The organism is Clostridium sp. CCUG 7971, assembly GCF_017590215.1.
In the GTDB taxonomy this organism is placed as follows: Bacteria; Bacillota; Clostridia; order Peptostreptococcales; family Peptostreptococcaceae; genus Faecalimicrobium.
The window spans coordinates 1-96,115 of the sequence record NZ_JAFFPK010000042.1 but is presented as its reverse complement, the minus strand read 5'-3'; the positions used below and the strand labels follow the sequence as shown (position 1 = coordinate 96,115).

The 96,115-nt window shown below is 28.8% G+C and carries 90 protein-coding genes, 1 rRNA gene, 5 pseudogenes, 2 riboswitches and 2 other annotated features; of the genes and pseudogenes, 88 read left to right on the top strand and 8 right to left on the bottom strand.

Annotated elements, in window-relative coordinates:
* Positions 1-148: 148 nt before the first annotated feature.
* The 3 genes and pseudogenes from JWF52_RS19640 to JWF52_RS06240 form a co-directional block, all read right to left on the bottom strand.
* Positions 149-421 carry an Lrp/AsnC family transcriptional regulator gene (locus JWF52_RS19640; protein ID WP_353654885.1) on the bottom strand — a complete coding sequence of 91 codons (273 nt, stop codon included), beginning with the start codon at positions 419-421 and terminating at the stop codon, positions 149-151.
* A 24-nt stretch (positions 422-445) separates the two neighbouring features.
* Positions 446-538 (bottom strand): annotated as a pseudogene (locus JWF52_RS19635) (AsnC family transcriptional regulator); the annotation flags it as partial.
* A gap of 141 nt (positions 539-679) precedes the next feature.
* Positions 680-2,109, bottom strand: a pseudogene (locus JWF52_RS06240) (nicotinate phosphoribosyltransferase).
* 149 nt (positions 2,110-2,258) lie between these two features.
* Here JWF52_RS06240 and JWF52_RS06235 point away from each other — a divergent pair.
* From JWF52_RS06235 to JWF52_RS06175, 13 genes are all read left to right on the top strand, one after another.
* Entirely contained in the window at positions 2,259-2,822 is a 564-nt protein-coding gene (locus tag JWF52_RS06235; protein ID WP_208332580.1) for a nucleoside recognition domain-containing protein, read from the top strand.
* Positions 2,822-3,343, top strand: coding sequence for a spore maturation protein (locus JWF52_RS06230; protein WP_208332578.1), 522 nt, complete (start codon positions 2,822-2,824; stop codon positions 3,341-3,343). Before JWF52_RS06235 ends, JWF52_RS06230 begins: the two co-directional genes overlap by 1 nt.
* A gap of 72 nt (positions 3,344-3,415) precedes the next feature.
* Positions 3,416-3,624 (top strand) — a binding site (T-box leader).
* 265 nt (positions 3,625-3,889) lie between these two features.
* Positions 3,890-4,717, top strand: coding sequence for a transporter substrate-binding domain-containing protein (locus tag JWF52_RS06225; protein WP_286184023.1), 828 nt, complete (start codon positions 3,890-3,892; stop codon positions 4,715-4,717).
* A 24-nt stretch (positions 4,718-4,741) separates the two neighbouring features.
* A complete protein-coding gene (locus JWF52_RS06220) occupies positions 4,742-5,464 on the top strand; it encodes an amino acid ABC transporter permease (RefSeq protein WP_208332574.1) in 723 nt (240 codons plus the stop codon).
* Positions 5,465-5,475: 11 nt separating this feature from the next.
* Complete coding sequence (locus tag JWF52_RS06215; RefSeq protein ID WP_208332589.1) at positions 5,476-6,201, top strand: amino acid ABC transporter ATP-binding protein; 726 nt, start codon at positions 5,476-5,478, stop codon at positions 6,199-6,201.
* A 147-nt stretch (positions 6,202-6,348) separates the two neighbouring features.
* Positions 6,349-6,569: a binding site (T-box leader), on the top strand.
* Between the two features lie 47 nt (positions 6,570-6,616).
* The gene (gene metG, locus JWF52_RS06210; protein ID WP_208332572.1) at positions 6,617-8,554 is read left to right on the top strand and encodes a methionine--tRNA ligase; all 1,938 of its coding nucleotides are present in this window, start codon (positions 6,617-6,619) and stop codon (positions 8,552-8,554) included.
* 19 nt (positions 8,555-8,573) lie between these two features.
* Positions 8,574-9,347 (top strand): TatD family hydrolase, encoded by a 774-nt coding sequence (locus JWF52_RS06205; RefSeq protein ID WP_208332570.1) that lies wholly within the window; start codon positions 8,574-8,576, stop codon positions 9,345-9,347.
* A 123-nt stretch (positions 9,348-9,470) separates the two neighbouring features.
* Positions 9,471-9,554: riboswitch (cyclic di-GMP riboswitch) on the top strand.
* Positions 9,555-9,600: 46 nt separating this feature from the next.
* Positions 9,601-10,389 (top strand): EAL domain-containing protein, encoded by a 789-nt coding sequence (locus tag JWF52_RS06200; RefSeq protein ID WP_208332568.1) that lies wholly within the window; start codon positions 9,601-9,603, stop codon positions 10,387-10,389.
* Positions 10,390-10,710: 321 nt separating this feature from the next.
* On the top strand, positions 10,711-11,898 hold the full coding sequence (locus JWF52_RS06195; protein WP_208332566.1) for a metallophosphoesterase family protein: 1,188 nt from the start codon (positions 10,711-10,713) through the stop codon (positions 11,896-11,898).
* A gap of 468 nt (positions 11,899-12,366) precedes the next feature.
* On the top strand, positions 12,367-13,539 hold the full coding sequence (locus JWF52_RS06190) for a MalY/PatB family protein (RefSeq protein WP_208332564.1): 1,173 nt from the start codon (positions 12,367-12,369) through the stop codon (positions 13,537-13,539).
* A gap of 31 nt (positions 13,540-13,570) precedes the next feature.
* On the top strand, positions 13,571-15,130 hold the full coding sequence (locus tag JWF52_RS06185) for an AbgT family transporter (RefSeq protein ID WP_353654881.1): 1,560 nt from the start codon (positions 13,571-13,573) through the stop codon (positions 15,128-15,130).
* Positions 15,131-15,179: 49 nt separating this feature from the next.
* A complete protein-coding gene (locus JWF52_RS06180) occupies positions 15,180-16,373 on the top strand; it encodes a M24 family metallopeptidase (RefSeq protein ID WP_208332562.1) in 1,194 nt (397 codons plus the stop codon).
* 134 nt (positions 16,374-16,507) lie between these two features.
* The gene (locus JWF52_RS06175; RefSeq protein WP_208332560.1) at positions 16,508-18,571 is read left to right on the top strand and encodes a sigma-54 interaction domain-containing protein; all 2,064 of its coding nucleotides are present in this window, start codon (positions 16,508-16,510) and stop codon (positions 18,569-18,571) included.
* A 61-nt stretch (positions 18,572-18,632) separates the two neighbouring features.
* Here JWF52_RS06175 and JWF52_RS06170 read toward each other — a convergent pair whose 3' ends face one another.
* Positions 18,633-19,526: a LysR substrate-binding domain-containing protein gene (locus tag JWF52_RS06170; RefSeq protein ID WP_208332558.1), complete on the bottom strand. Its 894-nt coding sequence runs from the start codon at positions 19,524-19,526 to the stop codon at positions 18,633-18,635.
* 442 nt (positions 19,527-19,968) lie between these two features.
* On the opposite strand from JWF52_RS06170, the gene JWF52_RS06165 reads away from it, so the two are divergent.
* The 8 genes from JWF52_RS06165 to JWF52_RS06130 all read left to right on the top strand — a co-directional run bounded on the left by JWF52_RS06165 (position 19,969) and on the right by JWF52_RS06130 (position 28,323).
* Entirely contained in the window at positions 19,969-20,184 is a 216-nt protein-coding gene (locus JWF52_RS06165) for a hypothetical protein (RefSeq protein ID WP_208332555.1), read from the top strand.
* A gap of 309 nt (positions 20,185-20,493) precedes the next feature.
* Positions 20,494-22,194, top strand: a complete 1,701-nt coding sequence (locus JWF52_RS06160) for an FAD-dependent oxidoreductase (RefSeq protein ID WP_208332552.1) — start codon at positions 20,494-20,496, stop codon at positions 22,192-22,194.
* A 263-nt stretch (positions 22,195-22,457) separates the two neighbouring features.
* Positions 22,458-22,988 (top strand): ribonuclease M5, encoded by a 531-nt coding sequence (gene rnmV, locus JWF52_RS06155; RefSeq protein ID WP_208332550.1) that lies wholly within the window; start codon positions 22,458-22,460, stop codon positions 22,986-22,988.
* Between the two features lie 33 nt (positions 22,989-23,021).
* A complete protein-coding gene (rsmA, locus tag JWF52_RS06150) occupies positions 23,022-23,891 on the top strand; it encodes a 16S rRNA (adenine(1518)-N(6)/adenine(1519)-N(6))-dimethyltransferase RsmA (protein WP_208332548.1) in 870 nt (289 codons plus the stop codon).
* Positions 23,892-23,957: 66 nt separating this feature from the next.
* Positions 23,958-25,163: a hypothetical protein gene (locus JWF52_RS06145; protein ID WP_208332546.1), complete on the top strand. Its 1,206-nt coding sequence runs from the start codon at positions 23,958-23,960 to the stop codon at positions 25,161-25,163.
* An 83-nt stretch (positions 25,164-25,246) separates the two neighbouring features.
* Positions 25,247-26,362: a M20/M25/M40 family metallo-hydrolase gene (locus tag JWF52_RS06140; protein ID WP_208332544.1), complete on the top strand. Its 1,116-nt coding sequence runs from the start codon at positions 25,247-25,249 to the stop codon at positions 26,360-26,362.
* 186 nt (positions 26,363-26,548) lie between these two features.
* Positions 26,549-27,457, top strand: a complete 909-nt coding sequence (locus JWF52_RS06135) for a cation diffusion facilitator family transporter (protein ID WP_208332542.1) — start codon at positions 26,549-26,551, stop codon at positions 27,455-27,457.
* 71 nt (positions 27,458-27,528) lie between these two features.
* Complete coding sequence (locus tag JWF52_RS06130; RefSeq protein ID WP_208332539.1) at positions 27,529-28,323, top strand: hypothetical protein; 795 nt, start codon at positions 27,529-27,531, stop codon at positions 28,321-28,323.
* 53 nt (positions 28,324-28,376) lie between these two features.
* Here the strand turns inward: JWF52_RS06130 and murC are convergent, their stop codons facing one another.
* Positions 28,377-29,729, bottom strand: a complete 1,353-nt coding sequence (murC, locus tag JWF52_RS06125) for a UDP-N-acetylmuramate--L-alanine ligase (protein WP_208332538.1) — start codon at positions 29,727-29,729, stop codon at positions 28,377-28,379.
* 227 nt (positions 29,730-29,956) lie between these two features.
* On the opposite strand from murC, the gene purR reads away from it, so the two are divergent.
* The 63 genes and pseudogenes from purR to JWF52_RS05815 all read left to right on the top strand — a co-directional run bounded on the left by purR (position 29,957) and on the right by JWF52_RS05815 (position 88,736).
* Positions 29,957-30,841: a pur operon repressor gene (gene purR / locus JWF52_RS06120; protein ID WP_208332536.1), complete on the top strand. Its 885-nt coding sequence runs from the start codon at positions 29,957-29,959 to the stop codon at positions 30,839-30,841.
* 128 nt (positions 30,842-30,969) lie between these two features.
* Complete coding sequence (gene spoVG / locus JWF52_RS06115) at positions 30,970-31,248, top strand: septation regulator SpoVG (protein ID WP_042278076.1); 279 nt, start codon at positions 30,970-30,972, stop codon at positions 31,246-31,248.
* A gap of 218 nt (positions 31,249-31,466) precedes the next feature.
* Entirely contained in the window at positions 31,467-32,840 is a 1,374-nt protein-coding gene (gene glmU, locus JWF52_RS06110) for a bifunctional UDP-N-acetylglucosamine diphosphorylase/glucosamine-1-phosphate N-acetyltransferase GlmU (RefSeq protein WP_208332533.1), read from the top strand.
* A gap of 83 nt (positions 32,841-32,923) precedes the next feature.
* Positions 32,924-33,874, top strand: a complete 951-nt coding sequence (locus JWF52_RS06105; protein WP_208332531.1) for a ribose-phosphate diphosphokinase — start codon at positions 32,924-32,926, stop codon at positions 33,872-33,874.
* A 134-nt stretch (positions 33,875-34,008) separates the two neighbouring features.
* Positions 34,009-34,089: riboswitch (cyclic di-GMP riboswitch) on the top strand.
* A gap of 95 nt (positions 34,090-34,184) precedes the next feature.
* Complete coding sequence (locus tag JWF52_RS06100) at positions 34,185-34,679, top strand: type II secretion system protein (RefSeq protein WP_208332529.1); 495 nt, start codon at positions 34,185-34,187, stop codon at positions 34,677-34,679.
* A gap of 86 nt (positions 34,680-34,765) precedes the next feature.
* On the top strand, positions 34,766-35,200 hold the full coding sequence (locus JWF52_RS19240; RefSeq protein ID WP_502711244.1) for a type II secretion system protein: 435 nt from the start codon (positions 34,766-34,768) through the stop codon (positions 35,198-35,200).
* A 20-nt stretch (positions 35,201-35,220) separates the two neighbouring features.
* A complete protein-coding gene (locus JWF52_RS06090; protein ID WP_208332527.1) occupies positions 35,221-35,778 on the top strand; it encodes a type II secretion system protein in 558 nt (185 codons plus the stop codon).
* A 47-nt stretch (positions 35,779-35,825) separates the two neighbouring features.
* Positions 35,826-36,266, top strand: coding sequence for a type II secretion system protein (locus tag JWF52_RS06085; RefSeq protein WP_208332525.1), 441 nt, complete (start codon positions 35,826-35,828; stop codon positions 36,264-36,266).
* 131 nt (positions 36,267-36,397) lie between these two features.
* Entirely contained in the window at positions 36,398-38,074 is a 1,677-nt protein-coding gene (locus JWF52_RS06080) for a GspE/PulE family protein (protein ID WP_208332523.1), read from the top strand.
* A gap of 11 nt (positions 38,075-38,085) precedes the next feature.
* Positions 38,086-39,294 carry a type II secretion system F family protein gene (locus JWF52_RS06075; RefSeq protein WP_208332521.1) on the top strand — a complete coding sequence of 403 codons (1,209 nt, stop codon included), beginning with the start codon at positions 38,086-38,088 and terminating at the stop codon, positions 39,292-39,294.
* Positions 39,295-39,308: 14 nt separating this feature from the next.
* Positions 39,309-40,907 (top strand): PilN domain-containing protein, encoded by a 1,599-nt coding sequence (locus JWF52_RS06070; RefSeq protein WP_208332519.1) that lies wholly within the window; start codon positions 39,309-39,311, stop codon positions 40,905-40,907.
* The gene (locus tag JWF52_RS06065) at positions 40,900-41,802 is read left to right on the top strand and encodes a type 4a pilus biogenesis protein PilO (RefSeq protein WP_208332516.1); all 903 of its coding nucleotides are present in this window, start codon (positions 40,900-40,902) and stop codon (positions 41,800-41,802) included. The genes JWF52_RS06070 and JWF52_RS06065 overlap by 8 nt, the downstream gene beginning before the upstream one ends.
* A 122-nt stretch (positions 41,803-41,924) precedes the next feature.
* Positions 41,925-42,971, top strand: coding sequence for a prepilin-type N-terminal cleavage/methylation domain-containing protein (locus JWF52_RS06060; protein WP_208332514.1), 1,047 nt, complete (start codon positions 41,925-41,927; stop codon positions 42,969-42,971).
* A gap of 18 nt (positions 42,972-42,989) precedes the next feature.
* The gene (locus JWF52_RS06055) at positions 42,990-44,054 is read left to right on the top strand and encodes a type IV pilus twitching motility protein PilT (RefSeq protein ID WP_208332513.1); all 1,065 of its coding nucleotides are present in this window, start codon (positions 42,990-42,992) and stop codon (positions 44,052-44,054) included.
* 109 nt (positions 44,055-44,163) lie between these two features.
* Positions 44,164-44,598 carry a hypothetical protein gene (locus JWF52_RS06050; RefSeq protein ID WP_208332511.1) on the top strand — a complete coding sequence of 145 codons (435 nt, stop codon included), beginning with the start codon at positions 44,164-44,166 and terminating at the stop codon, positions 44,596-44,598.
* 498 nt (positions 44,599-45,096) lie between these two features.
* Positions 45,097-46,341: a hypothetical protein gene (locus tag JWF52_RS06045; RefSeq protein ID WP_208332510.1), complete on the top strand. Its 1,245-nt coding sequence runs from the start codon at positions 45,097-45,099 to the stop codon at positions 46,339-46,341.
* 22 nt (positions 46,342-46,363) lie between these two features.
* On the top strand, positions 46,364-47,143 hold the full coding sequence (locus JWF52_RS06040; RefSeq protein WP_208332509.1) for a prepilin peptidase: 780 nt from the start codon (positions 46,364-46,366) through the stop codon (positions 47,141-47,143).
* Between the two features lie 113 nt (positions 47,144-47,256).
* The gene (locus JWF52_RS06035) at positions 47,257-47,892 is read left to right on the top strand and encodes a prepilin peptidase (RefSeq protein WP_208332508.1); all 636 of its coding nucleotides are present in this window, start codon (positions 47,257-47,259) and stop codon (positions 47,890-47,892) included.
* A 56-nt stretch (positions 47,893-47,948) separates the two neighbouring features.
* Positions 47,949-48,509: an aminoacyl-tRNA hydrolase gene (pth, locus tag JWF52_RS06030; RefSeq protein ID WP_208332506.1), complete on the top strand. Its 561-nt coding sequence runs from the start codon at positions 47,949-47,951 to the stop codon at positions 48,507-48,509.
* A 16-nt stretch (positions 48,510-48,525) separates the two neighbouring features.
* Positions 48,526-49,551, top strand: a complete 1,026-nt coding sequence (locus JWF52_RS19630) for a transcription-repair coupling factor family protein (protein WP_353654880.1) — start codon at positions 48,526-48,528, stop codon at positions 49,549-49,551.
* Positions 49,503-51,792, top strand: a pseudogene (mfd, locus tag JWF52_RS06025) (transcription-repair coupling factor); the annotation flags it as partial. The gene JWF52_RS19630 and the pseudogene mfd, both read left to right, overlap by 49 nt.
* Before the next feature lie 148 nt (positions 51,793-51,940).
* Positions 51,941-52,945 carry a peptidylprolyl isomerase gene (locus JWF52_RS06020; protein WP_208332504.1) on the top strand — a complete coding sequence of 335 codons (1,005 nt, stop codon included), beginning with the start codon at positions 51,941-51,943 and terminating at the stop codon, positions 52,943-52,945.
* Between the two features lie 98 nt (positions 52,946-53,043).
* The gene (gene spoVT / locus JWF52_RS06015; RefSeq protein ID WP_208332501.1) at positions 53,044-53,583 is read left to right on the top strand and encodes a stage V sporulation protein T; all 540 of its coding nucleotides are present in this window, start codon (positions 53,044-53,046) and stop codon (positions 53,581-53,583) included.
* Between the two features lie 120 nt (positions 53,584-53,703).
* Positions 53,704-55,317: a putative polysaccharide biosynthesis protein gene (locus tag JWF52_RS06010; protein ID WP_208332499.1), complete on the top strand. Its 1,614-nt coding sequence runs from the start codon at positions 53,704-53,706 to the stop codon at positions 55,315-55,317.
* A 90-nt stretch (positions 55,318-55,407) separates the two neighbouring features.
* Positions 55,408-56,862 (top strand): bifunctional methyltransferase/pyrophosphohydrolase YabN, encoded by a 1,455-nt coding sequence (yabN, locus tag JWF52_RS06005; RefSeq protein ID WP_208332497.1) that lies wholly within the window; start codon positions 55,408-55,410, stop codon positions 56,860-56,862.
* A 74-nt stretch (positions 56,863-56,936) separates the two neighbouring features.
* Positions 56,937-57,215: a non-specific DNA-binding protein Hbs gene (gene hbs, locus JWF52_RS06000; RefSeq protein ID WP_042278050.1), complete on the top strand. Its 279-nt coding sequence runs from the start codon at positions 56,937-56,939 to the stop codon at positions 57,213-57,215.
* Between the two features lie 88 nt (positions 57,216-57,303).
* Positions 57,304-57,546, top strand: coding sequence for an RNA-binding S4 domain-containing protein (locus JWF52_RS05995; protein ID WP_208332495.1), 243 nt, complete (start codon positions 57,304-57,306; stop codon positions 57,544-57,546).
* 62 nt (positions 57,547-57,608) lie between these two features.
* The gene (gene yabP, locus JWF52_RS05990; RefSeq protein ID WP_208332493.1) at positions 57,609-57,863 is read left to right on the top strand and encodes a sporulation protein YabP; all 255 of its coding nucleotides are present in this window, start codon (positions 57,609-57,611) and stop codon (positions 57,861-57,863) included.
* Entirely contained in the window at positions 57,864-58,355 is a 492-nt protein-coding gene (gene yabQ, locus JWF52_RS05985; protein WP_208332491.1) for a spore cortex biosynthesis protein YabQ, read from the top strand.
* 7 nt (positions 58,356-58,362) lie between these two features.
* Entirely contained in the window at positions 58,363-58,644 is a 282-nt protein-coding gene (locus JWF52_RS05980) for an FtsB family cell division protein (RefSeq protein WP_208332489.1), read from the top strand.
* Positions 58,645-58,707: 63 nt separating this feature from the next.
* Positions 58,708-59,628: a Ppx/GppA phosphatase family protein gene (locus JWF52_RS05975; RefSeq protein WP_208332487.1), complete on the top strand. Its 921-nt coding sequence runs from the start codon at positions 58,708-58,710 to the stop codon at positions 59,626-59,628.
* Positions 59,629-59,718: 90 nt separating this feature from the next.
* The gene (spoIIE, locus tag JWF52_RS05970) at positions 59,719-62,088 is read left to right on the top strand and encodes a stage II sporulation protein E (protein ID WP_208332485.1); all 2,370 of its coding nucleotides are present in this window, start codon (positions 59,719-59,721) and stop codon (positions 62,086-62,088) included.
* A gap of 430 nt (positions 62,089-62,518) precedes the next feature.
* On the top strand, positions 62,519-64,432 hold the full coding sequence (gene pepF, locus JWF52_RS05965) for an oligoendopeptidase F (protein WP_208332483.1): 1,914 nt from the start codon (positions 62,519-62,521) through the stop codon (positions 64,430-64,432).
* 115 nt (positions 64,433-64,547) lie between these two features.
* Positions 64,548-65,488: pseudogene (gene galU / locus JWF52_RS05960) on the top strand (UTP--glucose-1-phosphate uridylyltransferase GalU).
* A gap of 274 nt (positions 65,489-65,762) precedes the next feature.
* Positions 65,763-66,767: a class II fructose-bisphosphatase gene (gene glpX / locus JWF52_RS05955; protein ID WP_353654882.1), complete on the top strand. Its 1,005-nt coding sequence runs from the start codon at positions 65,763-65,765 to the stop codon at positions 66,765-66,767.
* A gap of 303 nt (positions 66,768-67,070) precedes the next feature.
* Positions 67,071-68,668 (top strand): annotated as a pseudogene (rho, locus tag JWF52_RS05950) (transcription termination factor Rho).
* A gap of 119 nt (positions 68,669-68,787) precedes the next feature.
* Positions 68,788-68,988, top strand: coding sequence for a 50S ribosomal protein L31 (gene rpmE, locus JWF52_RS05945; RefSeq protein ID WP_042278031.1), 201 nt, complete (start codon positions 68,788-68,790; stop codon positions 68,986-68,988).
* Between the two features lie 147 nt (positions 68,989-69,135).
* Positions 69,136-69,720 carry a thymidine kinase gene (locus JWF52_RS05940; RefSeq protein ID WP_208332479.1) on the top strand — a complete coding sequence of 195 codons (585 nt, stop codon included), beginning with the start codon at positions 69,136-69,138 and terminating at the stop codon, positions 69,718-69,720.
* Positions 69,721-69,823: 103 nt separating this feature from the next.
* On the top strand, positions 69,824-70,723 hold the full coding sequence (locus JWF52_RS05935; protein WP_208332477.1) for a DUF1385 domain-containing protein: 900 nt from the start codon (positions 69,824-69,826) through the stop codon (positions 70,721-70,723).
* Complete coding sequence (gene prmC, locus JWF52_RS05930) at positions 70,713-71,585, top strand: peptide chain release factor N(5)-glutamine methyltransferase (protein WP_286184022.1); 873 nt, start codon at positions 70,713-70,715, stop codon at positions 71,583-71,585. Before JWF52_RS05935 ends, prmC begins: the two co-directional genes overlap by 11 nt.
* 42 nt (positions 71,586-71,627) lie before the next feature.
* Positions 71,628-72,692 carry a peptide chain release factor 1 gene (prfA, locus tag JWF52_RS05925; protein ID WP_208332476.1) on the top strand — a complete coding sequence of 355 codons (1,065 nt, stop codon included), beginning with the start codon at positions 71,628-71,630 and terminating at the stop codon, positions 72,690-72,692.
* A 152-nt stretch (positions 72,693-72,844) separates the two neighbouring features.
* The gene (locus tag JWF52_RS05920) at positions 72,845-73,525 is read left to right on the top strand and encodes a ZIP family metal transporter (RefSeq protein ID WP_208332474.1); all 681 of its coding nucleotides are present in this window, start codon (positions 72,845-72,847) and stop codon (positions 73,523-73,525) included.
* A gap of 28 nt (positions 73,526-73,553) precedes the next feature.
* Positions 73,554-74,594 carry an L-threonylcarbamoyladenylate synthase gene (locus JWF52_RS05915; protein WP_208332472.1) on the top strand — a complete coding sequence of 347 codons (1,041 nt, stop codon included), beginning with the start codon at positions 73,554-73,556 and terminating at the stop codon, positions 74,592-74,594.
* Between the two features lie 131 nt (positions 74,595-74,725).
* Entirely contained in the window at positions 74,726-75,178 is a 453-nt protein-coding gene (rpiB, locus tag JWF52_RS05910) for a ribose 5-phosphate isomerase B (protein WP_208332470.1), read from the top strand.
* Between the two features lie 12 nt (positions 75,179-75,190).
* A complete protein-coding gene (upp, locus tag JWF52_RS05905) occupies positions 75,191-75,820 on the top strand; it encodes a uracil phosphoribosyltransferase (RefSeq protein ID WP_208332468.1) in 630 nt (209 codons plus the stop codon).
* A 484-nt stretch (positions 75,821-76,304) separates the two neighbouring features.
* Positions 76,305-76,532: an AtpZ/AtpI family protein gene (locus JWF52_RS05900; RefSeq protein WP_208332467.1), complete on the top strand. Its 228-nt coding sequence runs from the start codon at positions 76,305-76,307 to the stop codon at positions 76,530-76,532.
* A 4-nt stretch (positions 76,533-76,536) separates the two neighbouring features.
* Complete coding sequence (locus tag JWF52_RS05895) at positions 76,537-76,926, top strand: ATP synthase subunit I (protein ID WP_208332465.1); 390 nt, start codon at positions 76,537-76,539, stop codon at positions 76,924-76,926.
* A gap of 2 nt (positions 76,927-76,928) precedes the next feature.
* Positions 76,929-77,636, top strand: a complete 708-nt coding sequence (gene atpB / locus JWF52_RS05890; RefSeq protein WP_208332463.1) for a F0F1 ATP synthase subunit A — start codon at positions 76,929-76,931, stop codon at positions 77,634-77,636.
* Positions 77,637-77,687: 51 nt separating this feature from the next.
* A complete protein-coding gene (atpE, locus tag JWF52_RS05885) occupies positions 77,688-77,945 on the top strand; it encodes an ATP synthase F0 subunit C (protein ID WP_208332461.1) in 258 nt (85 codons plus the stop codon).
* An 84-nt stretch (positions 77,946-78,029) separates the two neighbouring features.
* The gene (atpF, locus tag JWF52_RS05880) at positions 78,030-78,530 is read left to right on the top strand and encodes a F0F1 ATP synthase subunit B (RefSeq protein WP_208332460.1); all 501 of its coding nucleotides are present in this window, start codon (positions 78,030-78,032) and stop codon (positions 78,528-78,530) included.
* Complete coding sequence (locus JWF52_RS05875) at positions 78,527-79,069, top strand: F0F1 ATP synthase subunit delta (RefSeq protein WP_208332458.1); 543 nt, start codon at positions 78,527-78,529, stop codon at positions 79,067-79,069. Before atpF ends, JWF52_RS05875 begins: the two co-directional genes overlap by 4 nt.
* Before the next feature lie 15 nt (positions 79,070-79,084).
* Positions 79,085-80,587, top strand: coding sequence for a F0F1 ATP synthase subunit alpha (atpA, locus tag JWF52_RS05870; protein ID WP_208332456.1), 1,503 nt, complete (start codon positions 79,085-79,087; stop codon positions 80,585-80,587).
* Between the two features lie 27 nt (positions 80,588-80,614).
* A complete protein-coding gene (gene atpG / locus JWF52_RS05865; RefSeq protein ID WP_208332454.1) occupies positions 80,615-81,478 on the top strand; it encodes an ATP synthase F1 subunit gamma in 864 nt (287 codons plus the stop codon).
* A 16-nt stretch (positions 81,479-81,494) separates the two neighbouring features.
* The gene (atpD, locus tag JWF52_RS05860) at positions 81,495-82,889 is read left to right on the top strand and encodes a F0F1 ATP synthase subunit beta (RefSeq protein WP_208332452.1); all 1,395 of its coding nucleotides are present in this window, start codon (positions 81,495-81,497) and stop codon (positions 82,887-82,889) included.
* A gap of 2 nt (positions 82,890-82,891) precedes the next feature.
* On the top strand, positions 82,892-83,152 hold the full coding sequence (atpC, locus tag JWF52_RS05855) for an ATP synthase F1 subunit epsilon (protein WP_208332450.1): 261 nt from the start codon (positions 82,892-82,894) through the stop codon (positions 83,150-83,152).
* Positions 83,153-83,303: 151 nt separating this feature from the next.
* Positions 83,304-83,684, top strand: a complete 381-nt coding sequence (acpS, locus tag JWF52_RS05850; RefSeq protein ID WP_208332448.1) for a holo-ACP synthase — start codon at positions 83,304-83,306, stop codon at positions 83,682-83,684.
* A gap of 4 nt (positions 83,685-83,688) precedes the next feature.
* Positions 83,689-84,150: a CBS domain-containing protein gene (locus tag JWF52_RS05845; RefSeq protein WP_208332446.1), complete on the top strand. Its 462-nt coding sequence runs from the start codon at positions 83,689-83,691 to the stop codon at positions 84,148-84,150.
* A 21-nt stretch (positions 84,151-84,171) separates the two neighbouring features.
* On the top strand, positions 84,172-84,759 hold the full coding sequence (gene gerS, locus JWF52_RS05840) for a germination lipoprotein GerS (RefSeq protein ID WP_353654879.1): 588 nt from the start codon (positions 84,172-84,174) through the stop codon (positions 84,757-84,759).
* 13 nt (positions 84,760-84,772) lie between these two features.
* Positions 84,773-85,933: an alanine racemase gene (gene alr, locus JWF52_RS05835; protein WP_208332444.1), complete on the top strand. Its 1,161-nt coding sequence runs from the start codon at positions 84,773-84,775 to the stop codon at positions 85,931-85,933.
* A 30-nt stretch (positions 85,934-85,963) separates the two neighbouring features.
* Positions 85,964-86,248: a hypothetical protein gene (locus JWF52_RS05830; protein WP_042277986.1), complete on the top strand. Its 285-nt coding sequence runs from the start codon at positions 85,964-85,966 to the stop codon at positions 86,246-86,248.
* Positions 86,208-86,600, top strand: a complete 393-nt coding sequence (locus JWF52_RS05825) for a type II toxin-antitoxin system PemK/MazF family toxin (protein ID WP_208332442.1) — start codon at positions 86,208-86,210, stop codon at positions 86,598-86,600. Before JWF52_RS05830 ends, JWF52_RS05825 begins: the two co-directional genes overlap by 41 nt.
* A 380-nt stretch (positions 86,601-86,980) precedes the next feature.
* Complete coding sequence (locus JWF52_RS05820) at positions 86,981-87,808, top strand: transketolase (RefSeq protein WP_208332441.1); 828 nt, start codon at positions 86,981-86,983, stop codon at positions 87,806-87,808.
* On the top strand, positions 87,801-88,736 hold the full coding sequence (locus tag JWF52_RS05815; protein ID WP_208332439.1) for a transketolase family protein: 936 nt from the start codon (positions 87,801-87,803) through the stop codon (positions 88,734-88,736). Before JWF52_RS05820 ends, JWF52_RS05815 begins: the two co-directional genes overlap by 8 nt.
* 29 nt (positions 88,737-88,765) lie before the next feature.
* Here the strand turns inward: JWF52_RS05815 and JWF52_RS05810 are convergent, their stop codons facing one another.
* Positions 88,766-89,983 carry an NAD(P)/FAD-dependent oxidoreductase gene (locus JWF52_RS05810; RefSeq protein ID WP_208332437.1) on the bottom strand — a complete coding sequence of 406 codons (1,218 nt, stop codon included), beginning with the start codon at positions 89,981-89,983 and terminating at the stop codon, positions 88,766-88,768.
* A 123-nt stretch (positions 89,984-90,106) separates the two neighbouring features.
* On the opposite strand from JWF52_RS05810, the gene JWF52_RS05805 reads away from it, so the two are divergent.
* Together JWF52_RS05805 and JWF52_RS05800 are read left to right on the top strand one after the other, a co-directional pair.
* Positions 90,107-90,535 carry a hypothetical protein gene (locus tag JWF52_RS05805; protein ID WP_208332436.1) on the top strand — a complete coding sequence of 143 codons (429 nt, stop codon included), beginning with the start codon at positions 90,107-90,109 and terminating at the stop codon, positions 90,533-90,535.
* Positions 90,536-90,677: 142 nt separating this feature from the next.
* Positions 90,678-93,068, top strand: a complete 2,391-nt coding sequence (locus JWF52_RS05800; protein WP_208332434.1) for a Lon protease family protein — start codon at positions 90,678-90,680, stop codon at positions 93,066-93,068.
* Between the two features lie 93 nt (positions 93,069-93,161).
* Here the strand turns inward: JWF52_RS05800 and JWF52_RS05795 are convergent, their stop codons facing one another.
* Positions 93,162-93,734 carry a 5-formyltetrahydrofolate cyclo-ligase gene (locus JWF52_RS05795; RefSeq protein WP_208332432.1) on the bottom strand — a complete coding sequence of 191 codons (573 nt, stop codon included), beginning with the start codon at positions 93,732-93,734 and terminating at the stop codon, positions 93,162-93,164.
* A gap of 171 nt (positions 93,735-93,905) precedes the next feature.
* On the opposite strand from JWF52_RS05795, the gene JWF52_RS05790 reads away from it, so the two are divergent.
* Complete coding sequence (locus JWF52_RS05790) at positions 93,906-95,057, top strand: S41 family peptidase (RefSeq protein ID WP_208332430.1); 1,152 nt, start codon at positions 93,906-93,908, stop codon at positions 95,055-95,057.
* Between the two features lie 353 nt (positions 95,058-95,410).
* Here JWF52_RS05790 and JWF52_RS05785 read toward each other — a convergent pair whose 3' ends face one another.
* Positions 95,411-95,608, bottom strand: coding sequence for a hypothetical protein (locus tag JWF52_RS05785; protein ID WP_208332428.1), 198 nt, complete (start codon positions 95,606-95,608; stop codon positions 95,411-95,413).
* Between the two features lie 416 nt (positions 95,609-96,024).
* Here JWF52_RS05785 and JWF52_RS05780 point away from each other — a divergent pair.
* Positions 96,025-96,115: ribosomal RNA gene (locus tag JWF52_RS05780) — 16S ribosomal RNA — on the top strand; the annotation flags it as partial.

Genomic DNA, 96,115 nt, shown 5'->3' with positions numbered 1-96,115 from the left:
TTCAGAGTATTTTTATGTTAAAGAATTATAAATTATATAGTTTATAGATGATTTATAATTCTAGCTATCCTAAGCTTAAAATATTTAGCCAACACGTTTCTAGAGTAAACAGCCTAGGTTTAGGTCGTTTGAGCAAAGTAAATTTTTACTATAAAATTGATTTTGCTTGAATTGGTGTTGATAATATAACAGATGTTTTAGTTGAACCTATTTTCTTTATAGAATCTATAACAGCTTCAAGCTCGTACATATCTTTAACAATAACTTTTAAAACTGAACAGTCATCACCTGTTATATGGTGACATTCTACTATTCTAGGATCTTGACGAGCATCTTCAATAAATGCTTCGTACTTATTGCTAGGTAAAGAGATATGAATAAAAGCTTTTATAACTCTTCCTAAAGCATCAGGATTTACTATAGCTTTATATCCTTCTATAATACCAGCTTCTTCTAATCTCTTAACTCTTTCTGAAACAGCCGGAGAAGTTAGTCCAACTATTTTACCTAAATCTTTCATAGAAACTCTACCATCTTTTGCAAGATGTCTATAATTCTGTGATCTGTAATATCCATGTTTTAATCCCCCTTGAGTAAGATTATGTAAATATAATTTTACATTTCAATATTTTAAAGAGTGTATATTATTGTCCTAAAATAAATGTTAATTTAAGCTATTTTACACAGATTTTTTAGAATCAATCATTTGAGCTTTTAAGTTCCAAAGGTTTTCAGATAAATCAACTTTATAAGTTTGTGGATTTGATATTCTTCTATATTCTTCCCATAAAGTATTAAGCTCATTTTTTGTATAATCTCTTATTTCCATAACGCTTTTTCTTTCATGTTTACATTTACCATTTATAAATAAAGGCTTATGAAGCTCTTTAATCCTATAATTTTCAAATGTTTTAGTTTTCCAAGTATAAATTGGATGGAATATAGTCAAAGGTTTAGATTCATCAATAACTTCATCATAAGCATAATTAAATCTGCTTCTGCCTTATTATTTTTATTGTATATTCTAACTACTTTTTTATATCCTGGATTATTTATTTTTTCTGGATCTTCAGATATTTTAATTTTTGGCTGGATGATATCACCTTTATAAGATGCAGCTAATTTATAAACACCACCAAGAGACGGTGAATCAGCTGATGTTATTAATTTTGTACCAACTCCCCAAGAATTAATAGCAGCACCTTCAGATTTTAATGAAGTTATAGTATATTCATCTAAATCATTAGAAGCTGTAATACGAACATCTGAAAAACCTTCTTTATCTAAAACCTTTTTACATTCTTTAGATAAATATTGAAGATCACCAGAATCTAACCTAATACCTGATGGTTTGTAACCGTTTTTTTCTAAATCTTTAAAGATTTTTATAGCATTAGGAAGCCCACTGTTTAATACATTATATGTATCTACAAGTAATAGACATTTATCAGGATAAATATCAGCATACGCTTCAAAAGCCTCTAATTCAGTATCAAACTTTTGAACCCAACTGTGAGCATGAGTACCTATTAAAGGTATATCAAATAATTTACCTGCTAATACGTTAGCAGTTGCTGAGCATCCCCCTATCATAGCAGCTCTTGCACCATAGGTACCAGCATCAGGACCTTGAGCACGACGTAGACCAAACTCAAAAACAGGGTCTCCTTGTGCAGCAAAGCAAACTCTAGACGCTTTAGTTGCTATAAGTGATTGGAAATTAACAATTGTAAGCAAAGCAGTCTCTATAAGTTGAGCTTGGTATAGAGGTGCTTTTACAGTAAGAATAGGTTCATTAGGGAACATAATAGTTCCTTCTTCAACAGAATATATATCACCTGTAAATTTAAAATCTTTTAAAAAAGTTAAAAATTTATCAGAAAAAAGTTTTAAACTTTTTAAATATTCTAAATCTTCATCTGAAAAGTGAATGTTATTTATATATTCAACAAACTGTTCTATACCACAAACTATAGTATATCCACTGTTGCAGGCATTTTTCCTAAAAAACATATCAAACACAACAATATCTTCATGAACATTTTTTTCAAAATATCCATTTAACATCGTAAGTTGATATAAATCAGTAAGAAGTGTTAAATTTCTCATTATATTTCTCCTTAATAATAAAATTTATAAAAGACCCCACATATATACTAAAACACAATATAGTACAACTTTCAAGTATAAAGTATAACCCACCTATCATAAAATTACTTAGAAGGGAGGAGATTAAAATAGGAAGAATATGGTTTTATATGCTTGCTATCGGAATAATAGGAAGTATATTTTCAAATAATTTAGGAGAATTAAATAAAGTTATTTTAAATGAAGCATCTCATGGAGTTGAATTTGCTATAAGTTTAGCAGGAGTAATGGCTCTTTGGATGGGAATAATGGGTATTGCTAAAGACTCAGGACTTATAGAAAAAATAGGGCAAAAACTAAACCCACTTATGAGAAAGTTATTTCCATCAGTTCCTAAAGGACATAAGGCAATGTCTTATATGGTAATGAATATAGCTTTAAATATGGTAGGAGCAGGTAACGGAGCAACTGCATTTGGATTAAAGGCAATGAGTGAACTACAAACTCTAAATCCTAAAAAAGATACAGCAAGTAACGATATGGTAATGTTTATGGTTATAAATATATCTTCAATCCAACTAGTTCCATTTACAATGCTTAAAATAAGGATGGATTTAGGCTCACAAAATCCATCAGAAATTATAGTTACAACATTATTTGCAACAGCAATTTCAACAATAATTGCTATAGTAACTTGTAAGTTATTTGAATCTAGAAAAAGGAGGTATAGATAATGGAGTTATTCTCAAATATACTAGTACCCCTTATAATGTTGTACATAATAGCATATGGTAAGTATAAAAAAATAGACATATATGATAGTTTTGTAAAAGGCGCAATAGAAGGTCTTAAAGCTGCATGGGATATAGTACCGTACATAATTGGGATATTTTTAGCAATAGGTATATTTAAATCTGGAAAAGGTATTGAAATGTTAGAATTTATATTTTCTCCAATAGCGCAATTATTTAGTATACCAAAGGAATTAATAGGGTTAATAATAGTTAAGCCATTATCAGGAAGTGGCGCTTTAGGAATGTATACTGAACTTGCATCAAGGGTGGGGATAGATACAACAATAGAACAAATGGGAGCTACAATAGTAGGAGCATCAGAGACAATATTTTATACAATGGCAATATATTATGGTAGTTTAAAAATAAAAAATACAAGGCATACACTAAGTTGCGCTATGATTTGTCATATAGCAGGAGTTATAGCATCTGTATTTATCTGCTACGTTTTGCTTACATAAAATTAAAAAATAAATTTTAAAAAAGATATTGACAATTTTAAATAATAGTCTATAATTATACTAAATTAATAAAAAAATTCGATGAAAAAGAGAGTAACTTTAGTCAGATTTTCAGCGAGCTGGGGTTGGTGTGAGCCTAGCAAAGATGATTATAGTGAAGAGAGCTTTGGAGAAGATTACTTGAAGTAATAGTATGGTAATCGGTTTGCCCGCCTTAAGGGATAGAGTGGATAAGATTACTTATCAATAAGAGTGGTAACGCGGAATACTTCGTCTCTTGGTTTTTATAACCAAGGGACTTTTTTAGTTTCTAACTATTAAGTTTAAGCAACGAACCTGGCTTTAAAGGTCGTTGGCGGTATGAGCGAAGCTAATTTTATATTTAGTATCTTATCAATAAGAGTGGTACCACGAGTTAATTCGTCTCTTAGCATTTATGCTAAGAGGCTTTTTTATTTTAAAAACTTAAGAGAAGTGAGGGAAACCTAGTATATTTAGATAGTTTTATTATCAATTAATAATCAATTACAAATGGGAGGTAATATTATGAAAAATTTAAAGAAATCAATTATAGTAGCTTTATCAGGAGTATTAGCTTTAGGAGTGATAGGATGTAGCTCATCAAAAAAAGTGTCAAATGAAAATAAATCATCTACACAATTAGAACAAATAAAAGAAAAAGGAAATTTAGTAATAGGAACAAGTGCTGATTATCCACCATATGAGTTCCATAAAGTAATAGATGGAAAAGATGAAATAGTTGGATTTGAAATGGAAATGGCAAAAGAAATAGCAAAAGAACTAGGAGTAACATTAGAAATAAAGGATATGAAATTTGACGGATTACTGCCAGCTTTAAAATCAGGAGTTGTAGATATGGTAGTTGCAGGTATGAGTCCAACAGAAGAAAGAAAAAAAGCAGTTAACTTTACAGATATTTATTACAATGGGGAACACACAGTTTTAGTTAATAAAGAAAATTTAAATAAATTTAATTCAATAGAAAGTCTAAAAGATATGAAAATAGGGGTTCAAAAATCTAGCTTACAAGAACAAATAGCAACAGACATATTAAAAGCAACTAATATAAAGGGATTAAGTAAAATATCAGATGTAGTTTTAGAATTAAACAATGGAAATGTTGATGCGATAGTTTTAAGTAAAGAAACAACTAAAGGTTATTTAAAACAATATCTAAATATAGTAGATGCCAATATTGATTTAGGTAAAGGGAATACAGAAGGTTCTGCAATTGCTATTAATAAAACTGAGGATATGTCTTTAGTAGGAGAAGTGAATAAGGCAATAAATAAATTAGTTAAAGAAAATAAAATAAATGAGTTTGTTGAAAAAGCTACTAAGTTAGCTCAATAAAAGGCATTATGGAGGTACAAATAAATGGATTTTGGATTTTTAAGTGAATACTCTAAGTATTTTATAGATGGAACAAAAGCAACAATTGGATTATCAGCAATTACTTTGATTTTAGGCTTTATGTTAGGAATAGTAGTTTGTTTGTTAAAAATATCGAAAAGTAAAATATTAAAATTTATAGCAAGTTCGTATATTGAATTTTTAAGATGTACACCTTTACTAATACAAATATCAATAGTTTATTTTGGATTTCCTGGGCTAGGTATAGAGTTTCCTAGTATAGGACCTTTATCATCTGAATTTGTAGCTGCAATATTTACTTTATCTATAAATTCAAGTGCTTATATAGCTGAAATATTAAGATCAGGAATACAGTCAGTAGATAAGGGACAGATGGAAGCAAGTAGATCGTTAGGATTCAATTATTTTATGAGTATGAGATATATAATAATACCTCAAGGTTTGAAAAACTCTCTACCATCATTAGTTAATGAATTTATATCTTTAATAAAAGAATCTTCAATAGTTTCAGTAATTGGGATACCAGATTTAATGTATAAGGCAGATGTGGTAAGGGGAACAACTTACCTAGCATTTGAGCCTTTAATAGTAGCAGCTTTAATATATTTTGTACTTACATTTAGTCTATCGAAGCTAGTTGGACTACTTGAATATAGACTACACAACAAGACATTAAAGAGCGTAGAAGTATTTAATAAAAAGAATGAAGTAGTAGACGTAGCTTAAAAGGAGGTTATATATATGATAAAAATACAAAATATCAAAAAAAATTTGGTAAATTAGAAGTATTAAAAGATATAAATTTAGAAATAAAAAAAGGTGAAATAGTAGCAATACTTGGACCAAGTGGGTCAGGAAAAAGTACATTGTTAAGATGTATAAATTTATTAGAAAAACCGAATGATGGAAATATATTATTTATGGGTAATAATATATTAGATAAGAAATGTGATATAAACAAAACTAGAGAACATATAGGTATGGTTTTTCAAAACTTTAACTTATTTCCAAATATATCAGTATTAGATAATATAGCATTAGCACCAATGAAATTAAAAAATATTTCTAAAGAAGAAGCTAAAAGAGAAGCACTAGTTTTATTAGATAGAGTGGGTCTTAAAGATAAAAAAGATTCATATCCAGACCAATTGTCAGGAGGACAAAAGCAAAGAATAGCTATAGCAAGAGCTTTAGCTATGAAGCCAGACGTAATGTTATTTGATGAACCAACATCAGCACTTGACCCAGAAATGGTAAAAGAAGTATTAGATGTTATGAAAGAATTAGCAAATGAAGGAATGACAATGGCAGTAGTGACACATGAAATGGGATTTGCAAAAGAAGTAGCTAATAAGGTTGTATTCATGGATGAGGGGTATGTATTAGAGGAAGGCAATCCTAATCAGGTATTTAATAATCCAAGTCATATAAGAACTAAACAATTTTTGGATAAAGTTATATAGTTTTGATTACAAAACCATAGACATTAAAAAGAATATATATTATGATATAAGTACTATTTCATACAGTAATGCATATAGTACTTATAAATAAAATGCTACTGTATAAGATATTAAAAATAAGTAAAAACTAATATTAGAGTTTAATATTAATAAGCTATGAAAAGAAGAGTAAATAAGGACTTTCTCTACAGAGAGCTAGATTAGGTGAAAGCTAGCGTTAAAGAAATTATTGAACATGGCCTTGGAGCTTTCTTATCCAAACGACTTAGTCTTTAAGATAAGACGATTAGACCCGTTAAAAGTCTACTAAGATATCTATATAAATATAGATAAATTAGGGTGGTACCGTGATTAATCTCGCCCCTATGTATTATAGGAGGCGAGTTTTTTTATACAATAAATAGGAGGTAATAACATGACTAAACCAAGTTTTTATGTAACAACGCCTATATATTACCCAAGTGGTAACTTACATATAGGACATACTTATACAACTGTTGCAGCAGATGCAATAGCTAGATTTAAGCGTTTCTGTGGATATGATGTAAAATTCTTAACAGGAACTGATGAACACGGAGAAAAAATACAAAAAACTGCTAGAGAAAAAGGTATGACAGAGATAGAATACCTAGATGGAATGATAGCAGATATAAAGAACTTATGGAACACGATGGACATATCATATGATGATTTCATAAGAACAACACAAGATAGACATAAGGTAATAATCCAAAAGATATTTACTAAGTTATATGAACAAGGTGATATATACAAAGGTGCTTATGAAGGAAGATACTGTACTCCATGTGAAAGTTTCTGGACAGAATCTCAATTATTAGAAGGAAATAAGTGCCCTGATTGTGGAAGAGATACTTATTTAGCTAAAGAAGAAGCTTATTTCTTTAAATTATCTAAATATGAAGATAGATTAAGAGAATTATTTGCTGACCCTAACTTTTGCTTCCCAGTATCAAGAAAAAATGAAATGGTTGCTAACTTCTTAGATAAAGGATTAGAAGATTTATGCGTAACTAGAACTACATTTGACTGGGGTATAAAAGTACCATTTGATGAAAAGCATGTTATATACGTTTGGGTAGATGCTTTATGTAACTACATAACAGCTCTAGGATATATGAGTGAAAATGATTCAGAATACAAGAAATTCTGGCCAGCGAACGTTCATATAGTAGGTAAAGAAATAATGAGATTCCATACTATAATATGGCCAGCAATACTTATGGCTTTAGGTGAAGAAGTACCTACACAAGTATATGGACATGGATGGATATTATTTGATAATGATAAAATGAGTAAATCAAAAGGAAACATAGTTTATCCAGAACAAATGATAGAAAGATACGGAGTAGATTCATTAAAATACTTCTTATTAAGAGAATTTGCATTTGGTCAAGATGGAAACTATACTCATAGAAACTTTGTAACAAGATTAAATTCAGATTTAGCAAATGACTTAGGAAACTTAGTAAGTAGAACAGTTGCAATGGTTGAAAAGTACAATGATGGTATAATACCAATGGCAAAAGTAAATACTGAATTTGATGCAGACTTAAAAGAAGTAGCTAAATTATCAGTAGAAAACTTTGAAAAAGAAATGGATAAACTTCAGTTTAATGAAGCATTAGAAAGTGCTTGGAAACTAATAAGAAGAACTAACAAGTATATAGATGAAACTATGCCTTGGGCTTTAGCTAAAGATGAAGCTAATAAAGATACTCTAGATACTGTGCTATATAACTTATGTGAATCTATAAGAATAATAGCTACACTTATAAACCCAATAATGAATGAAACAGCTAAAAAGATATACTGTCAATTAGGTATAGTAAATGAAGAATTAACAACTTGGGAAAGTACTAAGACATTTGGTCTTATAGGAGAAAATACTAAAGTTCACAAAGGTGAATCTTTATTCCCAAGATTAGATATAGAAAAAGAAGTAGAAGAATTAAATGAACTATTCTCAGAGAAAAAAGATGAAGTAGTTGAAGAACCAATAGAGCACAAAGAAAATATAACAATAGACGAGCTAGATAAAGTAGAACTAAGAGTAGGTAAAGTAATTAGCTGTGAAAAACATCCAAAAGCAGATAGATTATTAGTATCTCAAATAAAAATAGGGCCAGAAACAAGACAAATAGTATCTGGAATAGCATCTTGGTATAAGCCAGAAGATATGGTAGGTAAAGAAGTTATAGTAGTATGTAACTTAAAACCAGTTAAATTAAGAGGTGTAGAATCTCAAGGTATGATATTAGCAGCTGGAAATGACGGAGACGATTTAGTAGTTCCGACAGCAACAGGTGCTAAGGATGGATGCGAAGTTCGCTAATTAGTTAGGAGAATAAAATATGTTATTTGACTCACATGCACATTTAAACGATGAAAGATTTGATGAAGATAGAGAAGAGCTAATAAAGTCTTTAAAGGAAAAGAATGTTGATTTAGTAGTAAATCCAGGTGCAGATATAGAAACATCAATAAGCGCTATTGAACTTTCAAAAGAGTACAATTTTATATATGCAGCTGTTGGAGTTCACCCGCATGATGTAGGTGAACTTGATGATACAGCAATAGATACTTTAAGAAAATTAGCCACTGAAAATGATAAAGTAGTTGCAATAGGAGAAATAGGTCTTGATTATTACTATGATAACTCTCCTAGAGAAGTACAAAAAGAATGGTTTAAAAAGCAAATAGAATTAGCTAATGAATTAAAACTACCTATAATAATACATGATAGAGATGCACATGGAGATACTTTTGAAATAATCAAAAATACTAAAAGTTCTGAAATAGGATGTGTACTACATTGTTATAGTGGAAATGTAGAATTAGCGAAGGAATATATAAAAATGGGTTGTTATATTTCTATACCAGGAACTGTAACTTTCAAAAATAATAAAAAAACTAGAGAGGTAGTAAGAGAAATACCTCTAGAGTATTTATTAATAGAAACAGACTCTCCATATATGGCACCAGAGCCGCATAGGGGGAAAAGAAATGATCCATCATTAGTTCAATTTGTTGCAGATAAGATAGCACAAGAAAAAGGCATATCTTATGAAGTAGTATGTGAAGCTACAAAAGAAAATGCTAAGAAATTCTTTGGTATAAATAAATAAATTAGAAAAAGCATATAAAATCTAACTAGATTTTATGTGCTTTTTCTTATATATGAAGCATATTTTTATAAAAAAACAGAAATACATATAAATAAATAGACATATATACCATAGAGGGTTTAATATATAGTTAGATACTTTGAAGCATATTCTGTATATGGGTACCTAGAATATGTGGAGTTATTGGTACAACCGGCTAAAAATATCTACTGATGTTTTTAGTCTTTTTTTATATAAAATAATGGGAGGGAATATGGGGCCTTTGAATATAAATAAATTTGAAGAAAAATATTGGGCAATAAGAGAAGATATTTTATCTTATGATAAGCCTGGATTTAGCATAGTATATCAGCCTAAAGTCGATATAATAAATAGAAATATAATATCATGGGAGATTTTAAGTAGATGGTATAATCCCGAGTTTGGATTAGTACCTCCACTAGAATTTATAGAAATAATAAGAGATTTAGATAAAGAATATGAGTTTGATATACATGTATTTGAAAAAATGTGTAAGGATATAATAAAAAGTAACTTTATTTATAACACATATTCTATAAATATATCTATAAATACATTAAAGAGTCCTTCTATATATGAGGACATATTAAGAATAACAAAGAAATATTCAATTAACCCAGAACAAATAATACTTGAAATACTAGAAACAGACCCTATAAATGAATATGAAGGAATTATAGAAACAATAAATAAATTAGATGAAAAAGGTTATAAGATATCAATAGATGATTTTGGAACAGGATATTCTTCTTATTATAGATTATGTAATATTAATTTTGTTGAAATAAAAATACCTAGAGAGTTTTTACCAAAGCCTAGTGATAATAAAGAAAAAAAGCTTAAAGTCTTAAGGGGAATTGTTGATATGGGAAAAAGCTTAGGATGTAAAGTAGTTATAGAAGGAATAGAAACACAAGATGATCATAATATAGCTATGAATCTTGGAATAGATTATGGTCAGGGATATCTTTACTCACGTCCAGTACCATTTAAAAAATATACAGAAATGATAATGATGTAATACATAAAAAATTTAGATAATCATTCTAATAAGAAATAGCGCTTATTTACTAAATAAGTGCTATTTCTTTGGAATATAAAAGAGTAAGTATTTTTAAAGATTTCAAACAAATAGAAGTATTAATTATTAATACTTCTTTACTATTTTTTTAATTAAAATTTTAGAACTTGTTATATACATAAAAGTAATATTTCTGATAAAATAACCATTTAGGTCTAAGAAATGACCATTTACACATTATATATTGTAAAAATATATATAAATATTATTCACTATATAATGATGAGGTATTTTTAATTAGAAAAGGAGGAACTATATTATATGGGTAAAATATGCATTATTTCTGATATTCATTCTAATATTCATTCACTAAGAAAATTCTTAAAATATATAGAAGAAAAATATGATATAGATTATATTTTAAACCTTGGTGATTTTATTCAAGATGGTCCTAATCCATGCGAAGTATTTGATATAGTTATGAATGATAAAAGATTTATAAATATTATGGGTAATAAAGAATATGAATTAATCAATTATAATCATGATGATTGTTTGTTCTTTGATGAAGAAGAGTCACATGAGTTATGGACAATAGAAAAATTAGGAAAGAGTCGGATAAATAGAATTAAAAAATTACCATTATCTAAGTCTATTGAATTATTTGGGAGAAAATTTTTTATGATTCATTCAAACTGTGAACACTTAGACTCCTTTGGAGGTAATAGTTTAACAACTATAATAACAGAAAATTCTATTGAGAAGTTTTCAAAAAAAGAACAAACATTAAATATAAATAGTCATGATTATCTATTAATTGCAGATAATCATCTTGAATGTTTAGAAACTCACGAAAATTATAAAATAATAAAACCTGGAGCTATAAGTTCTTTAAATAATAATACTATTAAATTTGTTGTAATAGACATTAATAAGGGTGAAGAAAGTATTTATTTTAAAAATTTAAAACATGATGCATATGAAGTAGTTGAACAATGTATAAATGACAATGTTCCAGATCCTTATTCTAATATATATACTAATAAAATAAAAAAAGAGATTTGTGACGTTTCTATAAGTTCTAAATATGATGCAGATATAATTCCTATAGACTGGTCATTTTTCCCTTTAATAGTTGAAAAATTGATTAAAGAAAGTGACGTTATTCAATTGTCTTGTTTGAATAATGAATTAGAAGTAATTAGTGAGATAAGGTCAAAGTTGAATGTATTAGAAGAAGAGGAAACTGAAACTAACTCAAATCATAACCAAATATTTTTTAAAGTAAAAAAAGATAAAAATATAGTAAATCTTTTAACAAGTGATTTTTCAGATAAAAATAAATTAAAATGGTTTAGCATTTATTTTTATAAAGAAAATGATGTAGATCCTTATTTCATATGTGAACATAATGGATATGAAATAAGAATAAATAATTTAAATAAAATCGACATAGATTTTATAAAAAATATGTGTAATAATGAAACAATAACAATAGATTTTTATTAGAATAATCCTTCTATTATATTTTTAAGGAAAATAAAAAGATTTTTTTAATTTTTTAAGTTAATCTTTTGTAATAAACATAAAAAAGTGTAATTAAACATAAAAAGCTTGATTTTATATGTTTAATTACACTTTTTTATATTTAACTAAATACTAGATAGAATTATCTTACTTTAATAATATATATACTAAAGTGGTTATTAAGTAACCTAAAAACCAACCATATAAAATAACCAATTTCCATAAAATGATTGAATAATCATAGCTATAATAATATCCAATTATTATAAAAAAATAAATTTAATATACTAAGTTATAGAAAAATGTCGCATAATGTTTAAATATTAACATTGTTGTATTGTTTAAGAGTGTAATTTATTATACAATAAAATGAAAATGTTTTCATTGATGTGAATTTGGCATACATATTGCTTAAAACAATAGTATAAAAAATTTTAAGGAGGTATAGTTATGATTTACGATTTTAATCCAATAATGGATCGTAGCAAAAACTATTCGGCAAAACATGATGAAGCAGCAAATAAATTTGGAAGGAAAGATATAATACCGCTTTGGATAGCAGATATGGATTTAAAAACAGCTCAACCAATAATAGATGCTATGATAGATAGAGCTAATCAAGGTATGTTTGGATATACATCAAGACCAGAAAGATATTTCGAATTAGTAAAAGAGTGGCAAAAGAAAAAGAATAACTGGGATATAGATACAAAATATATGTCTCATTCAACAGGTGTAATGCCTATGATGTGTCACTTTATGAGAGAATTTTTAGGAAGAGGGAAAAAGGTTATTGTACAGCCACCTGTTTATTCAGAATTTTTCACAGCAGTTGAAGATTGGGGAGGAGAGTTATTATATAATCCTCTTCATTTAATAGATGGAGACTATTACATAGATTTTGATGATTTAGAAGAAAAAGCTAAACAGGGTGCTAAGTATTTAATAATTTGTAATCCACACAATCCAGTAGGTAGGGTTTGGACAAAAGAGGAGTTAACTAAAGTGGGGAAAATTTGCCTAGATAATGGAGTTATGGTTATATCTGATGAAATACATTCAGACTTAATGCTTTGGGAAAATAAGCATATACCAATGGCTTCTATATCAGAAGAGTTTGCAAGAAATACTGTAACTTGTATATCAGCAACGAAAACGTTTAACTTAGCTGGATTACAAGTATCAACAACAGTATTCCCAAATATTGAGTTAAAAGAGAAGTATGAAGATGTTCAAGGAAGATTAGATTCTAAGAGAAATAATTGTTTTAGCTTGGTATCTAACATGGCTGCATATGAACATGGAGAAGAGTGGTTAGATCAATTACTGGTATATTTAGAAGGAAATATAGATTACATTATTAATTTCTGCAAAGAAAATATACCTCAAATAAAGCCAAATAGACCAAATTGTACATACTTAATGTGGCTTGATTGTAAGGATTTAGGGTTAGATGGAGATGATTTAGTTGATTTCTTTATAAATAAAGCTAAATTAGGATTAAATGACGGAAGAAGCTTCGGAGAAGGTGGAGAAGGATATATGAGGCTTAACGTTGCTTGTTCAAGATTATTATTAGAAAAAGCAATGAATCAGCTAAAAGAAGCAGTTCTTGGTCTTTAAATAAAATAAAAAATTAACTAGGGGGATTAAAATGCAAGCTGGAATGAAAAAACAAAAGAAAAGTTTTGTACTACGATCATTAGATACAGTGGAGAGAGTGGGTAACTCTCTTCCTCATCCTGCTACAATATTTATAATATTAAGTGCTTTGGTAATAGCAGTATCAGCAATTATGGGTAATATGGGTGTAAGTGTTTCTTATGATATGGTAGATACTGCAACAGGAGAAATTGTTAAAAATACTGTAACAGCTCAAAGTTTATTATCACCAGATGGTATAAGATTTATGTTTACTAATGTAATTAGTAATTTTACAGGATTCTTCCCATTAGGTCCAGTGTTTGTGGTAATTTTATGCGTTGGTGTTGCAGAAGGAACGGGATTCTTATCAGCCGGATTAAGAAAAATAGCGAAAGTAACTCCAAGAAAATATGTAACGGCAATGGTTGTATTATTAGGTATTGTATCAAATATAGCATCATCTACAGGTTACGTTGTGTTAGTTCCATTAGGAGCAATAATATTTATGAGTTTTGGAAGACATCCAATCGCGGGTCTAGCAGCGGCATTTGCCGGAGTTTCTGGAGGATGGAGTGCAAATCTATTAATAGGTAGTAACGATCCAATGTTTGCTGGTATATCCACTGAGGCAGCTCATATGCTAGATCCAAATTATTTAGTTCAGCCAACTTCAAATTGGTTCTTTATGGTAGTGTCAACATTTTTAATAACAGCGGTTGCTACTTATGTAACAGAAAAAATAGTTGAACCAAGATTAGGTGAGTATAAAGCTAAAGAAGAAGAAAAAGTAGTTAATGATATAACTGATTTAGAAAAAAGAGGAATGAAATTTGCGTTAATATCACTGTTATTATATGTTGTACTTATATTAGTTTTAGTAATTCCTGAAAATGGGGTGTTAAGAGATCCAGAAACAGGGGGGATTTTAAGCTCTCCATTTATGAGTAGTATAATTCCTATAATGGGTGGAGTATTCTTAGTACCAGGAATGTTCTACGGAATAGGAGCAAAGGTAGTTAAAAATGATAAAGATATAATAGAATTAATGGTTAAAGGTATAGGAGGAATAACGGGATTCCTAGTTCTTATATTCTTTGCAGGTCAATTTATAAAGTACTTTGACTATTCAAATCTTGGAACAATAATATCTGTAAATGGAGCTCAAGTTTTAGAAAAGACAGGATTTGTAGGTTTACCATTAATATTATGTTTCATAGTGTTAACTGCGATAATAAATATATTTATAGCAGTTGATTCGGCTAAATGGGTTTTAATGGCTCCTATATTTGTACCAATGTTTATGAGAATAGGATTATCTCCAGAATTAACACAAGTTGTTTATAGAATAGGAGATTCTTGTACAAATGTTATAGCACCACTAATGCCATTTTTCGCATTAATAGTTGCATTCTGTCAAAAGTACGATAAAAAAGCCGGAGTAGGTACGTTAATAACTACTATGGTACCTTACTCAATAGCATTTTTATTAGGATGGATAGTATTATTTATAGTATGGTACTTCTTAAACTTACCATTAGGTCCAGGAGCACCATTATTCTATCCTATGTAGTATTTAATTTTAAAATAAATTAAACCATATAAAAAAGGAAGAGATTATCATGAAACCAAAGACTAGAAAAATAAAAAAATTACTTAAAAAGTATAATATAGATGGTGCTATAGTAAATTCTCCAGAGAATTTTACTTATATAACAGCATATTCTTCACATCAACACACAGTATCTAGACAACCGCACTTTGCAGTAGCAGTTTTAGATAATAGCGAAGAGACTAAGCCTGTAGCAATAGGAATGGATTTTGAATCAGAGGCTTTTTCAGATTACATGGATTGTGATGTTAAGAAATATAGTACATGGGTTGGAGCAAAAACTCTTGAACAAGTAATTGCTAATGAAGAAGTAGAATTAAACCCTAGATTTGTTACATCTTTAGATGTTGTTGTTGAGACAATAGAGGAACTTGGACTACAAAACAAAACAGTAGGATTAGAGTTAGATTATTTACCTGTTAACTATTACAAATCACTAGAAGAAAGATTACCAGAAGCTAAATTTGTTAATATATATAATTTGTTTTTAGAGTCTAGATCAGTAAAAGAAGATGATGAGATAGAATATTTCAGAAAGCTTGCAAGAGTTGCAGATGAAGCATTAAATTATACAAGTCAATTTGTAGAGATAGGAAGAACTGAAAAAGAGTTATTTGATATTTATTGTAAAAAGGTAATGGAGTCTGGGATATGTTTACCAAGCGGATGGTCTTCTTTCTGCGCTGGTGAAAACTCAGGAAGGCTTTGTAGATCTACAGATAGAAAAATACAAAATGGAGACATAGTAAAATTTGATGGTGGTGTAAATGGAGATACTAATTTTTATACAACCGATTTTTCTAGAACTTGGATTGTAGGAGATGCACATCCTATAGCATATGAAATAAAAGAAAAGCTTTGTGAAGCACAAAAGTTAATGATAGAAGCTATAAAGCCAGGTCTAACTTTTAATGAATTGTTTAAAATAGGATTTAATCATGTAAAGGCAGATTATAAGTTCTATGAAAGAGGGCATTTAGGACACAGTATAAGTATGGGACCTCAAACTGCAGATGCTCCATTTGTTTCAATAAATGAAAATAGAGAACTAGAAGAAGGTATGATTATTTGTATAGAGACACCATTTTATATGACAGGATTTGGTGGTTTTAATATAGAAGATATGATTTTAGTTACTAAAGATGGGTGTGAGGTACTAACTCCAATTACTTCTCATTGGCTAAATAAAAATAATTGCAAGTAATAGTAAAGTTTAAAAGGGTTCATATAGTTTATATATGAACCCTTTTACTTTTATTTTGGAAGAAGTATCACATTGAAGCTATGTAGATGGGTAAGGTATAATAAAAGCAGATTTTAATTATAGAAAGGGTATTTATGAAGAAAAAAGTATGTATAGTAACTTATGATAAAGAGGCAGCTTTATTTTATGAAAAAATTTTATCTAATTTGTTTGGAGATGCAATAGCGTTAGATACTATGTGGGTAGGAGAAAAACAAAGATTTAATAAGGGAAACCATGATTTATACGTAGTTACTACTTGTTCTTTTGGAGGAGATGTTATAGCCAAGTCTAAATTATCTAAACAAAATGATACGGTTATAATAGAAAGAACTATAGCTAAAGAAAGCCTAGAAAAACTAAAATCAGTTCCAGATGGTACAAAGGCATTAGTTGTAAATATAACGCCACGAATGTCTATAGAAACTATTGCTCATTTAACGGATCTGGGTATAAATCAAATTAAATTTATTCCATATGATTCAAGTGATGATTATTTGCCTAACTATGATATAGTTATAACACCAGGGGAAACTAGATATACTAATAATTTTAATAAAGAAATAATTGATATAGGTGATAGAGTTTTATCTATAAATACAATAGTTGAAATTGCACTTAAGTTAAATTTAGAGAACTATTTAGAGATGGAAAATTTCAAGAAATATTTTCAAAGTTTACCTAGGTCAAATTATAGTATAGATCATTTGTTTAATAAATCTATATATCTTGAAAGTAACTTCTCTATTCTTCTAGAAATTCTAGAACTGGGTGTAATCGGAGTTGATGAGAACAATAACATTTATGCCTATAACAAAAAAGCGAGATCAATAATTGGTCTTGAATGCAAAGATATAATAGGTCAAAATGCTAAGGAATGCTTAAAAGAGATACCATTTGAAGATTTTAAAATAAATATGAAAGAAATAAACCATAAACTAATAAAAATAAATAATGTTGATATAGTTATATCCGTGAGGCCTGTTATAAGAATGGATAAATATATGGGAGCCTTTGTTATTTTACAAAAATTTATGGAAGAAGAAAATAAACAGCTTAAAATGAGAGCTCAATTATCTAATAAAGGTCATTATGCAAAATATACTTTTAATGATATTTTAGGTAAATCTGCAATTATTGAAAAAACTAAAAATCTAGCTAAAAAAATGGCAACATCAAATGCATCAATAGTAATAACTGGTGAAAGTGGGACAGGTAAAGAACTTTTTGCCAATGCAATACATAATGAGTCTAAAAGAAGTGAGTATCCCTTTTTAGCGATAAACTGTGGAGCTATACCTGATAATTTACTTGAAAGTGAATTATTTGGATATAATGATGGAGCTTTTACAGGAGCTAAAAAAGGTGGAAAGCTAGGGCTGTTTGAATTTGCACATAAGGGTACATTATTTTTAGATGAGATAGAAGCTATGAGCCCTATGCTTCAGATAAAGTTACTTAGAGTTCTTCAAGAAAAAGAAGTAATGAGATTAGGTGGGGATAAACTAATAAATGTAGATGTAAGAATAATTGCAGCAACAAATGAAAAAATTTCTGATTTAGTTGATAAAGGTAAATTTAGAAAAGATTTATATTATAGGCTATGTACACTACCCATAGAACTACCTCCCCTTAGAGATAGAGGAGAAGATATATTCTTATTAATTGATAAGGCTATGAATGAGTTTGGTGGTAATTTTAAACTTTCAAAAGAAGTTATGATAATGTTTAAAAATCACAATTGGGAAGGAAATATAAGAGAACTTAGAAATTATGTAGAATATTTTTGCTATATAGGAGATGAACTAATAAAAAAAGAAGATTTGCCAGTTTCATTTAAAGAGAGACGAAAATCGGATAATAATGTAGAAAATATAAAAATTGTATCTGAATTAGAACAATTAAAAAGAATTTCTGGAAACCGAATAGAAGAGTACTTATTTGTATTAAAATTAATAAGTGAAGCTCATAAAAATAGTCTATCGATAGGGCGTAAAGCTATATCTGATAAATCAAAAAAACATGGAATTAATCTCTCAGAACAAGAAGTTAGAACAATACTTACAAAACTAGAAAGTATTAATTTAATATCAATTTCTAAAGGCAGAGGCGGAACTAAGATGCTTATGGAAGGTATAAAATTAGTAGAAAACTTATAAAATTAAGGGTATATTTGAAAACTTTTATATTCAAATATACCCTTATAAAATTTATATTAATTTAATAGCAAAAACATCTCTTTGGAGATGATAAAAAATCTATAAATATTTTTTCATATTTAGTCAATGTATAGTTCTTTCGATAAGCAATATAATAATTAAATTCTATATTAAATCCACTTACATCAATCTTTTTTAAATTAGAAGATCTAAGTTCTTGTCTTATAGAGACTTCAGGCAAAAATGAAAAACATTTTTGTAGAGAAATAGAATTTTTAATAGCTTCTTGAGAATTAAGAGAATAAATAACATTTAAATTTTCAAAATCTAAATTACTATTTTTAAAATGATTTTTTAAAATATTTCTAGTTGCAGAACCTTCTTCTCTTAAAATAAGTTGTAAACTTAATAGTTCATCTAGTGTAACTTTATCTATGTCTTGATCATATCCACCTACTAAAACCAATCTGTCAGATAGTATAGGTATTGAAATAATCTCATTATCAATATTAGATTCTTGTATTATTCCAATATTTATATGTTTTTCTTTTAATTCATTTATTACTGTATCAGAATTATTTAATTCAAGAGATATTTCTATGTCTTCATAGATTTGTTTAAATGTATATATACTGCAAGGTAGTGCATATTCGCCAATGCTTTTACAAGAACCTATTAATAGAGGTTGTCTCTTACCTTGTAAATTTTTAAGATGAATCTGTAAATTATCTTCTAAAGATAACATTTTATCAGCGTAATCAAAAACTATTTTCCCTTCTTCAGTAAGTTCTACCCCTCTATAGCTTCTTTCTAATAAGTTTACACCTATTTCATTTTCTAGATTTTGTATTTGCATACTTAAGCCAGGTTGAGTTAAATGTAGTTCTTTAGCTGATTTGGAGATACTTTTATACTTAGCAGTCATATAAAATGAACGTAAGTGGTCAAGATTCATGTAATCACATCCTACAATATTATAATAAAAATATTATATTTTACTTTGATATGCTAGTCAAATTAATATAAAATTTCAATCAGACAAATTACATGTGAATCACTAAGCAACTGGAAGCAAAACTTTGAATCCAGTTATTTTTTTGATAACTTCATTTGGTGTTTGATAATCTAGTAATCCAACTGGAATATAACTCTAATTAGTAGGGCAATAAGATACGTTCAAAATCGAGAACTTAAATTTACATCCATTGGTATAACTAATTCACATAGATTTTTTTATTTTCAATTTTATATAAAATTAGCTTTGAATGTATCAATTTAATACGATAGATTCTTTTTTATACTTTTAATAAACAAAAGAGGCTGTCGCATGAATTAATTTTGAATTGCCATGTGGCAGTTCTTTTTTATTCTTTATTTAATTTATAATTATAAAAGATTTGCATAAAAATATAGATTACCATTATATAAAGTATTGGAAAGAAGCAGTTCAATGTTTTTTAGAAGATGATTTATATAGATATAAAATTCAAATACCTAACTTTTTAATAGATAATGGAAGGAGATTATATTATGTGCTTTTAATAGAGCAAGTATTAAGTATGACTATGCCTATTTTGTATGCGGTTCAAAGAGAGAGATATATAATAAGTTAAAAGAATATGGAACTGATACTTTTGCATTAGATTCAACTAGCATTTTAAGGGTGGTTGGTACAGTTGATTCAAAGAGTAATAGCTTTGTTGAGATTTTGGACATGTATGACTACACTTTAAGAGAGATTCAAGAAGTTTTTTTACGTGAAATAAGTGAGAAAAGAGAAACGATAGACCTAAAAAAATTATAAGCAAGATTTTAAGGTATAAGTAATCTCTATCTAGATATAACCAATCCTTATTACATAGCGAATTATATATATAGTAAAATAAAATTATTAAAATACTAGTATTAAGGGAGATGTTACTGTGAGCAAAAAGATATTAATAGTAGGGGGAGTTGCAGGTGGAGCATCAGCTGCAGCCAGATTAAGAAGATTAGGGGAAAATGATAAAATAATTATGTTTGAAAAAGGACCGCACGTTTCATTTTCTAACTGTTGCTTACCATACCATTTAAGTGGAACGGTAGAAAGTCATGAAGATTTAGTACTTATGCACCCAGAAAAGTTCTTTAAACAATACAGAATAGATGCAAGGGTTCATAATGAGGTTGTTTCTATAGATAGAGAAAATAAATCAGTTAAGGTAGTAGATGTAATAACAGAAAAAGAATATACTGAAACTTATGATAAGCTAATATTATCTCCAGGTGCTAAGGCTATAGTTCCTCCGATAAAAGGAATTGATAAAGTTAATTTATTTACAGTAAGAAATGTAGTAGATATAGCAAAATTAAATTATTTTGTAAAAGATATAAAAAGTAAAAATGTATCTGTAATAGGCGGAGGATTTATAGGTGTAGAAGTTGCTGAAAACCTAAAAGAAGCAGGATATAATGTAACATTAATAGAAGCTGGTAATCAAGTAATGAAACCATTTGACTATGATATGGCTCAAATTTTACATAAAGTACTAGATGACAATGGTGTTAATTTAGTATTAGGGGATAGAGTTAATTCTTTTGAAAAAGATACTATAGTACTAGATTCGGGGAAAAGAATAGAATCAGATGTAGTAGTTATGGCTATAGGTGTTGCACCTGAAACCAAATTAGCAGTAGAAGCTGGAATAGAGCTTGGTGATACTGGAGCTATTAAGGTAGATCAAAATTATATGACAAATGATAGTGATATATATGCTGTAGGAGATGCTATAGAAGTTCATCATGCATTAACTAATTCTGCAACTAGACTTGCTTTAGCAGGACCTGCTCAAAAACAAGCAAGAGCAGTAGCGAATCATATAAATGGAATGTCTATAAAAAACACTGGATTTATAGGTTCATCAGTTATAAAGGTATTTGATTATAATGCAGCTTCTACAGGTTTAAATGAAAGATTAATAAAAGATTTGGATTTAAATATAAAATATGAAGTTGTAAGAGTTATACCTCCTGATAGAGTAGGATTAATGCCAGATGCTTCTCCTATGCACTTTAAATTAATATATGAAGTTCCAACAGGAAGAATATTAGGAGCACAAGCTATAGGCAAAGGAACAGCTGATAAGAGAATAGATGTAATTGCTACAGTAATAAAGTTCGGTGGAACTTTAGATGATTTAACAGATTTAGAACTATGCTATGCACCTCCTTTTGGAACAGCTAAAGATGTAGTTAATCACGCAGCATATGTTGGTTCTAACTTATTAGATGGTAAGTTTAAGCAAGTATATGTTACTCAAGTTAGAGGTTTAGTGGAACAAGGTGAATGTATAATAGATGTTAGAGAAGAAAATGAATATGAACAAGGAAATGTAAAAGGTGCTATAAATATACCTCTTAGCCAGTTAAGAGATAGAATAGATGAAATACCTAGAGATAGAGCTTTATATATACATTGTAAGAGTGCTCAAAGAAGTTATAATGCATCATTAGCATTACAACAATTAGGATTTAAAGACGTTTATAATGTTGCTGGTGGATTTTTAGGTATATGTTTAAATGAGTACTTCAATGATAAATCAACAGGAAGAGACTCTATTGTCACTAAATATAACTTTAAATAAAAATTTAAGTTATATTCGATATATATTAAAAATAATCTAATTTTATAATGTAAAAAAAGGTCAAATATGATTTAAGCTAATATTAAACCTAGGATTTTAAGGTTGATAAAGGTGAGGTTATATCTGGCCTTATTTTATTATTTTAAAAAGTATGTTACAAATGTAAGTATAAATGGCAATAATATAATTATTGCTAAAATTTTATAAAAACCTTAAAATATAAGGATATGAGTTTCTAAAATAAGTAAAAAGGTGATTTTATAATGATAAAAGAAATTATAGTAGTAGAAGGAAGAGACGACGTTACAGCAGTAAAAAGAGCAGTTAAGGCAGAACTTATAACTACTGGCGGATTTGGATTTCCTAAAGGAGTTATGGAACGTATAAAAGCAGCACAAGAAAGATGCGGAGTAATAATATTTACAGATCCAGATTTTGCAGGAGAAAAAATAAGAAAAAAAATAGCAGCAGAAGTACCAGGATGCAAACATGCATTTTTACCAAGAGAAGAAGCTAAAAAAGATGGGGATATAGGTATTGAAAATGCCACTCCTAAAAGTATAATAGCTGCACTTGAAAAAGTAAGAACAGAAAGTACGGATAAAAGAGATGAGTTTTCTCAAGTGGATTTAATAAGAAATGGGCTTATCGGAAATGAAGATGCATCACATAGACGTGATGAGCTTGGAAAAATACTTGGTATAGGATACGGAAATGCTAAGCAATTTTTAAATAGATTAAATAACTATGGAGTAAGTAGAGAAGAATTTGAAAAAGCTCTAGAGACTTTATAAGATAAAAAATAAATAGAACAAAGGAGAAAAAGAATGGATAGACTTTCATCACATAGAGCTACCAAAGATGTAGTTCAAAAACACGGATTTAAGTTCTCTAAATCATTAGGCCAAAATTTTTTAATAGATGATAATGTTATAGATAGAATTTTAGATGGAGCAAGACTTTCTAAGGGAGATAACATAATAGAAGTAGGTCCAGGAATTGGTACGCTTACTCGTGAAATGGGTAAAGTGGCTGATAAGGTAGTAGCTATAGAAATAGACAAATCTTTAATACCAATTCTTAGTGAAACATTATCAGACCTTGAAAATGTAGAGGTAGTAAACCAAGATATATTAAAGGTTGATGTACAAGAGTTAGTAAAGGAAAAGCTAAATGGAGGTCCAGTTAAATTAGTAGCTAACCTTCCTTACTATATAACTACACCAATAGTTATGAAGTTTTTAGAAGAAGACATACCAGTTACAGATATAGTAGTTATGGTTCAAAAGGAAGTAGCAGATAGAATGAATGCAGGTCCAGGAACTAAGGATTATGGAGCTTTATCAGTAGCAGTTCAGTATTATTGTGAAACAGAAATAGTTGCAAAAGCTCCAAGACATATGTTTATACCACAACCAAATGTAGATTCAACAGTTATAGGACTTCATGTCAGACCAGAAAGAAAATATCCTGTAGATAATGAAGAAATATTCTTTAAAACTGTAAAAGCATCTTTCGGTCAAAGAAGAAAAACATTACTTAACTCACTAAGTGGATTAGGGTTTTTAAGCAAAGATGAAATAAGAGAAGTTTTAGCAGAAGCTAATATAGATGAAAAAAGAAGAGGAGAAACTCTAAGTATAGAAGAATTTGCTACTCTTTCAAATATCGTAAACTCAAAGGTACCTTCAAAATAGAAGGTACTTTTTTATACCCATTAATCATATACTATTTAGAGAAATTATGTTAAGGGGGGGATTAGAGTGGCTTCTAAAAGAAAATTTAAAAGAGATTATATAATTCTTGAAGCTAAAGATATGAACTTTAGATATAAAGAGCGTATTCTACCAAAAGCTTTTGCAAAAGTAGAGATAAATGATGAAAAGTCTGTAGTGGCACTATATGTCGAGAACCTTAAGTACGTTAAAGAGGGATATAGAGTAGTTGCGATACAAAGTGATTATGATACTGTAGATTTAGGAAACATAGTAGTAAGTGAACAAGGAAAAGGTGAGTTTATATTAAACCTAGAAAATAGTGATGCAGAAATAAAAGGAATAGCAATGTTATATGAAAAAACTGTTCCTCTTATAGGATTTAAAGGAAATAAAATTGAAAACTATGAAGAAATATTATTTACAGGGGACGACAGTATTGACGAAGAAGAAGACTTTGAAGAGTATGAAGAAATTGAATATATAGAAGTTGAAGACGGCGAAGATTTTGACGAATATGAAGAAATAGAGTATATAGAAATAGATGAAGAAGAAGAAGCACAGCTTAGTAGATATCAAGAAGATATAGAAAATAACTATGAAGAAGTAGAGGGATTTGAAGAGGTTGATGAAGAAGAATATGAAATAGAGGATGAAGTAGAAGACGAGGTAGAGTATATTGTAGAAAATAGTACAGAGACTAGCGCAAATCTTCCTTATGAGCAGAAAAAGGGTAAAATAAGTAGCAAAAATAAAAATGATAAAGTTAATTCTAAAAAAAATCATGATAATTCATATGAGGCATATCAACAAACACCTAAATATGAATCTAAGTCAGCTGGTGCATTATTAATGCCAAGACAAATTAAGAAAGGATTAAAATTATTTAGAGAAGTTAAGCCTTTTGTGTCTGATTATATAGAAGATACTAGATGGTGGAAAATAGAGGTAAATCCAGTTACATTATGTGGATATACAATGCCAAATTTAGGATATGTAAATACTTTAAATTATACAATGTATAGTGATACAGTAATGAATTCTTATAAATATAGACATTACTTATTTGGTGTTCAATATGATGAATATAATAAGAGAAAAAATTATGTTTATGCAGTTCCAGGAAATAAACACGAACAACCAGACAAAGGACGTACAGGGTTTAACACTTACCAACCTTGTGATACTAGAAACGATAATCTAGGATATTGGCTATGTTTTATTGATTCTAGAAGTAGAAGGATAGTAAAGTAAAAATTAAATTTTATATCTATTGATAATATTGAGATATTACTCTAAAATATATAGATATATACTAAATTTTGGGAGGAAATGTCATGATAAATAAACAAAGAGTTATAGATGAATTTCTAGAGTTAGTACAAATAGATAGCCCATCTTCAAAAGAAGGCGCAGTAGCAAAAGTTTTAGTTAAAAAACTAGAAGAAATAGGCTGTGATGTTATAATAGATGATGCTGGTGTAAAAGCAGGCGGCGAAACAGGAAATGTAATAGCTACATTAAAGGGGAATAAAGAAGGAAGAACTTTATTATTCAGCTCTCATATGGACACAGTTAGTCCAGGAGAAGGAATAAAGCCTATAATAGATGAGGCAGCTGGAATAATTAAAAGTGATGGAACTACAGTATTAGGTTCTGATGATAAAGCTGGTATAGCAGCTATATTAGAAGGTTTAAGAGTTATAAAAGAAAATAATATAGACCATTCAGACATACAAGTAGTATTCTCTATATGGGAAGAAGGCGGATTAAATGGAGCTAAATATTTAGACTACTCTAAAGTTAATGCAGACTTAGCATTTGTTTTAGATAGTGGCGGATCTCCAGGAGAAATAATAATAACAGCACCTGCACAGGATGCTATAAAAGTTAAGATAACAGGAAAACCAGCTCATGCAGGACTTCAACCAGAAAACGGAGTAAGTGCTATAATGGTAGCTTCAAGAGCTATAGAAAATATGAATTTATTAAGAATAGACGAAGAAACTACTGCTAATATAGGTATAGTTAAAGGTGGTATAGCTACAAATATAGTTATGCCAGAGTTAGAGATAGTTGCAGAAGCTAGAAGTTTAAGTGAAGAAAAATTAGATGCACAAACAAATCATATGATAGAAACATTTAAAAAAGCTGCTAAAGAATTTGGTGCAAAAATAGAAATACAAACAACAAGAGCATATGCGCCATTTAATATAGATGAAAATGATGAGATAGTAGAACTTGCAAAAAAAGCTTTCTCTAACATGAATATAGAAGGAAAAACTGCTTCTACAGGTGGAGGAAGTGACACTAATATATTAAATAAAAACGGAATAAAAGCTATTAACTTAGGAATAGGTATGAAAAATGCTCATACTTTAGAAGAGTATATAGCAATAGATGATTTAATAAACTCTGCTGTAATGGTAACTGAGTTAATAAAAGAAGCATAATAAGAGATAGTGTATAATATACTTATCAAATCACCTAGCCTAGGCTAGGTGATTTTTCATTTTAGGAGTATTGATAATTAGTATTAAAAGTAAAATGTATCCATTTTCATAGAAAAATAAGTTTTTGCGTCAAAGTAAGTAACAATGGATATAATTAATTTGTGTAAAGAAATAGGGAGGTACGTTATGGAAACTAGATATGACGAAGCAAATAAAGTAACCATACAGGCAATAATATGGAATGTAATTTTAACAGCAATAAAAATAATAGCAGGAGTTTTAGGGAAATCTAATGCAATGATAGCCGATGGTCTTCATTCAGCATCAGATATAGTAAGTTCAGTAGGTGTATTAATAGGAAATTATGTATCAGCAACGCCACAAGATAAAGAGCACAATTATGGACATGAAAAAGCTGAAACCTTGGTATCATTTATACTATCATTACTATTAATATTTGTATCTATAACAATAGGAATAGAAGCATTTAAATCTTTACTTAATTTAGATAAACTTCAAATACCAACAGTATTACCGCTTATAGTGTCTGTTATATCTGTACTTATAAAAGAATATCAATATAGAATAACTATAAAGATAGCAAACAAGATCAATTCACCTGCTTTAAAGGCGGATGCGTGGCACCATAGATCAGATGCTTTGTCATCAGTAGCGGCATTTGTAGGTATTGGAGGTTCTATGTTAGGATTTAAGGCATTAGATCCAGTGGCATCAATAGTAGTGGCATTATTTGTTGCAAAGGTAGGAATTGACATATTAAGAAACTCAGTAAATGAACTTATGGATTTATCTATAGATGAAGAACAATCGAATCAAATAATAAAAATAGCAGAAAATACAGAAGGTGTTAGAAAATTAGGAGAACTTAAAAGTAGAAAACATGGAGCTATGGCATACATAGATTTAACAATATGTGTAGACGGTAAATTAACAGTAATAGAAGGGCACGATATAGCTCATAAGCTAGAAAAGCATATAATAAACGATATGGAATTTGTAAAAGGAATAACAGTTCATGTTGAGCCATGTGTCGAAGATTGCAAAAATTGCCTAGGAAATAGTGATATAAAATAATTACATCTTAAAAAATGTTGATAAAAGTAATATAATAGTTTTATAATGATATAACCTTAGGGGGAATTTGTATGGCTAAGAAAAGGAAAATAAAAAAAGAATTCTGGATTATAGGTGCTATTGTATTATTTTTTGTCGTATATTTTATAGCATTTAAAATAGGAAGATCAATAGATGAGAAATCTAGTACACAAACTAAAAATATAGAAGAGCAGCAAGAGGAAGATACAAGATCACTTATAAGTCAAATAAGTTCAAAGAAGAAGATATATGTGTCTGATTCTAAAGTAGAAAATGTAAAAATAGAAGAAACTTATTGGGGTGAAATAAAAGTATTATTTAGTGAATTTGCTAAAGTGAGAAATCCAGAATCATTTAGTCCAGTATATAATGGATATTCAGATGACGGAGTAAGATTTTCTACAGATCTTAATTATTTTAGAGTTTATACAGTTAATAGAGAAGAGTACTATAAGATTCCAGTGGCAACTAAGAAAGAATTTAATAAGCTAATAGATGAAAGTATATATACCTCATTTGATTTTATTAAGCAATATAAGGGTTGGAAAAATGTAGAGGTGATTTACAAAGATGATACTAAAAAAATTCATAAGTGGAAATTTGATGATCTTGCTTATAAAATGGGGTCAAAAAGAATAGTAGGTAAAGTTCAACCAGAAAAGAGTAAAGAGAGAAGTAAGTATGACTTTACAATAAAAATAAAGGGTGAAAATTATGATGCTAAAGTAGAAACTATGAGCAAAGATTATATAAAGATAACTTCCGGAAAAGCAGTATCTTACTATGAGGTTACACCTACACTATTTGATTATATAAAAGAAGAAGTATTCAAAATAGAAGATTAAAAAATGTATATAATAAAAAAGTATGGTAAATTATTTACCATACTTTTTTATTATTATTCTTGTACTAATGCTTCCGCAACTTTGTATATTGGTCCTGCACCAGCAGTTATAACTAAGTCGTTATCTTTAACATTTTCACGAAGATATTTTTCTATATCTTCAAAACTACTTATATAAGTTACATCTACATGGTTTTGGTATAATTTTTCTACTAAATCTTTTGAATGTATATCACCTGGATCATCTTCTCTAGCTGCATATATATCAGTTATTATAACTTTATCAGCAGCATAGAAGGCTTCAGAAAACTCATTTAAAAGAGACTTTGTTCTAGTATAAGTATGAGGTTGGAATATGCACCATAAAGTATTTTTTTTCATTTTTTTAGCTGCAGATAATGTAGCTTTTAATTCAGTTGGATGATGAGCATAATCATCAACAATTAATGCACCATTGTAATTACCTCTAACCTCAAATCTTCTACCAACACCATTATAAGATTGGATATTCTTTCTTATAGTATCCAGGTTTATAGAAGAAACAAACGCTGTAAGTATAGCAGCAGATGCGTTATATATATTGTGAAGTCCAGGAACAGCTAATTCAAACTTACCTAGGTTTTCACCTTTGTACTCTAATTCGAATATTCCAAACCCTCGCTCATTAAATTCTATGTTTTTTATTATTGCATCATTAGATGCTTCTCTTCCGTATTTTATAACAGTAGCCTTAACATCATGTAATATATCTGATGTATTTTCATCGTCACCGTTTATTATAAAGTATCCATCGTTAGGTAGTAATTTACCAAATTTATTGAAAGAAGCCTTTATCTCATCTATACCAGAGAAATAATCAAGATGATCTTCTTCAATATTTAAAACGATAGATATTTTAGGATTAAAGTTAAGGAAACTATCTACGTACTCACAAGCTTCTGTAATAAAGTGATCAGAGCTACCTATTTTAACATTACCACCTATAACACTTAAGTTACCGCCAACTAATATAGTTGGGTCTAAATCTGCATACTCAAATATTGTAGATAGCATAGAAGTGGTTGAAGTTTTACCATGAGTTCCAGAAACCGCGATAGAGTTTTTATATTCTCTCATTATTTGACCTAAGAAAGCAGCTCTATTCATAGTAAGTTTATTTTTTTCTTTAGCAGCTACAAGTTCTTCATTATCTGGGTGAACAGCGGCTGTGTAAACAACCATATCTATATCGTCAGAGATATGTTCTTTTTTGTGACCAATGAAAATTTCTGCACCTTGAGATCTAAGTTTATCTAAAAGGTACGATTCGTTAGCATCCGAACCAGACACTTTATAATTTTTATTAAGGCATATTTCAGCTAAAGCACTCATACTGATACCGCCAATTCCAATGAAATGTATCTTCATAACAAAACCACCTTTCTTTTTAATTAAGTTCTACAATATGAACTATATATGTGGTATAATAATAAAATGTTCAATATTTTATCATAAATATACATATACTAAACTACATACATATATAATATATTTATAAACTAATCAAAACATAACAAATATTATATCATAATACATATTGTTGTGCATTACTTAGTTTACAAAGGATACAACTACAATTGTAGGAGGGAAATTTAATGAAATTTAAAAGAACTGAGAGAATCGGAGCAATAGTAAAGATACTATCTGATAATCCAAACAATATATTTACATTAAGTCATTTTACAAATCAATTTAACGCAGCAAAATCTACTATAAGTGAAGATTTAATAGTTGTTAAAAATGTATTTGAAAAACTAGAATTAGGTAAAGTTATAACTATATCAGGAGCAGCTGGAGGAGTTAAATACATACCTAAAACATCAAAAGCAGAAAATGAAGAATTCTTAATGGAACTATGCGAGAAAATAAGTGATACATCAAGAATACTTTCAGGAGGATTTTTATATTTAATAGATTTAATATATGATCCAACTATAGCTTCTAAAATAGGAAAAATATTTTCTTCAAATATAGATTATTCGGATGCTGACTATGTTGTTACAATGGAAACTAAAGGAATACCTATGGCTTTAATGACAGCAAAGGCTATGAATTTACCGCTTGTTATAATAAGAAAAGACATAAAAGTATCAGAAGGTCCGACGCTTAGCATGACATATGTAAGTGGTCATAACTCTAAAAAAGTAGAAAGTATGAGTTTACCAAGAAAGGCACTAAAGCCAAATAGTAAAGTTATACTTATAGATGACTTTATGAGAGGTGGAGGAACTATCAAGGGAATGGTAGATCTGATGAATGAGTTTGGTGCGGAAGTTATTGGAACAGGGGTATTTATATCAACAATAACTCCAGAAGAAAAAATGGTAAAAGACTATATATCATTAATTCAATTAGATGTAGATGGGGAAAATATAATAGTAAAACCAAACTTAAAAACATTCAAATATGAATACCAAAATGAAGAGATTGAAAGTATAATTGAAGACATAGATACGTTAGAAGAAGACAACGAAGAATAATCCTACAAAAAATAATAAATTTTATAAAAATAAGAAGGGTATTGTAAAGATTCCTAGAATTATTATAAAAAACAGTCTAATATTATAAATATATTAATTTGTCAAAATTAAAAGGGGGATATAGGGATATGAAGATAACTGACGTAAGAGTAAGAAAGATAACTGATGAGGGGAAAATGAAATGTATAGTTTCATTAACTTTTGACAATTTATTTGTTGTACATGACATAAAAGTAATAGAGGGGCATAATGGGCTATTCATAGCTATGCCAAGTAGAAAAGTTGGAGAAGGTAACTTTAGGGATATCGCACATCCAATAAATGCTGAGATGAGAGAAGTATTAGAAGATTCTGTTTTAAAAGCATACCATGAAGCAGTTGCTCAACTAGAAGTTGCAGCTGAATAATTATAAAATAAAATTATAAATATAAAATAAATTATTGGGAGTCGAACTATTCGGCTCTTTTTTGTGTTTAAAATTTTTGTTTAAATCTATACTTTTTTGTAAAAAGATGCTATATTAGTTAGTGATACTAAAGACATTGTATACAAACAAGTAAATTTACATAAAATAAATACATATAAATATATAGAGAATAAAACAAAAATGAATGGAGTGGAGATATGAACTTTAAAGCTATAATCCTTGCTGCAGGCAAAGGTACGAGAATGAAGTCTAAACATCCAAAAGTTGTACATAAAGTATGTGGCAAAGAAATGGTAAACCACGTAATAGATGTTTCTAAAAAATCTGGTGTCGAAGATGTAGTTGTAATATTAGGACACGGATCAGAAACTGTAAAAACTCAAATACCGCAAGATAGTATGATAGCAATGCAGACAGAACAATTAGGTACTGGTCATGCTGTTAAAATGGCGAAAGAATATATAAATGATAATGACACAATAGTGGTTCTTTGTGGGGACACACCTCTAGTGAAAGAAGAAACTTTAAAAAGACTATTTGATTATCATATAGAAAATCAATATCACGCAACAGTTCTAACAACGAAAGTTGAAAACCCAACAGGATACGGAAGAATAATAAGAGATGAAAATGAAGATTTATTAAAAATAGTAGAGCAAAAAGATGCTAATGAAGAAGAAAAGAAGGCAAAAGAAATAAACTCAGGAATTTATTGTTTTGATGGAAAGAGCCTAAGAAAATCATTAGATTTATTAGATAATAATAATGCTCAAGGAGAATATTACTTAACAGATACTATCAAGATAATGAGAGATAAAGGTCAAAAAGTAGGAGCTTACAATGGTTCGACAATAGAGGAACTTATGGGGGTTAACTCAAGGGTTGAATTATCAAAAGCTGAGGAAATAATGAGAAGAAGAATAAATGAATCTCATATGGTAAATGGAGTTACTATAATAGATATTAACTCAACATATATAGAATCAGATGTTGAAATAGGAAATGATACAATAGTATATCCTGGAGCTATGTTAAAAGGAAATACAAAAATAGGTTCAAGTTGTGTAATAGGAATGAACTCTAGTATAACAAATTCTACAATAGGAGACTATACAGAAGTAGAAAGTTCAACAATAATAGATAGCACTGTTGGAGAAAATACTACAGTAGGTCCATATGCATACCTAAGACCAAAGAGTAATATAGGAAATAATGTTAAAATAGGAGACTTCGTAGAAGTTAAAAATGCTACTATAGAAGACAACTCTAAAGCATCACATCTTTCTTATATAGGAGATGCCCATGTTGGTAAGAATGTAAATATAGGTTGTGGAGTAGTATTTGTAAACTACGATGGAAAAAATAAATTTAAATCAGTAGTAAAAGATGGAGCATTTATAGGGTCAAACTCTAACCTAGTTGCACCTGTAACTGTAGAAGAGAAGGGATACATTGCTACAGGATCTACTATAACTGATGATGTTCCACAAGGATCATTAGCAATAGCAAGACAAAGACAGGTAGTAAAAGAAGGCTGGGTAGAAAAGAAAGACTCAAAAGATAACAAATAATTAGCTTATTATTTTAGACTAAAGATTAGCCTAAAATTTATTAATAAATATATCATAGTTTTTAAATTTTCGGGAGGATACCAATGAATACTAGCGGAAGCGAAATCAAAATACTTGCAGGAAATTCATCTAAGGAATTAGCATCAAAGATTGCTGATTTTATAGGTGTACCAGTATCAGATTGTGAAGTGGGTACATTTAGTGATGGTGAAATATGTTTAAACATGAACGAAACAGTAAGAGGATGCGATGTTTTCGTAGTTCAATCTACTAACAGTCCAGTAAATGATAACCTAATGGAACTATTAATAATGATAGATGCATTAAGAAGAGCATCTGCTGGTAGAATAACAGCAGTTATACCATATTACGGATATGCTAGACAAGACAGAAAAGCGAAATCAAGAGATCCAATCACAGCTAAGTTAGTTGCTAACCTTATAACAGCTGCTGGGGCAGACAGAGTATTAACTATGGATTTACATGCTGCACAAATTCAAGGATACTTTGATATACCATTAGATCACTTACAAGGTGGAAATATATTAGCTGATTACTTCAATGAAAAAAACATAGAAGATTTAGTAGTAGTTTCTCCAGACTTAGGAAGTGTTGCTAGATCAAGAAAGTTTGCTAATAGCTTAAACGGAGAAGTTCCAATAGCTATAATAGACAAGAGAAGACCTAAGGCTAATGTATGTGAAGTAATGAATATAATTGGAGAAGTTAAAGGTAAAAATGTTATATTATTAGATGATATGATAGATACAGCAGGAACAATAGTAAATGCTGCAAATGCTCTTAAGGAATTCGGTGCTAAAGAAGTTTACGCTTGTTGTACTCATGGTGTATTATCAGGTCCAGCAATAGAAAGAATAGATAATTCAGCAATAAATGAATTAATTGTACTTGATACTATACAACTTTCAGAAGAAAAGAAAATAGATAAGATAAAAGTTAAAACAGTAGCTCCATTATTTGGAAATGCTATAAAGAAAATATTTGCTAACGAATCAGTTAGTGTATTATTCTAATTAACAAAATGCACCTCATTTTTATAATGTAGGTGCATTTATTATTTACATAAGTAATTATAATTTGAAAAAATTTCCAACATGTGTTGACTGGTTATATTATGCTAAAGTATAATATACTAAAGTACAATTTTTATATAGAGTAACAAAGAAGTACATCCAGTATATGGGCGCTTTGGATGTATGGAGTTAGTAGCGCAACCGACGACTATATTCAATTCATTATCATTGAAGTATAGTCATTTTTTATGTTCTAATTTATTTAAATGGTAAAGGTTGGGTATATAAGGGAAAGCATAGGAGGGATGCAATGAGGTATAAAAATAATAAAGGATTTACCTTAGTAGAGCTTCTAGCAGTAATAGCAATAATAGGAATATTAGCAGTAGTATCATTACCAGCATTATTTGATAATATAAATAAGGCTAAAGTTTCAGAATTACTATCTGATTATAGCGTTATAAAGGCTGGTATAGCTCAATATTACTCAGATAATAACTATAAATTAAAGTCAGAAATAGTAGCAAATCCAGATGGTTCAAATACAATAAGACTACATTCTTATCTGAGTGAACAAAAAAAGATACAAGATTACTTTGATAGTATAATAGATGAAACTCCATTTGGAGGAAGATATTATATTTCAATTAATAGTAATAAAAATTCAGTAGTAGTACATGGAAAAGATATGAACCAATCTTCTATAAATGTTATAAATAGATTTTCTAAGTACATAAAAGAAAAATCGAATGGGGGTATAGATGTAAATAGTGGACATTTTTTAATGAATATAGCCCCACAATAATAAAATGCTTTAATTATTAATTTAGTATAAAAGATAGAGGAATATATTATGAAAAAAATAGAGGGTTTACATTAGTAGAGTTATTAGTGGTAATAGCAATAATAGGAATACTGGCAGCAGTAGCATTGCCGGCATTATTTAAAAATATAAACAATTCTAAAATGGCAAAATTAAAATCGGAGCTTAATGCATTTAAGTCATCTTCAATGGTATATTATACTGAAAATAATAGGTTACCAATTAATAAAAATGAAATGTCTGAAAATATGGAAGAAATGCCTAAAAGGACTCCTTTTACAGTAAATGTGAGAAATAAGGGATACAATATAATTCCAGTATATAAAAAGGATTCAAAAGAGTTAGAGAGAATTGACATTGGTATGGAAGTAAGTGAAAATGCTATTTCAAGAAAATATTTTGAGAAAGATGAAGAGTTAAAGAAAGTTTGGAAATGTGTAACGACAACTCCAAATGAATCAAATATATATGGTGTATATGTAAGTATATATTCACCAAACTAAAGTTAATAGGGGGAGTTTATATGAAAAAGAAAAATCAAAAAGGATTTACGTTAGTAGAACTATTAGTAGTAATAGCAATAATAGGAATACTAGCAGTAGTAGCAGTACCAGCATTATTTAAGAATATAAACAAGGCAAAGGTAGCAGATTTACAAGCAGACTATAATGCATTTAAGAGTGCATCATTATCATACTATACAGATAAAAATGAATATCCTGTAACATCAACCCCAACAGGAGGCACAGAAATTAAATGGGATGCCAAGATATCAGAGTATATGGAAAGTGTACCATCAAAATCACCATTGGCTACAACAGGAGATTATAAAATAGAAACTGTAACTGTAGATCCTAAAAGTGGAAAAGATGGTTCACAGTCTTTAGCGTTAGTATCTACAGGAAATAAAATAAGTGAAGATCAAGCAAAAAAATTACAATCTGAACTTGGAACTACGGTAGGTTTAGTTGCGAATGGGAAATTTGAAGAAGTTAATTCTAATGGGTCTAATATAGTTGGTGACAATGTTACGATAGGATTAATACTTATAAAAAATACTTTAGCAATACCGTCTAATTAATTTGTACTATAAAATTAAAAATATATAAGTATGAGAGGTTATAAGATATGAAAAAGAAAAATCAAAAAGGATTTACGTTAGTAGAACTATTAGTAGTAATAGCAATAATAGGAATATTAGCAGTAGTAGCAGTACCTGCATTATTTAAAAATATAAATAAAGCAAAAGCAGCAGACTTATTAGCAGATTATAATGCATTTAAAAGCGCAACATTATCATACTACTCAGATAAAAATGATTACCCTACAGCTCTAACAGGTACTACAGATACAGATTTAGATGAATATATGGAATCTGTACCGACTGATTCACCTTTTGGAGGCGATTATAAAATTGGGGCATCAGATTCAGAAGCAAAATTCAAAATAACATTTACAGCAAGTCAAACAATACCTGAAGATATAAAGAATAAGATAGAAGCGGACTCAAATAGAGCTATAGTTGTAGGATCAGATAATTTAGTAACTATGACTATAATAAAAAAATAATAAATATTTAATACAAAAATAGCTATATTTTTAATATAAATATAGCTATTTTTGTATGTAAACTATACATTATATAATGTAACGAACAGAGTAAAAAGGTGCTATAATTATTTGGAGACGGGGTGAGTAAAATGTCACAAAAAGTAAGGATAGGAGATAAATTAGTTGAGAGTGGATATATATCCAATGAACAACTAGAAAGAGCATTATCTCTACAAAGAGGTACAGGTAAAAGAATCGGAGAAATTTTGATAGAACAAGGTTTAATAAGTGCAGAAACATTAACTTCAGTACTTACAGAGCTTTTAAATATAGAAAGTGTATTATTAACACTATCAATGATAGACCCAAGGGCAACAAGCTTAATACCAGAAAACATATGTAAAAGATATACAATATTCCCATTTAAAATAGAAAATAATCACTTATCAGTCGCAATGGCAGACCCACAAGATAGAGTTGCTATGCAAGATATACGTCGAATATCAGGAAAAAGTATAATACCATATATATCAAGTATGGGAGAAATTAATCAAGCAATAGACTCATCTTACTCAAGTGCTGATTTAAATAAAGCAATAAATGAGTATGTTCAAACAAAAAAAGAAAGTGCTCATGATGAAATAAATTTAGATGATGATGTAAATGCAGCACCAATAGTAAGATTAGTACATAGTGTAATGGAAAGCGCCGTTAGAATAAAAGCTAGTGATATACATATTGAGCAAGATGGAGATTTTATGAGAATTAGATTTAGGGTAGATGGACTACTTAGAGAACATATGAAAACAAGCTCCAAGCCATATAAAGCAGTAATAAGTCGTATAAAGATTATGGCAGGACTTAATATATCAGAAAAGAGACTTCCTCAAGATGGAAGAATCATTCAAAATATAGATAATAAGAGTATCGATTTCAGAGTATCTACAATGCCAACTAGCAAAGATGAAAAAGTAGTTATGAGGGTACTTGATAAAGCAAGTTTTATGGTTGGAAAACATGGGCTTGGTTTAAATGATAATAATATTAAAGCATATGATGAACTACTATCAAAACCATACGGACTTATATTAGTAGTTGGACCAACCGGAAGTGGTAAAACAACTACACTATATTCAATGCTTAATCAATTAAATAATATAGAACAAAATATATTAACTATAGAAGATCCAATAGAATATGAGCTTGAAGGTATAAATCAATCACAAATAAATGTAAAAGCAGGTCTTGATTTTGCAAATGCATTAAGGGCATTTATGCGTCAAGATCCAGATATTATAATGGTTGGAGAAATAAGGGATTTAAATACAGCAGAAATCGCAATAAGAGCATCATTAACAGGTCACTTAGTTTTAAGCACACTTCATGCAAATACAGCAATAGGCGCAATATCAAGGCTTATAGATATGAATGTTGCTAGTTATTTAATAACATCATCTATAATAGGTGTTGTATCTCAACGTCTAGTAAGAAAGTTATGTAATGACTGTAAAGAACCATATAGTGCTGAATTGGGAGAAAAACAAGCTTTAGGGTGTTTAGCAAATGAAGAAATTAAATTATACAAATCAGTAGGTTGTCCTAGGTGTGGAAATCAAGGTTACAAAGGTAGAATTGGTGTTTATGAAATTCTTATGATGGATAAAGAAATAAGAAATTTAATAAATTCAGGTGCTAAAGAAGATGAAATATTGGATACAGCTAAGCTACATGGAATGGAAATTCTAAAAGATGATGCAGTAAAAAAAGTTTTAGATGGAACTACTACAATAGAAGAAATGTTAAAGGTAACATTCGCAGCTCAATAAGAGGTGGTTAAATGAAGAATTACAAATATACAGCATTAATGTTAAATGGAAAAAAGACTAAGGGAGTAATAAGTGCTAACGACTTTAATGATGCGAGGAAAAAGTTAAGAGAAAAAAAGGTTAGAGTTTTAGAAATTAAAGAATATAAAGAACGATCTTTATTCAGCAATAGGAAATACTCTAAGAAAAATCTTAAATCAGATACAATAAGTCACTTCTGTAGACAATATGGAATAATAATTTCATCGGGTATAAATAGTATAACGGGACTAGAGAGTTTAGCTAAAAGGTCAGGAAATAAAACTTTATCTGAAGAAATAAATAGATTAGTAAATGATATAAAATCTGGTTCAACTTTAGCAGATTCTATGCTAGATGATAAATCAAAGTTTCCAAAATTATTATCAGCGATGGTAGCAACAGGTGAAGCTACAGGGACACTTGAAGATGTATTAAAAAGCATGGCAACATTTTATGCAAGAGAGCATAGAATAACTCAAAAAATAAGGAATGCATCTACATATCCAGCTATAGTTGGAGTAGTAAGCTTTATTATGTTATTTATATTTACTAGTTTTATAATGCCAAAGATGATGGAATCTATTATAGAAACTGGAGCAACAATGCCACCTTTAAGTAGATTTATAATGAATATGGGTATGTTTATGAAGACATATTGGTATGTAGTTTTATTAGCAATAATACTTGGATTTTTACTAATTAAGAAATATATCAAAACACCTATTGGTAGGCATAATAAGGATTTCTTAGTTACAAAAATACCCTTACTTAATAAAGGTATAAATGCGATTGTATCAATGAGATTTTCAAAGGCACTTTATTTATTTATTTCAACGGGGTTTCCATTACTTCAAGGATTGGATTATATAAGAGAGAGTTTAAATAACTCAATAGCAGAAAATGCAGTAAAAGAAGCAAAAGAAGGGGTTATAAGAGGAGAATCTCTGGCAGACAATCTTGAAAAATCAGGATACTTTGATCCTGTTCTTATACAAATGATTTCTATAGGAGAGCAAACTGGTCAACTAGAAAATATAAGTAATCAAATGTCAGAGTTTTATGAACATGAAGCAGAAATATATTTAAATAGAATGGTATCGATGATTGAACCAATAATGATAGTAACGGTTGGGGTAATGGTAGCATTTTTAGTAATAGGTGTATTTTTACCAATGTTAAGTATTTATGACGCAATTTAGGAGGAAATATACAAATGAGTAGACTTTATATATCCTACTATGGAGATTTTATTTCTGTAGTTGATGGATATTATAAGAAAGACAAATTCATCATAGATGATGTATATTTTTTATCATCAGATGACGTAGAAGCAAATTTCACAGATAAATATAATTTATTAAAGTACGCTCTTAAAATAAATAAATCAAAGGCAAAGAGTGCTATATTATGTTTAAATACAAATGATGTAATTGTTAAATCTAATAAAATAGCGAAAATAGACTCAAAAGATTTAGATGCTATTATGTCTATGGAAATAGATGAAATGATTTCTCTTGAAAGAGAGGAATATAACTTTTCGTATGAAGTATTAAGAGAATTTAGTGACCAAGGTGAAGAATATTTAGATTTAATATTAGCTGGTTTATACACTAAAGAAGCTGAATCTATAATAGATATTTTTACTGAAAATAATTTAAAGCTAGAATGTATAGATATATTACCAGCATCATATTCGAGGGTATTAAAAGAAGTTGAATATAGCGATATTATGATTGTCGACACTGGAGATTATAGTAGTGCTATAGAAATATATAAAGAAGATTCTCTTTATATTCACGATAACGTTCCGGTTAAGTTAGGTAACAATGCACAAGATTATGATTATATCAGACTAGTCGACGAAGCTAATGGACTTATGAATTATTATTCATCAAGAAACTTTGGTAAGATAGTAGATACCATTTTAATAGTTGGAAAATATGCTCATAATGAAGGAATTAAAAAAAATTTCTCTAGATTGTTTAGTAGTGAAATAATACCAGGAATAGAAAATTTATATGATATATATACAGATATAAAAGGTGATATTCAATATAATGAGCTTAATATGATAGTTGACATTATAGGATGTATGCTAAGAGAGTCTGAAAAATCTCAATACAATAGAATGAATCTATTACCTATAGAAGTTAAAAGGCAACAAGAAAGAAAAAAACAGATATCGAAAATTTTAAAGATAATTCCATTAGGATTAATAGTACTTTACATACCGATAATATCATTAATTATGATGAAAAAATTAAATGATAATAAGTTAGAAGAAGTTAATACTCAAATAGTTGATATTAAAGAAGAATATAAGCAGATTGATGATATAGAAAATAAGATCAAGCTTAAGCAAGAGGAAATAGAAATATATGATATGCTTACAAATAGAGAACTTAGATGGGGTGAAATGCTTACAGCAATAGACAAGAATATTCCTTATAAAGTTTGGTTAGAAAATTTAAACTTATATTATATACCGCAAGATATTAAACAGGAAGATAGTACAAGTAATGAAAATATCAATAGTAATTCAGATGATGAAAATAAAACTAAAGCTACTAAAGCAGAAAAAGAGATACCTTTATATGATAAAGTACCAAATAGTATAAGTATGAGTGGAACGGGAGCTACTCCAACTGATATTGCTAAATTTGTATATAATCTTAAGTTATTACCGTATTTTGAAGAAGTTAAGTTTTCGGGAGTGACTGAAAAAATATCAGGTGATGAAAATAGTAAAAAAACTTCCTATAGTTTTAGTATAACAGCTAAATTAAAGGAGGGATTGATAACTAATGAGTAGAGAAACAAAAGAAATTAATAAAGATATTGAAGAGAAAAAGAGTATATGGCAAGCAGATATAAAAGACTTATTTAAAAAAGACATTCTAAAAAGAGAAATTAGTGCTAAAGGACTATTTATTACTTTAGGAGTAGTTTTAATTTTAGGTTTATATGGTTATTTTATTGTATATCCGAAATTTAATAAATTTATGGAGTCTAAAAATAATCTTGATAGTTCATTAAATGAGCTGAATAATTATAAAAAAGAATTAGAAGAACTTCCAGTAAAACAAGAAAAATTAGATAACTTAACAAGAGAAGTTAGAGTAAAAAGCAAGCAACTAAGCCATGATATGGAAGATGGCTTATTCTTAATAGGTCTTGATAAAGTTATGAAAAGTTTAGATATAAAGTTAAATAACTACCAAATATCAGATAGTGTAGATTATACGAATTTCTATGCAATACCAATGTCGTTAAATGTAGAGGGAGATTATAGAAGAATAAGAGAATTAATTTATTACTTAGAAGAACAAAAAAATATAACTCAAGTAATGGATTATAATATGACTGCTAAAATGACTGAGGTAAAAAAAGATACTACTAAAAGAGTATATTGGACTAGAGAGGATACTAATTATCATTTGGATAAAAAGTGCAGCAATATGATAGAAGGAAATGTTCTATATGGAACACCAACTCAAAGTGGAGGGAGAAAACCAGATCCGGATTGTGTAGGGGATGTAGCAAACACTATAGATGTGAAAGTTACATCAAAAGCGAGTGGAGATATATCAGCAAATATTAACTTTATAGTATATAGTTCAGATAAAGATATAATTAAGCTAGAGACTGATAATCCATCAACTTGGAAACCTGGTAAGTATAATCCATTCCAAGATACATCGAATTAGACAGAATTTAAACTAAAAAATTATAAATTGCATCTTATAGTCTAAGTCTATTAAGATGCAATTTGTTTATAAGAGTACATTAATAAATGTAATGAATTAGTTATGCAAGGATGTGAATTATATTGGATAGAAAAAATAAAGGATTTACTTTATTAGAAGTTTTGATATCTTTAGCAATAATCATATTTATAATGTTTGCATTTTTTAAAATATATAATAGCTCAATAAGAGTTAATACAAAAAATGATAGAGATATAAAAGCATTAAATTTAGCTCAAAATGAGCTAGAGAATTTAAGAAATCAAATAAAAACTTTAGGGGATAAAACATATTTAAATGTAGGCGAAGATAAGGTTGAAATAAATCAAATAAATGAGATAAGCGATAAAATAGATATAAGTGATATAAATGAAAAAACTAAAAACTATAAGAAAAATTATAATGATGATGAAATGAAACCAAGAAAATACGATATAAAATTAAACTTATATAAAGAAAATATTGTAGATAAAATGTATTTATTTCATATCTATGTACTTGTCGAATCAGAAGATAAGCATTTTACTAAAAGAAAGGTTGAGTTATCTACATCTATATTGAGTAAGAATAACAATGATATAGATACAGAACAAAAACCAAATCCTCCAACAGAAAATAAGCCAGATCCAGATTTTATAAATGGAATATCGTACATATATTTTAATGGAAGTAGTAGTTCACTTCATGTAGGAAATGATATAAATACTACTAATAATAGAATTTTAAATACAAAAAATAATGAATCAAGTGTAAATCTTAGTGAAAAAACTACATTTAAAATATCTTTTAAACCAGGAGTCAATAATAATAAGATATATTTAAATAGTGTTGTCAATGATAAAGAATATTTTTTTGATAATAACAATGATACATTATTTAGAGAATATTATAAGCCATCATATATTAAAATAGAGTCACGAATAGGAGATGAATCTAGAAATAGCTTAATTAGAGATATAAAGATAAATGGGGAATTAGTAAAGCATGAATTAAATAAAGAAGAAAGATATTTTGAATTTTATATTGGAGAGTCTGAAGAAGTTAATATAGAATTTGATGTAATAAAACAATTGAATAATTATGGAGGAGAATATTTTAGGGTTTCATTTGGGAAAAGTAAAAATAATTAGTTACTAAGGAGAAAGAATATGAATATATTTAGCTTGCTAGAGATAGCGATAGAGCTTGGTGCATCAGATGTACATATAACTGTCGATTGCCCACCAAGGGCTAGGGTAAAAGGAAAGTTTGTAAATCTTAGGGAAGATAGTTTGACTCCTCAAGATACGGAAGATATGTCCAGGGAAATAACTGGATCTAGGAAGTTTAAGAGATTGCAAGAACATGGAGAGGTTGATTTTTCTGTGTCTATTGATAACGGAGATAGATTTAGGGTTAATGCATATAAACAAAGAGGTTATTACGCAATAGCAATAAGAACAATAACAGCAACGATACCAACATTTAAAAATTTAGGATTACCAGATGTTATATCTACATTTTCAGAAAAACACAAAGGACTAGTTTTAGTAACAGGACCTACAGGAAGTGGAAAGAGTACAACTTTAGCAAGTTTAATAGATATAATAAATACGAATAAAGAAAGACATATAATAACATTAGAAGATCCTATAGAGTATGTACATAATCATAAAAAAAGCATAGTTAATCAAAGAGAAGTTGGAAGTGATACTGAAAGTTTTAGTTCAGCGCTTAGGGCAGCACTTAGACAAGACCCAGATGTTATTTTGGTAGGTGAGATGAGAGATCCTGAAACTGTTTCGATAGCACTAACAGCAGCAGAAACAGGACATTTAGTTTTTTCTACTTTACATACAATAGGGTCAGCGAAAACTATAGATAGAATAGTAGATATGTTCCCAGCTGAACAGCAGCAACAAATAAGAACACAGTTATCTACTGTTTGTGAGGGTGTAGTATCTCAACAATTGATACCGACGATAGATGGAAGAAATCGAGTGGCAGCTCTTGAAGTTATGATAGCAACATCAGCTATAAGAAATTTAATAAGAGAAAATAAAACATATCAAATACAAAATATAATACAAACAGGATCTAAATTAGGTATGCAGTCTATGGATCAGGAACTTGCTAGTTTATATAGACAAGGAAAAATATCGAGAGAAAGTGTACTTAGTAGATGTACTGATTATGAATATACATCAAGGATAATTGGTGGAAATAACTATTAGTATTTATATAAAAAATTTATATGTCTAGTTAGGGGGGGCTGGTATTAAAGAAAAGTTAAAAAATATAAAGGGCATCACTATTATTGAAGTTATTATAGCTATTTCTATAATGATTTCAGTTATACTTATTGGATATAACATTATAAATGGAATTACTAAAACTACTAAAAGTCAAAGTATTATTACCGGATTTCAACAGTCTGCTAATTTACTTAATAAATACTTAAGTAAGGATTTAGAGAAAAGTAAAGAAGTAAAGATTACTGATAATGGAAAATCTAGTTATAGCTATGATATAAAAATGTATGATGATACTGTAATTAAATATGTGACATACAAAGATGGATTAAATTATACAGTAGAGAGGCAGAAAGATGGAGTTAAATTTGAAATAATAAATAAACAACCTATTTTAAATAAAGAAAGACCTTTTTCAATAGATTTGGACAAAGAAAATAATTTATATAAAGTAGGTATTTATATAGAAAAAATGATATATATAGATTTGATGTATCACCTAAAATTAGCACCCCAATTGTTATAGAAGATATAGCTAATACAGATATAATAATTGAAACAGATGATGATATCTATGAAGCTAATATTTCAGTAGGAAATGAAATTTTTAAGATAGATAAATTTTCAGATAAAGAGTATAAACCTGTAAAAATTATTATAGATTTTGAAAATGAAGAAATTGAAATAATAGATATCCTTAGTAATCAAAGGTGGACACTAAATCCAGAGATTTTTAAAAGTAAGTTCAAAGAAAAATATATAAAAACTTCTGAAATTAAAGTTTCATCAAATGGTGACTTTATAATTAAATCTCCTAATGTATCTATAAAAGGATATGGTGATATAGACATTAAAGATGTAATTAATTCAAAAGATAATAATGATGGTTGTATTATTAAGATAAAAGAAGGAAGGGAAATAAAAAACATATCTTTTAATATGGATATACATGGGACGACTAAAATGATATTTAAATAGTAAAATAAAGTTTAAAATATATATTTCTAATAGAAAGGGATAGTAAATGTGCAAGAAATTAAAGAATAATAAAGGTTCTACACTAACATTAGCTATATTTGCACTAGTATTGATTACTATATTTATAGGTATGATTTACAGCCAAATATATAATCAAATAAAGCTAAATAAAAGCACAGAGGCTTATATAGGAGAAAAATATTTGGCTGAATCTGGGGTAGAAATTGGACTTTCAGAATATTTAAAAACAATAAGATTAGATGGAAGTGTTACTGAAAATAAGATGGATAGGTTGCCCTTAGAAATAGTTAAGCAATATTTACTACAAGCTAAATATATAAATAATAATAGTGGTAATATTGAAGATGGTATCAATAATATATTGCAAAAAATAGAATCTAAAAATCCTGATTTAGTAGAAATTAAAAAGTTGATTGAAACGCTATTGAATTCACCAAATCTAGGATCTAACAATCATGAAAAAAGATTAGTTAGAGAAGAAATATTGATTGCGAAAGAATACTTATCAAGCATTATGTTTGGTAATCAAAACCCTGTAATAAATATTAAATATATAATAGGTAAATGCATAAGAAATATGGATTTATGCGTAAGGGATATGAATAATAATTTTAAAATATCATCGACAGATAAAGAAGCTCATAACTATATTAGGGATATAAAGAATAAATTACTAGATATAAATAATAACATACAAAATTTTATAGGTAACCCTCATAGCATACAAAACTTAAGAATTTACATAAATGAACTAAATAAAAGCATAGAGAATATAAAAAAAATAAAAGATATAAAAGATTTTAATATATTAAATCAAGCAGATATGAAAAAGATATATGGAAACTACTTAACAGAAGATTTATTTAACATTTTTTTAAATAGGATAAGTACTATAAGTTTAGAATTAGAACTTTTAAAAGAATATATACAAAATGAGCTATCAAAATTAGATCCCAACTTAGCTCCGGATAATAAATTATACTTATATGTTGATGATGAATTAGGATGTACAGGAAAAGAAGGAAGAGATTTTAAAAGTAAAATATCAATATATGATGATAGAGAATATGATAGGTCATTTATAAAAGAAGAAACAAGCACTAAATATGAAATACTTAAGGAAGGTGCTTATATAAAAATTCCAATTAAAATCGAAAGTATATCAGGAAAATACAAAATAGAATCAAAGATAAATGTTGTAGTAGATAAAATAATGTCTGACAAAAACTATAATATTAAATATGAAGTAATTAGTTGGGATAAAAAATAAAGGGATAGGTGGATAATTTAAAATGGAATATATAATACAAATATATGTATTTATAGTTGGAGTGATATTTGGAAGTTTCTTCAATGTATGTATATTTAGAATACCAAATAATCAATCAATATCAAATCCGCCATCGCACTGTTATTATTGTAATAATAGACTAAAAGTATTAGATCTAGTACCAATACTAAGCTGGGTATTCTTAAATGGGAAATGTAGATACTGTGGTCAAAAGATATCTCCAAGATATCCACTAATAGAGCTATTAACAGGTATATTATTTGTATTAATATATAATGTATATGGACTAAACTATATAACTCTATATTATTTAGTATTAATATCACTACTTATAATAGTAACTTTTATAGATATAGACCACTTTATAATACCAGATAGTCTAATAATATTTGGATTAATATTTGCAGTATTATTTAATTTAACAGGTCAAGGAATAGCACTAAAAGACAGTATATTAGGAGCACTAATATGTGGCGGGGGAATGCTAATACTTATAAATTTAATAGAATTTATAGTTAAAAAAGAAGTAATGGGCGGAGGAGATATAAAACTCTTTTTTATGACTGGTTTATTCCTTGGAATAAAGGGGGGACTTTTAACAATACTTCTAAGTATATATGTAGGTGCGATTTATGGTATAGGAGTAGTAATATATAGTAAAATAAAGAAACTAGATTACAACTCAATGATACCTTATGGACCATTTATATCTGTAGGTGCATTAATAACAGTTCTATGTGGAACTAATATAATAAACTGGTATTTAGATATATTGGCTTAATGAAAAAGGATAATAGAACTAACGATTATCTTTTTTATATAATAAATAATATATTGAATTAAAGATGTGAAATAAGGTTAATACTAATATTAACCCTACTATTATATAAAATTATGATTTATATAATAGGAATTTCTATAATTTTAGCGTATTTAGCAGACAAATGCTTATATAAAATATGCAAAGAAATAATAAAAACTAAGTATATAACATCATTTATATACGTAAGTATAGTATTAACTACAGTATTAATTTATTATAAATATCAATCAACATCAGATTTTATTAAATACATATTATTATTACCATTTATAATAATTATCTCAATAATAGACTATAAAACAACATACATATATGATATAACATTAGTTAGTGGTATAATTGTTCAAGGTGCAATTTTCCTAATAACAATAAATTCTAAAGAAGAATTGATAAACTATATAGTAGCATTATTAATAGGGCTAACGATACCATTTGTATTAGCAAAAACAACCAAAGGATTAGGAGAAGGAGACATAGGCTTATTTGGCTTATGTTGTTTTTCGTTGGGATACAATTATAGTTTTTATTTGATTATTTTATCTTTTATTTTAGCTTCTATATATTGCATGTATTTAATTTTAATAAAAAAAGGTAAAATAAGAAAAATACCATTTGCACCATTTATATCATTAGCAACGATTATGATAATGTTAACAAAATACGATTTATTAAATTTTTATTTTTATAATATCGATCGATTATTTTGAACCATGTATGGGCGAAGTAAAATTTCACATAATCAACAATTAAAGGAGGAGACGAAATGTACGTAATAGTAGGGTTAGGAAATCCAGGAAAACAGTATGATAAGACAAGACACAATGTTGGTTTTGATGTTATAGATATGTTGGCGAAGGAATATAGCATAAGTGTGACGAAGATAAAACATAAGGCTTTAATTGGAGAAGGAAGAGTAGGAGCAGAAAAGGTTTTATTAGTTAAGCCACAAACATATATGAATCTAAGCGGAGAAACTTTAATAGATATATACAAATACTATAAAGTAGATTTGAGCAATATAATAGTAATATATGATGATATCGATTTAGACGTTGGAAAAATAAGAATAAGAAAAAAGGGTAGTGGTGGAACTCACAATGGTATGAGATCAATCACTAAATGCCTTGGGTCAACAGATTTCCCAAGAGTAAGAGTTGGTGTTTCTAAACCAACGCCAGGACAAGACCTAGCTGACTTTGTATTATCAAGGTTTAGAAAAGAAGAAGCTATTGATTTAGCAACAGGGTTAGAAAAGGCCTGTAATGCCGTAGATTGCATTATAAGAGAAAATATAGATTTATCTATGAATAAGTATAACGGATAGCAAGAGGGGGATTTAAATGAAAGAAGATGTTTTTATATACCCTTTGCAAAATTCAAAAGAATATAAAGATATAATAAATTGCATACAAAAAAATAAAGGATCATTACTAATTAATGGTCTTTTACCAATGCAAAAACCTCATATAACATATTCTATATTTAGAGATTTAGATAGACAAATCGTATTTGTAGCAAATAGCGATTTAGAAGCTAAAAAAATATATGAGGACTTAAGTTTTTATATGAAAGATAAGGTAGAGTATTTAGGATTTGGAGATATTCACTTTTATCATTTAGATGCAAAGGATAGAAATGAAGAAGCTAAAAAATTAAAGGTGTTGCTAAAATTAGCTAAAGGTGAAGATATAATTTTAGTAACATCTATTGAAGCTATTCTGAAAAAATATACACCTAAGGATATATTATTAGAAAATATATCTACTTATAAGATAGGGGATATTATTAATTTAGAAAAATTAAGTGAAAAATTAGTTTCATTAGGTTATGAAAGAGTATCAGCAATAGAAGGATTTGGACAATTTAGTATAAGAGGAGGAATAGTAGATATTTTCTCTCTAGAATATACAAACCCAATTCGTATGGAATTATTTGATGATGAGATAGATTCTATACGAACTTTTGATGTATTTTCACAAAAATCTATAGAGAAGATAAAAGAGTTTTCTATAACTCCGTCTAGGGAATTTATATACCCTCCTATAACTGAAGATGCTGCTAACAGAGTAAAAAAAGATACTACAAAAAATACTAATGAAGATGTATTTAACGATATAGATAATATACTTAGTAAAACTTATTTTGAAGGTATAGAAAATTATATAGATTATATTTATACAGACGAGAATAAAAGTTTATTTACTTATTTAAAGGATGATGCAATCGTATTTTTCAATGATATAAGCAGAACAAAAGAAAGATGCGAAAATTACACTAATGAATTTAGAGAAAACTATAAGCTAAACCTTGAAAGAGGATTAGCTATAAAAATCAAGGTAAACTACTATATGGTTATAGTGATTTAGAGTTTATTTCAGAAAATAAAAAATTAGTATTAAACACACTACTGCCAAAACCTATAAATGATTTTAATATAAAATCTATTGTTAATTTTGAATGCAGAGAAATACCAAATTTCAATGCTAAATCTGAGGTTTTAGTTGAAGAATTAAATAGGTTAAAATATAACGGTTATAAAATTATTTTAGCGACGAATACATCAGATAGAGCTAAAAAATTACATTCTGATTTATTAGATTTAGGTTTAGAATCTATAATAGCTAAAGATAGGGATATGGAGTTAAAGTCTTCTCAAATAGTAATTATACCTGCTCGTATAAGTAATGGATTTGAGTATAAGTCTATAAAATTTGCAATTATTACTGATAATGAAATGATAGGTGTTCATAAAAGAACATCAACTTCAAAATCAAGTAAGGCTAAAAAAGGTAAAAAAATAGAATCATTTATGGATTTAAATGTTGGTGACTATGTAGTTCATGAAAATAGCGGTGTTGGTAGATACACAGGTATTGAACAGATTACTGTTAATTCTATTAAAAAGGATTACATGAAAATAGTTTACCAAGGTGGAGACAATTTATATGTACCAATAGATCAAATGGACAAGGTACAAAAATATATAGGTGCAGATGTTGAAAAAGTTAAATTAAATAAGCTTGGAACAAACGAATGGAGCAGGGCTAAAGCTAAGGTTAAAAAAGAAATAGAAGATATGACAAAAGATCTTATAGAACTTTATGCTAAACGTGAAAAAGTAAAAGGATATAAGTTTGATAAAGATACACCTTGGCAAAGTGAGTTTGAATCGTTATTCCCTCACCAGGAAACAGATGATCAATTAAAGGCTATCGAAGAAACTAAAAAAGATATGGAATCAGACAAAGTCATGGATAGACTTATCTGTGGAGATGTTGGATATGGTAAAACTGAAGTGGCTATAAGAGCAATATTTAAAGCTTGTATGGAACAAAAGCAAGTTGCAGTATTAGTTCCTACGACAATACTTGCTCAACAACATTATAATACATTTAAAGAAAGATTTGAGAATTATCCAATAAGGGTAGAAGTTTTAAGTAGATTTAAAACTCCAAAGCAACAAAAACAAATTATAGAAGATGCTAAAAAAGGTTTAGTAGATGTTTTAATAGGTACTCATAGAATAGTATCTAAAGATATAACTTTATCTAATTTAGGACTTGTAGTTATAGATGAGGAGCAAAGATTCGGAGTTAGACATAAAGAAGCACTAAAACAAATAAAATCAACTGTAGACGTGCTTACATTGTCTGCTACGCCTATTCCAAGAACACTTCATATGTCTCTTAGTGGAATAAGAGATATGAGTGTTATAGAAGAACCTCCTCAAGAAAGACATCCAGTAATTACTTATGTTACAGAAGGTAAGGAAAGTATAATACAAGATGAGATTGAAAAAGAATTAGGTAGAGGTGGTCAAGTATTCTTTGTATATAATAGAGTTGAACGTATAGAAGAAATGGCTAGTATGATACAAAAATTAATACCTGATTCAAGGGTTGCTGTAGCACATGGAAGAATGACATCTAAGGCACTTGAAAATATAATTTTAGGATTTTTAAACAAGGAATTTAATGTATTAGTTTGTACAACTATAATTGAAACTGGTATGGACATATCAAATGCTAATACTATGATTGTATATGATGCAGATAAAATGGGGCTAGCACAGCTTTATCAGCTAAGAGGTAGAGTTGGAAGAAGTTCTAGACAAGGTTATGCATATTTAATGTATGAAAAAGATAAAGTGCTTAGCGAAATAGCGGAGAAAAGACTAAAGGCTATAAGAGAGTTCACTGAATTTGGATCAGGATTTAAAATAGCTATGAGAGACCTTGAAATAAGGGGAGCAGGTAATATATTAGGATCTCAACAACATGGTCATATGGCAGTAATAGGGTATGAATTATATGTCAAGATGTTAAATGATGCTATTAAGAAAGTTAAAGGTGAGCCAATAGTTGAAGAGCTAGATGTAGAAATTGATTTAAGTGTAAATGCATATATACCAGATACTTATATTACTGATGAATTATTAAAAATAGAAATGTATAAAAAGATTGCTTCTATAGAAAATAAAGATGATATGAATGATGTATCTGAAGAGTTAGAAGATAGATTCTCAGATATACCAAAAGCAGTTCAGTGTCTGTTAAAGATAGCTTATATAAAAACGTTATGTAAAAAGCTTAAAATAGAAAAAATAAGACAAGTTAAAGATGAAATATTATTAATTCCTACAACTAGATACAAGACAAAGGAAAAAGTAGGGTATAATATAGTTACAGAATTGGAAGAACTATTAGAAAAAATGTGTAGTGTTAAATAACTTAATAACAGAAAGGGTGTTTTAATTTGAAGAAGATAATGGCAATAGCTATGTCTATAATGTTAGGGGTGTCTATGACTGCTTGTAGTAGCGGTCCTAAGAACGATGATGTTGTAGCGACAGTAAATGATAAGAAGATAACTGTTGCGGAGTATAAAAAGGCTTTAGATTTAAATAAGCAAGCTACTGAGTCTATGTATGGAGAAAGTATATGGGACATGGAAGTAGAAAAAGGTAAAAAATATAAAGAGTTCTTTAAAGATTCAGTTATGGAGCAAATGATAAATACTCAAATATTATTTGAACAAGCTAAGAAAGAAAATTTATTACCATCTAAAGAAGACGTAGATAAGAAATTTAAAGAATTTGAAAAAAGTATAGCAGAAAATAAAGCTTACAAAGAAAATATGAAAAAGCTTGGTATAACGAATGAAGATATAAAGAAAGAGCAAGAAATTGGATTAGCAATACAAAATTATCAAGATAACTTTAAAAAAGTTACAAAAATAAGCGATGAAGATATAAAAAAATATTACGAAGATAATAAAAAAGAATTCTATGAGGATAAAGTTAGAGCATCTCACATATTAATATCTACAGTTGATGAAAATAACAAACCTCTTTCTGAAGCTAAAAAGGCAGAAGCTAAAAAGAAAGCTGAAGATATACTTAAGAAAGCTAAAAATGGAGAAGAATTTGCAACTTTAGCAAAAGAGTACTCAGATGATAAAGGATCAGGTGCTAAGGGAGGAGATTTAGATTTCTTTGAAAAAGGAGCAATGGTTCCTGAATTTGAAGCTGCTGCTTGGGGATTAAAAGTAGGTGAAATATCTGAATTAGTAGAAACTCAATTTGGATATCATATAATAAAAGTAACTGATAAATCACAAAAACAATTAACTTTTGATGAAGTTAAAGATACTATAAAAGACAAATTATTAGGCAATAAATATACAGAAACTATTAAGAAATTAACAAAAGATGCAAAAATAGAAAAAAATGAAAAATCAATAGAGAGTGTAAAATTCTAAAAATAAAAAGCTATGTTTAGTAAAACATAGCTTTTTTGTATAATTTTCTTTTCATTGGTAAAAATAAGCTTAAAGTTACTAATGGAGGGATCAATTTAATGAGAGCGACAGGGATTGTTAGAAGAATAGATGACTTAGGAAGGGTTGTAATTCCTAAGGAGATAAGAAAGACTCTAAGAATTAGAGAAGGAGATCCGCTAGAGATATTTACAGCGAAAGATGGAGAAGTAATATTAAAAAAATACTCACCAATAGGAGAGTTAAATGAATTTTCTCAAGAATATGCAGAAACTTTAGGAGAAACTTTAGGCTATGGAGTTTTAGTTACGGATTTAGATTCTATAATAGCTGTTTCAAAATTATCCAAAAAAGACTATAAAGAAAAAAGCATAAGTGATGAACTTGAACAGCTAATAGAAAATAGAGAAGTAAAACATAGCGATAATAGTAAAATATTAGCTTTGCATAAAGACGATACAATGGAGTATACTAGTCAGGTAATAATGCCGATAGTTAGTTCTTCAGGAGACTGCATAGGATCTATAATACTAGTTTCTAAAGAGTCAAATGCGTTATCTGAAGGTGAAGAAAAAATATTAAAAATAGCTGCTAATTTCTTAGGAAAACAAGTTCAATAGTTATTTTAAAATAAGACCCTAAATTTTTAGGGTCTTTTAAAGTTATAGTAATATATTGAATAAGTTGTTGAATATATGATATATTAAAGTTTGTTATATAAATAAGATGGAGGTTATGTTATGAATAATAACAAGAATAAAGACTCATTCTTAAAAGGCGCCTTTATACTTGGAGCGGCAGGTATAATCGTTAAAATAATAGGTGCATTTTTCAGAATTCCTCTTGGAAACTTAATAGAGGAAGAAGGTATGGGATATTATCAAGCAGCGTATCCTGTGTATACTTTATTTTTAACATTAGCAACAGCGGGTTTTCCAACTGCACTTGCTAAATTAGTTTCAGAAAAATCAGCAATTGGTGATTATAAAGGAGCGCATAAGATATTTAAGGTGTCATATACAATATTATTTATGACAGGACTTATAGCATTTGCTATATTTTTCTTTGGTGCGAATTACATAGTAAACAATATAATAAAAAATCCAGGTGCATATTATGCAATGATTGCAATTTCACCAGCGCTTTTATTTGTGCCTGTGATGTCTTCTTATAGAGGGTATTTTCAAGGTAGAAAAGAAATGACAAAAATAGCAGTTTCTCAAATCGCGGAGCAATTTTTCAGAGTTGCTTTAGGGTTAGGATTAGCATATTATCTAATGAATTCTAATGGTCCTGAATTAGGAGCTGCAGGTGCAATAACTGGGGCTACTATAGGAGCTATAGTTTCTATAATTTACTTAATTTTAGCTTACTTAAGAGAAGGAAAGCAACGTAAGGCTGAGATAAAAGCAAGTAAGCATTTCAAGGACGAATCTGTTTCTAGAATATTAAAGAAAATCTTAGTAGTTGCAATACCTATAACAATAGGTGCATCAGTTATGCCTTTAGTTAATATGGTAGATATTGTTATAGTTATAAGAAGACTTGCTGTAGCAGGGTTCACTGTTGATCAAGCAAACGCAATGTTTGGTCAATTAACTGGGTTTGCTATGGCAATAATAAACTTACCATCAGTAATAACTATTGCAATGAGTATGAGTTTAGTGCCAGCTATATCTGAATCATATGCAGTAGGCAACAAAGCAAAAGCTAAAAAAGATATAAAAAGTGCTATAAAAGTAACATCATTAATGGTACTTCCAGCAGCATTTGGTATTGCAGCACTTGCATCACCTATAATGAGGCTTTTATATCCAAGTCAACCACCAATGGTGGGAACTTTACTTTTAGTTCTTACTCCTTGTGTAGTGTTCTTAGGATTAATGCAAACTATGAATGGTATACTTCAAGGTATGGGAAAACCAATGGTTCCAGTTATAGCATTAGGTGTAGGTATGTTATTTAAAATAGTTATAAGTTATACTTTAACAGCTATACCAGAAATAAATGTATTTGGTTCTGCATTAGGAACAGTATCGGCTTACTTAATAGCAGTTTTAATAGAATTATCTTATATAAAAAAATCAACACATATAAAATTCTCACCTAACGAGTTTGTTATAAAACCATTAATAACAGTTATAACTATGTTTGTTGTAGTTAAGCTAGGGTATGGATTACTAAGTGGAATAATCGGTGGTAAATTAGCAACTGTTATAGCAATTGCAATAGGTGCAGTTGTTTACGGATTAGTACTATTATTCATAGGTGGAATTAAAAAAGAAGAAGTATTAACTATGCCAAAAGGTAATAAGATTTATAAATTACTTAAAAAACTTAACCTTATGAGATAGAAAAAACAATAGAAATGCAAGCAAAGGGAATAATTATATGTAGAAAATTTCCTTTGTTTGTGTTATTAAATAAGTAAGAGGAGTTATGATATGGGAAAAATAAGTATTGTAGGACTTGGACCAGGAGATTATTCTCTAATAAGCCAAGGCGCATTAGAAGCTTTACAATCAAGTTCTAGAATTTTTCTAAGGACAGAAAAACATCCTACTGTGGACAAGCTTAAAGAAACTATAAAATATATTTCTCTAGACCATTTTTATGATAGCGAAGAAAATTTTGAAAATGTATACAGCAAAATTTCTAAGTTTATCGTAGAAGCATCTAAGGATGGAGATTTAGTATATGCAGTACCAGGCCATCCAAGGGTCGCAGAAAAGACTGTAAGCATAATAGAAAGACTAGCTAAGCAAAACAACATAGAAGTGGAAACAATAGCTTCTATGAGCTTTGTAGACGCGATGTTTAATTATTTAGCTATAGACCCAGCAAATGGGTTTAAATTACTAGATGCTTTTGAAATAGAAAATTCATATATAGACACAGATACTAACATGATAGTAACTCAAATATATGATCATTTTATAGCATCAAATATAAAGCTAAAATTAATGGAATATTATGATTATGATCAAGAAGTATGTATAGTAAATGGTGCAGGTGTTAAGAATCTAGAGAGTAAGAAGTATGTTCCATTACATGAACTAGATAGAAGTGAAAATTTATTTAGTTATTTAAGCAGTTTATATATACCAAAAAGTACTAAAAAGATGTATAATACAGTACATGAGCTAGAAAAAATAATGAGCATATTAAGAGGTCCATCTGGATGTGATTGGGATAAAAAACAAACACATGAATCGCTAAAAAAATACCTTATAGAAGAAAGCTATGAGCTTTGCCAAGCTATTGACAATGATGATGTAGATGAGATCATAGAAGAATTAGGAGATATTATACTACAAGTAATATTCCACTGTCAAATAGGGCAAGAAGAAGGATTTTTCGATTTAAAAGAAGTTATAAATGGAATATGTACAAAGCTTATACATAGACATCCTCATGTTTTTAATGGACAAGACTTAGATATGTCTAATTTTGAAAAGACTTGGGAAGAATTAAAGCAAGAGGAAAAAGGTGAAACTAGTATAACTGATGGATTAAAGAGGATACCAACGTATTTACCAGCACTTTTAAAGGCTGACAAGGTTCAACATAAAGCAGCACTTGTTGGATTTGATTGGGACAAGATAGAGGATGTATTTAAAAAAATTGAAGAAGAATATCAAGAATTACTTGACGAATGCAAAGCAGGAAATATAAAATACATAAAGGAAGAACTAGGAGATTTATTATTTTCTATAGTAAATTTAGCTAGATTTTTAAATATAAACCCAGAAGAAGCCTTGAACTGTACAAACCAAAAATTCATAAATAGATTTGAATTTATGGAAAAAAGTGCAATGAATCTAAATAAAGATTTTGAAAAAATGACACTTGAGGAAAAGGACAAACTTTGGAATAAGGCTAAAGCCAACAAACTATAAAATAAATTTGTCAAAAATCTAGAATTTTTATTAAAATTAAATTCTATATTATAAAAACTTTAGGAGGTAGTATCGTGAACAAAGCTGAATTAGTATCAAAAATAGCTGAGAAAAGTGAATTAACAAAGAAGGAAGCAGAAGCTGCATTAAACGCTTTTATGAAATCTGTTGAAGAAGCATTAGTAGAAGGTGAAAAAGTTCAATTAGTTGGATTTGGAACATTCGAAACAAGAGAAAGAGCTGCTAGACAAGGTAGAAACCCAAGAAACCCAGAAGAAGTTATAGAAATACCAGCTTCTAAAGCTCCAGTATTCAAAGCTGGAAAAGGGCTTAAAGATATAATAAATGGATAATTAATTAGTGAAAAAAGTGTGGGATAATTACCACACTTTTTCTGTATAATGATATAATAGCAAAAGTTACAACTTAGGAGGATGAAATATGAGATTAGATAAATTTTTAAAAGTATCAAGAATAATAAAAAGAAGAACTGTAGCTAAAGATGCATGTGATAAAGGAATAGTTACTATAAACGGAAAAGTAGCTAAATCTTCATCAGAGGTTAATATAGGAGATTTATTAGAAATAAAATTCGGGGAAAAAATAATGAAATTTAAAATAAATGAAATAAGAGAGCATGTACTAAAAAATGATGCCAAAGAAATGTATGAGATAGTAGAATAAATTTAGTATTCCCGCAGTATATTTATAGTAGTATGAATTGAAATATTAACTGGGGGGATCTTATGGAACATAATATAACATTGAAAGAAAGAGAAAACTTAGTTATTTCGGGTGTAGAGCATATATATTCTTTTAATGACAAAAAGGTAGAAGTAAAAACTTCTGCAGGTGAAATGGTAATAGAAGGTGAGAACCTAGACATGAGCAAATTAAGCATAGATGAAAATATTATAAGTGTAACTGGAACAATAAATTCTATAGTATATGCTAAACCTAAACAGCCACAAGAAAATTTCTTTAAGAAAGTATTTAAGTAGATGATGCCATTTACTCAAGATGCAAGTTCTTTCTATGCAACTATTTATGGTGGAATAGTTATAGGTTTACTATTTGATATTTACAGGGCTCTAAAATCCAATTTTAAGTTTATGAAATACTTCTCAGTAGTATTTGATGCAATATTTTGGATTTTAGCTACCTTGGTAATATTTATAACAGTAAATACTGTAGAATCTTTTGAACTTAGATATTATCATTTTGTGGCATTATTTATTGGTTTTATCTTATATTACAACACCGTAAGTAAATTTATTTTATCAATAATAAATAAAATAATTTATTTAATAACAAGTTTTTTCATAAAAACTGTAAAATACATAGTCAGTATTTCAAACAATTTGTATTACATTATAATCTACTCAATTCACTTTTTATTTGATATGATATTTTATATACCTAATATGATTTTAGCAACTAAGAGTGCTGTAAAAAGAAAATCTAAAAGTAAAATAAAAAGAAAAAGGGTGTAGATTAGATATGAACATAAGAAAAAAATTTTCTGGTCAGTTTGCGGTTATGTCTGTATTTGTACTTTGTATCTGTGTAAGTTTAATAACGGGGTTTATATTTCAACTTACAAAGTTAAAAGAGTATAAAGGTGAGATAGCAAGCTTAAACAAACAAATAAGTGAGACTAAAGAAGAAATAAAAAATCTTAAAAAAGTAGATAATACTCAAGACTTAGAAACCGTTGCAAGAGAAAGATTAAATATGGTTAAGCCAGATGAAACTATATATATTGACATGGGAAGAAGGTAACTTAGTTGCCTTCTTTTTACATAATTAAGTATTCTAACTAAACAAAAGATAAGGAGAGAAGTAATGAAAGTAGGAGCTGTAGATATAGGTACTAATTCAATGAGATTATTAATAGCAGATTATATAGATGGTAAAATAATAAATAGAGAAAAGTTTGTTAATACAACTAGAATTGGGCAAGGTGTAGATGAAAATGGATATATAGGAGAAGATGCTATACAAAGAAATATAGATGCTTTAAAAGAATTTGCACTTACTTGCAAAGAACAAGAATGTGAGTATATATATTGTATGGGAACATCTGCGCTTAGAGATAGTAAAAATGGAGATTATTTTGTAGACTTAGCTAAAGAAAAGACGGGGATAGATGTTGAGATAGTAAGTGGTAGTAAAGAGTCCAATCTAGGCTTTAAAGGGGTATTAGAGGGATTAGAAGATAAAAAAGATATATTAGTTATAGATATAGGTGGAGGATCCACAGAATTTATTATAGGAGATAGAGATGGAATAAAGTTTGCAAAAAGTGAAAATGTAGGTGCTCTTAGAATTACAGAAAAGTTTTTAAAAAAAGATCCTATATGTGAGGTAGAATTTGAAGATATGTCTAATTTTATATTGAATGAAATTAGAGATACCTTAAAATATATTAAAGAAAAGAAAATAGAAAAACTTGTGGGTATCGGTGGAACAATAACTTCTCTATCGGCGATGAACCAGAAATTAGAAGTATATTCTATGGAAAAGGTACATAATAGTAGTATAAGTAATGAGGATATAAAAACAATTCTACAAAATTTAAAGAAAATGACATTAAATGATAAAAAAACATTAAAAGGCTTACAACCTAAAAGAGCGGATATTATAACAGCTGGTGTAAAAATATTAAATATAATAATGGAAAACCTAGAAATAGAAAATATAACAGTAAGTGAATACGATAATTTGGAAGGCTTAATATGTCAAAAGTTACAAAAAATGTCTTAATATTTTAGGACAAGCAAAACCGAATATGACAAAAAAAAATCCCCCTCTTTGCTACAATTTCTTTATAAGCAAATGAGGGGGAGATTTTTTATGGAGAAAACTGTAGCGAGTGTAAAAAATAAAAACTTAGATTTAAAGAACATAAAGATAAAAAGATATATTGATGCAAATACAATTTTATTTGTTATAATGGGATTTCTATTAAGTAGATCTATATTAATAGGGTCAATAGCTCCATTGGGAGTGGCATTTTTCTTATATATATCAAAAACGGAAAGATATAAGCTACCAGTATTTATATCTGTGTTAGCAGGGACATTTTTATCGGCTAATAGTATGTCCTACAATCTTAAATATACAGTATGCCTATTTATACTTTTGATTATTAGCAAGAAGCTAAAAGGTGTAACCTCTATATTAAAGTTAGCATTTATAGGTAGTGCAATAATTATACCTATATCTATAGGACAAGCATTTTTATCTGATACTTATATGTACGATATATTTTTAGCTTTTATTGAAAGTGTAATTACTTTTATAGCTACGTATATATTTTCATTTGGAATAGGATTATTAACTAATTCAAATAATAGGATATCAGTTAAGGTTGAAGAAGCTATATCTATAAGTTTAATAATGACTTTTAGCATAATTGGAATAGGCGATATATCATTATTAGGTGTTTCTTTTAGAACTGTTTTAGCGACTGTATTAATTTTAGTGTCTGCAATTTTAGGAGGCTCGCCTATGGGTTCAGCTTCTGGAGTAATAGTTGGAATAGCATTTATAATAAATAATGTAGGTTCAGTTATATACATGGGAATCTACTCTTTTGCGGGGCTTGTAGGTGGAGCTTTTAGTAAATTAAATAAATATTTTTGTATATTAGGATATATATTAAGCTGGATAATAATTTATGCATATACCTCTGGAATTACTTCGAATTTAACACAGATTAGAGATATGCTAATAGCTTGTTTAATTGTAGTTTTATTACCACAGAAGTTTTTTGCTAAAATTGAGAAGCTTGTAAGAACAAATATAACCTCAAATGAAGTAATATATGATTATATAATGAGAAGTAAAAATTTAACTAACAATAGACTTATAAATATGTATAAGGCATATGATGAACTTGCTTATACATTTGATAAGATAAGAGAAAAAGAAAAGGTAATAGACCAAAGAGATATTGCAACTGTTGTTGATATGATACATAACGATGAGTGTAGAAATTGTGGAATGAAAAGACGTTGTTGGGAAATGAAATTTAACCATACTTATAGCTTAATGTATGAAATTTTAGAAAAGCTAGAGGAAAATGGAGAAATAACTATAGATGATGCATCGGATGAATTTATTAAAGAATGTATAAAGCCAGAAGCGATAATAAAGGTATCAAATTACTATTACAAAATGTTTGCAATAGATTATAATTGGAATCTGAAGTTTTCGGAAAGTAGAAAGCTAATATCTAATCAAATTAGAAGTATATCTAAATCTATTGAATCATTATCAAATGATTTAGAAAGTAGCATAATTTTAGATATAGAAAAAGAAAAGAGCATACATGATCATTTAGAAAGAAATAACATACAGGTTGATAGAGTAAGTTATATAAGTAAGGGTGAAGATGATTTTGAAATAACTATAGAAAAAACCACTTGTAGTAGTGGTTGTATGTGTGAAAAAAGTCTTATAGAAGTAGTTTCAGATTTTGTTGAAGAAAGTTTATCAGCACAAAAGATAGGATGCCATTCTCTAGGTGAAAGGTGTAAAATAATCCTAACTAAATCACAAAACTATAAAGCTATTACGGAAGTATCTTCTATGTCCAAAGATGGTCATATATTATGTGGAGACAACTATACATATATGGATATAAATGATGGTAAGTATATGATAGCAATAAGTGATGGTATGGGAAAAGGAAAAAAGGCATATGAAGAGTCTGCTATTACTATTGATATATTAGAGAAAATGATGGATGCAAAGATTGAAGATGAAATAATTATAAATACTATAAATAACATGTTATTATTAAAATCTTCAGATGAGATGTTTTCAACTTTAGATTTAGGTATCATGGATTTAAAAAAAGGGTCTTTAGAAACTATAAAGATGGGAGCTTGCTCTACGTATATAAAAAGGGAGAATGAAGATATAGATTTAGTATCATCATCATCTCTTCCGGTAGGAATATTATCAGATATAAAGTTAGATAGAAAAGCTGTTAAGGTGAAGGATGGAGATTATATAATAATGGTTTCTGATGGAATACTTGATGCAGGTAAGAATAAGAACTTAGGCGATAATTGGCTAATTTATTTTATACAAAAGATAGATACTACAAATCCTAAGGAAATAGCAAATCTAATATTAGATAGAGCTATAGAAATACAAGATGGAAATGTTGAAGATGATATGACTGTTTTAGTTACAAAAGTGTGTGCAAGTTAATTATAAATAATATATCAACAAGGTATGGATAAAATGTTAATGAATTGTGGATAAAATTAAATATAGCTAAGAATGTTGGAATTTCAAAGTTCGACAAAATACTACAAATACATTTTTATTTGGATATTTTTGAAAACACCTTAATTAATAGCATTTATTAACAAAAATACGTGGATAAGTTATAAAATATGTTGATAACTGCAAAAAAAGTGTTAATAAACTGTTAGAAATTAGAAAAAGTTAAAAAATAAAGACATTTATATATACTGAAAAAACTAATTTTTTGTCGTAAATCTACCTGTGAATATGTGTATAAATATGTGGATAAGTATTTAATTGATAAAAAATTTCTAATGGTAATAGTTGAATAATATGGACTCAAAAAGCCATCCTAATAGATAAGTAGATTTTATTGAAAGGATGGCTTTTTATGGGTAAAAAACTGTGTAAAGTAATAATACCTTTATGTATATCTATTTTTTGTACTATACCAATGAGCACAAAAACTGATGCACAATGTATTAGCAAAATTAATTATATTACTCGTTTTATGAATAATAACGAAGAAAAAGAAGAACAAGAAAGTAAAAAAGAACAACAAAAACCAAGTATTGATTACACTAAAACTTGTTGGAACTTACAATCATTATATAAAAGTGATGATGAGTGGAAAAAAGAACTTAAATCATTTAGTAAAGATACTAAAGAGCTTAAAAACTATATAGGAAAAGTTACAAAATCGAAAACTCATCTATCTTTTGCTTTAGGTATTAAAGAAAAGCTAGATGTAAGAGTGAATAAACTATCTGCATATGTTAAATTAAAACAAGATACAAATAAAAATTCTTATAAGTATTTAGATTTAAATGATAGCATGGGGAAAGTTTATAAAGAGTATATGGGAATATGTTCAGATTTAGAGTTAGAGATATTAAAATTATCAGATAAAGAATATGAAAAAATAATATCAGATAAGAAGATAAGCAAAAATTATGGCATGTACCTAGGAGATATTAGGAGATGTAAAAAGTATTATTTAGATGAAAAGAGTGAAGATATACTTGCAAATACTTCATCAATGTCTTCTCTCCCAGGACGTCTTTATGATTTATTTAAGAATATGGATAAAAAGACTAATTTAACTCCAGCTGAGTACGCTTCAGCTATGGGAAGTAGTGACAGAGAAGATAGAAAAAAAGCATATCAAAGTGAATTTTTAGCTTATGATGACAATATAAATGTTTTATCAGGCTTACTAATAGGCCAAGTTAAAAAGAATGTATTCTACGCAAGTGAAAGAGGATATGATTCATCTTTAGATATGTATTTAAAGTCAGATGATATAAACACAAAAGTATATGATAAATTAATAGAAACAGTAAGTAAAAACACAGATAGCCTTCATAAGTATGTTAGCCTTAGAAAAAAAGTTTTAAATTTAGATAAGGTATACTATTATGATATGTTTGTTCCTATGTTAGAGCCTATTGATAAAAATATTACCTATGATAAAGGCCAAGGAATAGTATATTCAGCCTTAGCTCCACTTGGAGAAGAATATGGAGATATACTTTATAAAGCATTTAATGAAAGATGGGTAGATGTATATTCTAATGAAAATAAGGTAAGTGGTGCATACTGCTTATCAGTTTACGGAAATCATCCCTATGTATTATTAAATTATAACAATAGTTTAGGTTCAGTATCTACATTAGCCCATGAATTAGGTCACGCGGCATATGAATATATAAGTTCTAAAAATCAAAGTTACTTTAACTCAGATCCATCAATATTTACTCATGAAGTGGCATCTACAACTAATGAGGCATTGTTATATGAGACTCTTATAAAAAATTCTAGTAATGATAAAGAAAAAGCATATTATATAACTCAATATCTAGATTTAATAAAAGATACTTTATATATCCAAACTATGTATGCTGAGTTTGAAAAAAGTATACATGAAATGGTTGAAAAAGGAGAAAGTGTAAACGCCTTAGTATTAGATGACACTTGGGGATCACTTTTACAAAAATATTATGGGAAAGATTATGAGTTAGATCAATTGGCAAAAGTAGGTTGGTCTAGAATACCACATTTTTATAATAGTTTTTATGTATATAAATATGCTACAGGATGTAGTGCAGGAGTTAGTTTTGCACAAGATATATTAACTAATGGACCGGATAATTATATGAATTTCCTTAAACAAGGAGGATCAGATTACCCTATAAATTTACTAAAAAATTCAGGTATCAATTTAACTAGTACTAAACCGATAGAAGGTACTATTAAAAAATTTGATGACTTAGTCAAAGAACTTGAAAAACTAGTGTCAAAATAATTTACATGACAAGTTTAATATATTAGTGTTAAAATATATATCAAAAGTCCTATTTTTAGGGCTTTTTATATATTAAAATAATAGACTCAATTTATTTAGTGGAGGTAATAATTTTATGCAAAGAACGGTTAAGAAGGCTGTAATACCAGCTGCAGGTTTAGGTACTAGATTTTTACCAGCAACAAAAGCACAACCAAAAGAAATGTTACCAATAGTTGATAAACCAACATTACAATATATAATAGAAGAAGCAGTTGCTTCAGGGATAGAAGAGATACTTATAATAACTGGTAGAAATAAAAAATCAATAGAAGATCACTTTGATAAATCTGTAGAATTAGAATTAGAGCTTGAGCAAAAAGGAAAAAAGAATTATTAGATATAGTTCAAGGTATATCTAATATGATAAATATACACTATATAAGACAAAAAGAACCTAAAGGTTTGGGAGATGCAATATACTGCGCAAGACACTTTATAGGAGATGAACCATTTGCTGTAATGCTTGGAGATGATATTGTTGACAATGAAGTTCCTTGCTTAAAGCAACTTATAGATGCTTATGAAGAATATAGAACTACTATACTAGGTGTACAAAAAGTTGATGCAAAAGATACGGACAAGTATGGAATAATAGCAGCAAAGCATATAGAAGATAAAGTTTATAAGGTTAAAGATCTAGTAGAAAAGCCAGAGCCAGGAAAAGCTCCATCTAATATAGCTATACTAGGTAGATACATAATAACTCCTGAGATATTTGAAATATTAGAAGATTTGCCATCTGGAAAGGGTGGAGAAGTCCAACTTACAGATGCCTTAAAAGAACTATCTAGAAAAGAGGCTATGTATGCTTATAACTTTGATGGTAGAAGATATGATGTAGGAGATAAGTTAGGATTTTTAGAAGCTACTGTAGATTTTGCTCTTAAAAGACCAGAACTTAGAGACGGATTTATAGAATATCTAAAAAAAATTAACGATAGGTTTGATAATCAAAAAATAGATAACACTGGGGGAAAGATAAATGGCAAATGTGAAACAAAAAAAGAGAAATAAAGCTATAGCTATATTTATTGTAGCAATTCTTGTAGTATCAAGTATGACGGCACTTTTAAGCGTACTTACATCAATGATGTAGTAAAAAACTGGTCTTTATTTTAAAGATCAGTTTTTTTATTTGATGTATAAATTAGAGTTATTAACAATACTATATTGAAAATACGAACTAATATATCATACTAATTACTTAAAGTGCACATATATGTTTACTAATTAACAAATATAATATATAATTTTCATTAATAAGACTAACTAAGGAGATGAATATATTATTATGGATAGAAATTTAGCATTAGAACTTGTTAGGGTAACGGAAGCAGCGGCATTAGTATCATCGCAATTTATGGGAAAAGGCGATAAAAATGGTGCTGATGGTGCAGCAGTAGAAGCAATGAGAAAAGCTTTTGAATCGGTTAAAATCAATGGAGAAGTTGTTATAGGAGAAGGGGAATTAGATGAAGCTCCTATGTTATATATCGGTGAAAAAGTAGGTATGCAAAATGAAGATAGTATGGAAGTTGACATAGCAGTAGATCCTTTAGATGGAACTACTTTAATAGCGAAAGGTCTTCCAAATGCTATATCAGTAATAGCTATGGGATCTAAAGGGAGTTTATTAAATGCACCAGATACATACATGAAAAAGATTGTAGTAGGTCCAAATGCTAAGGGAGCAATAGATCTAACTAAGAGTCCAGAAGAAAATATTATATCTGTGGCAAAAGCTTTAGGTAAAAAAACAACACAAATGACTATAACAGTTCAAGATAGAGAAAGACATAATGATATAGTTGAAGCTGCTAGGAAATTAGGATCTAGGATCCAAATGTTTGGGGATGGAGATGTGGCAACAGGAATAGCTACTTGTTTCGAAGAAACAGGGATAGATATGATGATGGGTATTGGTGGAGGCCCAGAAGGAGTAATATTAGCTGCAGCTATAAAATGCATGGGTGGAGATATGCAAGGTCAGATATATCCATTAAGTGAGCAAGAAAGAGTAAGATGCCATGAAATGGGTTACTCTGATGAAGATCTTGAAAAAGTTTTAGATATAGATGATTTAGCTAAAGGAGATAATTTATTCTTTGCGGCAACAGGAATTACAGAGGGGGATTTACTAGAAGGAGTAAAACATGTAGGTGGCAATAAAGCTAAGACACAATCTGTAGTAATGAGAGCTAAAACAGGTACAATAAGATTTGTTGATGCAATTCATAGTTTAGATAAAAATGATATATTAGTTGAATTAATGAAAAAATATAATATGGAATAAATTTAAAACTTATAAAATACTAATTAAAATAGACAACATATTTATCGTGTTGTCTATTTTATATGTTAAATGCACATAAATTTTTATAAAAATTAAGTTTAAAATTAAGAAAAGTGTTCAATATATACAAGTAGATGAAAATTAACTTTATTCTTACAATTAGTTTTAATTTTTATTTGTTGACCTTAGTATATGAGTGATGATATTATTAAAATTAATTGTTAAGTAAAACTTTTCTTTTTCACACCTTTAATTTCCAAAAATAATATATGAAAATTATATAATTATATAAATGAAAAATAGATGAGGAGGATTTTTTTGAGTTTAGAGAATATAACACTAGATGAATTAGGCAGTAAGACTTTGCCTCAATTGAAAGAAATAGCTAAGGAATTAGGTATAAAATCAATTAGTAAGTATAAGAAAAATGAATTAATTGAGTTAATAAACGAAAATAATAAAAACAATGCTAAAGAAGAAAAAAAATAGATAAAGAAGAGGGTGTAAAAACAAATAATGTTTTTACAAATGAATCGCAAGAGAATAATAAACAATCAGATAATAGACAAACTCAAAATAGAGCTTATGTAAAGCCTTATGAGAGAAAAGAATCGGATAATAAATATTCTAGAAATACAGAAAACAGATACCAAAGAAATGATAATAGACAACCTAATAACGAAAATAGAAGTCAAAGTATAGATAATAATAACCCAAGAAATAATAATAATAAAAATTATTACACTCCAAAAGTAGTAGATGAGTCTAAAATAGTAGATGAATTCAATACTTCTAAAGATGATGAGGTAATGGGAGTTCTTGAAATATTACCAGATGGATTTGGATTCTTAAGAGGTTCAAATTATTTATCTACAGAAAATGATGTATATGTATCACCATCTCAAATTAGAAGATTTAATATGAAAACTGGTGATAAAGTAAAGGGAATAACTAGACACCCTAAAACTGGTGAAAAATTTAGAGCACTTTTATATGTTCAAAAAATAAATGATGAAAATCCAGATACAGCAATAAAGAGAAGAGCGTTTGAACTGTTAACTCCTATATATCCAGAGGAAAGATTAACATTAGAAAGAAGCCAAAATGATATAGCAACAAGATTAATAGACTTAATATCTCCAATAGGTAAAGGGCAAAGAGGTTTAATAGTAGCCCCTCCTAAAGCAGGTAAGACGAGTCTTCTTAAAAATGTTGCAAATAGCATTGCTAAAAACCATCCTGACGTTGAATTAATAGTACTTTTAATAGATGAAAGACCTGAAGAGGTAACGGATATGAGAGAATCTATAAATGGAGATGTAATTTATTCTACATTTGACCAAGTATCAAGTCATCATGTTAAGGTTGCAGAAATGGTTTTAAATAGAGCTCAAAGATTAGTTGAACATGGAAAAGATGTAGTGATATTATTAGATAGTATTACAAGACTTGCAAGAGCTTACAATTTAACAATATCTCCAACTGGTAGAACTTTATCAGGAGGTTTAGATCCAGGAGCACTTCATGGACCTAAAAAATTCTTTGGAGCTGCTAGAAACATAAGAGGTGGTGGTTCACTTACGATACTTGCAACTGGATTAGTAGAGACAGGGTCTAGAATGGATGATGTAATCTTTGAAGAATTCAAAGGTACTGGTAACATGGAATTAAATTTAGATAGAAAATTAGCTGAAAAGAGAATATTCCCAGCAGTAGATATCTACAAATCTGGAACAAGAAGAGAAGACCTATTACTTACTGAAGAGGAAAAATCTGCATTATGGAGATTAAGAAGAGAAATGAGTAACAATTCTGTACTAGAAGTTACTGATAAAGTTATCGAACTTCTTAAGAGAACTAGAAATAATGATGAGTTTATAAAATCAATAAAAGCACTTTAATAGGAATTCAAAAACTCCTTGAACCAAGAAAAAACTTATGCTATAATGGTGTAGTTGATAATGCAAAACGAAAAATTAATATATTTAATTTATAAAAATAAGAGAAGAGGTGACTAAGAATGCAAAAAGATATACAACCAAAATACCAAGCTGTAGAAGTACGTTGTGCTTGTGGAAACACATTCCAAGCTGGTTCTGTTAAGGACGAGATAAAAATAGAAATATGTTCTGAGTGCCATCCTTTCTATACTGGAAAACAAAAGAATATAGAAGCAGGTGGAAGAATAGACAAGTTCAAGAAGAGATTCAAAATGGACTAGTTTTTATAAAAGTGGAGTTGGGCAGCCAACTCCTATTTTATTGAAATAATGATGATAAATCTTTAATCCTAGTGATTAAATTAAAATATAGATTATTGAAATTCAAGCTAATGAAAAAATAATTATTAAAGAATGGGGGTACTAAGTATGTATAGACCAGTCAATCATGGATATATAGAAGTTGTAATTGGACCTATGTACAGTGGTAAAAGTGAGGAACTTATAAGAAGAATAAAAAGAGCTAAAATAGCAAAGCAAAATATCGTTGTATTTAAACCTAAAATAGATGACAGATATAGTAAAGAAGATGTAGTTTCTCATAGTGGAGACAGTGTAAATGCAATACCGATTAGTAGTCCAAAGGAAATATATGACTTTATAGATAGCAAAACTCAAGTGGTTGGTATAGATGAAGTTCAATTCTTTGATGAAAAAATAGTGGACATAGCAGTAGATTTAGCTGATAAGGGAATAAGAGTAATAGCTGCAGGGTTAGATATGGATTTTAAAGGAGAGCCTTTTGGCCCAACTCCTGAACTTTTAGCTGTTTCAGAATTTGTTGATAAAATACAAGCTATATGCTCTGTATGTGGTCAGCCTGCAACAAGATCGCAAAGGTTAATCAATGGAGAACCAGCAAAATATGACGATCCTATAATACAAGTAGGAGCTGTAGAAAGCTATGAAGCTAGATGTAGAAAATGTCATATAGTATATAATGATGAAAAATAGACTTATTGCAATATATATGTCCCTTTAAAGTTTTACTTTAAAGGGTATTTTTGTATTATAATAAAATATAAGTAGCTTAAGTCTAAATTTAAGAGGTGAGTATATGAAGAAACAAGCTGTCGGGGGGCAAGCTCTAATAGAAGGTGTTATGATGCAGTCTAAAGATAAAAGGGCTGTTGCTGTTAGAAAGAGTGATGGAGAGATTATAATAAAGAAAAATAAAATAAAAAGTTGGATAAGTGAGAAGAATATAGATAAAATTCCTTTTATAAGAGGATCATTTGTATTAATTGAAACCATGATCGAAGGAATAAAGAGTTTAAACTTTTCTTCTGAATTCTTTTTAGAAGAAGGAGAGGAAGATTTCTTTGATAAACTTATAAAGAAGATATTTAAAGATAAAGCAAATGATATAATACTGTTATTTTCATTAGTGCTATCATTAATACTATCAATAGGTTTATTTATACTATTGCCAACTATGGTTGGAGGTATATTTTCTAAATTTGCAAGTAATGATTTATTGCTTAATTTAATCGAAGGTTTAATTAGAATAAGTATATTATTTGGATATATAATATTAATTTCAAAAAATAAAGATATTGAAAGAGTATTTCAATATCATGGAGCAGAGCATAAATCTATATATTGCTATGAAAATAACTTGGAACTTACAGTTGAAAATGCAAGGAAATTTGGAAGACTACATCCAAGATGTGGAACTAACTTTTTATTTATAGTTATGTTTATATCTATAATATTGTTTTCTTTCTTTGGTTGGCCAAATCCTATAATGAGAGTAGTTATGAGGATAATATGTATACCTATAGTGGCTGGAATATCTTATGAAATAATAAGATTTCTTGGGAAATATAATAATAAATTTACTAAGTTTGTCGCATATCCAGGTATGATGTTGCAAAATTTCACAACAAAAGAACCAGATGATGAACAATTAGAAGTAGCAATAGCTGCATTAAAAGCTGTAGTAGATGAAAAATAAAGGAGCAGATATGACAATAAGAGATGTAATTATTAAATACTCAGAAGCTCTAACTCAAATGAGTGATACTCCAAGGTTAGATGTAGAATTATTACTACAAAAATCTCTTGGAGATGTGGATCGAATTTATATACACGTGAATTTAAATAAAGAGTTAACGAAAGAGCAAGAAGAAATATTTTTAAAATTAATAAATGATAGATTAAGTGGAAGACCAGTAGCTTATATAATTGAAAATAGAGAATTTATGGGACTTGATTTTTATGTAAAAGAGGGTGTATTAATTCCTAGACCGGATACAGAACCATTAGTAGAAGAATTAATAGAACTTTGCAAAGATAAAAATAACGTCAATATATTAGATATAGGTACTGGTTCAGGTGCTATAACTATAAGTTTAGCTAAATATTTAGAAAATGCTAGCTTAACTTCATTTGATATATCAGATATTCCTTTAGAAGTAGGAAAGAAAAATGCTATAAATAATAATGTAGAGCATAAAATAAATTTTGTAAAATCAGATTTATTTAGCGCTATAAAAGATGAAAATGTTAAATTTGATGTTATAGTTTCTAATCCTCCTTACATAAGAAGAGACGATATGAAGACTTTACATACTCAAGTTAAAGATTATGAACCATATAATGCTTTAGAAGGTGGAGTTGATGGTCTTAATTTTTATAGAGATATAACAAAAGGGTCTCATGAATTTTTAAAGCAAAATGGAATACTAGCTTATGAGGTTGGACATGATCAAGCTGAAGATGTTTGTGAGATTATGAAGAATAATGGATATACTAAAATATACACAAAGAAGGATATACAAGGCATTGATAGAGTTGTTATAGGCTTTAAACTATGATATAATGAACAATTGATATGTTACAATTAAAGAGGTGAAAGTATGCTAAAAAAACTAGAAGTACTAGAAGATAAATATAAAGAGTTAAATGAAAAGATAAGTGATCCAGAAATAATAAACGATCAAAAGACTTGGCAAAAACTAATGAAAGAACATTCTGATTTAGAGCCAATCGTAATGAAGTACAAAGAGTATACAGATGTATTAAATGCTATAAAAGAATCAAAAGAAATATTACAAGAAGAATCAGATGAAGAATTAAGAGAATTAGCTAAAATGGAACTATCTGAAATGGAAGGCCAAGTAGAACCATTAGAAGCTGAACTTAAAATACTGCTATTACCTAAGGACCCTAACGATGATAAAAACGTTATAGTTGAGGTTAGAGGTGGAGCTGGTGGAGATGAAGCGGCTCTATTTGCAGGAGACTTATTTAGAATGTATTCTAGATATGCTGAAAGAAGAAGATGGAAGATAGAACTATTAAGTGCAAGTGATACTGGTGTGGGTGGATACAAAGAGGTATCTTTCTTAATAAAAGGTAAAGGTGCTTATTCAAGACTTAAATATGAATCTGGGGTTCATAGAGTTCAAAGAATACCTTCAACTGAATCAGGAGGAAGAATACATACATCAACTGCAACAGTTGCGGTGCTTCCAGAAGTTGAAGTAGTAGAAGTAAATATAAACCCAAATGATTTAAGAATAGACGTATTCCGTTCTTCAGGAAATGGTGGACAAAGTGTTAATACTACTGACTCTGCAGTAAGGGTAACACACATACCTACAGGAGAAGTTGTATCTTGCCAAGATGGTAAGTCACAATTAAAAAATAAGGAACAAGCTCTTAAGATACTAGTAGCTAGACTTAATGACAAAGCTATAGCTGAACAAAATAAAGATATAGCAGCAGAAAGAAAGAGTCAAGTTGGTACGGGAGATAGATCTGAAAGAATAAGAACTTACAACTTCCCTCAAGGAAGAGTAAGTGATCATAGAATAAACTTAACATTATACAAGTTAGATTCATTCCTAGATGGAGATATCGATGAAATGATAGATGCTTTAATAACTGTTGACCAAACAGAAAAAATGTTAGCAATATAAATCCCTATTAATTTAGGGATTTTTCTATAGTAATTTAAGGATTAAACTTAAACTTATTTATACATGATTGATATAAACCAAATGTATTTTTAAGTTATCTTATACCTTTAGCAAGTATATAATATTTATATATACTTGTAAGGAGGGGAAATATGATACTTAAAATAACTATAATAGGACTTTTAGCAGGAGTTATAGGAACTGGATTTGGAGGAGTTATATCTGCTATTTTTAAGAGGAATGTTGACAAGTATTTAGACTTTTTTATGGGACTATCTGGGGGAATAATGTTAGCGGTAGTTACATTTGATTTGATGAGTGAATCGATGGATCAAATGGGAGTACTTTATACTGTAATATTTACCTTTGTTGGGGTACTTTTAACTATGTATATAAAAACTAGGCTAGATGTATCAAAAGATATGAAGTCTGGATATCTTATATTTATAAGTATAATGCTTCATAACTTGCCAGAAGGTTTAGCTATAGGGTCTTCATTTATGTCTGCACAATCTTTAGGAGTGACTTTAGCTATAGTTATAGGCCTTCATAATATACCAGAAGGATTGGCAATGGCTTTGGGATTAGTAGGATCAAAAATGAAGATTTCAAAAATAATATTATTTACAGTAATAGCAGGAATACCTATGGGTATAGGAAGTTTTTTAGGTGCATACTTTGGAGGTATTTTTAGTTCTCTAATAGGTGTATTTCTTGCTACTGCAGCAGGGACAATGATGTATGTTGTACTAGAAGAGATATTTCCTAAATCAAGAAGTCTATATTGTATAATAGGTTTTTTAGTAGGAACAGTTATTGTAAATTGCATCTAAAACTAAAAATGAAGGTGGTACACAGAAGATGAAAACTATAATAAGCGAAATTGATATAAATAATATAGATTCAGAAAAATTAAAAAAGCAAGCTAAGTTATTAAAAGAAGGATACACAGTTATATTTCCAACAGAAACAGTGTATGGATTAGGCGCAAATGCATTAGATGAAAGTGCAGTTAAAAAGATATATGAAGCAAAAGGTAGACCTAGCGACAATCCACTTATAGTACATATATATGATAAGAATGAAGTTTATGATCTAGCTAAAAATATAAGTGAAAAAGCTGAAATTATAATGGATAAGTTTTGGCCAGGACCTATAACAATAATTTTAGATAAAAAGGATATAATTCCTAACACTACAAGTGGTGGGTTAGATACTGTAGCTATTAGAATGCCATCTCATAAAATAGCTAGAGAAATAATAAGAGAAGCAGGTGTACCTATAGCAGCACCTTCTGCAAATATATCAGGTAGACCATCTCCAACTAAAGCTAATCATGTTTATGAAGAAATGAATGGCAGAGTTAGTGGGATAGTATTAGGTGGAGACAGCAATTTTGGGCTAGAATCTACAGTATTAGATTTAACATCAGATATACCGATGATTTTAAGACCGGGTAGTATAACAAAAGAAGATTTGGAAAAAGTAATTAATGAAGTTGCTATAGACCCATCTTTATCTAAGAAAGAAGATAATAAAAAAGCTAAGGCACCTGGAATGAAATATACACATTATGCGCCAAATGCTGATGTATATATTGTATCTGGGAATGATAATAAAGTAATAGATAGAATTAATAACATGATAGATGAAAACTCTAAAAATAATATTAAAACGGGAGTAATGTGTCTAAGTAAGAATGAAAAGCAATATAATGGAGAAGTTATTGCTTTAGGTGACTCGTTAGAGGCAGTTGGTAGTAATCTATTTGATGTATTGAGAGAAATGGATAAAAGAAATGTGGATGTAATATATTCAGAAGCATTTCCAACTGAAGGTGTTGGACAGGCTATTATGAATAGATTGTTAAAATCAGCAGGATATAAAGTTATAGAAGCATAGAATAAAACATTTTCACAAATTTAGCTTATACTATTCCTAAAGTTACAAAAATAGTGTATAATATTGATAATTTGAGTATTTATATGATATACGAAAAATTTACTAAAATATAATTTGGAGGAAATATACATATGATCATAGGCTTAGGAAGTGACCACGGAGGATATAATTTAAAAACAGAAATAGTAAAATATTTAGAGGAAAAAGGAATTAAATGTGTAGATTTCGGACCAAATAATTCTTTAGAATCAGTTGATTATCCTATATATGGAGAAACAGTTGCTAATGCAGTTAAAAACGGCGAAGTAGATTATGGAATAGTATGTTGTGGAACAGGTATAGGTATATCTTTAGCAGCTAATAAGATTCCAGGAATAAGATGCGCAGTCGTATCAGATGTATTTTCTGCAAAAATGTCAAAAGCTCACAATAATGTTAATATGCTATCTCTAGGTGAAAGAGTTTTAGGTAGAGGTTTAGCTTTAGAAATAGTTGAAGCTTGGATAAATACAGAATTTGAAGGCGATAGACACTCTAGAAGAGTTGATATGATAAAAGAAATAGAAAAGAAGTACAGTAAGTAGGAGGAAAAGAATATGAATAAGGTAGTAGTAACAGACCATCCATTAATACAACATAAGTTAACATTTATGAGAGACAAAAACACTGGGTCTAAAGATTTCAGAGAACTTTTAACAGAGATAACAATGTTAATGGGATATGAAATAACAAGAGATTTACAATTAGAAGATGTAGAAATAGAAACTCCAGTAGTGAAGGCAACTTCTAAAGTTATAGCTGGGAAAAAATTAGGTATAGTGCCTATATTAAGAGCTGGACTTGGAATGGTAGATGGATTAGTTAGTTTAATACCGGCTGCTAAAGTTGGTCATGTAGGATTATACAGAGATCCAGAAACTTTACAACCAGTAGAATACTACTGTAAACTTCCGCAAGATATAGAAGAGAGAGAAATGATAGTAGTAGATCCAATGCTTGCAACAGGTGGATCAGCTGTAGCAGCTATCGATGTACTTAAGAAAAAAGGAGCTAATTCTATAAGATTAGTTAACTTAGTTGCAGCTCCAGAAGGAATAGCCGAAGTTCAAAAATATCATCCAGATGTAGATATATATGTAGCATCTATAGATGAAAAATTAAATGACCACGGATATATAGTGCCTGGATTAGGTGATGCAGGAGATAGATTATTCGGAACAAAATAATTAATAAAATATTGGGAATCTATATTATATATAGGTTCCTTTTGTTATATATTAAATAATTTTAATTAAATTTAATAAAAAATTAAAAAATAAAATTGTATACAGAATATAAAAAGCAAACTATAATTTTCCAAAAAAAGTTAATATATTTATGGATAATTACGTATATTAGGCGTATAATAAAGATAAAAATATGTATAAGTTAATATATAATATACAAAAATTATAAATTAGTTTATATATTAGCACGAATTTTATAAAAATTTATATGAAAAAAGTCAAAAAATAAAATAATGAAAAAAAATTACACGAAAAAAGTCAATAAAAATCAAATTTAATCAATTTGATAAAAAACATTTGAAAAACACATAAAAAGTGGTAAAATTATATTAGAGTTTTTTGGGTATGAAATATAATTTACTAAAAAATTAAGCATAAAAATTTTATAAAATAAATAATCTTATGATAGTGAGAGGTACTATTTATGAGTAAAAGAAATCCATATTTTGAAATAGCGACGATGCTTTCTTTATTAACTCAGGTTGGATTAATGATAATAATACCTATATTTGGATGTATGTTTATAGGTAAATTTATCGATTCCAAATTGAATACAAGTCCGATATTTTTATTAATATTTATATTATTAGGAATAGGTGGAGCATTCATGTCTGTTTATAAGACTTTAGCTGTCTATGCAAAAAGGAAGTGATATCATGGATATAAAGATGCGAAATGAGATAAAATACATAACAAAAGGAGTTATAGTATTTGACATTATTATAATAGCAATATTACTAATTACATCAAACTTTACTAAAGCTATGCTGTTAGGAATTGTATTTGGAACAATCATAGCAGTATTAAACTTTAGATTGTTAGCACTATCTATAGACAAAGCAGTAACTATGTCTGCTTCAAAAGCTCAAATACATATGTCAAGTCGATATGTAGTGAGAATGACTATAATAGGTATAGTTTTATTAGTTTCTGCGCAGGCCCCGTATTTGAATATATTAGGGGTGGCACTAGGGTTACTTAGCCCTAAATTTGTTATATTATCAAGAAGAATACTAATAGACAAGCTAAAAAGAAAGGAGGAATAAGTATGAGCCAAGCAAAATGGGTTTTATTTTTAGGAAACTTTAAAATAAGTGATACAGTAGTAACAAGTTGGATTATAATAGCTGCTTTAGCTTTAATATCTTTCTTAGTTACTAGAAACTTAAAGAAAGTTCCTACAAGTAAAGTTCAAATATTTTTAGAGTTTGCTATAGGTGGACTTGCTAAATTTGTAACTGATACGATGGGTGAAAAAACAATAAAAAGAATGCCGAATATCATACCGTACATAGGAAGTTTATTCTTATTCTTTGCATGTTCAAATCTAATAGGATTATTAGGATTTAGATCTCCTACTACAGACTTAGATACAACATTAGCATGGGCACTAATAACATTCTTTATGATTTACTTTGCAGGTGTTAAGTTTAATGGATTTGGATACTTTAAAGGCTTACTTGAGCCAGTACCATTTTTACTACCGCTTAACTTAATAGGAGAGTTGGCTAAGCCAATATCATTAAGTTTCCGTCCATTTGGTAACATATTAGGTGGATCGGTTATAATGAAGCTACTATATGATTTCTTAGCGTATTTATCAACACTTATACCAGGAGTATCGATACCAATCGGTCAGTTATTAATACCTGTACCACTACATTTATACTTCGATATATTTGCAGGATTACTACAATCGTTTATATTTATAATGTTAACGATGGTTTTCGTTGGAAATGCAGCAGTAGGAGATTAAAGAAAATAATTTAAAATAAAAATTAAAAAAATTTTAAGGAGGAAATTAATTATGGAAACAGCTATAGTATTAGCAGGTTCAGCTATAGGAGCAGGTCTTGCAGTTGTAACAGGTATAGGAGCAGGGATCGGACAAGGATTCGCAGCAGGAAAGGCAGCAGAAGCAGTTGGTAACCAACCAGAAGCTAAAGGAGATATAACTCAAACAATGTTACTTGGAGCTGCAGTTGCAGAATCTTCAGCAATATACGGATTAGTTATAGCAATAATCCTTCTATTCGCTAACCCACTTATGAAGTTTTTAGGTTAAGAATATTAGAATATTTTTATAATTAGGAGATGGATTTGCCATCTCCTAATTATAAATTGTGATTAGTAGAAAGGAGGATAACACATGGAATTAAAGCCGCTTATAGGCATATCATATGAATTAGCATTTCAACTTATAAATACTTTCTTAGTATTTATGCTTTTAAAGAAACTTTTATTTAAACCAGTACTAGGTATAATAGAAGCTAGAGAAAAAGATATACAAGAAAACTTAGCTCATGGAGAAAGAACTAAAAATGAAGGTATATCTTTAAAGAAGGAATACGAAGAAAAAATAAGTTCTGCTAAAAATGAAGGCCAAGAAATAATAAAGCAAGCTACTTTAAGAGCAGAGCAAAAAGAATCTGAAATAATATCTACTGCAAAACAAGAAGCTCAAAGCTTAAAAGAAAAAGCTAGCAAAGATGTAGCACAAGAAAGACAAAAAGTTATGAATGAAATCAAAGATGATATATCAGACATAGCATTATTAGCTGCATCTAAGGTTATAGAAAAAGACTTAGACAAATCTAAGCATGAAGAGTTAATAAATAACTTTATAAAAGAGGTAGGCGAAGCTAAATGATAAATGTAATCGCAGGAAGATACGCTGAAGCCCTATTTCAAGTAGGAGAAGAAACAAACTCAACTACTAAGTTATATGAAGAACTAAATGCAGTAGTAGATACACTAAAATCGAATCAAGATTTTTATGGTGTTTTAAAATCTCCTCTTGTAGGAAAGGGAGACAAAAAAGAATTATTAGAGAAAGTTTTTGAAGGACAAATAAGCTCTAGCTTAAACAATTTCTTAAAAATAATGGCAGATAAAGATAGAGTATCGGCTATAGAAGCTATACAGAAATCTTTTAAAGAATTATTAAATGAAAAGAATAATATCATAGAAGGTATTGCAATAACAGCAGTATCTATGAGCCAAGAAGAAATAAAGCAGCTTGAAGCTAAACTTTCAAGCAAATACAATAAAAATGTTACTTTAGAAAATAAAGTTGACGAGTCTACCATAGGAGGAGTTCTAGTTAGACTTGGAAACGAAGAGATAGATGGTACTGTTAAGGCTCGTTTAGCCAACATGAAAAATCAATTATCTCAAGTAATATCTTAGAATGGCGGTGAACCCATGAACTTAAGACCTGAAGAAATAAGTTCTATAATTAAAGAGCAAATAAAAAATTATGAGAATAAAGTTGAGTTAACTGATACAGGTAGTGTTTTAAAAGTTGGAGATGGTATAGCTAGTGTTTACGGATTAGAAAATGCTATGGCAGGAGAACTTTTAGAATTTCCAGGAGAAGTTTACGGAATGGCTCTTAACCTAGAAGAAGATATGGTTGGGGCTGTTATGCTTGGTAGTGACCAAGGAATAAAAGAAGGCGACATTGTTAAGAGAACTGGGAATGTAGTTTCAGTTCCAGTTGGTGACGCTTTAGTAGGAAGAGTTGTAAACGCATTAGGTCAACCTATAGATGGAAAAGGACCTATAAACACAGATAAATTTAGACCAGTTGAATCTGAAGCTACAGGAATAATAGCTAGAAAATCTGTTCATCAACCATTAGAAACAGGTATAAAAGCAATTGACGCAATGGTTCCAATTGGAAAGGGTCAAAGAGAGCTTGTAATAGGTGATAGACAAACTGGTAAAACATCTATATGTATAGATGCAATACTTAACCAAAAAGGTAAAGATGTTATATGTATATACGTTGCTATAGGACAAAAACGTTCTACAGTAGCTCAATTAGTTAATACATTAGAAAAAGGTGGAGCGATGGATTACACAATAGTTGTATCTGCTACTGCATCTGAATCTGCACCTTTACAATTCTTAGCACCATATGCAGGTGTTGCAATGGGTGAAGAATTCATGTTTAATGGAAAGCATGTTCTTATAGTATATGATGATTTAACTAAGCATGCCGTTGCATACAGAGAGATGTCATTATTACTTAAGAGACCACCAGGACGTGAAGCTTATCCTGGGGATGTATTCTACTTACATTCAAGATTACTAGAAAGAGCAGCTAAGTTATCAGATGACTTAGGTGGAGGTTCTATAACTGCATTACCTATAATAGAAACTCAAGGTGGAGACGTTTCTGCGTATATACCAACTAACGTTATATCTATAACAGATGGACAAATATACTTAACACCTGAATTATTCTACGCAGGTATAAGACCAGCAGTTGACCCTGGTATATCAGTATCAAGGGTTGGAGGATCAGCTCAAATAAAATCAATGAAAAAAGTTGCTGGACCATTAAAACTTCTTTACTCTCAATATAAAGAGCTTGCTGCATTCGCTCAGTTTGGATCTGACTTAGATGAAGATACAAAGAAGAGACTTGCACAAGGGGAAAGAATAGTTGAAGTATTAAAACAAGGTGAACATCAACCATTATCTGTTCAAAATCAAGTTATGATAATACATGCTGTAACTAATGATTTATTATCAGATATACCGGTTAATAATATACAAAGATTTGAAAAAGAATTATATCAATTTGTAGATACAAATTATCCAGAAATAGGAAAGAAAATTCTTGAAGCTGGAGATTTTGCTCAAGAATTAACTAACGCTATAAATGAATTTAAGAAAAAATTTGTTATAGAAGCGTAATCCTTTTTAAAAAAGGAGGTAACCCAATTGGCAGGAGCTGGAATGAAGGAAATTAAAACTCGTATTAAGAGTGTTGAGAGTACTAAGCAAATAACTAAGGCCATGGAACTAGTTTCATCTTCTAAGTTTAGAAAAGCTAAGGAGAGAGCTGAAAGTGTAAAGCCTTATTTTAATACTCTATACAACACTGTTCAGGATATAGCTGAAAATACGAGCAATAGTAAGAATGTATTTCTTAAAGAGAGAAAAGTAAATAAATCGTGTTTCATAGTAATAGCTGGTGACAGAGGACTAGCTGGAGGTTATAACTCTAATATTTTAAAAGCTGTAATTGCGCATGAACATTCTAATGGAGCAAAGGTAATTTCTATAGGTAAAAGATCTAAAGATTCATTCTCAAAAAGAGGATATGAATTAATGGACTCTATAGGTACTGTAGAAGAAGCTACTTATGAAGATGCTAATAGAGTAGCTCAAAGGGCAATGGATGCTTATAAAAATGGAGAAGTTGATGAGGTAAATCTTGTTTACACACAATTTATATCTGCATTAACACAAGAACCTAAAATAGTTAAGTTATTACCACTTACTATAGATAATAATGATAATGATAAAGAAGTTAAAAAGAGTAAATCTGCAGTTCAATATTTACCTTCAGCTGATTCAGTACTTGGATACATATTACCTAAGTACATTTCAGGAAGTGTATATGGAGCTATAGCAGAGTCTTATGCATCTGAACAAGCTGCAAGAAGAAATGCTATGGAATCAGCTACAGATAATGCTAACGAGATGATATCTAAATTAGAATTAGTTTACAATAGAGCTAGACAAGCAGCAGTTACTCAAGAAATATCTGAGATAGTTGCAGGGGCTTCTTCAGCTCAATAATTAAGGAGGTTAGGACATGGCAAATGTAGGTAAAATAGTTCAGGTCATAGGGCCGGTATTAGACGTTAAGTTTAATAGTGAAAAAAGCTTACCTAATCTATTAAATGCATTAGTGATAAAGCATGGAGATAAAGAAATAGTAGCAGAAGTTTCACAACACGTAGGTGATGACACTGTTAGATGTATATCAATGAGTTCAACGGATGGACTTGTTAGAGGTATGGATGCTGTTGATACTGGGGCTCCAATAAGTGTTCCAGTAGGAGATGCAACATTAGGAAGAATATTCAATGTATTAGGAGAACCAGTTGATGGTAAAGAAGCACCAAAAAGTGCTCCTCAATTACCTATACATAGACCAGCACCAAGCTTTGAAGAATTACAGCCAACTGCTGAGATATTAGAAACTGGTATAAAGGTAGTTGACTTATTAGCACCATACTTAAAAGGTGGTAAGATAGGTCTATTCGGTGGAGCCGGAGTTGGAAAAACAGTTCTTATACAAGAGCTTATAAATAACATAGCTTCTCAACATGGTGGTATATCAGTATTCGCAGGTGTTGGAGAAAGAACTAGAGAAGGTAATGACCTTTATGGTGAAATGAGTGAGTCTGGAGTTATAAACAAGACTGCACTAGTATTTGGACAAATGAATGAGCCACCTGGAGCAAGAATGAGAGTTGCATTAACAGGGCTTACAATGGCGGAATATTTCAGAGATAAAGAAAACCAAGACGTTTTATTATTCGTAGATAATATATTCCGTTTCACTCAAGCAGGATCTGAGGTTTCAGCTCTTCTTGGACGTACTCCATCAGCAGTTGGATACCAACCAACATTAGCTACAGAAATGGGTAGATTACAAGAGAGAATAACATCTACTAAGAGTGGATCTATAACATCAGTTCAGGCTGTATATGTACCTGCGGATGACTTAACTGACCCAGCGCCAGCTACAACATTCACTCACTTAGATGCTAAAACTGTTTTATCTAGACAAATAGCGTCACTAGGGATATTCCCAGCGGTTGACCCATTAGAATCTAGTTCAAGAGTTCTTGACCCACATATAGTTGGAAAAGAACATTATGAAGTAGCAAGAGGAGTTCAATCTATATTACAAAAATATAATGAGCTTCAAGATATAATAGCTATACTTGGTATGGACGAATTATCAGATGAAGATAAAATAACAGTTGCTCGTGCTAGAAAGATACAAAGATTCTTATCTCAACCTTTCCACGTTGCAGAACAATTTACAGGATTTGCTGGTAAATATGTACCATTAAAAGAAACTATAAGAAGTTTCAAAGAAATATTAGAAGGAAAGCATGATGCTTTACCAGAATCAGCATTCTTATTCGTAGGGAATATAGAAGAAGCTGTTGCTAAATCAAAGGAGAGTAGATAATAATGGCAAGCGAATTTGCACTTGAAATTGTTACTCCTGATAAGACCTTTTACAATGGAACAGCTGAGATGATAATAGTTAGAACTACTGAAGGAGATAGAGGTATACTTAAAAACCATAGACCTTTAGTAGCGGGATTATCAACTGGAACTCTACGTATTAAAAAAGACGGAAAATATAAAGAGGCTAAAATCTCTGGAGGATTCATGAATGTAGATAAGGAAAAGATAGTTATAGTAACTGAATCTGCTGATTGGATGTAAAAAAGATTTTATAATTTTATATATAAAAAGAGCTAGAATTTTTCTAGCTCTTTTTGTATATAAAATATTTTTAATTTAAAAAATAGAAGTCATTGAATAGAATCATCTAATAGTAATACAATAATAGTATAGGTAATTTTGGGAGGATATAATGAATATATTGGATATTGGTGTAGATATTATAGAAATTGAAAGAATAAGAAATATTTTGGAAAATAATCCTAGATTTTTGGATAAAATATTTACAAAGAATGAAATAGATTATTTTAAATCAAAAGGATTTAAAGCTGAAACTATAGCGGGAAACTTTGCAGCAAAAGAAGCGATTAGTAAATCTATAGGTACAGGTATAAGAAATTATAATTTTAATGATATTGAAGTTTTAAGAAATAATTTAGGCAAGCCAGTTGTTAAAACTTATAATAATCTAAGACAAATTTGCATAGATTATAATGTTTTAGAAATAAAAGTTTCAATATCTCACTGTAAAGAATATGCAGTAGCAAATGCAATGACTATAATTAAGGAGTGATAAAATGAAGAATAAAACAGCAAAAGATATAATGACTCAAGATGTAATAATTGCAAAAAAAGATGATAGTTTGGCAAGTGTAGCTAAGCTATTAATTCAAGAAAAGATAGGAGGGCTGCCTGTAGTAGATAACGATAGTAAGGTTGTAGGGATTATTTCTGAAACTGATATAATGAAAAAAGAGACTTACATAGAATCTCCTCACATAATAAACTTCATGCAAGGCCTAATATTTTTAGATGACTATAAAAAATTAGAAGAAGATATGAAAAAAGTAGCAGCATATAAAGTAGAAGACTTAATGTCTAAGGATATAGTTAAGGTACATGAAAATGATAAATTTGATGATATAGCTAACCTAATGATAAAAAAATCTATAAATAGAGTTCCAGTTATAGATGATGATAATAATTTAAAAGGAATAATATGTAGATATGATATAATTAAAGCAATGTATAATGAATAATATACAGTAGGAGGATTTTGAGTGAAAAAGTGGGCCGTGTTAATTATTATAACTGTCGGCATTTTAGGTATTGTCATAGGATGTCAAAAGAAAGAGTCCACAAAAGAAGAATTATATGAAGAATTTCAAAAGAAAATATTAACTATGTCTTCTTACAAGTGTACAGCAGATGTAGAAGTTATAGGAAATAAAAGTGCACATAATTATGTGTTTATTCATAATTATAATAAGCCAGATAATTACAAACTAGAAGTAGTTTCTCCGAAACATTTAAAAGGTAAAACTATAGAGTATAACAAGGATAAGATACTAGTAAAAAACCCAGAAATAAATGATACAGTAGAATTACCTAACGCAGGAACTAACGATCAGTATATGTTTATAGGTGATTTTATTAAAAACTATCTTCAAAATGAAGAAGTAACTATAAAATTATCTAAGGGAAGTTTAAACCTAGAAACTTTAATACCTGGAGATAATCAGTATTTTAGTAAACAAGTTTTATATATTAATTCAAAGACAAAATTACCTGAAAAAATGGAAATACTGGATGATAAAGATGATATTAGATTTACAGTAACATATAAGGACTTTGAGTATAAGAAATAAGGGGAAGAAAGATATGAAAAATACAATAACAGCTCCTACGTGGGCGGAGATAAATCTAGATAACATAAAATTTAATTTAAGTAATATAAAAAAAATATTAAAGGAAGATACTAAAATTTGTGCAGTAATAAAAGCTAATGCATACGGACATGGATCGGTTGAAATTGCAAAATTCTTAGAAAATGAAAATGTAGATTACTTTGCGGTAGCTAGATTGGAAGAAGCTATAGAATTAAGAGAAAATAACATAAAACTTCCTATACTATGTTTAGGATATATTCCAGAAAACTCTTTAGAAATGGCTATTAAAAATAATGTAACTCTTACTGTTTATTCTTTAGAAATGGCAGAAAAAATTAACAATATTTCTAGTAGTATAAAGCAAAAGGCCTTTGTTCATATTAAGATTGATACAGGTATGGCTAGATTAGGATTTATATGTAATGAATCTTCAGTAAATGAAATAGAAAAGATACATGATTTAGAGTTTATAGAACTGCAAGGTATGTATACTCATTTTGCTAAGGCAGATGAAGAAGATAAAGAATTTACTTATAAACAAGTAGAAAACTTTAAGTTTATGGTAGATAGTTTACTTTCTAAGGGTATAAATATACCTATAAAACATGTATCTAATAGTGCTGCAATTATGGATTGTTCAGACTTAAGATTTGATATGGTAAGATGTGGTATAGTGCTTTATGGACATTATCCATCTGATGAGGTTATTAAAGAAAGACTAGAATTAAAACCAGCTATGAAGCTAAAAACAACAATAGCTCATATTAAAGAAATTGAGTCAGGCACAGGTATAAGTTACGGGCTAAAGTATAAAAGCAGCAAAAAGGAAAGAATCGTAACTATACCTATTGGATACGCTGATGGGTTTACAAGAATGCAAGGAAATCCTAAGGTACTTATAAAAGGTAAGGTCTTTGATATTGTTGGTAGAATATGCATGGATCAATGCATGGTTAAAATAGATAAAGAAATAGACATAAAAATAGGAGATGAGGTTATAATATTTGGAGAAGATAATATGACCGTCGAAAGAATGGCTAAAGATTTAGGAACTATAAACTATGAAATTTTATGCATGGTATCAAGAAGAGTTAGCCGTATTTATATGGTAAAAGATGCAATTTTACAAGCGGGTAGTTATTTGATAAAATAAAATTGATAGTATACTCCGGGAGGCGATTTTGTGCGAAATAAAAGCAAGGAAAAAATAATATTTACTTTACCGGATTCTTTAATATCTGAAGTAGATTATATCGTCCAGATGGAAAATAGCAATAGAGAAGATTTTGCAAAAGCTGCTTTTCAATTCTATATAACTCAAAAGAAAAAAATAGACTTCAAGGAGCATATGATCAAGGGTTATAAAGAAATGGGTCAAATTAACCTATCATTAGCTGAATTAGGTATGACAAATGAAGTATCTTCTGATGATAATTCAGAAGGGAAGATCGCTCAAGGTGAGTACTAACTCGGATATAAAGCGAGGATATTTATATTATGCTGATTTAAGCCCAGTTGTTGGCTCAGAACAGGGGGGTGTTAGACCTGTTTTGATAATACAAAATGACATAGGAAATAAGTATAGCCCAACTGTTATAGTAGCAGCCATAACATCCCAAATTAATAAGGCTAAGTTGCCTACTCATATAGAAATAAGTGCTAACGAATATGGGCTTAATAAGGATTCTGTTATTCTCTTAGAACAAATAAGAACTATAGATAAAAAAAGGCTAAGAGAAAAGATTGGTTGTCTAGATAAGAACATGATGGTAAAAGTAGATAATAGCCTTCAAATAAGTTTAGGGCTATTTGTACTATAAAAATATTGATATTAATTTTAATATCAATATTTTTTTATTTTTAAAATTTATAATTTACGATATTTATGGAAAGATTATAAACTATATATTTAAAATATAGTTTCATAAATATAGGTAAATTTAAACTATATTTTAAATACAATTTTAGTAAAGAAAGATGTATTTATGTATACAGATATATATTAAAATATAAAAATGAGAAATTTCAAATTATGTTACATAAAATATCCAAATATAGCTAAAAAATACACATAATAGGCCTTTATTTAAAAATTATGAGTAAAAAACTATATAAAAGTGATATAATAATATGAGATTGGAAGAAATAATACATTACATAATGAGTAATTTTTACTTTACAAACACAGGGAGGTAATTACATGAGAGACCATAAAGGATTAAATGAGATTGCACGTGATATCAGAAAAGATATAGTCTCTATGATACATGAATCTAAGTCTGGGCATCCAGGAGGATCATTATCAGCTGTTGAGATATTAACAGCCCTTTACTTTGATGAAATGAATGTAGATGCTAATAATTGCAAAATGGAAGATAGAGATAGATTTGTTTTATCAAAAGGACATGCAGCACCAGTGTTATATTCAACTTTAGCTCAAAAGGGATTTTTTGATAGAAGCGAGTTAAATAAATTAAGGAAAACTGGAAGTATGTTACAAGGACATCCAGATATGAAAAATATCTCAGGTATTGATATGTCTACTGGTTCATTAGGACAAGGTTTTTCAGTAGCTTGCGGTATGGCTATGGCATCTAAATTAGATAATGCACCATGGAGAGTATACACTTTACTTGGTGATGGAGAAGTTCAAGAAGGAATAGTATGGGAAGCAGCAATGAGTGCAGCTCATTATAATCTTGATAATGTAGTAGCATTTTTAGATTATAACGGACTTCAAATAGATGGAGACGTATCAAAAGTAATGAATATCGGACCGATAGTAGATAAGTTTAAAGCTTTTGGATGGAATGTAATAGAAATAGATGGTCATGATTTTGATCAAATATTTGCAGCTCTTGATATGGCTAAAGAAACAGTAGGAAAACCAACTATGATAGTTGCCAAAACTGTAAAAGGTAAAGGAATATCGTTTATGGAAAATGAAGCTGGATGGCATGGAACTGCTCCAAGTGATAGTGATTTAGAAAGAGCATTAGAAGAATTAGGGGGTGCAGACAATGAGTAAGATAGCAACTAGAGAGGCATATGGAAAAGCATTAGTTAAGTTAGGTCAAATTAATGATAATGTAGTTGTATTAGATGCTGACTTATCAAAATCTACTAAAACAAATGATTTTTATAAAGCTTACCCTGAAAGATTCTTTAATATGGGAATTGCAGAACAAAACCTAATAGGAGCAGCATGTGGTTTTGCAGCAGCAGGAAAAATTCCTTTTGCAAGTAGTTTTGCTATGTTTGCTACAGGCAGAGCTTTTGAAATAATAAGAAATTCAGCAGCATATCCTAAATTAAATGTTAAAGTATGTGCAACGCATGCGGGTCTTACAGTAGGTGAAGATGGAGCATCTCACCAGAGTGTTGAAGATATAGCTATAATGAGAGCTGTACCAAACATGACTGTTTTAGTTCCTGCAGATGGTGTAGAGACTGAACAAATGATATTAGAAGCGGCTAAATTCAATGGACCTATGTATATTCGTCTTGGAAGAAGCGCAGTGCCTACATTATTTGATGAAAATTATAAATTTGAAATCGGAAAAGGTGCAATAGTTAGAGAAGGTAATGATGCTACAATAATAGCTTGTGGAATAATGGTAAATGAAGCAGTTATGGCTCATGAATCATTAAAATCAGAAGGTATAAATGCTAGAGTTATAAATATGTCTACTATAAAGCCTATAGATAAAGAAATAATAATAAATGCAGCAAAGGAAACAGGTGCTATAGTAACTGCTGAAGAACACAATATAATCGGTGGATTAGGATCAAGTGTAAGTGAAGTAGTAAGTGAAGAATGCCCAGTTGTTGTTAAAAAAGTAGGAGTTAACGACACATTCGGAGAGTCTGGAACGCCAACTGAATTATTAAAGAAATATGGATTAACATCTGATGATATAGCTAAGGCTGTTAAAGAAGCAATAGCTAAGAAATAAAAAATATAGCCAATTATGGCTATATTTTTTTATTTATCAAATCTATTCACTTTAAATAGATTCATATCTTTATTTACTTTGTTTTTGTATAAATCAGATAAAAACATACCACCTAATATAGCGAATAAAATACCATTTGCTCCATATCCTAAACAGTACCATAAATTATTATGATCAGGGTCTGGACCTATAAATCCTAAGTTATCGCTAGTAGATGCAAATGTACCACAATATTTATAATCTACTTCTATATTATTTATATTTGGAAACATTGATTTTAGTCGAGCTTCTAATATATCATATTTTTCATTTGCGGCTTTTTCATCAAATATACCAGGGATAAAACTAATATCTTCCCCGCCTATAATTAATCTATTATCATCAGTTGTGCGTAGATAATTATATGGATCGCAGTTATCTCTTATAAGAATTCTTCTATCCCATCCATCAAAGTTTTCGACTGGTTTTGTAGCAATATTAAAAGTTGTACTTTTAGTGGCGAAGTTTCTTTTTGTAAACTGTAAAGTATTATAACCTGTTGCAACAACGACTTTTTTGCATTTTACAGTGTATCCAAATTCAGTAATAACTTCTATTAATTCATTATTATATTTTATATCTATAACCTCTGTATTTTCAAAAGCCTTAAGTCCATTATTTTGAGCAACATTTAGTAACTGATGAGTAAATAGGACTGGGTCTAATTCTGAACCTCCATTTTTGGATATTATACCTGCCTTTAAATCAAAACTAAATGGAGAGTTAGTATCATCTATATACTCTACATCTAACTCGTTTTCTTTTCTTAAATCATACTCGTTTTTAATAGCGTTTATTTCATTATTTTTAGCTGTATATAATAGAGTATCTTTTTTCTTATATAGACAATGGTTTCCATTAATTTTAATAAAATCTTCTAGTTCTGACAAAGCCTTCAAGCCTAGTTTATAGGACTTTATAGCATTAGATAATGTTGTGTACTCTGTCAAATCACTTAGATTATCATCTAATTCATATTGTAAAAGTGATGTAGTAACGCTTGTACTTAAGTGGGCAAATCTACTTTTATCTAATACAACGCTAGAAATATTATTTTTAGACATATAATATCCAACAATTGCACCAGTAACACCACCTCCTATAACACAAACTTCCGTTTCTAAATCTTTGTCTAGATATTTAAACTGCTTTATATTTTTATTTATAGATGTGAAAATTGGTTTACCTTGAACATATTGCATTTTCATATATAGCCTCCTAAGTATTAATATGATTTATTTTTCCATAAACAGATAGAACTTATTCTTATAATTAATATTCTAAGTATATAAATAGATTCATATATTTAGATTAGATGGGAGGTGATATATTTGAATATAAAATTTAATATTAAGGGTGTAATATATGGGGTTTTAGTATTAATACTTATAATCGGAGGTTTCGTGTTTATACCTAATATGTTTATGGAGAAATCTAAGCCAGTAGATTACACAATATTACAAAGAGAAGCTATACCAGAAAAAATATTAGATGTAATGGATAAATATACAAATGAAGAAAGGGCATTAGCTGTAAAATTAGATAAAAAAATATATGTAATAGTAACCAGAGGTAATGATAGTAAACGCGGAATTCAAATAGACAAAATAGACCTTTTAAAAGAGGAAGAAAAATCTATAATGAGAGTAAAAGCTACATATAAAGATAAAGAGAAATCTTCTCCGTATGTAGTTGTAGAAACAAACTTAACTAATTTACCAGATAGGATAGAACTAAATACATCTAAAGCTGAACAATAAGATTATTTATAAATACATATAAGGAGCCTAATAATCATTTTGGTTATTAGGTTTTATTATTTAAAGAAAATTTAATAATAACTAATTATTTACCATAAAGTAGGGAAAAATAAAAATTAAAATACTACATAGAGGTGAATTAATGTTAAATATAGATAAATATAAAGTAGATATAGAAAATTTAAAATGCAAAAATGTATTAGACAAAATGGATTTTAATACAACTAAGGACATATCATCAATAAGAGAAATAATTGGACAAGATAGAGCTGTCAGTGCCATAGAATTTGGACTTAAAATGAAGCAAAATGGATATAACATATATGTAGCAGGTTCTAGCGGACTTGGAAGAACTAGCTATACTAATAAACTTATAAAAAAGCATGCAAAACAAAAAGAATTAAAAGATTGGGTATATGTTTATAACTTTAAAAACTCAAATGAGCCTACATCACTATCATTTAGAGCAGGAGAAGGTAAGTTATTTAAAAAAGATATAGAAGATATTATAGATAAACTTAAATCAGAGATACCTAAAATATTTAACTCTAAAGAGTATGAATATCATAATAGGTTATTAATGGGTGAGTTAGAAAATAATATACAAAAGATAATAGAAGATTTAAATGAATTTTCAAAGCCAAGGGGATTTAAATTTCAAGTTACAGACAGAGGCCTAATGAGTATTCCAATAAAAGAAGATGGAACACTAATGCAAGAAGACGAATTAGGAAATCTTACAACCGTAGAGATAAAAAGATTAAGAGAAGAAGGAATAAAGCTTAATCAAGATAGCAAAGAATATATAGATAAGATTAAAGCCTGTGAAGAAGACTATAAAAATAAAAATTTCGAGCTAGATAAAAATGTTGGAAAGAGTTTAGTGAATTTCTACGGACAGTATTTAATAGGAAAGTATGGAGATTACGAAAAAATTAAAAAATACATTACAGACTTATGTGATGATATAGTTAATAATATCTCTAAATTTAAAGTGGATAATGAAGAAAATCAACAAAACCCAATGGCATTATTAGGTATGATGTCTCCTAAAAATGAAGAAAAGTTATTTAGTAAATATAAGGTTAATTTATTTATAGATAATAGCGAATGTAATGAATGTAAAATAATAGTTGAAAATAACCCTACATACTACAATATGATAGGTTGTATTGAGTATAAAAATGAAATAGGAGCACTAACAACTAGCTTTATGGAAATAAAACCAGGAGCACTTCATAAAGCAAATGGAGGATATTTAATTATAAATGCAAAAGACTTATTATCTAATCCATTTTCTTGGGATTCTTTAAAAAGAAGCTTAAAGACTGAGAAAATAGCAATAGAATCTTTGAACAAGCAATATGGATATGTAGTTACATCTACATTAAAACCTGAACCTATAGACTTAGATGTAAAAGTTATACTTGTAGGAGATAGTTATTATTATAGTCTTCTTTATGCATATGAAGAAGATTTTAGAAATCTATTTAAGATAATGGCAGATTTTGATATAGAAATTGATAAAAATGAAGAAAACATATATAAAACAGTGCAATTAATAGCTAATAAATGCAATGAAGATGGTTTAAAGCATTTTGATAAATATGCAGTAGAAAGAATAATAGAATATAGTACTAGAGTAAGTGACAATAAAGATAAGCTTACAGCTAGATTTAATAAAATAGTAGATATAATATATGAATCATCAACTATAAGTGATGAAAGTAATGAATATGTAACTAGAGACGATGTTCAAAATGCTATAAATCAAAGGATCTATAGAAGTAATAAATATGAAGAAAAATTAAATGAAATGTTTGAAGATCAAACTTTATTAATTGATATAGAGGGAGAAAAAGTAGGTCAAATAAATGGACTTGCTGTAATGGGTACAGGAGAATACTCTTTTGGAAAGCCATCTAAAATAACTGCTTCTACATATAAGGGTAGACGTGGTGTTGTAAATATAGAAAGAGAAATAAAGCAAAGTGGAAGTATACATGATAAAGGTGTATTAATTTTAAGTGGATACTTGGGGTCTAGATATGGAAAAGAAAAACCATTATCAATAACTACATCTATTACGTTTGAACAAAATTACAGTGGAGTAGATGGGGATAGTGCATCAAGTACAGAATTATATGCGATAATTTCTAGTATAGCTGATATTCCAATTAAACAGCATATAGCAGTTACAGGTTCTGTAAGTCAAAAAGGAGAGATACAGCCAATAGGTGGAATAAATGAGAAAATAGAAGGATTCTTTGATGTATGTAAAATAAAAGGATTTACAGGAAATCAAGGAGTTATGATGCCTATACAAAATGTTAAAAACCTAGTTCTTAAAGATGAAGTAGTAGAAGCTGTTAAAGAAGGCAAGTTTAATATATATGCAATATCAAATATTGAAGAAGGTTTACAAATACTTACAGGAAAAGATATAGAAGAAATTGATAAAAAGGTTAACGATATATTAGAAAAATATAGAGAAAGTGATAAAGAAGATAGCGATAAAAAGGATAAAAAGTAATATAGCAAGCAAGTACTTAATGTAAAGATTAATAAAGCAAAAGCATTTAATTAAATTTACTTTATTAAATGTTTTTGCTTATATTTTTTATAATTATAATGAAGGTATTAATACTCTTGTTTCTGTAACTATGTAATCTAATTGAGCGTCATGAGGTTCTTTTGGAATTTCGTCAAAAATTTGAATATCAAAAGCTATTCCTATGGTTATGGCATCATCTCTTAAGTTTTCTAAGAATCTGTCATAAAATCCACCACCATATCCAAGTCTATAGCATTTTTCATCATAAGCAACAGCAGGAACTATTACTATATCAATGTCAGAGATATTTACTTTACAGGAAGATTCTTTCTTAGGCTCCCTTATACCATAAGTTCCAATTTGAATATCATTTCTCAAATCTTTAATTTGGCATGGTATAAGTTTTTTTTCATTAAGTATAGTTATTGGAGATGAAACTATCTTTTCTAGAGATAAAAGTTTATTGACTAATTCATCTGTCTGAACTTCATTATTGAAATCTAGATAAAGCATAATATTTTTGGCACTTTTTATGCAATCCATTGATAATAATTTCTCAACTATTATTGATGAGTGGCTAGATATAAAATCATGATTTTGATTTTTTCTAATAGTTATAACTTTATTTCTAAATTCTTTTTTCATAAAATCTACCCCTTTTACTATGGTATAATATGGATATGAATTTACACATCCATCTAATATGAATTTTAGTATAAGTAAATAACTTAAATCAATACAAATGCTAAATAGTAATAAAAAGAATAGCTAGTCATATAATATATAATAGATTAGGATAAAGGAGATGCAACGAACATGATATCAAAGAAAAAAGCTATTATATACGGTATAGTTCTCGTATTAGTTACAGCTTTATTTACATCAACTTTTCAAATTGCATTAGGTGATAAAGTTGTAATATCTAAAGGCATGTACGAAGGCTATAAAAAGTATAACAAGATGATTGGATTAGAAAGTATGATAAAGGAAGACTTTTATCAAAAGCCAACTGATAAAAAATTAGTAGATGGAGCAATAAAAGGATTATTCTCTGGTCTTGATGATCCATATTCTCAATATTATACAAAGGAAGAGTTTGAAAGATTAAAAGAACAAACAAGTGGATCTTATGTAGGTATAGGTATATATATAAGTCCTACATCTGAAGATGATTACATAACAGTAATAGCTCCGATAGAAGGCTCTCCAGCTGAAAAAAGTGGAGTACAATCTGGAGATAAAATAATAAAAGTAGATGGAAATCCTGTTTTTGCTAAAAACTCTGATGAGGCAGTAGGAATGATGAAAGGAAAAGCAGGTACTGAAGTTGAATTAACATTAAACAGAGATGGAAAAGAATTTAATGTTAAAGTTAAAAGAGAAGAAATAGTTTCAAAAAGTATAGAAAGTGAAATGTTAGAGGATAGCATTGGATATATAAAAATAGTATCATTTAGTGAAAATACATACAAAGACTTTAAAACTGCACTTAATAAATTGCAAGAAAAAGGAATAAACGGTTTAGTTTTAGATGTTAGAGATAATGGTGGTGGACTATTAGATATATGTCAAAAAATCGCAGATGAATTAATAGGTGAGGGAACTATTGTATATACTAAAGATAATAAAGGAAATACAGAATATTTAAAATCAGGTAAAGGAAAAGTAGATTTACCTATAGCTATATTAACTAATAAAGGAAGTGCATCAGCATCAGAAATACTTACAGGTGCCATTTTAGATAATAAAGCTGGGGTATCTGTAGGAACAACTACATTTGGAAAAGGATTAGTACAAAGTGTAAGAGAATTGAAAGATGGAACTGGATATAAGTTAACAACTGCACAATACTTTACTCCAAATGGAAACTATATAAATGGAAAAGGTATAAAACCAACAATTGAAGAAAAAAATGAAACAAAACAATTAGAGGTTGCTACTAAATGGATTAAAGATCAAATGAAGTAGCGAAAAATAAAAAAGTAAAATAATTTATAAAATTTAATTTAATGTTATAACTTATAAACGCATTTTAATCTATATTATTTTAAAAAATGAAAATTTTTATGAAAATTTTTATAATAAATAGAAGGTTATAGGTTTAAAGTATAGAATTAATAAGTATAGTTAATAATGTTAATTAGGATGTGATTTTATGAATAAAAATAGAGGAAAAGTTGTTAGTCTTCAAGAGTATAAAGAGAAGAAAAAACAATTACAAACAGATAGAGATGAACTTTTAAACTTAATAAAGAGAATAGTTACAATAAAATAAGGAGTATTAATACTCCTTATTTTATTGTAAAAATGTGTTTATAAGGTTATGACATCTTTAAATCATTCATATAATCTTGAAATTGAGAAAATTCGTTTTCGTCATTAACTTCAAGTTCAAGAGCTTGTGAGTTTTCATTATCAAAGTTTTTAAGGTATATCGTATGGTTACTATTTGTACAATCATGATAAATACATCTATATCCATCCTCATATAAACTTTTTAAATCATTAAAACTAGTCACAAAATCATCTCCTTATAATATTACATTAATTTATATATAGTTTTACACAAAATATAGATAGTATTCAAATTACTATAAATATCAACAATTTAACTATATAGATAGTTTATAGAAAAATATGAATAAATAAAAAAATAAATAAAATTTAAAAAAGTTTTTAAAAAAGTATTGACGATATAAATTTAAGATGGTATAGTTATACTTGTCCTTAAGAAAAGGGCAAACAAGTAAAAAAACAACAGAAAAAAGTTGACAAAGTTAAATGACTTTGGTAGACTAAGGAAGTTGAAAAAAATAAGCGCCAACATGGTTGCTTAAAATGAACTTTGAAAATTAAACAGTAGGTTAATTTATAGAATTTGAAACAACCAAACAAAGCCAGATATATAACAGTATCTGAGCCCAAGTCAAAACTTATATTTAAGAGTTTGATCCTGGCTCAGGATGAACGCTGGCGGCGTGCCTAACACATGCAAGTCGAGCGATTTCCTTCGGGAAAGAGCGGCG

Bases quoted from the DNA above. Each gene is read 5' to 3' on its own strand.
- JWF52_RS06235 (WP_208332580.1), top strand. From the start codon at position 2,259: ATGCTTGCTATCGGAATAATAGGAAGTATATTTTCAAATAATTTAGGA.
- JWF52_RS06230 (WP_208332578.1), top strand. From the start codon at position 2,822: ATGGAGTTATTCTCAAATATACTAGTACCCCTTATAATGTTGTACATA.
- JWF52_RS06225 (WP_286184023.1), top strand. From the start codon at position 3,890: ATGAAAAATTTAAAGAAATCAATTATAGTAGCTTTATCAGGAGTATTA.
- JWF52_RS06220 (WP_208332574.1), top strand. From the start codon at position 4,742: ATGGATTTTGGATTTTTAAGTGAATACTCTAAGTATTTTATAGATGGA.
- metG (WP_208332572.1), top strand. From the start codon at position 6,617: ATGACTAAACCAAGTTTTTATGTAACAACGCCTATATATTACCCAAGT.
- JWF52_RS06205 (WP_208332570.1), top strand. From the start codon at position 8,574: ATGTTATTTGACTCACATGCACATTTAAACGATGAAAGATTTGATGAA.
- JWF52_RS06200 (WP_208332568.1), top strand. From the start codon at position 9,601: ATGGGGCCTTTGAATATAAATAAATTTGAAGAAAAATATTGGGCAATA.
- JWF52_RS06195 (WP_208332566.1), top strand. From the start codon at position 10,711: ATGGGTAAAATATGCATTATTTCTGATATTCATTCTAATATTCATTCA.
- JWF52_RS06190 (WP_208332564.1), top strand. From the start codon at position 12,367: ATGATTTACGATTTTAATCCAATAATGGATCGTAGCAAAAACTATTCG.
- JWF52_RS06185 (WP_353654881.1), top strand. From the start codon at position 13,571: ATGCAAGCTGGAATGAAAAAACAAAAGAAAAGTTTTGTACTACGATCA.
- JWF52_RS06180 (WP_208332562.1), top strand. From the start codon at position 15,180: ATGAAACCAAAGACTAGAAAAATAAAAAAATTACTTAAAAAGTATAAT.
- JWF52_RS06175 (WP_208332560.1), top strand. From the start codon at position 16,508: ATGAAGAAAAAAGTATGTATAGTAACTTATGATAAAGAGGCAGCTTTA.
- JWF52_RS06170 (WP_208332558.1), bottom strand. From the start codon at position 19,526: ATGAATCTTGACCACTTACGTTCATTTTATATGACTGCTAAGTATAAA.
- rnmV (WP_208332550.1), top strand. From the start codon at position 22,458: ATGATAAAAGAAATTATAGTAGTAGAAGGAAGAGACGACGTTACAGCA.
- rsmA (WP_208332548.1), top strand. From the start codon at position 23,022: ATGGATAGACTTTCATCACATAGAGCTACCAAAGATGTAGTTCAAAAA.
- JWF52_RS06140 (WP_208332544.1), top strand. From the start codon at position 25,247: ATGATAAATAAACAAAGAGTTATAGATGAATTTCTAGAGTTAGTACAA.
- JWF52_RS06135 (WP_208332542.1), top strand. From the start codon at position 26,549: ATGGAAACTAGATATGACGAAGCAAATAAAGTAACCATACAGGCAATA.
- JWF52_RS06130 (WP_208332539.1), top strand. From the start codon at position 27,529: ATGGCTAAGAAAAGGAAAATAAAAAAAGAATTCTGGATTATAGGTGCT.
- murC (WP_208332538.1), bottom strand. From the start codon at position 29,729: ATGAAGATACATTTCATTGGAATTGGCGGTATCAGTATGAGTGCTTTA.
- purR (WP_208332536.1), top strand. From the start codon at position 29,957: ATGAAATTTAAAAGAACTGAGAGAATCGGAGCAATAGTAAAGATACTA.
- spoVG (WP_042278076.1), top strand. From the start codon at position 30,970: ATGAAGATAACTGACGTAAGAGTAAGAAAGATAACTGATGAGGGGAAA.
- glmU (WP_208332533.1), top strand. From the start codon at position 31,467: ATGAACTTTAAAGCTATAATCCTTGCTGCAGGCAAAGGTACGAGAATG.
- JWF52_RS06105 (WP_208332531.1), top strand. From the start codon at position 32,924: ATGAATACTAGCGGAAGCGAAATCAAAATACTTGCAGGAAATTCATCT.
- JWF52_RS06100 (WP_208332529.1), top strand. From the start codon at position 34,185: ATGAGGTATAAAAATAATAAAGGATTTACCTTAGTAGAGCTTCTAGCA.
- JWF52_RS06090 (WP_208332527.1), top strand. From the start codon at position 35,221: ATGAAAAAGAAAAATCAAAAAGGATTTACGTTAGTAGAACTATTAGTA.
- JWF52_RS06085 (WP_208332525.1), top strand. From the start codon at position 35,826: ATGAAAAAGAAAAATCAAAAAGGATTTACGTTAGTAGAACTATTAGTA.
- JWF52_RS06080 (WP_208332523.1), top strand. From the start codon at position 36,398: ATGTCACAAAAAGTAAGGATAGGAGATAAATTAGTTGAGAGTGGATAT.
- JWF52_RS06075 (WP_208332521.1), top strand. From the start codon at position 38,086: ATGAAGAATTACAAATATACAGCATTAATGTTAAATGGAAAAAAGACT.
- JWF52_RS06070 (WP_208332519.1), top strand. From the start codon at position 39,309: ATGAGTAGACTTTATATATCCTACTATGGAGATTTTATTTCTGTAGTT.
- JWF52_RS06065 (WP_208332516.1), top strand. From the start codon at position 40,900: ATGAGTAGAGAAACAAAAGAAATTAATAAAGATATTGAAGAGAAAAAG.
- JWF52_RS06055 (WP_208332513.1), top strand. From the start codon at position 42,990: ATGAATATATTTAGCTTGCTAGAGATAGCGATAGAGCTTGGTGCATCA.
- JWF52_RS06050 (WP_208332511.1), top strand. From the start codon at position 44,164: ATGATTTCAGTTATACTTATTGGATATAACATTATAAATGGAATTACT.
- JWF52_RS06045 (WP_208332510.1), top strand. From the start codon at position 45,097: ATGTGCAAGAAATTAAAGAATAATAAAGGTTCTACACTAACATTAGCT.
- JWF52_RS06040 (WP_208332509.1), top strand. From the start codon at position 46,364: ATGGAATATATAATACAAATATATGTATTTATAGTTGGAGTGATATTT.
- JWF52_RS06035 (WP_208332508.1), top strand. From the start codon at position 47,257: ATGATTTATATAATAGGAATTTCTATAATTTTAGCGTATTTAGCAGAC.
- pth (WP_208332506.1), top strand. From the start codon at position 47,949: ATGTACGTAATAGTAGGGTTAGGAAATCCAGGAAAACAGTATGATAAG.
- JWF52_RS19630 (WP_353654880.1), top strand. From the start codon at position 48,526: ATGAAAGAAGATGTTTTTATATACCCTTTGCAAAATTCAAAAGAATAT.
- spoVT (WP_208332501.1), top strand. From the start codon at position 53,044: ATGAGAGCGACAGGGATTGTTAGAAGAATAGATGACTTAGGAAGGGTT.
- JWF52_RS06010 (WP_208332499.1), top strand. From the start codon at position 53,704: ATGAATAATAACAAGAATAAAGACTCATTCTTAAAAGGCGCCTTTATA.
- yabN (WP_208332497.1), top strand. From the start codon at position 55,408: ATGGGAAAAATAAGTATTGTAGGACTTGGACCAGGAGATTATTCTCTA.
- JWF52_RS05995 (WP_208332495.1), top strand. From the start codon at position 57,304: ATGAGATTAGATAAATTTTTAAAAGTATCAAGAATAATAAAAAGAAGA.
- yabP (WP_208332493.1), top strand. From the start codon at position 57,609: ATGGAACATAATATAACATTGAAAGAAAGAGAAAACTTAGTTATTTCG.
- yabQ (WP_208332491.1), top strand. From the start codon at position 57,864: ATGATGCCATTTACTCAAGATGCAAGTTCTTTCTATGCAACTATTTAT.
- JWF52_RS05980 (WP_208332489.1), top strand. From the start codon at position 58,363: ATGAACATAAGAAAAAAATTTTCTGGTCAGTTTGCGGTTATGTCTGTA.
- JWF52_RS05975 (WP_208332487.1), top strand. From the start codon at position 58,708: ATGAAAGTAGGAGCTGTAGATATAGGTACTAATTCAATGAGATTATTA.
- spoIIE (WP_208332485.1), top strand. From the start codon at position 59,719: ATGGAGAAAACTGTAGCGAGTGTAAAAAATAAAAACTTAGATTTAAAG.
- pepF (WP_208332483.1), top strand. From the start codon at position 62,519: ATGGGTAAAAAACTGTGTAAAGTAATAATACCTTTATGTATATCTATT.
- rpmE (WP_042278031.1), top strand. From the start codon at position 68,788: ATGCAAAAAGATATACAACCAAAATACCAAGCTGTAGAAGTACGTTGT.
- JWF52_RS05940 (WP_208332479.1), top strand. From the start codon at position 69,136: ATGTATAGACCAGTCAATCATGGATATATAGAAGTTGTAATTGGACCT.
- JWF52_RS05935 (WP_208332477.1), top strand. From the start codon at position 69,824: ATGAAGAAACAAGCTGTCGGGGGGCAAGCTCTAATAGAAGGTGTTATG.
- prmC (WP_286184022.1), top strand. From the start codon at position 70,713: ATGAAAAATAAAGGAGCAGATATGACAATAAGAGATGTAATTATTAAA.
- prfA (WP_208332476.1), top strand. From the start codon at position 71,628: ATGCTAAAAAAACTAGAAGTACTAGAAGATAAATATAAAGAGTTAAAT.
- JWF52_RS05920 (WP_208332474.1), top strand. From the start codon at position 72,845: ATGATACTTAAAATAACTATAATAGGACTTTTAGCAGGAGTTATAGGA.
- JWF52_RS05915 (WP_208332472.1), top strand. From the start codon at position 73,554: ATGAAAACTATAATAAGCGAAATTGATATAAATAATATAGATTCAGAA.
- rpiB (WP_208332470.1), top strand. From the start codon at position 74,726: ATGATCATAGGCTTAGGAAGTGACCACGGAGGATATAATTTAAAAACA.
- upp (WP_208332468.1), top strand. From the start codon at position 75,191: ATGAATAAGGTAGTAGTAACAGACCATCCATTAATACAACATAAGTTA.
- JWF52_RS05900 (WP_208332467.1), top strand. From the start codon at position 76,305: ATGAGTAAAAGAAATCCATATTTTGAAATAGCGACGATGCTTTCTTTA.
- JWF52_RS05895 (WP_208332465.1), top strand. From the start codon at position 76,537: ATGGATATAAAGATGCGAAATGAGATAAAATACATAACAAAAGGAGTT.
- atpB (WP_208332463.1), top strand. From the start codon at position 76,929: ATGAGCCAAGCAAAATGGGTTTTATTTTTAGGAAACTTTAAAATAAGT.
- atpE (WP_208332461.1), top strand. From the start codon at position 77,688: ATGGAAACAGCTATAGTATTAGCAGGTTCAGCTATAGGAGCAGGTCTT.
- atpF (WP_208332460.1), top strand. From the start codon at position 78,030: ATGGAATTAAAGCCGCTTATAGGCATATCATATGAATTAGCATTTCAA.
- JWF52_RS05875 (WP_208332458.1), top strand. From the start codon at position 78,527: ATGATAAATGTAATCGCAGGAAGATACGCTGAAGCCCTATTTCAAGTA.
- atpA (WP_208332456.1), top strand. From the start codon at position 79,085: ATGAACTTAAGACCTGAAGAAATAAGTTCTATAATTAAAGAGCAAATA.
- atpD (WP_208332452.1), top strand. From the start codon at position 81,495: ATGGCAAATGTAGGTAAAATAGTTCAGGTCATAGGGCCGGTATTAGAC.
- atpC (WP_208332450.1), top strand. From the start codon at position 82,892: ATGGCAAGCGAATTTGCACTTGAAATTGTTACTCCTGATAAGACCTTT.
- acpS (WP_208332448.1), top strand. From the start codon at position 83,304: ATGAATATATTGGATATTGGTGTAGATATTATAGAAATTGAAAGAATA.
- JWF52_RS05845 (WP_208332446.1), top strand. From the start codon at position 83,689: ATGAAGAATAAAACAGCAAAAGATATAATGACTCAAGATGTAATAATT.
- alr (WP_208332444.1), top strand. From the start codon at position 84,773: ATGAAAAATACAATAACAGCTCCTACGTGGGCGGAGATAAATCTAGAT.
- JWF52_RS05825 (WP_208332442.1), top strand. From the start codon at position 86,208: ATGATAATTCAGAAGGGAAGATCGCTCAAGGTGAGTACTAACTCGGAT.
- JWF52_RS05820 (WP_208332441.1), top strand. From the start codon at position 86,981: ATGAGAGACCATAAAGGATTAAATGAGATTGCACGTGATATCAGAAAA.
- JWF52_RS05815 (WP_208332439.1), top strand. From the start codon at position 87,801: ATGAGTAAGATAGCAACTAGAGAGGCATATGGAAAAGCATTAGTTAAG.
- JWF52_RS05810 (WP_208332437.1), bottom strand. From the start codon at position 89,983: ATGAAAATGCAATATGTTCAAGGTAAACCAATTTTCACATCTATAAAT.
- JWF52_RS05800 (WP_208332434.1), top strand. From the start codon at position 90,678: ATGTTAAATATAGATAAATATAAAGTAGATATAGAAAATTTAAAATGC.
- JWF52_RS05795 (WP_208332432.1), bottom strand. From the start codon at position 93,734: ATGAAAAAAGAATTTAGAAATAAAGTTATAACTATTAGAAAAAATCAA.
- JWF52_RS05790 (WP_208332430.1), top strand. From the start codon at position 93,906: ATGATATCAAAGAAAAAAGCTATTATATACGGTATAGTTCTCGTATTA.